This window comes from Thauera sp. 2A1 (assembly GCF_009469595.2).
Taxonomy (GTDB): domain Bacteria; phylum Pseudomonadota; class Gammaproteobacteria; order Burkholderiales; family Rhodocyclaceae; genus Thauera.
Genome location: NZ_SSXV01000009.1, coordinates 56338 through 161479, shown reverse-complemented (window position 1 = coordinate 161479; position 105142 = coordinate 56338). Strand labels below are relative to the sequence as shown.

The window sequence follows — 105142 nt, the reverse complement described above, 5'->3', positions numbered from 1 at the left end:
TGGGTCTGGTGTCGCTGCTCGATACGACGCGACGGCTCCAGTGTCTTTCATGAACCGCCGTATGCGGAACCGCACGTACGGTGGTGTGAGAGGGCGACGGGGGTGACCCCGTCCCCTACTCGATACGGTATCGAGTTCAGCTGCCGATGTGCGGCTCCAGGATGCGGCGATAGAACTCGTGGAAGTGCTGCATGCCGTCCTCGTAGGGCGACTGGTAGGGCCCTACCTCATTGCGCCCTTCCTTCATCAGCGCCAGCCGGCCACGGTCCATGCGCTCGCCGATGTCGTCGTCCTCGATCGCGGTCTCCATGTAGGCCGCCTGCTCGGCCTCGACGAACTCGCGCTCGAACTCGACGATCTCCTCGGGGTAATAGAACTCGACGACATTGGTGGTCTTGTTGACGTCGGTCGGAATCAGCGTGCTCACCACCAGCACGTGCGGATACCACTCCACCATGATGTTCGGGTAGTAGGTGAGCCAGATCGCGCCATGCGCGGGTTTCTTTTCGCCGTAGTAGTCCTGCACCGCCTTGTGCCAGCGCGCGTAGGTAGGCGAGCCCGGCTTGGCGAGCGAGGTGATGCCCACCTGCTGCACCGAGTACCAGTCGCCGAACTGCCAGCTCAGGTCGTCACAGGTGACGAACTTGCCCAGTCCGGGGTGGAAGGGTGCGACGTGGTAGTCCTCCAGATACACCTCGATGAAGGTCTTCCAGTTGTAGTTGCACTCGTGGATCTGCACACGGTCGAGCTTGTAGCCGGCGAAATCGAGCTCCGGCGCAACCTGCATGCCGGCAAGGTCGGCGTTGGCGGAGCGCGGCCCCTTGAACAGCAGGCCGTGCCAGTTCTCGAGCTGATCGCGTTTCAGCCCGAGGCAGGGCTTCTGGGCGAAGTGCGGCGCGCCGATAAGCTGCCCTTCGCGGTCGTAAGTCCAGCGATGCACCGGGCACACGACGTGCTCGGTCGTGCCGCTGCCCTGCAGCATGATGGCTTGGCGGTGGCGGCAGACGTTCGACATCTGGTGCACGCCGGCCTCGGTGCGGAACAGCAGCTTGGAATGATCCAGCCACTCGAGCGAGCGGTAGTTGCCGACCTCCGGTACCATCAGCTCGTGGCCGACGTACCCCGGACCGGCATCGAAGAGGAGCTTTTTCTCCAGTTCGAAAACCTGTTCGTCGAAGTACCAGGACACCGGCAGTTGCGAAACTGCCTGAGCCAGATGGATCTTGGAAGCGATGTCGGACATCCCCGAACCTCCTCTCTGCGACCAGAAAGCCGGAAAAATAAACGGGTTAGTGTAAGGCAGCCCGTGTTTGACCGCCAGACACCCCTTCGGTTATTTTCCCCCTTTTTTAGCCGCGTCGATATTCATCCATGCCAAAGCCGGCATCCTCACCGAAGTCATTCGAAGCCGCGGTCGCCGAACTCGAGACCATCGTCCAGGATATGGAAGCGGGCAGCTTGTCGCTCGAGGACGCCCTCGCCCGCTATCAGCGCGGCGTCGGCCTGCTGAAGTTCTGCCAGGACACGCTCGCCCAGGCGGACCAACGGATCAGACAGCTCGAAGGCAACCAACTGACCGATTTCCACCCTGAGGGCACGCCGCCCGACAGCGAGGGCGATAGAGCATGAGCAGCATCGACAACGCCCCCGGCGATTTCGCCGACTGGATGGGACGCATCCAGCAAGCCACCGAAACCGCCCTCGCCGCCCTGCTGCCCGACGCGTCGATCGCTCCACAACGCCTGCATTCGGCGATGCGCTACGCGGTCCTCGGCGGCGGCAAGCGGGTGCGAGCCTTGCTGGTCCATGCGGCGGGCGAGCTCGTGGGCGCATCACCACAGCGACTCGACCGCCTGGCCGGCGCGGTGGAATTCATCCATGCCTATTCCCTTGTGCACGACGACATGCCCTGCATGGATGACGACGTGTTGCGCCGCGGCAAGCCGACGGTGCATGTGGAATATGACGAGGCGACCGCCCTGCTTGCCGGCGATGCCTTGCAGACGCTCGCTTTCCAGGTGCTCGCCGAGGCACCGCTGGCCGACAGCCTCGCCGATCAACTCGCGATGGTCGGTCTGCTCGCCAACGCTTCAGGCTCACGCGGCATGGCTGGCGGGCAGGCAATCGACCTCGATTCGGTAGGCAAGCAGCTCAGCCGCGAGGAACTCGAGTTCATGCACGTGCACAAGACGGGCGCGCTGATCCGCGCGTCGGTGCTACTCGGCGCACGTGCCGGCACGCCGATGGCCGACGACGACCTGCGCCGACTCGACCATTACGCGAAGCTCGTCGGCCTGCTGTTCCAGGTGGTCGACGACATCCTCGACGCGGTCGCCGATACCGCCACGCTAGGCAAGACGGCCGGCAAGGATGCCGACAACGACAAGCCGACCTATGTCAGCCTGCTCGGCATCGAAGAGGCCCACCGCCTCGCACGCGACATGCTGGCCGATGCGCATGCCGCCCTCGCGCCGTTCGGGCCGCGCGCGAACCGCCTCGGCGCGCTGGCCGACTACATCGTGCACCGCACGTTCTGACCCGTTCCTTTCTGGCGCCCCCATGTCCCGCTACCCGCATCTGGACCGCATCAGCTCCCCCGCCGACCTTCGCGCACTCGATCGCCGCGAACTCCGCACCATTGCCGACGAACTGCGCGCCTTCCTGATCGAATCGGTGTCGAAGACGGGCGGCCACCTGTCGTCCAACCTCGGCACGGTCGAGCTCACGATCGCGCTGCACCACGTCTTCGATACGCCGCAGGACCGCATCGTGTGGGATGTAGGCCACCAGACCTATGGCCACAAGGTACTCACCGGCCGACGCGAGGCGATGGGGGGCCTGCGCCACTGGGGCGGCATCTCGGGCTTCCCGCGGCGCAGCGAAAGCGAGTACGACACCTTCGGCACCGCACACTCGTCGACCTCGATCTCGGCTGCCCTCGGCATGGCGGTGGCCGCGCGCGACCGCGGCGAGGACCGCCATGCGATCGCGGTGATCGGCGACGGCGCGATGTCGGCAGGCATGGCCTTCGAGGCGCTGAACAACGCCGGCGAGATCGACGGCATCAACCTGCTGGTGATCCTCAACGACAACGAGATGTCGATCTCGCCGCCGGTCGGGGCCCTGACCAAGATCCTCGCGCGCATGATGTCGGGCTCGACCTACAACACCGCGCGCCGCGTCGGCGAGAAGGTGCTGGGCATGGCGCCGCCGGTCGCGGAGCTCGCGCGCAAGGTCGAGGAATACGCCAAGGGCATGATCGCGCCCGGCACCCTGTTCGAGGAGTTCGGTTTCCATTACTACGGCCCGATCGACGGCCACGACCTGGACGCGCTGATCCCCACGCTGCAGAACCTGAGGAAGCTCGAGGGGCCGCAGTTCCTGCATGTGATCACGCGCAAGGGCCAGGGCTACAAGCTGGCCGAAGCCGATCCGGTGCTCTACCACGGCGTGTCGAAGTTCGACCACACCGCCGGCATCCAGAGCGGCAAGGGAGGCGGCAAGCTGACCTACACCCAGGTCTTCGGCGACTGGCTGTGCGACATGGCCGCCGCCGACCGGCGCATCATCGGCATCACGCCGGCCATGCGCGAGGGCTCCGGCATGGTGCGCTTCGCGCAGGAGTACCCCGACCGCTACTACGACGTGGGCATCGCCGAGCAGCATGCCGTGACTTTCGCCGCCGGTCTCGCCTGTGAAGGGCTGAAGCCGGTGGTGGCGATCTATTCCACCTTCCTGCAGCGCGGTTACGACCAGCTCATCCATGACGTGGCGTTGCAGAACCTGCCGGTGGTGTTCGCCATCGACCGCGGCGGCCTGGTCGGGGCCGACGGTGCGACGCATCACGGCGCCTTCGACCTCTCCTACCTCGCCTGCATCCCCAACATGGTGGTGATGGCGCCGGCGGACGAGAACGAGTGCCGCCAGATGCTCTACACCGCGGTACGCCACGAAGGCCCCAGCGCGGTGCGCTATCCGCGCGGCAGCGGTGGCGGCGTCACGCCGCAGAAGGAGATGACGGCGCTGCCCATCGGCAAGGGCGAGATCCGCCGCCATGGCCAACGCATCGCCCTGCTGGCCTTCGGCAGCCTGCTCGATGTGGCGATGGACGTGGCGGAGGCGATCGACGCCACGGTGGCCAACATGCGCTTCGTCAAGCCGCTCGACGAAGCGCTGGTCGCCGAGCTCGCCGCCAGCCACGACCTGCTGGTGACGCTGGAGGAAAACGCGGTGATCGGCGGCGTGGGCGCGGAGGTGTCGCGCTGCGTGGACGGGCTTCGCGCGCGACCGCGCGTGCTGCGCCTGGGCCTTCCCGACCGCTTCATCGATCACGGCGACCAGGCGCAGTTGCTCGCCTCGGTCGGCCTCGACAAGCCCGGCATCCTGGCTGCCATCGAGCGCGTCGACCAGCTCAATAGTTGAGTAATTTTGTCGGGAATGTTACGATCTCGGGCATGATTTTCGGAACGAAAGAGAGAACACGCCCATGAACGCCACCGTGGCCAGCGCGATGCCCGACGTGCAGAACAGCATGGACAGCCGGCAGATCGCGATCAACAAGGTCGGCATCAAGTCGATCCGCCACCCGGTGAAAGTCGTCGACAAGAGCGGTGGCGTGCAGCACACCGTCGCCAGCTTCAACATGTATGTCGGCCTGCCCCACAACTTCAAGGGCACCCACATGTCGCGCTTCATCGAGATCCTCAATGGCAACGAGCGCGAGATCTCGGTCGAGTCCTTCGAGCCCATGCTGCGCGAAATGGTCAAGCGCCTGGAGGCGGAGACCGGCCACGTCGAGATGACCTTCCCCTATTTCATCAACAAGGCCGCACCGGTTTCCGGTGTCAGGAGCCTGATGGACTACGAGGTCACCTTCATCGGCGAAATCCGCGAGGGCAGCGATTACGTCTTCACCATGAAGCTCGTGGTGCCGGTCACCAGCCTGTGCCCCTGCTCCAAGAAGATCTCCGATTACGGCGCGCACAACCAGCGCTCGCACGTCACCGTGACTGCCGTGCTCAACGACCACCTGTGGATCGAGGACGCAGTACAACTGATCGAAAGCCAGGCCTCGTGCGAGGTCTATGGTCTGCTCAAGCGCCCGGACGAGAAGTACGTGACCGAGCGCGCCTATGACAATCCGAAGTTCGTCGAGGACATGGTGCGCGACGTCGCCGGCCTGCTGAACGCGGAAAGCCGCATCGACGCCTACATCGTCGAGTCGGAGAATTTCGAATCCATCCACAACCACTCGGCCTACGCACTGATCGAGCGCGACAAGCGCAAGCCAGCCTGATCCGGGACGCCCGGACACCACCAGCGGCGGCACGCGCCCATGCGCCTGCCGCCGCCGTACTTTTCGAGGGCGCTTCATCGGAGTAAAATTAGCGTTTACTTAAGTACGGAGTCTCGCGATGTCCAAGTCCTTCGTCCAGATCACCACCGACGTCTCCCGCGCGCTGGGCACGCTGCGCAAGGAGATTCCCGACACGATGCAGGGCTTCAGCGCGATGGCGAAAGGCGCGCTGCACGATGGGGCGCTCTCGGAACTGCAGAAGGAACTGATCGCGCTGGCCATCGCCGTGACCCAGCGCTGCGACGCCTGTGTCGGCTTCCACGTCAAGGCCTTGATCCGGCTCGGAGCGACCCGCGAACAGGTGATGGAAACGCTGGGCGTATGCACCTACATGGGCGGCGGCCCCGCCCTGATGTACGCGGCCGAAGCTGTCCGCGCCTACGAGGAAATGCTGCCGAAAAGTGAATGACCCGTTCACTTTTCCAAAACTTCCCCTATAATGCCGACCTTCGAGCGGAGAGGTGGCAGAGTGGTCGAATGTACCTGACTCGAAATCAGGCGTAGGTGCAAGCCTACCGTGGGTTCGAATCCCACCCTCTCCGCCAGTCATTCAGCAAAAACGCGCCTTCTGGCGCGTTTTTGCTTTCCACCCCCCAGGCATTCCCCCCCCCCAGGCAGTCCCCCCCCCCAGGCAGTCCACCTCCCAAGCAGCCCCACTTATCAAGCGCGGCGCGGACTCTCGGCCGACTCGACGCGCTAGGACAGGTTTCGCAGCAGCCGCGTGTCCACGTCCAGCAATTCGGACGCGCCGATGCTGATGCGGGCGAAATCCGGATGCCGCGGATTCAACAGGTAGTTGCGCTCTCCGGGGAGCACGGCGCTCGGCACATCCAGCACTGCGGTGACACCGCTTTCGAGCCAGGCCCGGCCCATCTCCTGCAACACGTCCCGCACACCAATCGTGCGCCAGCCCTCGGGCAATTGCCCGACTTCGACGCGGGTCGCGGGCAGGTCGGCCGGAAGGTGCGCGGGGATCAGGACGTAGCGAGCGCGCAAGGGATCGTCCTGCACCATGAGCTCGAGCAAGGCCAGCGATTGCGACTCCGCCGTGTAGATCATCGCCCAGCCTTTCGGATTCCAGCGCCCGCCGTACAGCCGCGCGCCCTCGCCACTGAACGCGGAGGGCGCGAACCGCGCGGTGGTGATGCGCCAGACAGTGCGCATCAGGCGAAGATGCCGTGCTCGATGCGGCCAAGGGTGTCGAGCACGCTGTCGGCGCCGATCTCGGTATCCAGCAGTGACAAGGGGGTCACGCCCCCCAGCGCGGCGTTGGTGCTCTGCAGCCAGCTCAGCGCAGCGTCAGCATCCTCGAACACCGCCTCGGCGCGCTCGACGACGCGGGCAAAGCGCACGAACTTGGCTGACTCGTCGGGCGACAGCATGCCTTCCCGCTTGCGTCGAACCAGCGTGCGCTCCGGAATGCCGAGCGCACGCGCCAGGTCGCCCTGGGCGATGCGCGTCAGGCGAATTGCCGCATCCACCGACGCCGACGGCAGGCCCTGGCGCAGAAGAGGAATCCAGTCCATGAGCACACGCGGACTGGCGTGAAGCACACCCTCGCCGCCGAGCAGGCGGATCGCAGCCATTGCGGCGGGGTTCGTCGTGGCGGTGGTGGCGGACATGCTCGGCTCCTGAAAGGCCATATTGGCTCCAGGCTAGTCAAATTTGGCGGAACTGTCCATCTCTGCCGTGGACCTCGACGTCGAATCACCCGCAGCTACGGCTGATGGACGCCCCGCGAGCATGGACCAGACTCGCTTTCGGCACGGCGGCCCTGCCGGCGCTAGCTCCAGCCTTCCAGCCGCATCGTGGCGCGCACCAGACGCTGGTTCTCCTGCTCGATCTCCATGAAGCTCTCGCGCACGCTGTTCACGTGTTCGCGGGCGATGCGCTCGGCGGTCTCCGGCTGGCGATCGATGATCGCCTGATAAAGGCGGCCGTGCTGGCGGTCGATCATGCGCTTGTGCACCGGCCGGTGGTAGAGGTTATTGACCGCTGCGAAGACGCTGTTGAGCATGAGATCCGACAGCGACTGCAGGGTGTGCACGAGCACCGGATTGTGCGAAGCCTCGCTGATCGCGCGGTGAAAGGCATGATCCAGGCGGGCATGCTCTTCCGCCGTGGTCTTTTCCGGTGCTTCCTGGGTCGCAGCCATCTCTTCATACCGGCGCCTGATGATGATCAGGTCGGCCGCGGTGCCCCGCAGCGCAGCCAGGCGCGCAGCCTCGCTCTCGAGCACCGCCCGCACCTCCATCAGATCGTACAGGGTGCGCGGCTGCGAACTGAAAAGATGCAGCAGCGGCGCCGTCTCGCGCATCGACAGATTGGCGACGAAAGAACCCTTGCCGTGCTTCGTCACCACGATGCCGTGGCTGCGCAATACCCGCAGCCCTTCGCGCAGCGCCGAACGCGAGGTTCCCAGCTTCTCGCAGAGACGGCGTTCGGAGGGTAGCGCCTGTCCGGGCTTGAGCACGCCGTCGGTAATCAGGCGTTCGATGCGCTGGGCCACCACATCCGCGACCTGCATGGATTCCTGCGCCGGTTTTTCGAGCGCGACTTCAGCGTTCATGGTGGTCCGACCAGTGATGCACCAGACCACATCATAGTCTCTTATGCCCGCATTAGCATTGGGCTTGCGGCCCTTTCGCGGTGCGTCATTCCCACCCCCGGAAAACAAACTGGTCCGACCAGCTCGAGAACGCTTGGAATTGGCTGTCGCGCGCCCGTAGGATGCGCCTCCAGGTTCGCTCCGGCCTCGTTGCATCGACCGCGAGCGAACATCTGACTGACGCAGACATCGGAATTGGGGCCGCGATGAACATCCTCTACGACGAACGTGTTGACGGCGCGCTGACGCGGGTTGATCAGGCGGCACTGCTTGCCGAGCTGCGCACCGGCATTCCCGACCTGACGATCCTGTATCGCCGCGAAGACCTCAAGCCCTACGAGTGCGACGGCCTGGCGGCCTATCGCACCACGCCACTGCTGGTGGTGCTGCCGGAGCGTGTCGAGCAGGTTGCCGCCGTACTGAAGCTCTGCCACCAGCGCAAGGTGCCGGTAGTGGCGCGCGGCGCCGGCACCGGGCTGTCCGGCGGTGCGCTGCCACTCGAACAGGGGGTGCTGCTGGTGATGGCGCGCTTCAATCGCATTCTCGAAGTGAATCCGGCCGGCCGCTATGCGCGCGTGCAGCCTGGCGTGCGCAACCTGGCGATCTCGCAGGCTGCCGCCCCTTACGAGCTTTACTACGCACCCGATCCGTCCTCGCAGATCGCCTGTTCGATCGGCGGCAACGTGGCGGAAAACGCCGGCGGCGTGCATTGCCTGAAGTACGGGCTCACCGTGCACAACCTGTTGAAGGTGGAGATCCTTACCATCGAGGGCGAGCGCGTGACGCTGGGCGCAGACGCGCTGGACGCGCCCGGCTTCGACCTGCTGGCGCTGTTCACCGGTTCCGAAGGCATGCTCGGCGTCGTCACCGAAGTCACGGTGAAGCTGCTGCCGAAACCGCAGGTCGCCCGCGTGCTGATGGCGAGCTTCGATTCGGTGGACAAGGCAGGCCGCGCGGTGGGCGACATCATCGGCGCCGGCATCATCCCCGGCGGCCTCGAGATGATGGACAAGCTCGCCATCCAGGCGGCCGAAGACTTCATCCACGCCGGCTATCCGGTGGAGGCGGAGGCCATCCTGTTGTGCGAACTCGACGGCGTGGAATCCGACGTGCAGGAAGACATCGAGCGCGTGCGCGCCGTGCTCGACAAGGCCGGCGCCACCGCGGTGAGCCTGGCGCGCGACGAAGCCGAACGGGTGAAGTTCTGGGCCGGGCGCAAGAACGCGTTTCCCGCGGTGGGCCGCATGTCGCCGGACTACTACTGCATGGACGGCACCATACCGCGCCGCCACCTGCCCACCGTGCTGCAGGGCACGGCCGATCTGTCGCAGCAATACGGCCTGCGCGTGGCCAACGTCTTCCATGCCGGCGACGGCAACATGCACCCGCTGATCCTGTTCGATGCCAACGTGCCCGGCGAGCTCGAGCGCGCCGAGGAACTGGGCGGCAGGATCCTCGAACTGTGCGTCGCGGTGGGCGGCACGATCACCGGCGAGCACGGTGTCGGGCGCGAGAAGATCAACCAGATGTGCGTGCAGTTCAACAGCGACGAGCTGCGCTTCTTCCACGCGGTGAAGGCGGCATTCGACGCCGACGGCCTGCTCAACCCGGGCAAGAACATCCCGACCCTGCACCGCTGCGCCGAATTCGGCGCCATGCACGTGCACCAGGGCAAGCTGCCCTTCCCCGAACTGGAGCGATTCTGATGACGACCGAAGTGGCACAGGATGCCGCGCGCGACCAGGACCTGGGCGCCGAGTGGCTGGACCGCGTCAATGCCGCCCTCTCGGCGGGCAGGCCGCTGCACATCCAGGGTGGCGGCAGCAAGGGCTTCTACGGCCGACCGGTGGAGGGCGAGGCCTTCGACACCCGCGGACATCGCGGCATCGTCAGCTATGACCCGACCGAACTCGTCGTCACCGCGCGCGCCGGCACGCCGCTCGCCACGCTCGAAACCGAGCTTGCAGCAGCCGGGCAGATGCTCGCCTTCGAGCCGCCGCACGGCGTTCTCGGCGCCACCGTGGGGGGGACCGTGGCAGCGGCGCTGTCCGGCCCGCGCCGGCCCTGGGTCGGTTCGGTGCGCGACTTCGTGCTCGGCTGCCGCGTGATCACCGGCGAAGGCAAGCACCTGCGCTTCGGCGGCGAGGTGATGAAGAACGTCGCCGGTTACGACGTCTCGCGCCTGATGGCCGGCAGTCTGGGCTGCCTGGGGCTGATCACCGAGGTGTCGTTCAAGGTGCTGCCCTGTCCGCGCCACCGGCTCGACCTGCGCCTGGAAATCTCCGCCGAGGACGCGATCGCCCGTTTCGCCGAATGGGGCCAGCAGCCGCTGCCGATCAGCGCTGCCTGCCATGACGGCAGTGCGCTGATGCTGCGCCTGGAAGGTGGCGAAGGCTCTGTCGCCGATGCACACCGCCGCCTGGGCGGCGAGGTCGCCTCGGCCGCTTTCTGGAGCGAGCTGAATGAGCGACGCCTGCCCTTCTTCGCCGATCCGCGTCCGCTGTGGCGGCTGTCCATCGGCAACGACCGGCGGCTGCCTGCCCTGCCCGGCGACCAGCTCGTCGACTGGGGCGGCGCGCAGCGCTGGCTGAAATCCGATGCCCCTGCCGAGCAGATCCGCGACATCGCCAGCGCCGCCGGCGGCCACGCGACCTGTCTTACCGCGGGCATCACGGACAGCCCCTTCCAGCCGCTGCCGGACGTGCTGATGCGCTATCACCGCCAGCTCAAGGCCCGGCTCGACCCCAAGGGCATCTTCAACCCCGGACGCATGTACGCGGGCCTGTGACCCCACCCGACCCTGGAGCCGACCGACGATGCAAACGAATCTGAGCGAAGCCGCGCGCCAGCTCCCCGGCGCCGACGTGGCCGAAGAGGTGCTGCGCACCTGCGTGCACTGCGGCTTCTGCAACGCCACCTGCCCGACCTACCAGTTGCTCGGCGACGAACTCGACGGGCCGCGCGGGCGCATCTACCTGATGAAGCAGATGCTGGAAGGCGGCGAAGTCAGCGCCAGCACGCGCCTGCATCTGGACCGCTGTCTCACCTGTCGCAACTGCGAGACGACCTGCCCCTCCGGTGTGCAATACCACAAGCTGCTCGACGTCGGCCGCGCCGCGATCGAGCGCTGGGCACCGCGCCCCCTGGGCGAGCGCCTGCAGCGCGATGCGCTGCGTGCCGTCGTGCCGCGCCCGGCCGTCTTCAAGGCCGCCCTGCTCGCCGGCGAGGCGGTACGGCCGCTGCTGCCCGGTTCGATCGCGGCAAAGCTGCCGCGCTCACAGCGCGAAGCCGGCGCGCGCCCGGCACCCCGGCATGCGCGCCGCGTGCTGATGCTGGAAGGCTGCGTGCAGCCCGCGCTGTCGCCCAACACCAACGCCGCCACCGCGCGCGTGCTCGAGCGCCTCGGCATCAGCATCGTCCCGGCGGAACAGGCAGGCTGCTGCGGCGCGGTGGATTTCCACCTCAACGCGCAGGAGGCCGGACTCGATCGTGCGCGCCGCAACATCGATGCCTGGTGGCCGGCGATCGAGGCCGGCGCAGAAGCCATCGTGCAGACGGCCAGCGGCTGTGGCGCCTTCGTGAAGGAGTACGGCTTCCTGCTGCGCGACGACCCGGCCTATGCGGCCAAGGCGAAACGCGTCAGCGAGCTCGCGCTCGATCTCGTCGAGGTGCTGCGCACCGAACCGCTCGAGACGCTGGGCGCGAAGACCGGCGCCAAGCTTGCCTTCCACGGCCCGTGCACGCTGCAGCATGCGCAGAAGCTCGGCGGCGCCGTCGAGGCCGTGCTCGCGCGCCTGGGCTTCAACCTGACTGCGGTGCCTGACAGCCACCTGTGCTGCGGTTCGGCGGGTACCTATTCGCTGACCCAGCCCGAGCTGTCGCGCCGCTTGCGCGACAACAAGCTCGATGCGCTCGAGAGCGGAAAGCCCGACGTGATCGCCACTGCAAACATCGGCTGCCAGACGCACCTTGATGGCGCCGGACGCACATCCGTGCGCCACTGGATCGAACTGGTGGACGAAGCCATCGCCTGACGCCGCGCAGGCCGCCACAGGCCACCTGCCCGCTCAAGACATCTGCAAGGGAGGAAACCACACGCGCCACCGCGCACGAAAAATGGAACGACATTGCCATATCTGACCGCGCCCTGACGGACCGGATGTCCGCAGGCTTCGTCCTTTCCGCCAGCCGCGGTTTGACCTCAGCGCGACGGTCGCTGCGATGCGACACACAAAACGAAAAAATCGGAGACAACCACATCATGGTTTGGCAACAGGTATACAACCCGTTCAGCAACATGGCCCTTTCCACCCTCACCGCCGCGGTTCCCGTGGTCGTGATGCTGGTGGGCCTCGGCTTTCTTCACCTGAAGGCACACATTGCGGCGGCCGCCGGCCTGATCGCGGCACTGCTCATCGCGGTGTTCGGATTCGGCATGCCGGCCGAGATGGCAGGCAAGGCCGCCTTCCTCGGCGGTCTCACCGGCCTGCTGCCGATCGGCTGGATCGTGCTCAACATCATCTTCCTGCACCAGCTCACCGAGAAGAACGGCAGCTTCAAGGTGCTGCAGGATTCGATCGCCGGCATCACCGAGGACCGGCGCCTGCAGTTGCTGCTGATCGCCTTCGCCTTCGGCGCCTTCTTCGAGGGCGCAGCCGGCTTCGGCACGCCGGTGGCGGTGACCGCAGCCATCCTGATCGGGCTGGGCTTCTCGCCCCTGGCGGCCTCGGGCCTGAGCCTGATCGCCAACACCGCGCCGGTGGCCTACGGCGCACTGGGTACGCCCGTGATCACGCTGGCCAAGGTGCATGGCTACGACGTGTTCGAAGTGTCAGCGATGATCGGCCGCCAGTTGCCCTTCTTCTCCGTGCTGGTGCCGTTCTGGCTGATCTGGGCCTTTGCCGGCTGGCGCGGCATGAAGGAGATCTGGCCTGCCATCCTGGTCACCGGCGTCAGCTTCGCGATTCCGCAGTTCCTGGTGTCGAACTACATGGGACCCGAGCTGGTGGACGTCATCGCCGCGATCTGCTCGATGGCAGCGTTGGTGATGTTCCTGCGCGTGTGGAAGCCCGCGCAGATCTGGACCTCGGTGTCGTTGAAGGGCCACGAGAAGGACGGCGGCGAGGCAGCCGCACCGCATGTGCCCACCAGGCATGCGACGGGCGAGGTGGTGAAGGCATGGACGCCATGGGCGATCCTGACGACCTTCGTCTTCGTGTGGGGCCTGCCCGCCACCAAGACCTATCTCAACGGGCTCTTCGCGCCGAAGTTCGCAATCGACGGCCTGCACAAGCTGATCGAGAAGGTGCCGCCGGTGGTGCCAAAGCCGACCGCCGAATCCGCGGAGTACGTGTTCAACCTGCTGTCCGCGACCGGCACCGGGATCCTGTTGTCCGCAGTGATCGGCGGGCTGGTGATGGGCTACGGCGTGCGCTCGCTGCTGCGCACCTACGGCAAGACGATCTGGCTGGTGCGCTATTCGCTGCTGACCATCGTGCTGATGCTGGGCCTGGGCACACTGACCCGCTACTCCGGCCTCGACACCACGCTGGGCCTCGCCTTCGCGGCGACGGGCGTGTTCTACCCCTTCTTCGGCACGCTGATGGGGTGGCTGGGGGTCGCGCTCACCGGTTCGGACACCGCCTCGAACGTGCTGTTCGGCGGCATGCAGAAGGTGGCAGCCGAGCAACTCGGCCTGTCGCCCAACCTGATGGGTGCGGCCAACAGCTCCGGCGGCGTGATGGGCAAGATGATCGATGCGCAGTCCATCGTCGTCGCCTCGACCGCCACGCGCTGGTTCAACCACGAGGGCGACATCCTGCGCTACGTGTTCTTCCACTCCATCGCGCTGGCCTGCCTGATGGGCCTCTTCGTGTCGCTGCAGGCCTATGTGTATCCCTTCACGGCGATGGTGATCCACTGAGCGCGGGTGCGCTGGACACCCGGGACCCCGCCCGAGGACGGCCGGCAGACTGCCTGATGCAGTCTGCCGGCCGTTTCCTCTCGCCGCGGCGACCTGCCGCTGCAGCAGGCCATCCTCAGCGCACCAGGAAGGGCAGATTGGCGGTCGCCGCCTTGCCGTTGCGGTCGCGCAAGGTGATGTACAGGCGGTAGACGCCCGGGCGTTCCGGCGCGATGAAGCGCACGCTGGCAGCGTCTTCGTGCAGCACGCGCACCGCCATGCGCTCGAGCGGCGGCTCGTGATCGGAATCAGGCCGGCGGCCGACGCTTTCGGTCAGCACCTTCCACTCCGTCCGCAGCGGCGAGCCGTCGAACGACACTGCATCGACACCCGCGGAGATTTCCTGGCCCCGCGCGAATTCGTCGGCAGCGATGCCGATGCCGCGGATCACCGGCGCCGGCGCTGCTACCGGCTTGCCCCAGGCGGCGCTCAAGGCGTCGGTCATGCCCGTCAGGCTGCCGTCACCGAGCAGCAGCCCATGCCACGTCTCCGTCTGTTCCAGCTTCGCGCCCCACAGGAAGGGAAAGGCGCCCTTCACTTCCGGCTGGCGCGCCAGGAAAGCCAGCGCGTCGCGGAAATAGACCGCCTTCTCGGTGCTCGTCGGCTCAATCGGCGCCCCCCAAGGCTTGTGGCCGGCCTGCCACTGTCCGAGCGGGCCGAACTCGGCGATGACCACCGGCTTCGACACGCCCGCCGCACGCAGGCGGGGCAGGATCGCGAACACGCCGCCTGCATAGACGTTCACCCCGAGCAGGTCGACCTGCGGACAGCAGCCGGCAAGCAGGCGCAGATCCTCGTCACTGTGGTCGGACACCGTCATCATCGTCGGATGCGCCGCGTCGAGCGCCTTCACGATGCCGGCGAGCCGGTCGACCTCGCGCCAGGCGGGCAGCGGATCGGCTTGCGCCAGCTCGACTTCGTTGCCCACACCCCACGCCAGCAGCGCCGGATGCGCGCGGTAGCGAAGCACGAACTGGCGGATGCCCTGCTCCTGCCTTCCGACCGCTTCCGGATCGTCGAGCCGGAAGCCCAGCCGCGGATGCCCCACCCAGAGGCCCATCACCACCTTCAGCCCCAGCCGTTGCGCCTCGTCGAGCACCCAGGCATGCGATTCGCTGTAGACCCGCACCACCTTGGCGCCAGCCGCCGCGAGCTTCGCCAGCGCATCGCGATCACCCTCGAAGGCGGCGCCCTGCCACTGCGACGGTGCCGAGGCCGGAGCCGGCCCTCGCGCAGACCTCTCGGCGCCCGCCGCCAAGCCTGGGTTGATCAGCCCCGGCGCGAGCAGCCCCACGGCGAAGAGCGCCTTCGCGAGGGCACGCCGCCTGCGAGACGCAACCGCCCGCCCTGCACCCATCGCGCTCATGAGCCGAAGTGCGACGGCAACCAGCCGCGCTCCACCGCCTCGCGCAGGCACCAGGCCGGCGTGGTTTCGGTCCGATAGCTCCAGAAGAACCAGCCCGCCAGGTTCTCGAAGGTGGCAAGCTGGGCGGCGGCATAACCGCGAAAGGCCACCGCACGCTGGAAGGCGTCGAGGCCGTCGAGCGCGCTGTTGAACGGGCCTTCGGCCCACAACGAGACTTCCTGCAGGTCCATGCCCAGGCTCCATTCGCCACACACGCTGCGCAGGCCGAGTTCCGCCTCGATCGCGTCGCCCTCCTGGCGCCAGTCGTCGATCGTCTTGCGCATGTGGCCGTAGATGTCCATGTCGATGTCCTCGCGCCCGAAGCACTGGTAGCGATGCACGTCGAAGATCACATTGGCGAACTCGGGCCCTTTCAGCAAGCACTGGTATTCGCGGAAGGAGCGGAATCCGTCGTGGAACATCAAGGCCACGCGCTCGGCGGCGCAATGGCGCCGCACGCGCTCGTAGGCATCGATGTAGTAGGCCTTCAGGTAGTCGGTCGGCACATCCCAGCGCGGCTCGTTGAGCGCCTCGATCGCATGCAGCGCGGGATGGTCGCGATAGCGCTGCGCGATGCGCTCGAGGACGTCGAGCGAATGCTCGCGATATTCGGGCCGCGTGTGCCATTCGCACACATCCTTGATGCCGCCATTGTCGAATCCGTTCTGGCAGCCCGGCGCCGCATGCAGATCGAGCACCACGCGCAAGCCGAACTCGTACGCCCATTTCATGGCGCGGTCCAGCACGGCGATGCCGCCGCTCACGAAGGGATGGCGATTGTCGCCATAGCTGCGGTGGTAGGGGTAGTCGGTGCCGAAGATCCAGTGGCCGAACGGGATCCGCACTGCGTTGAGGCCACGCTCGGCAATCCAGCGGAAATCCTCGCGCGTGATGAAACCATCCCAGTGCGCGCGCAGGCGCGGCGCGGCGCCGCTGCCCATTTCCACGCACCAGGTGGTTTCGTCCGTCGCTGCCAGTCCGTCGAAGATGCTGGGCACCATCCATTTCTCGAGCACCAGCCATCCGCCCAGGTTCACGCCGCGAAGCCGCCCCTTGTTCTCGTTCATGGCCTTTCCCCTCTGCTTTCGTCGGTTGGGAGGTCGATCCCCGCCCGCAGGCGAAGCGCGCCACGGAGATTATGCGCTTGTGCCATGTGCGAAATGCCAGGCATCGTTCACGACGAACTACAATCGAAGCGGTCTGCAATCGAATAACGGGGGCGCGGCGTGGAACGACCTTGGTGGCACGAGGCGGTGGTCTACCAGATCTACCCGCGCAGCTTCATGGATTCCAATGGCGACGGCATTGGCGACCTCGATGGTGTCACCGCTCGCCTCGACTATCTGTCGTGGCTCGGCGTCGATGTGATCTGGCTGTGCCCCATTTTCCGCTCACCCAACGACGACAACGGCTACGACATCAGCGACTACCAGGGCATCATGGCCGAGTTCGGCACCATGGCCGACTTCGACCGCCTGCTCGCCGAGGCGCATCGCCGCGGCATGCGCGTCATCCTGGACCTGGTGCTCAACCACACCAGCGATGAACACCCCTGGTTCATCGAATCGCGCTCCTCGCGCGACAACCCGAAGCGGGACTGGTATGTCTGGCGCGACGGCCGCAACGGGCGCGAGCCGAACAACTGGGCGAGCATCTTCGAGGGCTCGGCCTGGAAGCTGGATCCGGCCACCGGTCAATACTTCCTGCACCTGTTCTCGGAGCGGCAGCCCGACCTGAACTGGGAAAACCCGTCGCTGCGCCAGGCGATGTACGACATGGTGCGCTGGTGGCTGGACAAGGGCATCGACGGCTTTCGCATCGACGCCATCAGCCACCTGAAGAAAGCGCCCGGCCTGCCCGACCTGCCCAATCCGCATCGCCTGCGCTACGTACCCTCGTACGACATGCACATGAACCAGCCCGGCGTGCTGGACTTCGTCGATGAGCTGTCGCGCGAGACCTTCCAGCGCTACGACATCATGACGGTGGGCGAGGCGAACGGCGTGTCGCCGGCGCAGGCGGTCGAATGGGTCGGCGGCGAACACCGGCGCCTGAGCATGATCCTGCAGTTCGAACACTGGACACTGTGGTCGCGCGATCCGCATGCCGGGCTCGATGTGGTCGCCCTCAAGCGCATCTTTGGCCGCTGGCAGCGCACGCTGCATGAGCGGGGCTGGAACGCGCTCTACCTCGAGAACCATGACCTACCGCGGGTGGTGTCGCGCTGGGGCGATCCACAACGTTTCCGTTACGAGAGCGCCACCGCGCTGGCGACGATGTATTTTCTGATGGAGGGCACGCCCTTCATCTACCAGGGCCAGGAACTCGGCATGGCCAACACCGTATTCCACAGCCTGGCCGAATTCGACGACGTGTTCGCACGCAACCGCATTGCGCAGATGCGGGCCGAAGGACGCGACGACAGCGACATCCTCGCCGAGCTTGCGCTGGCCGCGCGCGACAATTCACGCACCCCCATGCCCTGGGACGACAGCGCGAACGCCGGTTTCAGCTCGGCTGAGCCGTGGCTGCGCATCAATCCGGAATACCGCGCGGTGAACGTAGCCGCCCAGCGCAAGGCGGATCGCTCCGTGCTGCATTTCTACCGCAGGTTGATCGCGCTGCGCGCGGCCGAGCCGGCATTGATCCATGGCCGCTACGACCTGCTTCTCGAGCGCAATCGGCAGATCTACGCGTATACCCGCACACTGGGCGACCGGGGTTTCCTGATCATGTGCAATCTGACGTCCCGCGAGGCACGTTATCGCCACCGCCATCTGCCCTTGCGCCACGACGCGCTGGCACTCGCCAACCAAGAGGTGCCGGCCCACCCTGTGGTCATGCAGTGCGTACTGCGTCCCTTCGAGGCGCGGGTGTATCGCATCGATCCGACCTGAGCGTTGCAGCGGGGGGATATGGCGCTCAGTTGTCCATAGCGTTATTCACCAGCGGGGGCGTGGTGCCGCTGGCGAGGCCCTCGATCAGCGCGAAGAGGCGCTTGTAAAACTCGGCATCGGCGATCGTCTCCTCGCCGACCTTGACCAGCGCTTCCTTGTCCGACGTCCAGGGCAGCGAAATCCCGCCGATCCCGGCGACATTCACCGCAGTGCTGCTGGCCGCCGACTTCAGCTCGAAGCGTTTCTCCAGCGCGTTCGCGTACACCGCCGACCCCAGGCTGCTGGGCAGGCAGACGAGCGTGATGCCCAGCGTCACCCCACGATCCGACCTGGGCTGGAAAAACTTCTCGCCGTGGATGCGCGTCGGATTCGCGTCGTCGAGCTGGTAACCCTGGCTCAGCAGCGCACGCTTGGCCAGTTCGCAGGCACCCGCAGGGTCACGCGCGATCCAGGTCATGAAGGGCGACTCTGCCTGGAAGGTTTCGGTCATATAGACGGGCGGCGGACGCGACGACGCGCAGCCCGCCAGGCTAAGCCCGACCCACAGAGAGAGGAGCAGTCGGCTTGAAACTCGAGACATCGGAACGGCACACTGGCTGAATCTGAAGGACGAATGGTAGAACATCCCTCGCTGCGATTGCTCGCTTCTTTCCGCCCGCAGCACCCCTCCGATCGAAACAGGATGCAAGCCGATGCGCAAGTTCGCTGAACACTGGCTCTCCGTGCTGCAGAAAACCCTGCACATCTGGCTGGAGGCGCAGTCCTTCATGCACGCGGCTGCCCTCGCCTTCTTCACGCTGTTTTCGGTTGCGCCGGTCGTCATCGTTGCGGTGACGATCGTCGGCCTGGCCCTTGGCGAGGAAGCGGCGCGGGGTCAGATCGCCCAGCAACTGCAGGCCGCCATCGGCACTGAAGCAGCCCAGGCGGTGCAGACCGCGGTGGCGGCGAGCCGCATCGAACGCAGCGGCATCCTGCCCTCGTTGGCCGGCCTCGCCGCGATGCTGTTCGGCGCCACGACAGTCTTCGCGCAGATGCAGACCGCCCTCAACGCGATCTGGGGCGTGACACCACGGCCGACCCGAAGCAGCCTCTTCCTGTACGTGAAGACCCGCCTGCTGTCCCTCACCGTCGTCCTGGCGATCGGCTTCGTCCTGCTTGTGTCGCTTTTGCTGAGCGTCGTCGTGCGGGCGCTGGTCGTCTTCGCCCAGGCCTGGTTGCCGGTGCCGCCGGCGCTGCTGCTGGGCGTCGATGCGGTGGTGTCCGTGGGCGTGGTCAGTCTGCTGTTCGCGACGATCTTCCGCGTACTGCCCGACGTGATCCTCTCCTGGCGGGACGTGTGGTTGGGCGCGCTAGTGACCGCCCTGCTCTTCGGTTTGGGCCGCAGCCTCATCGCGCTCTACCTGTCGACCACCGCCACGGCGTCCACCTACGGCGCCGCCGCCTCGCTGGTGTTGCTGCTGATGTGGGTGAACTACTCGTCCCTGATCCTGCTGTTCGGCGCCGCCTTCACCCGCGCCAACGTGCAGGCGCGCGGGCAGTCGGTTCGCCCGCGGGTAACCGCCATCCGCATCCATCGGCAGCTCGTCGAAGACGAGCCCCGCGCGTGACAATCCAGACCTCATGCCGCGACATTTCGTGCGCGGCATCAACGCTTGCCAACTGATCCCCGATTGGACGCGCCGCACCCGCATCAGTCACAACCACTGGCCTTGCAATCCCGTTCTCGACGTGTAGAATTCGCGCCCTTGAAGCACGACGGCCAGGCCAGATTGCCAAAGCCCGCAGTTTCGGCAGGCTGCCTCCGGCGCCGTCGGCTCAAAAAGGGTATTGAAGAGGGTATTTTTTCCGCTATAATGCGGCCTCTTCGTTGCACCACAATGCGCCCGTAGCTCATCTGGATAGAGTACCTGGCTACGAACCAGGGGGTAGGAGGTTCGAATCCTTCCGGGCGCGCCAGTTTTCTTGATTCTTTGCGAAGAATCTCGAGTTTTGCTGCATCGGAGCGCCCGTAGCTCATCTGGATAGAGTACCTGGCTACGAACCAGGGGGTAGGAGGTTCGAATCCTTCCGGGCGCGCCACACAAAACGGCTTGAAGCCCAGTCCTTGCGACTGGGCTTTTTGCTTTTTCGGCGCCCGATCGGACAGCCGCGCGTCGCGCCACTGGCAGCCGTGGTACGGTTTGCGGCATCGCGCTCCCGGGGCTGCACCTTCCTGCAATGAAAGACGCCTACACCCTGCTCGGTCTCAAACCCGGTGTCTCCGCGAAAGACGTCAAGCGCGCATTCCGGCGACTGGCCATGCAATGGCACCCGGACCGCAATCCGGACCCTGCCGCACTCGAACACTTCAAGTCCTTGCGCGCCGCCTATGAGCGCCTTCTGGCACACGCAGAGATTGGGGCAACGGCTGAGGAAGCCGCACCGACAGCGTCAACCGCGTCGGAAAAGCCGGCGGCCTCCAGGGGCGCCGATCGTCATCAGGACCTGATCCTCAGCATCGAGGAAGCCTGGCTGGGCTGCGAGAAATCCGTGCGCGTACCGCAGCAATCCACCTGCCCGACCTGTGAGGGCAGTGGCACGGAGAAACTCGCCCACACGCAGCTCTGCAAGCATTGTCACGGCTCCGGCCGCATCCGCGTTGCCGGCGGCTTGCACCGTTGCGAAACCTGCGGCGGCCGTGGATACCTGACTCAGCGCACCTGCACGATCTGCGAGGGCAGCGGAAACGTCCAGACGTGGCGCACGCTTGCGGTGAAGATTCCGCCCGGTTTGATCAGCGGTGACGAATTGCGCGTCGCCGGCGCCGGCGCACCACCCTCCCTGCCCGACGGACGTAGCGGCGATCTCCGCTTGCGCGTCCGCCTTGCCGAACACGCCCTGTACCGTCTCGAAGGCCGCGATCTGAGACTGTCGCGCCCGGTCAGTGCGCTGCGCATGCTGGCAGGCGGCGACATCGAAGTGCCGCTGCCCGCCGGGCCGCTGACGCTGAAGGTCCGCGCCGGAACCGCGGAGCCGCGCGAACTGCGCATCGAAGGGGCCGGTTTTCCCGCCGGACGCGGGCAGGCAGCCGGCGCACTCATCGTGGAACTGCAGCCGGTCATGCCCGAGGCGTTCAACAGCCACCAGCAGCGCCTGCTGGCGGAACTGGACGCCGAGCTGTCAGGCAATGCGAGCCGTCATTACCCGACACTCGCGACCTGGGAGGCAGGCTGGCTTGCCTCCCGGCCGCCGGAGCGCGGCTAAGTGCAGGATTGCAGGCCGGGCGATCGCCGTGAGGCTCAGAGCGCCGGCTCCAGCACTTCGATGCCGCCCATGTAGGGCACCAGAGCCTTGGGAATCACCACCGAGCCGTCGGCCTGCTGGTAGTTCTCGAGCACCGCAACCAGCGTGCGGCCGACGGCGAGGCCGGAGCCGTTCAGCGTATGGACCAGCTCGTTCTTGCCGTTGACGTTCTTGAAGCGGGCCTGCATGCGGCGCGCCTGGAAGGCCTCGCAGTTGGAGCAGCTCGAGATCTCGCGATACGTGTTCTGCGCCGGCAGCCAGACCTCGAGGTCGTAGGTTTTTGCCGCCGAGAAGCCCATGTCGCCGGTGCACAACGCAACCACCCGGTACGGCAGCCCAAGCCTCTGCAGCACCGTCTCGGCGTGCCCCACCATCTCCTCGAGCGCCTCGTAGCTCTTTTCGGGATGGACGATCTGCACCATCTCGACCTTGTCGAACTGATGCTGGCGGATCATGCCGCGCGTGTCGCGCCCTGCGCTGCCGGCCTCGGAGCGGAAGCATGGGCTGTGCGCCGTCAGCTTGACCGGAAGCGCGTCGAGCGGAAGCACCTGGTCGCGCACGCTGTTGGTCAGTGAAATCTCCGATGTCGAGATCAGGTACTGCTCGCCAGCCTGCTCGTCCCCCCCACGCAGCACCCAGAACATGTCATCGCGGAACTTGGGAAGCTGCCCCGTGCCGACGAGGATGTCGCGGTTGACGATGTAGGGTGTGTAGCACTCCGTGTAGCCATGCTCGCCGGTCTGCAGGTCAAGCATGAACTGCGCGAGGGCACGATGCAGGCGTGCCACCTTGCCGCGCATGAAGGTGAAGCGGGACCCGGACAGCCGCGCACCGGTATCGAAATCCAGCCCAAGGCCGGCACCGATCTCGACGTGATCGCGCACCTCGAAGTCGAAGCTCCCAGGGCTGCCCCAACGCCGCACTTCCACATTGCCGCTTTCGTCCTCGCCCACCGGGACGCTTTCGTGCGGCAGGTTGGGCAGACCGAGCAGGAAGGCTTCCATCTTCTCCAGCAGGCCGGGCAGCGCCTGCTCGCAGGCCTTCAACTCGTCGCCCAGCCGTGCAACGTCGGCCAGCACGGCGGAAGCGTCCTCGCCCTTGCCCTTGAGCATGCCGATCTGCTTGGACAGCGCATTGCGCTTCGCCTGCAGTTCCTGAGTGCGGGTCTGAAGCGACTTGCGCCCGTCTTCCAGCGCGGCGAAGGTCGAGGTGTCGAGGGTCAGGCCCCGGCTTGCGAGCCGTGCGGCGACAGTTTCTATCTGACTGCGAAGGAGTTGGACATCGAGCATGAGAAGATCCTGAAAAGTATCCGATTCAGCAGTTTAGCCGCTGAAGTTCATCAAAAGGCTGTAGAAAAGGCGTCAAGCCTCTGTTGAAACATGACTATCGACGGTGTACGAGACACTGCGCAGTGCAACATCTTTGATTATCAAAATCAATGCCTTGCGCCGAAGGCATGGGCAAATTTGGCTTGCCATTTCCATTTCTGCGCATATTCTTAAAGGAGATTCGAAACAATGCCGCGCAAGACGGCTGAAATGACATCTGGAGGGGTACACATGCTGTCGATTCGTGATTGTCTCGATTATTGCGATCTCACCGAAGACGAAGTTGCGCTCGTTGCCGAACATGAAGGAATTCCCGACGCTGCCGCCGCGCAGGTTGTGTGCGGACTGGTGCAGACGCCAGAGGGTGTGCTGCTCGTTACCAACTACATGCTGGACCTGATTGAACGCGCTGACGAGGAAGGCGATCACGCGAAAGCGGAGCGCGCGCGGTCGCTGTGTGCCAGGTTCATGGCCGATCATCCACTTCGTCACTGATCGACATTCGCTCACCTGCTTCCCGCATCACAGCCGCGCCGGCCGCCCGATCCAGGGCGCGCAGGCGCGCCAGCTTTTCCGCAATGCGGATCTCGAGCCCGCGCGGCACAGGCTCATACCAGCCGGGTTCTTCCATTCCTTCAGGGAGGTAGCGTTCACCTGCCGCATAGGCATCCGGCTCGTCGTGCGCGTAACGGTACGCCTTTGCGTAACCGAGATCCTTCATGAGGCGAGTCGGCGCGTTGCGAAGATGCAGCGGGACGGGACGGGACGCATCCTGCTTCACGAAGGCCCGCGCGGCATTGTAGGCCCTGTACACCGCATTCGATTTCGCCGCGCAAGCGAGGAACACCGCCGCCTGGGCAAGCGCGAGTTCGCCCTCGGGCGAGCCCAGGCGCTCGTAGCTCGCGCATGCGTTCAACGTGATTTCGAGCGCCCGCGGATCGGCCAGACCGACATCCTCGACCGCCATGCGCACCAGCCGCCGCCCGAGATAATGCGGATCGACCCCGCCATCGAGCATTCGGCACAGCCAGTAGAGCGCGGCGTCAGGATGGGATCCCCGCACCGACTTGTGCAACGCGGAGATCTGATCGTAAAACGCTTCCCCACCCTTGTCGAAACGGCGCAGGTTGCGCGACAGGGCGTCGTCCACGAAAGACGGCGTCACCGGATTCACGCTGGCCGTCTCGGCCGCGGTCTGAACCTGTTCGATCAGGTTCATCAGGCGGCGTGCGTCGCCGTCGGCGAAACCGACGAGACGGTCGCGCGCGTCATCCTCGAAAACCAGTTCGGGGCAGGCCAGCGCGCATGCACGATTGAACAGTTCTCCCAGCGCCTGTGCGTCCAGGGGCTCGAGCACATAAACGGCGGCACGCGATAGCAGCGCCGAATTCACCTCGAAGGACGGGTTTTCGGTCGTGGCACCGATGAAGGTCACCAGCCCCTGTTCGACGTAGGGCAGGAAGGCATCCTGCTGCGCCTTGTTGAAGCGATGCACCTCATCGACGAACAAGATGGTGTGGCGCCCGCGCGCCTTCGCCGCCTGCGCCTGCTGAATGGATTCGCGGATCTCCTTGACGCCGGAAAACACCGCCGACAGCGCGACGAACTCGGCGTCGAAACCCTGCGCCATGAGCCGTGCGAGCGTCGTCTTGCCCACGCCGGGCGGCCCCCACAGGATCATCGAATGCGGCTTGCGCGCAGTGAACGCGAGCCGCAAGGGTTTGCCGGGCCCCAGCAGGTGCGCCTGTCCGGCCACCTCGTCGAGGCTGCGCGGGCGCATGCGCTCGGCAAGCGGGACCCGCGGCGGCTCGAGATCCTCGAACAGATCGCTCATTCGCGCAGGCTCACCGCACCGCAGGAACGGAATCCACCATGTCGCCGATCACGTCGGCGCCGGCAGGAGCGATAAAGCGAAAACGCGCTGCGTCCAGCGGTGGATTCGGGTGCAGCCGGGTGAAGTTGAGCTGCGTCGTCTGGCCGAAATTGTCCTTCATCTCCATGCGCTTGAGCTCCCCGCTCGCCAGGCCGATACGCAGGGATTCGAAAGCCCCCTCGGCACGCTTCGGCCGCGCCTCGACCCAGTCTAGCCCTCCGCTGCTGCCCACATCGCTCAGAACGAAGTTCTCGTCCAGCGAACCGCTGCCGAACAGGATCGCCGCCGGCGTGGCGCCGAGCGCATCGCCGATATGGCGGACCGTGACCTGGTTGAGGTCGCGGTCCCAGGTCCACATGCGCTGGCCGTCACCGACGAGCAATTGCGGATAGGGCTTCTCGTACTCCCAGCGAAACTTGCCCGGCCGGGAGAAGGCAAAGTGGCCGACGGACTGTTGCGGCTTGCGCCCCGACTTGGCAGCCACGACCTGCTCGAACTCTCCTTCCGCGCTGCGCGTTGCCGCAACGAACTGCCGCAACTGCACCACCGCATCAGCGGCCGACGCCATACCGCCAGCGATGAACAACGCCATTCCCAGCGCCAGACGTCGCGCGGCCATCCCTGTCGGGTTCCAGCAAATTGCTCTCATTCAGTCTCCTTCGCAGGCACGATCACTTCACGGTTTCCGTTGCTGCCCATCGGAGATACGAGCCCGGCACGCTCCATTTGTTCAATGAGCCGTGCCGCGCGGTTGTAACCAATCCGCAAATGCCTTTGTACGAGAGAGATCGACGGGCGCCGCGTCTTGACGACAACCTCGACCGCCTGGTCATAGAGCGGGTCGGCCTCGCCGTCGCCCCCTTCCCCGCCGCCTGCGCCGAGCGCAGCATCGAGATCGTCCTCGGCCGCCGCGAGAATGCCCTCCACATAATCGGGCGGACCGACGCGCTTCAGATGTTCAACGACCTTATGCACCTCGTCGTCGGCAACGAAAGCGCCGTGCACCCGGATGGGCAGACCGGTCCCTGGCGCCAGGTAGAGCATGTCGCCCATGCCGAGCAGGGCTTCCGCCCCCATCTGGTCAAGGATGGTGCGTGAATCGATCTTCGACGACACCTGGAAGGCGATCCGGGTCGGCACGTTGGCCTTGATCAGGCCGGTGATCACATCCACCGACGGACGCTGCGTGGCAAGGATCAGATGGATGCCGGCCGCACGCGCTTTCTGCGCAAGCCTCGCGATCAGCTCCTCGACCTTCTTGCCCACGACCATCATCATGTCGGCGAGTTCGTCGACGACGACGACGATATAGGGCAGCGGGTCGAGCGGTTCCGGACTCTCCGGCGTGATCGAGAAGGGATTGGTGAGTGGCGTCTCGGCCCTGCGCGCTTCCAGCACCGCCTTGTTGAAGCCGGCCAGGTTGCGCACGCCGACCGCCGCCATCAGCTTGTAGCGTTTGTCCATCTCGGCCACGCACCAGTTCAGCGCATTGGCCGCGTGCTTCATGTCGGTGACGACGGGCGCCAGCAGATGGGGAATGCCTTCATAGATCGACAGCTCGAGCATCTTCGGGTCGACCATGATGAGGCGCACGCGCTCCGGCTCGCTCTTGTAGAGGAGCGACAGGATCATCGCGTTGATGCCGACCGACTTGCCCGAACCCGTGGTGCCGGCGACCAGCAGGTGCGGCATCTTGGCCAGGTCGGCCACGACAGGCTGGCCACCGATGTCCTTGCCAAGGACGACGGTGAGCGGCGAGTTCATGTCGTGATAGGCCTTGGAGCCGATGATTTCCGACAGGCGGACGGTCTGTCGCTTGGGGTTGGGCAACTCCAGCGCCATGCACGACTTGCCGGGCACCGTCTCCACCACGCGCACCGACACCAGCGACAGTGCGCGCGCGAGATCCTTGCCCAGATTGACTACCTGGCTGCCTTTCACGCCCACGGCGGGCTCGATCTCGTAGCGCGTGATCACCGGGCCGGGATAGGCTGCGATCACCTTCACTTCGACGCCGAAGTCGGCAAGCTTGGTCTCGATCAGGCGCGAGGTGAACTCAAGCGATTCGGCCGACGGCGGCTCGACATCTGTCGAAGCCGGATCGAGCAGGGCGATGGGCGGAATTGCGCCCACCGACTCGTCGATGAAGAGCGGTTGCTGGCGTTCCTTTTCGACACGCTCGGACTTTTGCACTGACACCACCGGCGGCTCGATCCGCAGCGGCGCCGGCGCGGTCTTTTCCGTCTTGCGCCTGCGTGTCTCCACGACCTCCTCGCGTTTCTGGGCAACCTGCTTGCCGACCCGGCGATCCTGCCAGCGCAACCAGCCCTGCTGCGCCGCCACCACCGCCTGCTCGAGCGCGAGACCCACGCGTTCGACGAAAGTGAGCCAGGAGACACCGGTGAACAGGGACAGGCCGGACGCGAGCGCAGCCAGCAGCAGCAGCGTGCCACCCGTGAAGCCGAAATAGCGCTGGATCGAGTGGCCCAGCTCCATGCCGATGAGGCCGCCCGGCGCAAGCGGCACGGCGCCCCCATGGCTATGGAAGCGCAGCGATTCGAGCGCACTGCTGGCCAGCAGGACGACGAGGAAGCCGAGCATGACGAAGAAGAACGAACGCCGATCCAGCGTCAGGCGGTTCTTCAGCCGCCGGAATCCCCACATCAGGCCGTATGCCAGAAAGACGACCCACCACCATGCGGAAAGACCGAAAAGGTAAAGCAACAGATCCGCCAGCCAGGCGCCGAAACGCCCCCCCGGATTCGTGACGCGCGCCGTCGCCGAGGCGTGCGACCAGCCAGGATCGCTCCTGTTGTAGCCGAGCAGCACCAGCCCGACGTAAAGCGACATGACGCCCAGGATCAGCCAGCGCGCCTCCTGCAACAACAAGGAAATCTTTTCGGGAAGGGGCTGGGAGCGATGCGACGAGCGAGACTGCATGGAGGGGCGGCAAAAGGCCTGAAAGAAACTTCGAGGCCGGATTATAAGCGATCCCCCGCTCCCGCAGTCTCGAGGCGTCTGCCGACTGCCGTCGCCCGAGCGCAGCATGGCGCAATGTGCGCCGCAGCCGCAGCGCCCGGGTCAGACCTCGCTGAGGCGGTCCCGCAAGATGATGCCCTGTGGCGTTTCCTCGATCAGGCCCTGCTGTCCGAGATCCTTCATCACCCGGCTGACCATTTCCCGGGATGCACCGATCATCTTCGCGATGTCCTGCTTCGAGATTTTGCGCACCACGACCGTCTTGCCGTCGATGTCCTCCGACATCTCGATGAGCAGGCGCGCGACACGACCATAGACGTCCATCAGCGCCAGGCTCTCGATCTTGCGATCGGCGTCGCGCAGGCGCTCGACGAGATTGCACATGATGCGCCATGCAATGTCGAAGTTGTCGTGCATGATCTGGCGGAAGTCATGCTTGGGAATCATCACCAGATCCGAGGCGACCACCGCGATGACCGAGGCCGAACGGGGCTGCTCGTCAAAGATGCCCATCTCGCCGAACAGTTCGCCCTGCCCGAGAATCGAAAGAATGACTTCGCGGCCGTCCTCGTCACTCACGACGACCTTCAAGCTGCCGGTAAGAACGAAATAGACGTAGTCTGGCCGATCACCCGCGTTGACGACGGTCTGCCCGCGTGGAATCCGACGCATCATTGCGGCGCGTGCCACCGTGGCGAGCACCTCCTCCGACAACCCGTGGAAAAGGGGAAAAGTCTTGAGGGCAATGGGAGAAACGACCGTTGATTGACTCATGCTGTCTCCGGATGACACGGACCACTCTGAAATTCCGTGAAGCTTGTCACAAGTTTAAACGAATATTCGCCGGAGCGATGAACGCCACGTCGTCAATCGGCGCCGGGACGAAAACTCCCGCTCGATTGCCCCCGCCTATGACCTTGATGCGCCCGGCCCCTTTGCCCGCTCGCATATAATGCGGATCCTTCCCGATTTGCCGGAAATTCAAGTCATGACCACCAAGCATGCCCGCCTGATCATCCTGGGCTCTGGCCCCGCCGGTTATACCGCCGCAGTCTATGCAGCACGCGCGAACCTGAACCCCGTGCTCATTACCGGCCTCGCCCAGGGCGGTCAGTTGATGACGACGACCGAAGTGGACAACTGGCCAGCCGATGCCGACGGTGTGCTGGGCCCCGACCTGATGGCGCGGTTCCAGCGGCATGCCGAGCGCTTCAATACCGAGATGATCTTCGATCACATCCACACCGCGAAGCTGCAGGAAAAGCCCTTTCGTCTCATCGGCGACAGCGGCGAATACACCTGCGACGCGCTCATCATTGCGACCGGCGCCACCGCGAAGTATCTGGGGCTGCCCTCGGAGGAGGCCTTCTCCGGGCGCGGCGTGTCGGCCTGCGCTACCTGCGACGGGTTCTTCTACCGCAATCAGGAAGTGGCCGTGATCGGCGGCGGCAACACGGCGGTCGAGGAAGCCCTTTACCTTGCGAACATTGCGAGCAAGGTCACGCTCGTGCATCGTCGCAACAAATTCCGCGCCGAGAAGATCATGATCGACAAGATGATGGAGAAGGTCGAGGCCGGCAAGATCGTGCTCGAACTCGACGCCACGCTCGATGAGGTGCTTGGCGACAAGTCGGGCGTCACCGGGATGCGGATCCGCAACGTCAACAACGGCGAAACACGCGACCTTTCGCTGCAGGGCGTGTTCATCGCCATCGGTCACAAGCCCAATACCGACATCTTCGAAGGTCAGCTCGAGATGGAGGGCGGCTACATCGTCACGTACGGCGGGCGGAACGGGAATGCCACCCAGACCAGCATTCCCGGCATCTTCGCCGCCGGCGATGTGCAGGACCATGTCTATCGCCAGGCGGTGACGTCCGCTGGCACGGGCTGCATGGCGGCGCTCGACGCGGAGCGCTATCTGGACGCCCTTGGCGCCTGAGGACGCGCGCCAATGCCCCGCCGTTCTCGCACCGCCTCGGCCCGGCATGCCCGAGCCCGTGCCGGAGCGGCCGGCGGCGGCACGGCGCGCACGGCGAGCCCTTTCGAAGCCCTGGCGCGCCTTGGGAAAACAAGCGTGCCGACGTCCGCAGCGCCCCGAGCCCCTTCTCGGGGTGGGGGCAATGCCGCAAAGCTGCCGGAGGCGGATCGGGCAACCAAGGGGGACACCGTCGTCGAAGCAGAGGACGTCGCCCTGTTCCTCAAGGCGAATGCGAACACACGTCCGCTTGCCCATGGAGGACGGCTCGAGCTTGAACGCCCCCGCCCCGAGCCGATTCCCCGCTTCAGCACTCTGCCGCAAGCGGAAGATGAGCCGATGGTACGCCGCGCCGTCTCCGATGCGCTCCGCGCAGCCTACGAGGACGTGACGCCGCTCAAAGACACCGGGCGTGTCGTGCTGGATACGCCCGCACGCCATCGGGATCGATCCCTCCACGCGCAGGAAAAAACCGCATACGGTGCTGTAGCGGAAGGTCCAGCCGCGCTTCCATCCGACGTCGACGCCAACGACCCCAACGCACTTTTCCGCTACGCGATGAGCGGCGCGAAGCCGATCGATACGCGCAATCGCGTGGTACTCGAACGCCCCTCGCCCGCGCCCTCACCAATCAAGCGCGAGGCCGACGAGCGCGCTGCGCTGACCGAATCCCTGAACGCGCCACTCAGCTTCGAAGATCGGCTCGACATGGGCGATGAAGCGGCCTTCCTGCGTACCGGGCTTCCGCGTCGGGTCCTGAGCGATCTGAGGCGCGGCCGCTGGGTCCTGCAAGGACAAATCGACCTGCACGGTCTCACCCGCGACGAAGCTCGCGAAGCCCTCGGCCACTTTCTCACCACAAGCCGGCAGCAGGGTCACCGCTGCATCCGCGTGATTCATGGCAAGGGGCTGGGTTCCCCAGGACGCGTATCCATCCTCAAGCAGCTCTCGCGAGGCTGGCTGGCACAGCGCGAGGAAATACTGGCATTTTGCCAGGCCGGGCCACACGACGGCGGCGCCGGAGCGCTCCTGGTTCTGATGCGGGCGCAGAACGCAGCCCGCGACTGAAACAAACGACGCAGCGTTCAGATCGCGGCTTCGTTGACCTCTCCGGTGCGGATGCGCACCACCTGTTCAACGGGCATCACGAAGATCTTGCCATCACCGATTTTTCCGGTGTGCGCTGCCTTGACGATTGCCTCGACGGCCTGCTCGACCATGTCGTCACCGAGTACGACCTCTACCTTGATCTTGGGCAGGAAGTCCACGACGTACTCGGCGCCACGGTACAGCTCCGTGTGTCCCTTCTGGCGGCCAAAACCCTTCACCTCGGTCACCGTAAGACCTGTGATCCCCACTTCGGACAGTCCTTCACGCACCTCGTCCAGCTTGAACGGCTTGATGATCGCTTCAATCTTCTTCATTCGTGTCTCCTGATCCGACATTTTGCCCGCGCAGACCGCATCCCTTCGTACTCAGAACTCGTCCTGGTAACGGGATGTTATCGGATATCGCCAGTCCCTGCCGAAGCCGCGCTGGGTGACGCGGATGCCGACAGGGGCCTGGCGGCGCTTGTATTCGTTGCGCTTGAGCATCGCCACCGTGCGCCGCACGTCAAGTTCCGGGAAGCCGGCAGCGATGATCTGGCGCGGAGCCTCGTCCCGTTCCATGTAGGCCTCGATGATCGCGTCGAGCACCTCGTACGGAGGCAGGCTGTCCTGGTCCGTCTGGCCCGGTTTGAGCTCGGCCGAAGGCGGGCGGTCGATGATGTTCTGCGGTATCACCGGACTGACGCTGTTACGCCAGTTCGAAAGTCGGTACACGAACGTCTTGTACAGGTCCTTCAGCACCGCGAATCCGCCCGCCATGTCGCCATAGAGCGTGGCGTAACCTGTCGCCATCTCGCTCTTGTTCCCCGTGGTGAGGACGATCGCGCCGGTCTTGTTCGAAAGCGCCATCAGGATCATTCCCCGGATCCTGCTCTGCAGGTTCTCCTCCGTCGTGTCCTCGGGCAGCCCCGCGAACTGTGGCGCAAGCAGCTCGCCGAAGACCTTCATGGCCGGCTCGATCGGGATCTCGTCGTAGCGGACGCCGAGCCGCCGCACCATCTCGCGCGAATCGTCGAGGCTCATTTGCGCCGTGTAGGGAGAAGGCATCATCACCGCGCGCACGCGATCGGCTCCGAGGGCGTCGACCGCGACCGCGAGCGTCAACGCCGAGTCGATACCCCCCGACAGCCCGATGATCGCTCCAGGAAAGCGGTTCTTGGCGAGGTAGTCGCGCACGCCGCACTTGAGCGCCTCATAGGCGTCTTCCTCCAGCGGCCGTGCCAACTCCTGGACCTCCGAATTCCAGCGGCCATTCTCGAAACGCACGATGTCGAGCCGCTCTTCGAAAGATGCGCTCTGATACGCCAAGGCGCCATCTGCATCCACCGCAAACGAGCCACCGTCGAACACCAGCTCGTCCTGCCCGCCAACCATGTTGCAATAGAGGATGGGCAGGCCGGTCTCCCGCACCCGATCACGCAGCACCTGGTGCCTGCGCTGCTGCTTGTTCATGTGAAAGGGTGACGCGTTCAGCGACAGAAGCACCTCGGCGCCCGCCGCGCGAGCCAGGGCCGCCGGCGCGGCCTCCCACAGGTCAGCGCAGATCGTCACCCCGAGGCGGACACCCTTGTAGTCGAACACGCAAGGCACCAGACCGGCCTCGAAGTAGCGCTCCTCGTCGAACACCTCATAGTTCGGCAGCAGATGCTTGTGGTAAGTCGCCTCGAGCCGGCCATCCACGATGACGGACGCGGCATTGAAATAGCCCTCGTCCGCCTCCACCGGATGGCCCAGCACCACACACAGGCCTCGTGATGCCTCGACAATGCGCGCCGTCTCGCGTGCGCATGCCCGATAGAAATCGGGGCGCAGCAGCAGATCCTCGGGCGGATAACCGGCAAGGGCCAGTTCCGGAGTCAGGACCAGGTCGGCCCCCGCCGCCCTGGCTGCCTCCATGCAGGAAATCACCCGGTCGGCATTGGACTGCAAGTCACCGACGGTAAAATTCCCTTGTGCAACGGCAACGGAGATCGATTTGTGTTGAATGTTCATCATGAGGCGAAACTATACCGCTTCGACGCGCCCACGGCGCATCCGAAGCGCTGCCGCGCCGCTAACCCAAAATGCGCGCCCTTGCCATGAATACGCATGACGGCTTTGCCATCCTGGACCGTCTGCACGCGATAAGGCCTGCCGACTGGGATGAACTGGCGCGACATGAAGGCGTAACCGCGCCGGCAGTCAGCCATTCCTTCCTTAGCACCCTCGAAGAAACGGGTTGCGTCGGCAATGGAACCGGCTGGGCTCCCAGGCATGCGACCTTGTGGCAGGACGGCCGGCTGGTCGCCGCCATGCCTCTCTACGAGAAGGAGCATTCCTATGGCGAGTATGTCTTCGACTGGGCTTGGGCAGACGCCTACGCACGGCACGGACTGCACTACTATCCAAAGTGGCTCTCGGCCGTCCCGTTCACGCCACTACCGGGAAGACGTCTGCTGGGCCGCGATGCGCAGGCAAGGCGGAATCTGCTGCGCGCCGCGCTAGAGCACATACACGCAAGCGGGCGATCCTCCTTTCACGTTCTATTGCCAACCGAAGAAGAGGCCGCCTGGTTGCGCGACGCCGGCTTGTTGATGCGCCAAGGCGTGCAGTTCCACTGGAAGAACCAGCGTTACCTCGATTTCGACGAGTTCGCTGCCGGAATGAACCACGACAAGCGCAAAAAGATTAAACAAGAACGGCGTCGTGCCCAGCAGCATGGGCTCGATCTTCGATGGCTTGACGGTCGCTCGGCCACGACGTCCGATTGGTCCTTCTTCCATCGATGCTACGCCATGACCTATGCGCTCCATCGGTCGACGCCCTATCTGCGTCCCGGCTTCTTCGTCGAGCTCGCCCGACGCCAGCCAGATGCCGTACGCCTCCTGGTGGCGAGCCGCAAGGGACAACCGATCGCTTCGGCCTTCTTCCTGTGCGACGAGCAAGCCTTGTACGGGAGGTACTGGGGTGCAATCGAGCATCTGCCCTTTCTGCACTTCGAGCTGTGCTACTACCAGGCCATCGAATATTGCATCGCGACAGGGCTGGAGAGATTCGAAGGCGGAGCACAGGGCGAACACAAGCTCGCGCGCGGGCTCCTGCCAGTCGTCACTTATTCAGCACACTGGATTCGCGATCAACGTTTTCGCCATGCCGTCCAGGACTATCTCGCACGCGAGAGCGCCGGCATCGAGTTGTACCTGGACGAACTTCAGGACAGGACGCCCTTCCGTTCCACCTGACTTCCTGCCCGAACATCAGTCACCATCACATCCGGCGATCTTTCCCCTGAATGAGCGGCAGCGCACGGAAAAGCGCACTGATCGTCTTGCCGTCAGTGATCTCCCCCGCATGCACCGCCGAGATCGCCTCATCGACCGTAAGCAGATGCACCTCCAGGAATTCGCCGTCATCCAAGGCGTGCCCGACGTGCGTGAGATCGTGCGCCATGAAGATCTCGATACGCTCATCGGAGTAGCCGATGCACGGATGCATCACTCCGAGATGGGCCCAGGCTTTCGCTTCATACCCCGTTTCCTCGCGTAGTTCACGTCGCGCGCAGCGATCGATCGGCTCATCTCGGTCGATCTTGCCTGCCGGCAATTCAAGGAAGGCTCGTCCCAGCGGATATCGGAACTGACGCTCGAAGATCAACCTGCCATCGTCCAGGCAGGCCACGATCACAACAGCGCCAGGATGTCGTATGTATTCCCTGAAGGCGAGCGTCCCATCTGGCAAGCGCACGCGATCGCGCCAGACTTTGAGCAGCGCACCGTCGAAAACCGACTCACTGTCAACTTGCTCCTCGTGCAGGGAATCCTTCGCCGCCATGGCTAACCCTTCACCGCACGACGCATAGAAATCTCGTGGCGCCACAGATAGCGGAAAACAAAACCCGGGAAGGCAAACACGAGAAAGAGGCTGATCGTGGTCGCATAGAACTCCCAGCCTTGACGATACACGCCACCGTAGCCGCGATCCTCGAAAAGGAGGGACGCGATGCCCACGAGAAAATAGAGCAACACCAACTCCGCGAGGCGCCAGCCGAAACGCTTGCGCCGACCGGCAGGCACGCGCACAACGAAAAAAACTCTCTCGAAGATGAACGGCAGATTCGCGGCGAAAAATGCTGCCGCGAGCAGCAACCAAGCCCCTGATGAACCAGACATGAAATCAGCGTGCGCGACTGTGCTATTGGCGATCAGAGCGATGCGAGAAGTGCGTACGCGCAGAGTGACATCAGCATCTGCGGTGCGACACCGAGCGCCGCAATTGCCAAGCCGTTGGCGGAAAGCAGCACCCGCAGTTCCGCAGGCGCACGAATCTCGCTCGTATCCTCCGGCGCATCGAAATACATCACCTTCACCACTCGCAGATAATAGAAGGCACCAATCACAGACATGATCACCGCTACGACCGCCAGCCAGAAGTATCCGGCCGCCACGACGGCTTGCAGGACCGAGAGCTTGGCGAAGAACCCGATGAAGAACGGAATGCCCGCCATCGAGAACATCACGAACATCATCATCAGCGCAAACCACGGGCTGCGCTTGTTCAAACCCTTGAAGTCGTCGATGTTCTCAGCTTCGAAACCCGCACGCGAGAGCAGGATCACCATGCCGAATGAGGCCAGGCTCATGATCACGTACGCCACTGCATAGAACATCGCAGAGCTGTAGGCATTGAGGGCGAAGTGGCGATCGCCATCGACCACACCGGCAAGCAGGCCTAGCACGACGAAACCCATGTGCGAGATGCCCGAGTAGGCAAGCATGCGCTTGATGTTCTGCTGTGCGATCGCAGCAAGGTTGCCCAACACGATGGATGCGACCGCAATCAACATCAGCATGGTTTGCCACTGCGCCGCGAGGTCGAAGAGGCCCCAGACCAGCAGCCGAATCGCCATCGCGAACGCAGCAAGCTTGGGTGCCGTGGCAATCACCAGCGTCACCGCCGTAGGTGCCCCCTGATACACATCCGGCACCCACATGTGGAACGGAACGACGCCGAGCTTGAAGGCGATCCCCGCCACCAGGAAGACGAGCCCAAACAGCAACACCGTCTGGTTGGCGGCTTGGTTGTAGACCGCCTGCGCGATACCAGTAAATTCGAGCGAGCCGGTAGCACCATAAACCATTGACATGCCGTACAGCAGCAGGCCGGAAGCGAGAGCACCGAGCACGAAATACTTCATCGCCGCTTCCGTCGAGCGTCCGGAGTCCCGGTCGAAAGCCACCATCGTATAGAGCGCGAGCGACATCATCTCCAGGCCGATATACATCGGGAGCATGTGGTTGGCGGTCACCATCACCATCATGCCAAGCGTCATCAGCAATGCGAGAAGGTAGTACTCGGGCTTGTCGATGTTCCGGTCGGCCAGATACCCCCGGCCATACAAGAGCGCAACGGCCATCGAGAAATAGATGACGAGTTTCAGGAACTGGCCCATGAGATCGCTCACGAACAGGTTGCTGAACGTGTAGCTCACCTCCCCCTGCATCGTGAAGATCGTGACGAATGCCGCTGCGATCAACGTGAGTTGGGTAAGCGCATACCCAAGCCAGCGCACACCACGGGCGAACGTACTCGCCAGCATGATCACGAGCGCCATCACGGCGACGAAGATCTCGGCCGCTGCGGGGTAGAAGTCGGGGACGACAAAGTTCATCTTCTGACCAGTCCGTTAATTATCTCGGCTTAGCTCACGTGGTGCCGTGGCACTCAGAGCTTGCTCACTGCTACATGCCGCAGCAACTCATCCACCGATGCATGCATGACTTCAGTGAAGGGGAAGGGGTAGAGACCCATCGCCAGTACGCACAGCGCGAGGATGGCAAGGAATGCGAATTCACGCGCGTTGATGTCCTCCAGTTCGGCAACGTGGCTGTTCGCCACCTTGCCGAATACGACGCGCTTGTACATCCACAAGGTATATGCCGCACCGAGGATCAGCGTCACCGCAGCCGCGAAAGCAACCCAGAAATTGAACTTCACCGCGCCCAGGACCACCATGAATTCACCCACGAAGCCCGAAGTCGCCGGCAAGCCCGAGTTGGCCATCGCGAACAGCATGAAGAAGGCGGCAAACTTCGGCATCGTATGCACCACCCCGCCGTAATCGGCAATCTGGCGCGAGTGCACGCGGTCATAAAGAACGCCGATGCAAAGGAACATCGCTCCGGAAACAAAACCGTGCGAAATCATCTGCACGATAGCGCCCTCGATGCCAAGCTGGTTGAACATGAAGAAGCCCAGCGTGACAAAACCCATGTGCGAGATCGACGAGTATGCCACCAGCTTCTTCATGTCGGTCTGGACCAGTGCCACGAAGCCGATGTAGATGACCGCGATCAGCGACAAAGTGATGACCACCGGGGCAAGCTGGTGCGCCGCATCGGGAACGATGGGAATCGAGAACCGCAGGAAACCATAAGCACCAAGCTTCAGCGCGATCGCTGCCAGCACCACTGAACCGCCAGTCGGGGCTTCGACGTGTGCATCTGGCAGCCAAGTATGAACCGGCCACATCGGCACCTTGACACCGAAGGCAATCAGGAACGCCAGGAATATCAGGACCTGTGGCTCCATCGGCAACGGCAGTTGATGCCAGTCGAGGATACTGAAACTACCGCCCGATTGCATGAACAGGTACAGCAGCGCGATCAGCATCAGCAACGAACCGAGCAGCGTATAGAGGAAGAACTTGATCGCTGCGTACACCCGGTTCTGACCGCCCCAGATGCCGATGACGAGGTAGAGCGGAATGAGCGAGGCTTCGAAGAAGACGTAGAACAGCACTCCGTCGAGTGCAGAGAAGATCCCGTTCATCAGGCCGGACATGATCAGGAAGGCCGCCATGTACTGCGCCACCCTCTCCTGGATCACCTGCCACCCCGCCATCACCACCATGATCGTGATGAACGCGTTCAGGAGCAGGAAAAGCACAGAAATGCCGTCGACGCCGAGGTGGTAATTGATGTTGAAACGCGGAATCCACGACTGCAGTTCCACGAACTGCATGGCACTCGAACTCGTGTCGAAGCCCGTGTACAGCGGAATCGTCACGACAAATCCCGCGACCGCCACCGCAAAGGCAAGAATCCGAGCCAGCGGGGCGTTCCGATCGGAGCCGGTGGCAAGCACCAGCACACCCCCAAGGATCGGCACCCAGATCGCGAGACTGAGGAAAGGAATGTCCGTCATCGTTGCTATCCGTTGTATGCGCTCACTTGAGCGCGTTCCATCTTGTTATCTGATTCGACTCGTGCGCGAATAACAGCCCGCTCAACCCCGATTGAACCAGAAGGTGAGCAGCACGAACACGCCAATGATCATCACGAACGCATACTGGTAGAGATGTCCCGTCTGAACCAGGCGCGAGATCTGCGCCACCCAGCCGACAAGCTTGGCCGTGCCATTCACTGCGACGCCATCGATGACCCCCTGATCACCGATTTTCCACAATCCACGTCCCAGCAAGCGCGAGCCACCAGCGAAGAAGATCTCGTTGAAGCGATCGAAGTAATACTTGTTGTCGAGCAGAACATACAACGGCTTGAAAGTGCGTTGGATGGCAGCCGGAATACCCGGCTTCACCATGTAGAAGAACCACGCCAGCGCCACCCCCGAAATCGCCAACCAGAACGGTGCCGTCTGCAGCCCGTGCAGAGCCATCGCCACGGGCCCATGGAAATGTTCCGCGAGTTCCTTGAGGCCAGCATGGTTCTCACCGACGAAGATCACTCCCTTGAACCACTCGCCGAACAGCATCGGCTCTATCGTCATGAAACCGATCACCACTGACGGAATCGCGAGAAGAATGAGTGGCAACGTCACGACCAGCGGGGACTCGTGCGGCTTCTGGCCCGGCGCGAGGCCGTGATGATGGTCCTCACTCGGCTCCTCGTCATCGTGATCGCCATGATGATCGTGATGCGCCTTGCCGAAGCGCTCCTCCCCGTGGAAGACGAGGAAATACATGCGGAAGGAATAGAACGCAGTGATGAAGACCCCTAGCATTACGCAGAAGAGCGCATAACCGGAGCCGGGAATATGTGACCCATGCACGGCTTCGATGATCGAATCCTTCGAGTAGAAACCCGAGAAGAACGGAAAGCCGATAAGCGCGAGCGAGCCGAGCAGTGACGTAATCCACGTGATCGGCATGTATTTGCGCAGGCCGCCCATGTTGCGCATGTCCTGATCATGGTGCATGCCGATGATCACCGAACCTGCACCGAGGAAAAGCAGCGCCTTGAAGAACGCGTGGGTCATCAAGTGGAACACCGCCGCCGAGTAAGCCGAGACGCCGAGCGCGACGGTCATGTAGCCGAGCTGAGACAGTGTCGAATACGCTACGACACGCTTGACGTCGTTCTGCACGATGCCCAGGAAACCCATGAAGAGCGCGGTTGTCGCACCGATCACCAGCACGAACGACAGCGCGGTATCGGACAGCTCGAACAGCGGGGACATACGCGCCACCATGAAGATGCCGGCCGTCACCATCGTTGCGGCATGAATCAGTGCGGAGATCGGGGTCGGACCCTCCATCGAATCCGGCAGCCAGACATGCAACGGAACCTGCGCAGACTTGCCCATCGCGCCGATGAAGAGGCAGATGCAGATCGCGGTGATGAGGGGCCACCCGGTCACCGCCATCTCCTGCGAGGCGAGTTCACCTGCCTTGGCAAAGACTTCGGCGTAATTCAGCGAACCCGCATACGCAGCAACAAGGCCGATACCGAGCAGGAACCCAAAGTCGCCCACACGATTGACCAGGAACGCCTTGAGGTTCGCGTAAATCGCTGTAGGCCGCTCGTACCAGAAGCCGATCAGGAGATAGGACACCAGACCCACCGCTTCCCAGCCGAAGAACAACTGCAGGAAGTTGTTCGACATCACCAGCATCAGCATCGAGAAGGTGAACAGCGAGATGTAGCTGAAGAAGCGCTGATAGCCTGGATCTTCCGACATATAACCAATCGTGTAGATGTGCACCATCAGGGACACGAATGTCACGACGAGCATCATCATCACTGTCAGCGAGTCGATCAGGAAACCGACCTCGAACTTGATCCCTCCGGCCATCATCCAGGTGTAAATGGTCCCGTTGAAGGTGTTGCCGGCTTGCACGTCCCTGAAAACGAAGACCGACGCGACGAACGCCACGGCCACGCCAAGGATGGTCGCGACGTGCGCCCCTGCGCGACCAATCGCCTTGCCGAAGAGACCAGCGAGGATCGCACCCGCCAGTGGCGCCAGGGGCACGAGGAGATAGAGCTTCTGCATGTCCGTCATCGCGACGCTTCCTTAACCCTTGAGGCTGTCCAGGTCATCCACATGGATGGTCCGCATGTTGCGGAACATAACGATCAAGATCGCCAGGCCGATCGCCGACTCGGCCGCCGCCACCGTGAGAATGAAGAAAACAAACACCTGTCCGGCGATGTCGCCGAGATAGTGCGAGAACGCAATGAAGTTCAGATTGACCGCGAGCAGCATCAGCTCGATGGCCATCAACAGCACGATCAGGTTCTTCCGGTTAAGGAAGATCCCGACCACGCTTATCGCGAACAGGATCGCGCCCAGAATGAGGTAATGGGAAAGCGCAAGCATCTATGACTCCCTGGTCGCGCCGGCAAGTCCCCGACGCGGTTCTTGTTCGCGGATCGTTTTATTCTTTCTCGGCCGCCATCTTGACCAACTCGACGCGACCCTCCCGCCTGACGGCGACCTGCTCGGCCGGGTCGATGTACTTCACACCCCTGCGCTTCCGCAATGTCAAGGCAACGGCCGCCACCATCGCCACGAGCAGAACCAGCGAAGCCAGTTCAAAGGGATAGACGTAGTCCGTATAGAGGACGCGCCCGAGTTCACGCGTGTTGCTGAAACCTGCCTGCGCTGCAGGCGGCGCCGGCATGGCATCCAGTCCGAAATAGCGTCCGCCAAGCACCATCACCATCTCGATCAGCATCAACACGCCGACCAGCGCGCCCACCGGCAGGTAGCTCCAGAAACCCTCGCGTATCCGATCGAGATTGATGTCGAGCATCATCACGACGAAGAGGAAGAGCACCATCACCGCGCCAACGTAGACCATCACCAACGTGATGGCCAGGAATTCCGCCTGCAGAAGCAGCCAGATGCCGCCCGCGTTGAAGAACGTCAGCACGAGGAACAACGCGGCATGCACCGGGTTGCGCACAGTGATGACCCTCAATGCCGCAACCACCATGATTACGGCAAGAAAGTAGAAGACGAAGGTCTTGAATTCCATATTGGTGACTCGCAGCGCCGAAGCGCTCTCCGTTTAACGGTACTTCGCGTCCTGCTCGCGGTCTGCTGCAATCTGCGCTTCATAGCGGTCACCGACAGCAAGCAGCATCTGCTTCGTGTAGTACAGATCGCCACGTTCTTCGCCGTGGTATTCAAACACTCGAGTCTCCACGATTGCATCGACCGGGCAGGCTTCTTCACAGAAACCGCAGAAGATGCATTTCGTCAAATCGATGTCATAGCGGCTGGTACGCCGCGAACCGTCGTCTCGCTGCTCCGATTCGATCGTGATCGCCATGGCGGGACAGATCGCTTCACAAAGCTTGCAGGCGATGCAGCGTTCTTCCCCGTTGGGATATCGCCGAAGCGCGTGCAGGCCACGGAACCGGTTGCTCTGCGGCGTCTTTTCCTCGGGAAACTGGACGGTGATCTTGCGCTGGAAGAAATGCCTACCCGTCAGCGCCATCCCCTTCACGAGTTCCTTGAGGAACAGGCTACCGATCAAATCCTTGCCACCCATGCTCAAATCCTCACTTCCAGATCGAAAGCGGCGACATCATCCACACCGCAACCACGAACACCCAGATCAGGGTGACGGGAATGAACACCTTCCAGCCGAGGCGCATGATCTGGTCGTAGCGGAAGCGGGGGAAGGTGGCGCGCGCCCAGAGGAACACGAACAATATCAGCGCCGTCTTGAGCGCCAACCAGTGAAAGCCATCAGGCAAGAAACCGAACGGAGACAACCACCCTCCCAGGAACAGCACGGAGGTAAGGATGGAGACCAGGATCATGTTCGCGTATTCGGCGAGGAAGAACAGCGCGAAGGTCATGCCCGAATATTCGACCATGTGGCCCGCAACCACCTCGGCTTCGCCTTCCACCACGTCGAACGGGGCACGGTTCGTCTCTGCGATGCCAGAGATCAGATAGACGACAAACATCGGCAACAACGGCAACCAGTTCCACGACAAGAACGACAGCCCCATCTCATGGAAACGTCCCTGCCCTTGCGAATGCACGATGTCAGTCAGGTTGAGACTGGCCGAAATCAGCAGCACGCAAATCAGGGCGAAACCCATCGACACTTCGTACGACACCATCTGCGCAGCCGCCCGCATGGACCCAAGGAACGGATACTTCGAGTTCGATGCCCAGCCGGCGATGATCACGCCGTACACCTCCATCGAGGTGATCGCCAGTAGCAACAACAGACCGGCATTCACGTTTGCGAGCACCAGGCCTTCGCTGAACGGGACCACCGACCAAGCCGCCAACGCAGGGGCGATAGCGAGAATCGGGCCAAGGATGAACAAACCCTTGTTCGATCCGCTCGGAACGATGATTTCCTTCAGCAGCAGTTTCACGCCGTCGGCGATTGGCTGAAGCAGACCCATCGGACCCACGCGATTGGGGCCGATCCGAACCTGCATGTAACCGATCACCTTGCGCTCAGCGAGCGTGAGATAAGCCACCGCCCCCATCAGCGGGGCGACGATCGCAACGATCTTGATCAGCGTCCATACGGCTGGCCAGGACGGGCCGAAGAGGTCGGCCACCGGTTGCAGCATTGCTTGCATCAGACACGCTCCACGGAGAGTATGCCGCTCAGCGGCCCGAGTGCCGCCGTCGCGGCATGTGCCGCAGCGATTCGGACACAGCCCGGTGCCACGCCTTCGTCAGCCACCGCGACGATCTCGATCTGCCCCGCCCCTTTGACGCGAACCCGCTCGCCGGACGACACGCCCACGCCCGCCAGCGTCGCGCTCGCCATCCGCGCAACCGGCGCGCCAGCGTCGCGGGTCTTCTGCAACGCGGGCGCACGACGCACCAGAGGATCGGCGAAATAGATGGGCACGTCGGCGACCCGTTCGAAACCGCTCGAACCCGCCTTGATTCCAGGTGCTGCGGCTAGATCAAGAGCATTGTCCAGACGCTCACCACACCCGGAATCCAGTGCTTCCGCACGCACCGACTCGGAATCGGCCTGGTCGAATCCGTCGGCCTGCAGGAGGTTACCGAGCACACGCAGCACCTTCCACGCAGGGCGGGTCTCGCCCAGGGGACGAGCGACAGCGTTGAAACTCTGCACTCGGCCCTCAGCGCTCACGAACGTCCCGGATGTCTCGCTGAACGGCGCAATCGGCAACATTACGTCTGCCACCTCGCGCAGCGAAGGGGAATTGAACGCAGACATGGCGACGACCAACTGCGCGGACCCCAGAGCATTCATCGCGGCGACGGCGTTCGAGTGATCGAGATCCGGCTCAAGCCCGAGCAAGACGTAAGCCTTGCGCGGCTGCTCCACCATCGTGCGCGAATTCAGTCCGCGAGGTCCTGGAACGGCGCCTGCAAGATAGCCGCCCACGCTGTTGGCAGCTTCTCCGACGGTGCCGGCCACACCGCCGGTAAGGCGGGCAATCTCCTGAGCGAGCAGCTCAAGGTGCGAAGCCTGTTCATGCTGTGACGCGAGGTTGCCGAGCCAGACCGCAACCTTGGCCCCACTCGCGAGACTCCTCGCAATGGCAGCGGCCTCGTCCGACGCCGTGCTCGGTAGCAAGGGACGCACGCTGTCCGACGCTTCGAGCGCCTTCTCGTGAGTCAGCGCGAATACGATCTGGGCAAGCATCGGCACCATTTGGGACGGCGAGACAAGCGCACGGTTTGCAACCGGAATCAACCATTCCTCGGCGTTCGGTCCGACTGCGCTAACCTTCAGTCCCCGCTTGGCAGCCTGGCGAACGCGCTGGGCAAGCAGCGGCGCGTCCTTACGCAGGAAACTCCCCACGACCAACAGCCGCTCAAGTTCGCTGACCGCCGCAACGGGCATGCCCAACCAGGGCACCCCTTTGCGCGCGCCATCCGCACTGAAGTCGGTCTGACGCAGGCGGAAGTCCACATTGTCGGAACCCAGCGCACGAACCAGCTTCTGAAGAAGGTACAGTTCCTCGACCGTCGAATGCGGGGAGGCAAGCGCTCCGAGTTCCGAAGGTCCGAAATCACGCACGACGTCGCGCAAGCCGGTGGCGACGAACTCGAGCGCACGCTGCCAATCGACAGGCTTCCACTCGCCGCCCTGCTTCACCATCGGCTGCGTGAGCCGATCTTCACCGTTCAATGCCTCGTAAGAGAAGCGATCCTTGTCGGATAGCCAGCACTCATTGACGTCCTCGTTCTCCAGCGGGAGCACGCGCTTGACGACGTCATGTTTAGTCTGGACGATGAGGTTGGAGCCCAGCGAATCGTGCGGGCTGATGGATTTGCGCCGAGACAGCTCCCACGTGCGCGCGGCAAAGCGAAAGGGCTTTGACGTCAGCGCACCAACGGGGCACAGATCGATGATGTTCCCGGAAAGCTCCGAATCGACTGTCTTTTCGATGAACGGCATGATCTCCGCATGCTCGCCGCGAAAAGCCTGTCCGAGTTCCATCTCGCCAGCGATCTCTGCAGTGAAACGTACACAGCGCGTGCAGTTGATGCAACGCGTCATGTCGGTCGACACCAGCGAGCCGAGGTTCTTGTTGAAAACGACGCGCTTCTCCTCTTGATACCGCGATGCTGTTGCGCCGTAACCCACAGCGAGATCCTGCAACTGACATTCGCCCCCCTGATCGCAGATGGGGCAATCCAGAGGATGGTTGATCAGGAGGAACTCCATCACACCCTTCTGTGCCTTCACCGCCTGTTCGGAATGCGTCCACACCTTCATTCCGTTGGTCACCGGCGTGGCGCAGGCTGGAAGCGGCTTGGGCGCCTTCTCCACCTGCACCAGGCACATGCGACAGTTGGCCGCGATGGACAGCTTCTTGTGGTAGCAGAAGTGCGGAATGTACGCACCTGCAGCCGACGCAGCATCCATGACGGTGCTGCCGTCCCGGACCTGGACCTGCTTGCCGTCGATTTCGATCTCTAGCATGACGGGCTCACGTAGATTTGACTTCCCGCGTGCTGCACTTCTGGCGGCACGAGGCATTTCTTGTTTTCGATGTGGTATTCGAACTCTGACCCGAAGTGCTTGACGAAACTCTGCACCGGCATGGAAGCGGCATCACCCAGTGCGCATATGGTGCGTCCCATGATGTTCGCCGTCACCGAATTCAGCAGATCGAGGTCATCCGGCCGGCCCAGACCATGCTCGATCCGATGCACGACGCGGTAGAGCCATCCCGTGCCCTCACGACAGGGTGTGCACTGACCGCACGATTCCTCGAAGTAGAAATACGAGAGACGCTCGAGCGACTTCACCATGCAGGTCGTCTCGTCCATGACGATGACGGCGCCAGAGCCAAGCATCGATCCCGCCTTGGAGATCGAGTCATAGTCCATCGTGCAATCCATCATGACTTGGCCCGGCAAGACCGGAGCTGAAGATCCCCCCGGAATCACGGCCTTGATCTTGCGGCCGCCGCGCATTCCACCCGCCATCTCGAGCAGTTCCGCGAACGGCGTGCCCAGGGGGATTTCGTAGTTGCCGGGACGATTCACGTGGCCGGACACCGAAAAAAGCTTCATCCCGCCGTTGTTCGGCTTGCCGAGATTCAGGAACGCCTCGCCACCCATGTTCATGATGAACGGGACGGAGGCGAAAGTCTCGGTGTTGTTGATGGTGGTCGGCTTTCCGTAGAGGCCGTAACTGGCGGGGAAAGGCGGCTTGAATCGCGGCTGTCCTTTCTTGCCCTCGATGGACTCGAGTAGTGCCGTCTCCTCACCACAGATGTATGCGCCGTAGCCGTGATGGGCAAAAAGCTCGAAGGAAAAGTCGGAGCCAAGAATATTCTGTCCGATGAACCCCGCGGCGCGGGCTTCGTCCAGAGCCTCTTCGAATCGCTTATACACCTCGAAGACTTCGCCGTGGATGTAGTTGTATCCACGCGCCGCGCCCATCGCATAAGCTGCGATCGCCATGCCCTCGATGACAGAATGCGGGTTGTAGCGAAGGATGTCGCGGTCCTTGAAGGTGCCTGGCTCGCCCTCATCCGAGTTGCAGGCGAGATACTTGTCGCCCGGGAAGGCACGAGGCATGAAGCTCCACTTCAGACCGGTCGGAAACCCTGCGCCCCCCCTTCCGCGAAGTACCGACGCCTTGAGCTCGGCGATGATCGCGTCCTGCGAGATCTTCTCGCTGAGAATCTTGCGCAGCGCGGAGTAGCCCCCCCGCGCAACGTAGTCCTGGAGCCGCCAGGTGCGGTCGCCGTCGCAGCCGGCGAGGATCATTCCTTGCGTGCTCATTTCTTGTCCAGTTCGGCGAGCAGTTGGTCGATCTTCTCGGTGGTCATCCAGCTGCACATATGGTGATTGTTCACCAGCAGCACCGGAGCATCGCCGCAGGCTCCCATGCACTCACCCTCCTTCAGCGTGAACTTGCCATCCGGCGTGGTCTCGTTGAAATCGATCCCAAGCTTGTGCTTGACATAGTCTGCGGCGTGAACTCCGCCAGAAAGCGCACAGGGAAGATTGGTGCATACAGTGATCTTGTGCCGACCCACCGGCTCAAGATCGTACATGTTGTAGAAGCTAGCGACTTCATAGGCTGCTATCGCGGGCATGCCGAGATAACTGGCGACGAACTCGATCACGTCCTTGCGAAGCCAACCTTTTTCGACCTGCGCGATACGCAGGGCGGCCATGACGGCAGACTGCTTCTGGTCCGCCGGATATTTCGCAACTTCGCGATCGATCTGTTGCAGCGATTCCTGACTCAGCATTTCGTTTTCGTCTTCCGGGTTGCCGGCTGAAAATGGATTGTTTTCGGAATTCGCCTATCGGTCGATTTCGCCGAACACGACATCCATCGTGCCGATGATTGCAACAACGTCAGCGATCATGTGCCCCCTCGCGATTTCATCCATGGCCGCGAGGTGCGCGTAGCCAGGCGCACGGAGCTTGAGTCGATATGGCTTGTTCGCGCCATCGGACACCGCGTACACGCCGAACTCCCCTTTCGGATGCTCGACGGCCGCATAAACTTCACCCTTGGGCACATGCATACCCTCGGTGAACAGCTTGAAGTGATGGATCAACTCTTCCATGTTCGACTTCATCTGTTCGCGTGGCGGCGGAGCGATTTTGTGATTGTCCGTGATTACCGGCCCGGGATTCTTACGCAACCAGTCGATGCACTGCTTGATGATCCGGTTGGATTGACGCATCTCTTCCATGCGGCAGAGATATCGGTCGTAACAATCACCGTTCTTGCCGACCGGAATGTCGAAATCCACACGATCATAGACTTCATAGGGCTGCTTCTTGCGCAAGTCCCAGGCGACACCAGAGCCGCGAAGCATCGCCCCACTGAACCCCCACGCAAGTGCCTGCTCAGGCGAAACCACGCCGATACCCACCGTACGCTGCTTCCAGATCCGGTTATCGGTCAGCAGCGTCTCGTACTCATCGCAGTAGGTGGGGAAGCGGTTGGTGAAGTCTTCGAGAAAATCGAGCAACGAACCCGAACGTGACGCGTTAAGCTCGGAAACGGTCTTGGCATTGCGGAACTTGTTGACTTCGTATTGCGGCATGCGATCGGGAAGGTCGCGATACACCCCGCCGGGCCGATAATATGCAGCATGCAGGCGCGCACCGGACACGGCCTCATACGCGTCCATGAGATCTTCCCGCTCACGGAAGGTGTAGAGCACCATCGTCATCGCGCCGATATCCAGCGCGTGCGTACCGATGTTGAGCAGGTGGTTGAGAATCCGCGTGATCTCGTCAAACATCACTCGGATATATTGCGCGCGCAGCGGCACTTCGACGCCAAGCAGGCGTTCGATTGCCATGCAGTAGGCGTGCTCGTTGCACATCATCGACACGTAGTCGAGGCGGTCCATATAGGGAACCGATTGCACCCAGGTCCGCGTCTCGGCAAGTTTTTCGGTGCCACGATGGAGCAGCCCGATATGCGGATCTGCACGTTCGACGACTTCACCATCCAGCTCCAGAACCAGCCGGAGCACGCCGTGAGCTGATGGGTGCTGCGGACCGAAGTTGATGGTGTAGTTACGAATTTCAGCCATGGCCGACATCCCCGTAGTTGTCCTCACGCACGATGCGGGGCGTGTTCTCCCGCGGCTCGATCGTGACTGGCTGATAAACAACCCTTCCCTGCTCCGGGTCGTAACGCATTTCCACGTAGCCCGAAACTGGAAAATCCTTGCGGAACGGATGACCGACAAAACCGTAGTCGGTCAGGATACGGCGCAGATCGGGATGGCCGGAATACATGATGCCGTAGAGATCAAACGACTCGCGTTCGTACCAGTTTGCGCTGGGCCAGATCTCGACTACGGAGTCGACGACGGGAAAATCGTCATCGTCAGCAAACACCTTCAGACGGAGACGCCAGTTGTGTCGGACGGACAACAGGTGCCCCGTGGACGCGAAGCGACGACCGGTCCACGCGCCATTTCCGTAGGCCGAATAGTCGACTCCGGAAATATCCATCAATTCCTCGAAATGCAGATCAGCATGATCGCGCAATGCACGGGCGACCCCGAGATAATCGCTGGCGGAGACTTCGATGGTGACTTCGCCAAGATCTGTGGTCAGCGACTTCAGCTTCTCGCCGAGCACATCTTTCAAAGTCTGAATCAGGCGTTCAAGCTTTTGACTCATTTGAGGACACACCTGTCAGCGCGCAATCGTATTGGTGCGCTTGATCTTGTTCTGCAACTGAATGATGCCGTACAGCAGTGCTTCGGCGGTCGGCGGACAGCCCGGCACATAGACATCGACCGGAACGATACGGTCACACCCGCGCACCACGGAATAGGAATAATGATAGTAACCGCCGCCGTTTGCGCACGACCCCATCGAGATCACCCACCGCGGCTCCGACATCTGGTCATACACCTTGCGCAGCGCGGGAGCCATCTTGTTGCAAAGGGTTCCAGCGACAATCATGAGGTCAGACTGTCGAGGACTCGGCCGGAACACGACGCCAAATCGGTCCAGGTCATAGCGCGAACAGCCCGCGTGGATCATCTCGACCGCGCAACATGCGAGACCGAAAGTCATCGGCCACAGCGAACCGGTGCGCGTCCAGTTGATGACCGCATCCAGAGAGGTCGTGACGAACCCCTCGCGAAAGACGCCCTCAATGCTCATGCGTTACTCCCAGTCGAGCGCGCCGTTTTTCCACTCGACGATGTAGCCGATTACCAGAATGGTCAGAAAGACCAAGACGGAGCCGAAGACGAACATTGCATGCTGCCCGGCCGCAATGAATTCTTGAAATACCGTCGCCCACGGAAAGAGAAAGGCGATTTCAAGATCGAAGAGAATGAACAGGATTGCGATGAGGTAATAACGAACGTCGAACTTCATCCGCGCATCTTCGAATGCCTCGAAACCGCATTCATACGGAGAGTTCTTTTCGCTATCAGGCCGGTAGGGGGCAATGAGACGCCCGAGAAGAACCGGAACAACGCCGACACCGAGACCAACGAGAATGAACATCAAAACGGGAAAATAGTTTTCCAGCATGGCTCATTGACCCCCAATGATTAGCGACTTTACGTCACATTATTTTTTTGCGCTGCGCTGCGTGGAAACGCCCGCTTTCGCGGGCGCCATCCAAGATCTGGTGCCGACGGTGAGACTCGAACTCACACGGCTTTCGCCACTACCCCCTCAAGATAGCGTGTCTACCAATTTCACCACGTCGGCTTCAACATTCGATTAAGCGCGTGAATTATACGACGATTTGCGCGGTGCGCCAACAGTTCGGCAGCCCTTACTTGGGGATCGCCTGCGCCTTCGAGTCGTCCGAAGACGCTGCGGGCACAGGCGGAGCAACGTCCTGCGCGGGCTGCGCCGGAACCGCCTGCATGACGCTGGCAGGCGCCGCCGTCCTGTTGCTGGCGAGATAGCTCAAACCCAGGCTGGTGAGAAAAAACACGGTCGCGAGCACGGCAGTGGTGCGGCTCAGGAAGTTCGCAGACCCCGAGGAACCGAACAGGCTCCCGGATGCGCCGCTGCCGAACGCCGCACCCATGTCGGCTCCCTTGCCATGCTGAACCAGCACCAGACCGATCACACCAAGGCCGACGAGAATGTGCACCGAGAGAACAATGGAAAAAGCGAGATTTGTCATTGCCAACCTTCAGAAGAAAAGAGGTACGCTCATTCAGCGATGCGCGGCTGCACGACAGATGGCCATGAAGTCATCCGCGACGAGGGAGGCCCCACCGACGAGGGCACCATCGACGTGCTGAATGGCGAAGAGTTCTGCTGCGTTCTGCGGCTTCACGCTGCCGCCATAGAGGATGCGAAGAGTCCCGGCGTCGACACCCCTCGTTGCGAGCCAGGCTCGGATGGCCCCATGTACGCCGGCGACCTGTTCGGCGGACGCTGACCGGCCGGCGCCGATGGCCCATACGGGCTCGTACGCAAGAACGATTCGCGCCATTGCGGCAACGCCCAGGACTTCAAGGACCGCCGAAAGCTGAGCGCCAATCACGTCCATCACGCGCCCGGCATCACGCTCAGCGAGGGTCTCGCCCACGCAAACGATGGGCGTCACCCCCGCCGCAAGTGCCGCCGCAGCCTTGCGCGCCACCGTCGCATTGTCTTCATGAAACAGCGCGCGTCGCTCCGAGTGCCCCACGATCACGAAAGTGCAGTCGAAATCCCGCAGCATCGCAGCACTGACTTCGCCGGTGTATGCACCCGCTGGAAATTCGCTCACATCCTGGGCGCCCAAGGCGATGGATGGCGTGCGTTGTTGAGCCTGGGAGAGATAGGGGTACGGCACGCAGACCAGCATGTCGACCCCGGAAACAGGCGTGAATGCATCCAGGAGCAGGCGATTCGACGCCAGTCCCCCGTTCATCTTCCAGTTTCCGGCAACCAGTTTGTCCACGAAAGCGTCCGCACCCTGAGCGTTAAACCGCGGAATTATAGGGGTTCGTGGCCCCACCCGCAATTCGATCGACTGGCGCGCTCGAGCAGATCGGTCGCGATGCAGGTGGAGAGGGCGACTGCCTCCTTGGGAGCCGCCAACATTGAACCGCTACGCGGACGGATGGCTTGGCGCCCATGCAAGACTGGACACCCGCCGCGAGGCGGCCCACCCAGGTCGCTCAGCCAAAGCGCCCGGTGATGTAATCCTCGGTCGCCTTCTTCTTCGGTTTGAGGAAGAGTTCGTCGGTAAGGCCGAACTCCACCATCTCGCCGAGATACATGTAGGCGGTGTAGTCCGAGATGCGAGCGGCCTGTTGCATGTTGTGAGTCACGATGACGATCGTGAACTCCTTCTTGAGTTCGTCGACCAGTTCCTCGATACGGGACGTGGAGATCGGATCCAGCGCCGAAGTCGGCTCGTCGAGGAGAATCACTTCGGGCTTCACTGCAATGCCTCGCGCAATGCACAGGCGCTGCTGCTGCCCACCGGACAGGCTCATCCCGCTCTGATTGAGTTTGTCCTTCACTTCATCCCACAGCGCGGCCTTGCGCAGGGCCCATTCGACCCGTTCGTCCATCTGACTGACGGAAAGCTTCTCGTGCAGCCTGACCCCGAAGGCGATGTTCTCGTAAATCGACATCGGAAACGGTGTCGGCTTCTGGAACACCATGCCGATCTTGGCACGGAGCACGCTCACGTCCACACCAGCATCGAGCAGATTCCGCCCGTCGAACAACAACTGGCCCTCGGCACGCTGCTCGGGGTACAGGTCGTACATGCGATTGATGGTGCGCAGCAAGGTCGACTTGCCACAGCCCGAAGGGCCGATGAACGCAGTCACCTTGTGCCGAGCCATCTTGAAGTTGATGTTCTTCAGCGCATGGAACTTGCCGTAATAAAAATTGAAATCCTTGAATTCGATCTGCGCGTCAGTGATTTCCATATTCACTCCGGATTGCGACCACGAAGCGGACCGCAATCCCTACTCATCAGTTGATCTTTTCAGCCCGGAGGAAGACGCGGGCGACGACGTTCAGGGCGAGCACGCCGAGCGTGATCAGGAAAACACCTGCCCATGCAAGCTGCTGCCAGTTGCTGAACGGGCTCATTGCGAACTTGAAGATCGTCACCGGCAGGTTCGCCATCGGCTCGTTCATGTCGAGCGACCAGAACTGGTTCGACAACGCGGTGAACAGCAGGGGAGCAGTCTCACCGGCGATGCGCGCAACAGCGAGCAGCACGCCAGTGACCACCCCCGAGCGGGCCGCGCGGAGCGTCACCTTCGAAATGACCACGCTCTTGGGCGCACCAAGTGCGAACGCGGCCTCACGTAGCGTGTTCGGAATCAGTTGCAGCATGTTCTCGGTGGTGCGCACCACGACCGGCAGCACGATCAGCGCCAGAGCGATGACGCCCGCCCATGCCGAGAACTTGCCCGTCTGCGCCACCACAGCGGCATAGACAAAGAGACCGATGACGATGGAAGGAGCCGACAAGAGCAGGTCGTTGATGAACCGGGTCAGCTTCCCGAGGACAGTGAAGCGTCCATATTCCGCAAGATAGATTCCGGCAATGATACCGACCGGCGTACCGATCAAGGTTGCCAGGCCCACCAGGATCAGGCTCCCGACGATCGCATTCGACAGGCCACCGACCTCATCGCCCGGCGGCGGCGTCATTTGCGTCAGAAGACTGAGCGACAGCCCGGACAGACCCAGTTCGAAAACCGTCCACAGGATCCATGCAAGCCAGAACAGGCCGAACAACATTGCCGATAACGACAGCGTCAGCGCCACCTTGTTGGTCAGCTTGCGCCTTGTCAGAAGATTCATGACACCCCCTCAGCTCTTCGCGCCTTCGCTCTTGGCGAGACGAAGCAGCAGGAGTTTCGACACGACGAGAACAGCGAGCGTAATCGCGAACAGAATCAGGCCCAGTTCCATCAGCGACGCAGAGTGGAGACCGGGGTCCGCTTCGGCGAACTCGTTGGCCAGCGCGGAAGTGATGCTGTTGCCCGGTGCAAAGAGCGAGGCAGTGTTCAGGAAGTTCGTGTTGCCGATGACGAAGGTCACCGCCATCGTCTCGCCGAGCGCTCGCCCCAGACCCAGCATCACGCCACCGATTACCCCTGTCCGCGTGTAAGGAAGCACGACGTTCCACATCACTTCCCACGTGGTACATCCGACACCGTAGGCCGACTCCTTCAGCATGGGCGGTGTCACTTCAAATACATCACGCATGACCGAAGCGATGTAGGGAATGATCATGATTGCGAGGATGATCCCTGCTGCCAGCAGGCCGATGCCAAGCGGCGCGCCCTCGAAAAGTAGGCCGACGAGTGGCAACTTGCCCAGCGTCGCCTGCAAGGCGGGCTGGACATATTTTGCGAAGATCGGAGCGAAGACGAGCAAGCCCCACATCCCGTAAACAATGCTTGGAATGGCTGCAAGCAACTCGATCGCCGTGCCGAGAGGACGGCGCAACCACACGGGCGACAACTCGGTCAGGAACAAGGCGATCCCGAAGCTGATCGGAACAGCGATAAGCAGCGCAATGATCGAGGTGACGATGGTCCCGTATATGGGGATGAGCGCACCGAATTTCTCCATCGGCGGATTCCAGTCCGTCGAGAACAGGAAACCGATGCCGAAGGCCTGCAGGCTTGGCCACGACGCATAAGTCAACGCAACGATGATGCCGGCGAGCAAGACCAGCGTCAGCACGGCAAACGATCGTGCGGTCCCGGCGAAGAGAGCATCGCTCAACCGCTTGAACCGAGACACCGCGAATTGATTCTGTCCCATTGTCACACCCGACAGCACGGCCTCAACGTCGCCGTCCGCGGAAAGTTGGCGGCCGGAAACCGCAACGGTTCCCGGCTGCTGTTCTGGCTGAGCCACTGAAAGATCTTACTTGGCTGAACGGACAGCCTTACCCGACGCATCCTTGATCTGCGCCCAGGACGACTCGATCAGCTTCACCGTCGCATCAGGCAGCGGCACGTAGTCGAGCTCTTCCGCCATCTTGTCGCCATGCGCGTAGACCCAGTCGAAGAACTTGAGCACATTCGCGCCCTGCTCCGGCTTGTCCTGCACCTGATGCATCAGGATGAAGGTCGCGCTTGTGATCGGCCACGATGCCTTGCCCGGCTGGTTCGTGAGGATCTCGTAGAAAGCAGATTTGCTCCAGTCTGCACCGGACGATGCCGCCGCGAACGCATCATCGCTCGGGGCAACGAACTGACCGTCCTTGTTCTGGAGCAGCGCGTGAGCCAGCTTGTTCTGCTTGGCGTAGGCATATTCGACGTACCCGATGGCGCCGGGCAGGCGCTGGACAAAGGCGGAGACTCCCTCGTTGCCCTTGCCACCGAGCCCGACCGGCCACTGCACCGCCGAGCCTTCACCGATCTTCTCCTTCCAGTCGGCTGACACCTTCGAGAGGTAGTTGGTGAATACGAAAGTCGTGCCAGAACCGTCGGCACGACGCACGACCCCGATCGGCTGATCAGGAAGCGACAACCCAGGGTTCAGGTCCGCGATCGCCTTGTCGTTCCACTTCGCGATCTTGCCCTGATAGATCCCGGCAAGCACCGGCCCCGTGAGCTTGAGCTCACCGGCCTTGATGCCCGGCAGATTGACGACGGGCACAACGCCCCCGATCACCGTCGGAAACTGCTGCAGACCGGCCTTGCTGAGTTCCTCCGGTTTGAGAGGCATGTCTGATGCACCAAAATCGACCGTCTTCGCCGTGATCTGACGAATGCCGCCGCTCGAGCCGATCGACTGGTAATTCACCTTGCCGCCTGTGGCCTTCTGGTACGCATCGGCCCACTTTGCATAGATCGGTGCCGGGAAGGAAGCGCCAGCCCCGGTAATGTCGGCAGCCTGTGCCTGAAGGGAAAACAGGACGGAGCAAACGGATGCGAGGGCAAACTTCTTCGAGATCGAGAAACGCTGCATGACTACCTCTGCTTTGGAAACCGAGTTCGCACTGTAACAAAGCCATATTACAGCCACGTTTCATGTCATGAAGCGCAGTCCGCGCATACCATCGCGAAAACCTGCATGTGCCTGCCCCTGACTACCCGACGCCTTGCAGCCTCGCACCCGGGCCAAATTCCGACCAATCAGGCAACGGCCTCCTGCACGGCCTCTGCAATCTGGCGTGCCAGGCGCTCGACCAGATCCCCGTCGCGCCCTTCGACCATCACCCGCAACAGCGGCTCCGTGCCCGACGGCCGAAGCAGCACCCTGCCCTCATTCCCGAGTGCTGCATCGGCGTGCGCCTGAGCAGCAGCAATGCCCTGATCTGCACGCCAGTCGAACCCCGCCGGGAGCCGCACATTCACAAGTTTCTGCGGATAGAAGGTCAGGTCCGAACAAGCCTCGGCCAGGGTTCGCCCGTGCTGCTTGAGTGCCGCCAGGACCTGTAGCGCCGACACGATGCCATCGCCGGTCGAGTGCCTGTCAAGACAGATGATGTGGCCGGAATTTTCGCCGCCGAGCTTCCAGCCGCGCTCATGCAGCATCTCGAGCACGTAGCGATCGCCCACCTTGGCGCGGGCGAACGGTACCCCGAGGCGCCCGATCGCATGCTCGAAGCCCAGATTGCTCATCAATGTCCCGATGACGCCGTCCAGCCGCCCTTCCGCCTTGCGCGCCGCAGCAATCACATAAATGAGCTTGTCACCGTCGTATACCTCGCCGCTCCGGTCCACCATGATCAGGCGGTCACCGTCACCGTCGAGTGCAATACCGATGTCGGCACCGTTGGCCAGCACCGCCTGACGCAGGAACTCCGGTCGGGTCGCACCCACCCCGTCATTGATGTTGAGCCCGTTCGGCTCCACACCCACGGCGACGACGTCGGCGCCGAGTTCGTGGAAGACCCGAGGCGCAATGTGATACGCCGCCCCATGGGCACAGTCCAGCGCCAGGCGCAGCCCGCGCAGATCCATTTCGTTCGGGAACGTGCTCTTGCAGAATTCGATGTAACGCCCGGCCGCGTCGTCGATACGCCGGGCGCGCCCAAGCTGGGCCGAGTCTGCGCAGCCCATCGCCCTATCCAGGCGCTCCTCGATCTCGGCTTCCATCGCGTCAGGAAGTTTTGCTCCGCCTGCCGAGAAAAATTTTATCCCATTATCATAAAACGGGTTGTGCGACGCAGAGATCACGACTCCGGCCTGCAGCCGCAATGCCCGCGTCAGGTAGGCCACCGCGGGAGTAGGGATCGGACCGGCCAGCATCACATCCACGCCGGCCGCAGCAAAGCCGGCTTCGAGCGAAGCCTCCAGCAAATAGCCGGAGATGCGCGTGTCCTTGCCGATGAGCACCGCCGGGCGCTCGCCAGCCGGCAGCTTCTCGCGCGCGACGAGCGTCACGCCCGCCGCATAGCCAAGGCGCATCACGAAATCAGGGGTGATCGGGGCCTCACCGACACGCCCCCTCACCCCATCCGTACCAAAATACTTGCGACCCATTGCGTGTCCCGAGCTTGAAAAGCCGAATTATGACACCGCTTGCCAGACCCGAAGTGCGTCACGGGTCGCGCCCACGTCATGCACCCGAACGATGGCCGCGCCGCGCTGAACCGCAATGAGCGCCGCCACCACACTGGCGACTTGGCGCTGCTCGACCGGCCTGCCCGTCACGGTCCCCAGCATGGCCTTGCGCGACAAGCCCGCCAACACCGGCAGACCGTCGCGGCAAAAACGGGAGAGATCGCGCAACAACGTGAAGTTGTGCTCGACCGTCTTGCCAAAGCCAAAGCCCGGGTCGAGGACGATGCGGTCGTGCGCCACACCAGCCGCTTGCAGTGCCCGAACTCGGCCGTCCAGGTAAGCTGCAACGTCCTCGACAACATCGGCGTACTGCGGATTACGCTGCATGGTGCGCGGCTCGCCCTGCATGTGCATCACGCACAGCCCCACCGTACTGTCCACCACCGCTTCGATCGCACCCTCGGCGTTGAAGGCATTGATATCGTTGATCATGTCTGCCCCGGCGGCGATGGCGGCCCGCATCACCGCGGGCTTGAGCGTATCGATGGACAGTGGCACCTGCAGGCTGCGCAGACGCTCGACGCATCGCACCACCCGCTCCAGTTCCTGCGCCTCCGGCACGGGATCCGAACCCGGGCGTGAGGACTCCGCACCGATGTCCAGCATGTCGGCCCCCTCCTCGAGTGCCATTTCCGCCCGCTGCATCATCCGGTCGAGATCGCCATGCGTGCCATCGCCGGTGAAGGAGTCGTCAGTCAGGTTTACGATCGCCATCAGTTTCGGCTGTGCGAGATCCAGCACGAAACGTCCGCATTGAAGTGTGCTCATTTCTTGTTCCCGTAAAAGAAATGGGCCGGTGACCCGGCCCATGCAAAGTTTGTCGCCGCCGGGCGCAGAATCACGCCGCCGGCGCAGGCGCGGTCGGTGCGGCGCCCGGGGAGTCGTCCTTGGAGCGGCTCACCGGCGCCGACGCGGGCTTGGGCGCCCGCGGCGGGCGGCCTTCCATGATGTCGTTGATCTGATCGGCGTCGATCGTCTCCCACTCGAGCAGGGCGCGCGTCATCGCTTCGACCTTGTCCCGATTCTCCTCAAGCAGGCGGCGCGCGAGCGCGTATTGCTGATCGATGATGCGTCTGATCTCCGCATCCACCTTCTGCATCGTGGCCTCGGAGACGTTGCGGTGCGTCGTCACCTGGCGGCCAAGGAAGATCTCGCCTTCCTCCTCCCCATAGACCATTGGCCCAAGGTTGTCCGACATACCCCATTGGGTGACCATGCGCCGCGCCAGATCGGTGGCGCGCTGGAAATCGTTCGACGCCCCGGTCGTCATCTGCTGCATGAAGAGCTCTTCGGCGATTCGGCCACCAAAAAGCACCGTGATCGTCTGCAACAGGCGCTCGCGATCCTGACTGTACCGATCCTCGGTGGGCAACTGCATGGTGACGCCCAGCGCACGGCCACGCGGAATGATCGTGACCTTGTGCACCGGATCGGTCTTGTCGAGCAGGCGCGCCACCACGGCGTGACCCGACTCGTGGAAGGCGGTGTTACGACGCTCCTCCTCCGGCATCACTACCGAACGGCGCTCGGCGCCCATCATGATCTTGTCCTTGGCGCGCTCGAAGTCCTCCATGTCGACGAGACGCTTGTTGGCGCGCGCCGCAAAGAGCGCCGCCTCATTCACAAGGTTGGCCAGGTCGGCACCGGCAAACCCGGGCGTGCCGCGCGCCAGCACCTGAGGATCGACGTCGGGGGCGATCGGCACCTTGCGCATGTGAACCTTGAGGATCTGCTCGCGGCCGCGGATGTCGGGCAACGCAACAACCACCTGGCGGTCGAAGCGCCCCGGACGCAGCAGCGCCGGATCGAGAACGTCGGGGCGGTTCGTCGCCGCGATGACGATGACACCCGTCTGGCCTTCGAAGCCATCCATTTCCACCAGCAACTGGTTCAGCGTCTGTTCGCGCTCGTCGTTACCCCCACCGAGTCCCGCGCCACGCTGACGGCCCACCGCATCGATCTCGTCGATGAAGATGATGCAGGGCGCATGCTTTTTGGCCTGCTCGAACATGTCGCGCACACGCGCCGCACCCACGCCGACAAACATCTCGACAAAGTCGGAGCCCGAGATGGAAAAGAACGGAACCTTCGCCTCGCCGGCGATCGCCTTCGCAAGCAAGGTCTTGCCCGTACCAGGCGAGCCCACCATGAGCACACCCTTGGGGATGCGCCCGCCGAGCTTCTGGAACTTCGACGGATCACGCAGGAACTCGACGAGTTCGAAGACTTCCTCCTTGGCCTCGTCGCAACCCGCCACGTCGGCAAAGGTGACCGAGTTCGCGGATTCGTCCAGCATCCGCGCCTTGCTCTTGCCGAACGAGAACGCGCCGCCTTTGCCGCCACCCTGCATCTGACGCATGAAGAAGACCCACACGCCGATCAGAAGAAGCATCGGGAACCACGACACGAAAATGTTGGCGAGGAAGGATTGCTCTTCCTCCGGCTTGCTGGCATTCACCGAGACGCCGTAGCGCATCAGGTCCGACACCATCCAGATATCCTGCACGCCCGGCGTGTAGACCGTGATCGAACGGCCTTCCTGCGTCGTCGCCTTCAGCACGCGACCATCCACAGTCGCCTTGGCGATCCGCCCCGCCTTGGCTTCCTCCATGAACTGCGAGTACTCCATCGTGTTGGGCGGCGTCTGGCGGGCGTTGAACTGGTTGAACACGGTCATCAGCACGACGCCGATGACCATCCAGATCGCGAGATTCTTCACAAGATTGTTCAAAGCACTCTACCCCAGGAGCCCGATTGCGGGCGTACGCGTAATTGATTCATTCTAGAGGCGAACGTTCCCACGGGCAAACCGATGGCCACCATTGCCTGGATCAATGATGCCGATCATCAACGCTGCCGCACGCCCCTGCCGAGGAGATACACCTCTGCGCTGCGGTCGCGCGATGCCTTGGGCTTACGCACCTGCACGCTGTTGAAGACTGCTTCCATCGCCTTGCGGAACTCCATGAACCCTTCCCCCTGGAAGACCTTCACGATCAACTGGCCCGACGGCTTCAGGTGCTGAGCGGCAAAATCGAGCGCGAGTTCGCACAGGTGTATCGACCGTGCCTGATCGACGGTCGCGACGCCGGAGAGGTTCGGCGCCATGTCCGACAGCACCGCGTCGACGCGCGCACCGGCGAGCCGACGCTCCAGCTCGGCCAGCACCTCGTCCTCGGTGAAATCGCCCAGCAGGAAGTCCACGCCCGAAATCGGCTCCACCGGCAGGAGGTCGAGCGCAAATACGCGGCCGGATGGGCCGCAGCGCTTGACTGCCACCTGACACCATGAACCCGGCGCGGCACCGAGATCCACCACCACGGCACCGGGCCGCAACAGACGATCGCGATCGTCGATCTCGAGCAGCTTGTACGCCGCACGCGCCCGGTAGCCATCGGCCTGTGCGCGCTGGACATACGGGTCATTGACGTGCTCGTGCAGCCACGCCTTGCTGGTCTTGTTTCGTTTCATCACGCCAATCGGAGTAGAATCCTTGCCCCACCGAAGTCAAGAAGTCGAGAAAAATCAATGATCGAGCTTACGCCTGCCCAAAGACGCGAACTGCGCGCGAAGGCGCACCACCTGAATCCGGTCGTCACCATCGCGGGCAATGGCCTCACGCCCTCGGTCCTCGCCGAGATCGAGCGCTCCCTGCAGGCCCATGAACTGATCAAGGTCCGCGTCCAGGGCGCGGAACGCGATGATCGCGAATCCCTCATGCACGAGCTGTGCAGCGCGCTCGATGCGGCCGCAGTTCAGCACATCGGCAACATCCTCGTCGTCTGGCGGCAGCGCCGCGAAGAAGAAAAGCTGGCGACAGACAACGCGGCCAAGCGCACGGCGAAGACCGCTACCGCGAAATCTGCCGCTGCCTTTGCGGCTGCCGCGCGACGCGCAGCCCTTGCGAAGGCATCCGCCGAATCGCGGCGTTCGCCCGCGCGCACCCCTTCCGCCCATGCCCGGGGCAGCGGGCGGGGACGCTGAGCTACTCGCCGCCCGATCGTGCGCCATGCAGCGCAGGATCGGGCGCGGATCGAGCTTCCCTACCTCAGCGCCTTCCTGAGCGAGAACACCAAAACGGCGCCGAGCAGGCTCTGAATCAGGTAGAGCACGCTGGAAATGCCGTGCCAGGTCGCGAAGCGGTCGCGCATCACGGTGCTCATCACGTCGCGTGGCCAGGCGCTTGCCTTGAGTTCGGCCATCAAGGGCTGGATGCCGAACTGCCCGGCCGCGATCAGCGCAATGATGAAGAGCAGCAACCAGAAGAGCCCGCTGCGGAAAACAGCCCACCCTGACTTCATCGCGGCAAACAGCATCAGGTAGATCGCGCTGCCAAGACCGAACCAGCCGACGAAATCGAACAGTCGCCCCGCCACCTTGCCCGCCAGCATGCGATCCGACAGCATGTCGAACAGCACTGGCGCGACCAGGTATCCCACCGCCCACATGCCGCCGACCCAGAGGGTGACGACCACGAGCGCAAGGTGCTCGGCAAGGCGGTTCAACATCGCTCAGACGTAGCGGACGTCGATGATCTCGTACTCGCGGACACCACCGGGTGCCTGCACCTCGGCAATGTCGCCGGCGTACTTGCCGATCAGCGCACGCGCAATCGGCGAGCTGATCGAGATCTTGTTCGCCTTGATGTCCGCCTCGTCCTCGCCGACAACCTGATAGACGACGACCTGGCCCGAATCCATGTCCTCGAGTTCGACCGTCGAGCCGAACACGCAGCGACCGTCCGCATCGAGCAGCTTGGGATCGATGATCTGTGCATGGGCGAGCTTGCCCTCGACCTCCATGATCCGGCCTTCGATGAAGCCCTGCCGCTCCTTGGCGGCGTCGTACTCGGCATTCTCGGAAAGGTCGCCATGCGACCGCGCCTCGGCGATCGCGGCGATCACGTTCGGGCGGTCGACCGTCTTCAGACGATGCAGCTCTTCGCGCAGCCGCTCTGCGCCATTAACCGTAAGCGGAGTCTTGTTCATGCTGCCTGATTCAATTCAGCGTGCAGGGACTGCACGGAGTAAACCTCGATGCCGCCGGCCAGGCTTCGAATGCCCATGCAGGCAGCGCGCGCGCCTTCGATCGTCGTGAAGATGGTGACCTTGGCGGCCAGCGCGCTCGTGCGGATGGAGCGCGAATCGGCGATCGCCTGCCGCTTTTCCTCGACGGTATTGATCACCAACGCGATTTCCTCGTTCTTGATCATATCGACGATGTGCGGGCGCCCTTCGTTGACCTTGTTGACGACCGTCACCGGAACCCCGGCCGCTTCGATGACCGACGCCGTACCACGCGTCGCAACCAGCGAGAAGCCAAGGTCGTGAAGTTCCTTCGCGACCTCGACTGCTGCCGGTCGGTCGGACGCCTTGACGCTGATGAACACCGTGCCGCCGCCCGGCAGGCGCACCCCCGCCGCCACCTGGCTCTTCACGAAGGCTTCGGCGAAGCTGCGGCCCACGCCCATGACCTCGCCGGTCGACTTCATCTCGGGACCGAGGATGGTATCGACCCCCGGGAACTTGACGAAGGGGAACACCGCCTCCTTCACCGAGTAGTACGGCGGCACGATCTCGCCAGTCACCCCCTGACTCTCGAGGCTCTGGCCCGCCATGCAGCGCGCGGCGATCTTGGCCAGCGGCAGCGAACACGCCTTGGACACGAAAGGAACCGTGCGCGAGGCGCGGGGATTCACTTCGAGCACATAGACGACTGCATTCTCGCCCTCGCCCTGGATGGCGAACTGCACGTTCATCAGGCCGACGACGTTAAGCGCGCGCGCCATCGCCTCCGTCTGGCGGCGCAGTTCGTCCTGCAGCTTGGGCGTGAGCGTATAGGGCGGCAGCGAGCACGCCGAATCGCCGGAGTGCACGCCAGCCTGCTCGATGTGCTCCATGATGCCGCCGATCATCACCTGCTTGCCATCGGAAAGCGCATCGACGTCGATTTCGGTCGCGTCGTTCAGGAAGCGGTCCAGCAGCACCGGCGATTCGTTCGAGACCTTGACCGCTTCACGCATGTAGCGCTCGAGGTCCTTCTGCTCATGGACGATCTCCATCGCGCGTCCGCCAAGCACGTAGGAGGGACGCACGACCAGCGGATAGCCGATTTCTGCAGCGAGTCGAACGGCCTCCTCCGGCGTACGCGCAGTGCGGTTGGGCGGCTGCTTGAGACGCAGGTCGGTGAGCAACTTCTGGAAGCGCTCGCGGTCCTCGGCCGCATCGATCATGTCCGGGCTGGTGCCGATGATGGGCACGCCATTCTCTTCCAGGGCCTTGGCGCGCTTGAGCGGGGTCTGTCCACCGAACTGCACGATCACGCCGACCGGCTTCTCGATGTGCACGATCTCGAGGATGTCTTCCAGCGTGATCGGCTCGAAATACAGGCGGTCCGAGGTATCGTAGTCGGTAGACACGGTTTCCGGGTTGCAGTTGACCATGATGGTCTCGTACCCGTCCTCGCGCAGCGCGAGCGCCGCATGCACGCAGCAATAGTCGAACTCGATGCCCTGACCGATGCGGTTCGGCCCGCCACCAAGCACCATGATCTTCTTCTTGTCGCTCGGCTGCGCCTCGCACTCTTCCTCATAGGAGGAATACATGTAGGCGGTCGAGGTTGAGAATTCCGCGGCGCAGGTATCGACACGCTTGTACACCGGACGTACGCCGAGCGTGTGGCGATGCAGGCGCACCGCTGTCTCGTCGGCACCGAGCAGCTTGGCGATGCGGCGGTCCGAAAAGCCCTTGCGCTTGAGCTCGCGCATCTGGACAGCCTGGATCGCCTTCAGCGAGCGGCCGACGAGCGCCTTCTCGGTGAGGATGATGTCCTCGATCTGGGCGAGGAACCAGGGATCGATCTTCGTCAGGTTGTGCACCTGCTCCAGGCTCATGCCTTCGCGGAAAGCCTGCCCCACATACCAGATGCGCTGCGGCCCTGGGCTGGCGAGTTCGCGCTCCAGATCCTCGGAATCGGCCTCGATCTCATCCAGACCATAGACGCTCACTTCCAGGCCGCGCAGCGCCTTCTGGAACGACTCCTGGAAAGTCCGGCCCATCGCCATGACTTCGCCCACCGACTTCATCTGCGTGGTCAGGCGGTCATTGGCTTGCGGAAATTTCTCGAAGGCGAAGCGCGGGATCTTGGTGACGACGTAGTCGATCGAAGGCTCGAACGATGCCGGCGTCGCACCGCCGGTGATGTCGTTCTTGAGCTCATCCAAGGTGTAACCCACCGCCAGCTTGGCCGCCACCTTGGCAATCGGGAAGCCGGTCGCCTTGGAGGCCAGCGCGGACGAACGCGACACGCGCGGGTTCATCTCGATGACGATCATGCGTCCGTCATTGGGGTTGATGGCGAACTGGACGTTCGAGCCGCCGGTATCCACCCCGATCTCGCGCAGCACCGCGATCGAGGCGTTGCGCATGATCTGGTATTCCTTGTCCGTCAGCGTCTGGCTCGGGGCGACGGTGATGGAGTCGCCGGTATGCACACCCATCGGGTCGAGGTTCTCGATCGAGCACACGATGATGCAGTTGTCCGCCTTGTCGCGAACCACCTCCATCTCGTACTCCTTCCAGCCGAGCAGCGATTCCTCGATCAGCAACTCGTTGGTCGGGCTCGCCTCGAGACCGCGCTTGCAGATCTCGTGGAACTCTTCCATGTTGTAGGCGATGCCGCCGCCACTGCCACCGAGCGTGAAGCTCGGACGAATGATCGCCGGAAAGCCGATGCCGCCCTGCACCTGCAGCGCCTCCTCCATGCTGTGGGCGATGCCGGAGCGCGCCGATCCAAGGCCGATCTTGGTCATCGCCTCCTTGAACTTCAGGCGGTCCTCGGCCTTGTCGATCGCCTCCTCGGAGGCGCCGATCAGTTCCACCCCATACTTTTCGAGCACGCCGTTGTGCGCCAGGTCGAGTGCGCAGTTGAGCGCGGTCTGGCCGCCCATCGTCGGCAGTAGCGCGTCAGGGCGCTCCTTGGCGATGATGCGCTCGACGACCTGCCAGGTGATCGGCTCGATGTAGGTGACATCAGCCGTGCCCGGGTCGGTCATGATGGTCGCAGGATTCGAATTGACCAGGATGACCTTGTAGCCTTCCTCGCGCAGTGCTTTGCAGGCCTGGGCGCCGGAATAGTCGAATTCGCAGGCCTGGCCGATGATGATCGGGCCGGCGCCGATGATCAGGATGCTCTTTATGTCGGTACGTTTCGGCATCGTCTTGCCTCAGTGATTCCTTGAGCCGGCATCGTGCGCCGGCATCGAACAATGGCGGCAGGCGGTAGCCTGCCCGTACGCCGGATTACCTTGACGCTTCCATGAGACCGATGAAGCGGTCGAAGAGGTATGCGACATCATGCGGACCCGGGCTCGCCTCCGGGTGGCCCTGGAACGAGAATACCGGCGCGTCGGTGCGCGCCAGACCCTGATTCGAACCATCGAACAGGGATTGATGCGTCACTCGCAGGTTGGCGGGCAGCGTCGAGGGGTCGACGGCAAAGCCGTGGTTCTGGCTGGTGATCAGCACTTGGCCGCTGTCGAGATCCTTGACCGGGTGGTTGGCGCCGTGATGGCCAAATTTCATCTTCATCGTCTTCGCACCCGAGGCGAGCGCGAGCAACTGATGGCCGAGGCAGATGCCGAAGGTCGGTACGCGCGCAGCGATGAACTGACGGATCGCGTCGATCGCGTAATCGCAGGGCTCGGGGTCACCGGGGCCGTTGGACAGGAACACGCCGTCCGGTTTCATCGCCAGCACTTCGGCGGCCGGTGTCTGCGCGGGCACCACGGTCAGGCGGCAGCCGCGCTCGGCGAGCATGCGAAGGATGTTGAACTTGACACCGAAGTCGTAGGCAACGACGTGGAAGCGCGGTTGGCTCTGCTTGCCGTACCCGCGCCCGAGCGCCCATTCGGTCTCGCTCCAGTCATACGCCTGCGCCGTGCATACCACCTTGGCCAGATCCATGCCGGCCAGCCCCGGAAAACCGCGCGCCGCGGCAACGGCCGCCTCCGCATCGAGCGCACCGCCTTCGGCCGCGGTCACGATGCAGCCCGCCTGCGCGCCCTTTTCTCGCAGCACCCGGGTGAGCCTGCGGGTGTCGATCCCGGCAATGGCGACAACGTTTTCGGTGCGAAGAAAAGCGTCGAGTCGCTGATCCATACGGAAGTTGGAAGGCAGAAGCGGCAGATCGCGGATCACGAGGCCGGCGGCATGCACGCGGGTCGATTCGACGTCCTCGCGGTTGACACCAGTGTTACCGATATGCGGATAGGTCAGCGTGACGATCTGGCGCGAGTAACTCGGGTCAGTCAGGATTTCCTGATAACCCGACATCGAGGTATTGAACACCACTTCGCCGACCGTGCTGCCAACCGCGCCGATGCCCTTGCCGTAGAACACCGTCCCATCGGCGAGCGCAAGAAGGGCGGGCAGGGATGCAGTCACAAGAAACTCCTGAATTCAGCCTGAAATCAAGGGCTAAGCAAAATTGCTGCGCCCACAGCTTGCAAAAAAGCGGGACGAGCCCGTAGGCGCGATCCCGCTGTCTAGATGGCCCAATTCTACTTTTTTCGCCCCCCCAAGGCAATGTGGGGTCGCCGCTGAAATGAATCAGGGCAGCTCAGCCGCCAGCTTGCGTCAGCGCAAACCGAGAATATCCTGCATGTCGAAGAGCCCCGGCCCGCGGCCGGCGACGAAGCGCGCTGCCCGCAACGACCCCAGCGCGTAGGGCATGCGGCTCCCGGACTTGTGCGTGATTTCAATGCGCTCACCGATTCCGGCGAACAGCACGGTGTGGTCGCCAACGATGTCGCCACCACGGATCGTCGAGAAACCGATGGTTTCGGGCTTGCGCTCGCCCGTCACGCCCTCGCGGCCATAGATTGCACAAGTCTCCAGATCGCGCCCAAGCTCGCGGGCAACGACTTCGCCCATGCGCAGGGCGGTGCCGGAGGGCGCATCTACCTTGAATCGGTGATGCGCCTCGATCACCTCGACGTCGTAGCCTTCGTTGAGAATGCGTGCCGCGACTTCGAGCAGTTTGAACACTGCATTCACACCGACGGCCATGTTCGGCGCGAAGACCACCGGTATTTCCTTCGCGGCCTCGGCGATCGCCGCCTTTCCGGCAGCGTCGAAGCCCGTCGTACCGATCACCATCGCCTTGCCGAGTTCGCGCGCCAGGGCGAGATGCGCGAGTGTCCCCTCCGGCCGGGTGAAGTCAATCACGCAATCGGCCGCGGCGATCGCGGCGCGGGCATCGTCCACGATGGTCACACCACAGGGCAAGCCAAGCAGCTCGCCCGCGTCGCGTCCGATGCACGGGCTTCCGGGCCGGTCGAAGGCGGCCCCGATCGCGACGCCCTCTTCCTTTAGGGCGGCCTCGATCAGCATGCGCCCCATGCGGCCGGCTGCGCCGGCGATAGCCAAACGGATAACGCTCATCTTTCTTCAGTTCCTGATGGGCCGATGGACGGCCCCGCAGGGCGTGCCGTCATCGAGAAATGATCACTTCTGGGGTGCTGCCGGGATTTCGACGACGCGGCTGCGCTCGCCGCGTCCGCTGTCGGTCGCGGCCTGCGCATCGCCAGCCTTCACGTCGCCCTCGATGCGATCGAGCTTGTCGTCGACGAAGAACACCGACACGACCCGCTGCTGCGGCTCGCCCCGCCCCGGCTTGAATCGATAGACGTAGTCCCAGCGGTCGTTGCGGAACGCGTCGACGACGAGCGGCGTCCCGAGGACGAAGCGCACCTGCTCGCGAGTCATGCCTTTCTTGAGCTGGGCGATCATCTCCTGATCGACGTAGTTGCCTTGCCGGACATCGATCCTGTACGGATTGACCTTGCTCACGATGGAGTCGAAGGAGCAGCCCGCAAGCAGGCCTGCGGCGACAAGCGCCGATAACAGTGTGGAACGCATTTGGGAATCGGGTTAGAGGCGCCCGCCAGGGAGCGCCGGTTCTCATTGGTGGGCAAAAAATATAACATAGGACTGCCTGGCCTTCGGCCGGGCTTCACCATCCCTCGCGCACACCCCGACTGCGCGCTACCTCGGCATCCGTACAGGCAACCATGTCAGAGAATTCCAAGAGCCTGAAAAGCATAGGCCTGAAGGCAACCTACCCGCGGCTCAAGATCCTGGACCTGTTCCAGAGCGCCGAACAGCGCCATCTGACGGCCGAGGACGTCTATCGCCTGCTGATCGGCGAAGGCATGGACATCGGTCTGGCGACAGTCTACCGCGTGCTGACGCAGTTCGAGCAAGCGGGACTCCTCGAACGCCATTATTTCGAGTCGGGCAAGGCCGTTTTCGAGCTCAACCAGGGCAACCACCACGATCACCTCGTCTGCCTGCAGTGCGGCAAGGTCGAGGAGTTCTACGATGCCGAGATCGAGCAGCGCCAGAAGCGCATCGCCGAAGAGCGCGGCTTCGCGATCAAGGAACACGCGCTTTATCTGTATGCCGACTGCGTGCGCAAGGATTGCCCGAATCGCAGCGGCGAATCCTGATGCAGGGCGTGCGCCGGAGCCCAGAATCTCAGCCCAAGGCTGACTGAACTGTCGGCTGGCGGCTCGTCGTCCGCGCGTTCAGCGCGGGCCCAGCATCTCCGCCGCATGTTCGCGCGTCGTCGCGGTGATGTTGACACCGCCCAGCATGCGCGCGATTTCCTCGATCCGCTCGTCGCGGCCCAGTGCAGTCACCTCGCTGAGCGTCTGCCCTCCATGCTCCACCTTTGCAATCCGCCACTGCCAGTCGGCGCACGCAGCAACCTGTGGCAGGTGAGTGACGCAAAGCACCTGGCGTTCCTGCCCGAGCCGGGCAAGCAGCTTGCCGACGATCTCGGCGACGCGTCCGCCGATGCCGACGTCCACCTCATCGAAGATCAGCGTCGGCGTAGCCGAATCGCGACTCGTCATGACCTGGATGGCGAGACCGATACGCGACAGCTCGCCGCCGGATGCAACCTTCGCCAGGCTCCTCAGGGCCTGTCCCGGGTTCGCCGCCACGCGGAATTCCACGATTTCGGCGCCGTGAGCCGACGGCACGCAAGGCTCCAGCGCGACATCGAAGCGGCCGCCTGCCATGGCGAGCGTCTGCATCGCCTCGGTGATTTCCTTCGATAGAGACTCTGCAGCAGGGCGACGCAGCGCAGACAGGCTCGCCGCAGCCCGTTCGAGCCGCGCAAGTGCCTCGGCCTCGGCCTGCTCCAGGCGAGCCGGATCGGAACGCGCCTCCAGCGTCGCAAGCCTTTCGCGCCACCGCTCCAGGAGCTGTGGAAGTTCCTCAGGCGCCACCCGGTACTTGCGCGCCGTATCCATGACAGTCGAAATGCGTCGCTCGATCTCGGCCAGCCGCTGAGGATCGAGATCGACGCGGTCACGATAGCGCCGCAATGCATGCAGCGCCTCGTCCGCCTGGATCGCCGCGGCCGACAGCAATTCGCGCACGTCGGCGAGCGCGGGATCGATGTCGGCGAGTTCGGCAATGCGGCCATCGAGGTGACGCAGCACGGAACACACCGCGTAGTCACCGTCGCCCAGCGCAGCCAGCGTCTCGTCAGCACCCTCCATCAGCCCCGCCGCATGGGCGAGACGACTGTGCTCCGAGTTGATCTCGTCCCACTCCGCGCCGTCGAAGGCAAGTTGTGCAAGCTCCTTCAACTGCCACTCCAGCAGCTCGCGCTCGCGTGCGGAATTCTCCGAATCCGCCTGTGCCTCCCGCCGAAGCGTGACCAGTGCCTGCCATTCACGATGGCAGCGCAAGACATCGGCGGCGGCCTCACGCGCGCCCGCATGTGCGTCGAGCAGCTCGCGCTGTGCCTCGCCACGCAAGAGGGCGTGGTGGGCATGCTGGCCGTGGATGTCCGCCAGCCACTCGCCCGCCGCACGCAGTTGCGCGAGCGACACTGCAGTCCCGTTGATCCAGGCGCGGCTGCGCCCGCCCGCGTCGACCACGCGCCGCAGGATGATCGCGCCCTCCTCGGCTTCCAGCGCCTCGTCCGCGAGCCAAGCCGCCAGCCCGCCCTGCTCGGGCACATCGAACTCGGCCACGATGTCGGCGCGCTCCTGAGCGACGCGCACCACGCCAGCTTCCGCACGCCCGCCCAGCGCCAGGCCGAGTGCATCGAGAAGGATCGATTTGCCTGCCCCCGTTTCACCGGTCAGCGCGCCGAATCCTGCGGAGAACTCGAGCTCGAGGCGGTCGACGATGACGAAGTCGCGTATGGTGAGTCGTCGCAGCATGATGTCAGGAGAGGAAGGCAGAACTTCGGCAGGATTGGCGCCGGCTGGAGCACGACGCACCGCAGGGCATTCAGTTGCGACGCGGCGCCGCGCTCCAGTGCAGTTTTTCGCGCAGCATGGCGTAGTAGCTGTAACCGACCGGGTGCAACAGGCGCAGCGCAAGCGGCGAACGCGTGACGCGCACGCAGTCCCCGGCGCGCAGATCGAAGCGCGCCTGGCCATCGAAATGAACGCGCGCGTCATGAGGAAGCAACAACGAGATGTCGATGCGGCTGCTGTCAGGCAGTGTCACCGGCCGCGCCGTCAGCGCGTGCGGGCAGAGGGGTACGAGGGCGATGCCGCCGACGCTGGGATGCAGGATCGGACCGTTGGCCGACAGCGCGTAGGCCGTCGACCCCGTCGGCGTGGACACGATCATGCCGTCCGAGCGCTGGGTATAGACGTACTCGCCGTCGATGGCGAGGTCGAATTCGATCATGCGACCGAGCTCGCCCTTGTTGACGACCACGTCGTTCAGCGCCAGGGTCGAAAACACCCGCGTTCCGCCGCGCAGGACTTCGGCGTCGAGCATGAAGCGGGATTCCTCGATGAACCGGCCCTCGATGATCTCACCCAGCCGGGCCTTCGCATTCGCACTCGAGATGTCCGTCAGGAAACCGAGCCGGCCAAGATTGACGCCCACCAGGGGTACTGCATTTTCGGCGAGGCGACGGGCCGTGTTCAGCATCGTGCCGTCACCGCCGACCACCACCGCGAGGTGCGCCTCGGCGCCGATCTGCTCGTAGGTTGCGACAGGATAGTCTCCAACCCCACCGATGGAACTTGCCGTGCCCTGCTCCATCCATACGTTGCGCCCCTGCGAACGCAGGAAACGCGCGATTTCCAGGACCGATTCGGCAACGTCCGGACTCTGGTACTTGCCGATCAGCGCGATGTTGGTGAAGTGCGTATCCATAGGCGCGGATTAAACCATATCCGCATCACAATACCGGATTCGGAAGCCATCGGCATCCGACTGCGCCAGCCATGGCTTACCAGGCCCATCACTCTTTCGTAGAATCATGGCCATGACCATCGTGCTGCCATGAACACTCTCGACGCCCGCTCGCAGATCCTGCTGAAGACCTTGATCGAACGCTACATCGCGGAAGGTCAGCCGGTGGGTTCGCGCGCCCTCTCACGCTATTCCGGCCTGGAGCTGTCGCCGGCGACCGTGCGGAACGTCATGAGCGATCTGGAGGAGGCCGGCTTCATTGCCAGTCCCCATACGTCCGCAGGACGTATTCCAACCGCGCGTGGCTATCGCTTCTTCGTCGATGCGCTGCTCACCGTACAGCCCCTGCAGCACGCGCAGATGCGCGAGCTGAAAGGCCACCTGCAGCCGGACCAGCCGCAGCGGCTGCTCAATTCGGCTTCGCACGTGCTGTCCGAACTCACCCAGTTCGCGGGGGTGGTGGTCGCGCCCCGCAAGGACGCCGTCCGCATCCGCCAGCTCGAGTTCATCAGCCTGTCGGAGACGCGCATCCTGCTGATCATCGTCACCACGGCGGGCGACGTTCAGAACCGCATCCTGCTGACGCGCCGCCCCTATACGCCGGGCGAGCTGAGCAGCGCCGCCTCCTATCTGAACGAGCACGTCGCCGGGCTGTCCTTCGACGAGATCCGGAACCGGCTGCGCGTCGAGCTGCAGCAACTGCGCAGCGACATGACCGAACTGATGACAGCGACCGTCGATGCCGGCTCCGAGGCGGCCGAGGAGACGGCCACGAATTACGTGATCTCGGGTGAAACGAATCTGCTGGAAGTCGAGGACCTGTCGTCCAACATGTCCCGCCTGCGCGAGCTGTTCAAGCTCTTCGACCAGAAGACCGGCCTGATGCAGTTGCTGGACCTGTCCAATCGCGCGGAGGGCGTGCAGATCTTCATCGGCGGCGAATCAGGGCTCGCACCGCTGGACGGCTGCAGCGTCATCACCGCGCCGTACGAGGTCGATGGGCAGGTGGTCGGCTCCGTCGGCGTGATCGGCCCGACGCGCATGGCGTACGATCGCGTCATTCCCATCGTGGACATCACCGCCAGGCTGTTGTCCAGCGCATTGTCCGCGAACCATTGATCTGCGGCGAGCTCAAATGCGCCGCCTGCGTTGCAGCAAACCAATCCAAGGACCCTCATGGCCCGTTACTGGACCGAACCCGCCTACGAACACGGCACGCGCCCGCGCATCGGCGTGCTGCTGGTGAATCTGGGCACTCCCGAAGCGCCCACCGCAGGGGCCCTGCGCCCCTACCTCAAGCAGTTCCTGTCGGATCCTCGCGTGGTCGAGATTCCGCGGCCCATCTGGTGGCTGATCCTGAACGGCATCATCCTCAACGTTCGACCGGCAAAATCCGCAGCGAAGTATGCGAGCATCTGGATGGATGAAGGTTCGCCGCTCAAGGTGCACACCGAACGGCAGGCGAAGCTCCTCGCCGGCTATCTCACCAACGCGGGATACCCCGACCTGCAGGTGCGCTGGGCGATGCGTTACGGCAATCCTTCTGTCCCCGACACGCTCAACGCGATGCGGGCCGGCGGCTGCACTCGCATCCTCATTGTCCCGGCCTATCCGCAGTATTCATCGAGCACGACCGGCAGCGTGATGGACGAGGTCGCACACTGCCTGCGGCAGTGGCGAAACCTGCCCGAAATCCGCTATGTACGCAGTTTCCACGACGACCCGGGCTACATCGAGGCGATCGCCCGAAGCGTTCGCGACCACTGGGCGCGGAACGGCGAGCCCGACAAGCTGGTCATGAGCTTTCACGGCGTACCACGCCGCACCCTCGATCTCGGCGACCCCTACCACTGCGAGTGTCACAAGACCGGACGCCTGGTGGCCGAAGCCCTGAGCCTCCCTGCAGAGCGCGCGCTCATTACCTTCCAGTCCCGCTTCGGCAAGGCCGAGTGGCTGCAGCCCTACACCCAGCCCACCCTCGAGGCGCTGGCTCGCGGTGGCACGCGCCGGGTCGATGTGATCTGCCCAGGATTCGTCTCGGACTGCCTCGAAACGCTCGAGGAGATCGCAATGGAATGCCGCGACGCCTTCCTGTCTCAAGGCGGCCAGAGCTTCCATTACATTCCCTGCCTCAACGAGCGCCACGAGTGGATCGCGGCCCTTACCGCGCTGACACGTCGAAACCTCGGCAACTGGATTGAAGCGCCCGCGGCCGACCAAGCGCAGCTCGACACCAGCAGAGGCCGCGCACTCGCGATGGGCGCCTCACGCTGAACGACCGCTGAGCCGCGATGGCCGCAGGTCGGCACGGCAAAGCAACCGTCTTGTGCGCAGATCGCGTCCGCGGCCCTCTGCTTGGCGTCATTCGTCGAGGAGGCGCAGATCCAGCCCACCCGTGGCCGTGTGGTCGCCCACGGTTGCAGCGGGCATGTGCTGCGACAGGCTGCGCGCGAGTCCGGCGAGGCGCCGCACGACGACGGTCGACACCTGGGTACGGAACCGCTCGACGACCTCCTCGCTTGCCAGCGCGAGGGCAGCCGGGTTGATCTCCAGGTAAGTCAGCGGCGCGAGCGACACGACCGACAGCATGTTGCGGTGCTCGAGATTGTCGAGCCACGCCTGCTCGCCGAAAACCTCGCCCCTGCCCAGTTCCGCCACCTTGCGCCCGCCAACGGAAAGCTCGACCCGCCCGTCGAGGACGATCGCAAACCGCTGATCGGAATCACCTTCGCGAACCAGGCTGACTCTTGCATCCGCCTTCTTCCAGATGCAGATGCGCAGCACCTCCCAGAGCTCCACGTCCTCGAATTCGGTGAAGAAGGAGAGCTTTCTAAGCGCGGCAAAGCGCTCCGTGTCGGGCGGCACATAGCTGTCGTCGAGGATCCTGTAGCGCACCGCGGACAGGTCCTTTGCGAACTCGGCGCCGTTCTTGTAACGCGAATAGAGGTCCTTCTCCAGCGCACGGCGGATCACCGCGTCCATCTGCTCCGGCACATCCGGGTTGAGCTGAGACACGGATGGTGGGTCGGCGTTGATGATCTTGTAGATCAACTGCGCCGGATTGGCCCCACGAAATGGCAGGCGTCCGGTCAGCAGGTGGAACAGCACCACCCCGAGCGAATAAAGATCGGTTTTCTGGTTGAGCGGGTATCCCTTGACCTGCTCGGGGCTCATGTAGGCCGGCGAACCGACGCCCATGATGAAGGTGGAGTCGGTCTCCATCCGCTTGCTGACGTTCAGCGCCAGGCCGAAATCGGTGATCTTCACGTTGTCCTGATCATCGATCAGGATGTTGGCCGGCTTGATGTCGCGATGGACGATGCCCTGCCTGTAGGCGTGGTCCAGCGCCATGCAGCATTTGAAAACGATGCCGATCGTGCGGTGGATGGGCAGCAGATGCTCGAACGAGCAGTAGCGCTCGAGCGACTCGCCCGGGAAGTATTCCATCACCACGTAAGCCTGGTCGGGCTCGATCGATGCATCGTAGATGCGGATGATGTTCGGATGTTCGAGACGACTGGCGACCGCCTTTTCCGCCTTGAGCAGCTTGATGAGGCGCCGATTCCACTTCGCCTCGTCGCGTAACTTGTCGCCAAAGCGAACGTGCTTGAGCGCCACCGGCTGCGCATAATCCGGACTCTCGGCGAGGTACACGATGGCCGTCGCGCCACGCCCGATCTGGCGCAGGATCCGATAGCGGCCGATTTTCTCCGGCAATCCGTTCATGCCATGCAAAGGGCGGACGAAACGCGTCCGCATTCAGGATTCGATGGCTCAATTCTGGCACGAACCCTGACGCACGGCCATGCAGCAGGCTCGTGTTGTTCGCGGTCCTGTCACCATGCTTAAATTGTGGAAGCAGCAACTCCCACCCAGCGCCGATGCGGAGGACCACGCTTGAATTCAGTCGACCTCCTCATCCACGCACGCTGGGTCATTCCAGTGGAACCGGCGCGCACAGTGCTCGACTACCACTCAGTCGCCGTGAAGGACGGCCTCATCGCCGACGTCCTGCCCAGCGATCTCGCACGACGCTCGGTCCAGGCTGCGCGCGTCGTCGACCTGGGCGAACACGTGCTGATTCCGGGCCTGGTCAATCTCCACACCCACGCCGCGATGGCGCTGATGCGCGGCATCGGCGATGACCTCCCGCTGATGCGCTGGCTGCAGGAGGTGATCTGGCCGGCCGAGGCCAAGCATGTCTCCGACACCTTCGTTCGCGAAGGCACCCTGCTCGCGGCCGTCGAAATGCTGCGTGGCGGAATCACGACCTGCAGCGACATGTACTTCCACCCCGATGCCGCGGCACAGGCTTTCGATCTGGTCGGAATGCGCGCAATGGTGGGCATCGTGCTGATCGACTTTCCCACCGCCTACGCCACCGATGCTGACGATTACCTGCGCAAGGGGCTGGCAGCCCGGGACCGCTGGCGCCGGCAGCCGCGGATCGGATTCACCGTGGCACCCCATGCGCCGTACACGGTTTCCGACGAGAACCTGATCCGCGCACAAACCCTCGCCAGGGAGCTCGATCTTCCCCTGCACATCCACCTTCACGAGACCGACGGCGAAATCCGCGAGTCGATCGCTGCGCACGGCCTGCGCCCGCTCGCGCGGCTGGAGCGGCTGGGCATTGCAGCCGACAATCTTGTCGCAGTGCATGCCGTACATCTGAACAGCCACGACATCGACCTGCTGGCCTCACACGGCGCCAGCGTGGCGCATTGCCCAACCTCCAACATGAAGCTCGCCAGCGGCATCGCGCCAGTGCCCCGCCTGCTCGAAGCCGGCGTGCGGGTCGGTCTCGGCACGGACGGTGCGGCGAGCAACAATCGGCTCGACCTGTTCCAGGAAATGCGCCACGCTGCCCTGCTCGCAAAGGTCTCAAGCGGCGATGCCACCGCGGTTCCCGCGCACTCAGCGCTGCACATGGCGACACTGGCGGGCGCCGAAGCCCTGGGCCTTGGAGACGAAATCGGGTCGATCGTGCGTGGAAAACGCGCCGATCTCTGCGCGGTGAATCTGGCCGACATTTCGATGCGCCCATGCTTCGAGCCCCTGTCGCATCTGGTGCACGCCGCTGGCAGGGATCAGGTATCCCATGTGTGGATAGACGGCGAAAGCCGCGTGGATGCAGGCGTTGCGCTGTTGCAAATAAGCGACAAAGAATTGCTCAGAATTGCGACGGTGTGGCAAACTAGACTCGCTAATTGAACTGGATAAGTAAGTTCGACCTGACGTGAAGACGGCGATTCGTTGCTGTTTTCCTTCTCCAATGCAGTGGCAACTCCGGCGATTCGCCTTCAAAGAGGAAACCATGATCAAACAGACCAAGAAACAGATGCTCATGCTGGCCGCCATCGCTTCGATCGGCCTTACTGCTCCCGTCGCCTACGCTCAGCAGGCGAAGGATGTGGTCGTCGATGGCAAGGGCGAAATCCCCTACGTGATCGACGCCCGCAACGTCGTCGCCCGTAGCGGTACCGGCCTGTGCTGGCGCACTGGCTACTGGAGCCCGGCCGCTGCCTCGACCGCGATGGCTGGTCAGTTCCCGGCGGGCTGCGAGTGCGACGGCGACATCGTTCCGAAGGACAAGTGCGTTGCCCCGGTCGCGGCTGCCGCTGCGGCCGCTGCTGCGGCGCCGAAGCCCACCGCCGACAAGGTCAAGCTTTCTGCCGACGCCCTGTTCGACTTCGACAAGGCCGTCCTGAAGCCGGAAGGCAAGGCCAAGCTGGACGATCTGGCCGCCAAGTCGAAGCAGGTCAAGCTTGAAGTGATCCTGGCCGTCGGTCATACCGACCGCCTGGGCTCCGATGCCTACAACCAGAAGCTGTCCGAGCGCCGCGCTGCCGCGGTGAAGACCTATCTGGTGTCGAAGGGTGTCGAAGCGAACCGCGTCTACACCGAAGGCAAGGGCGAGAAGCAGCCCGTCACCGGCACCAAGTGCAACACCGTCAAGAACCGCAAGGCTCTGATCGAGTGCCTGCAGCCGGATCGCCGCGTGGAAGTTGAAGTCATCGGCTCGAAGTAATCTTCAGCCCGGTGCGCAGAAAGCCCTGCTTCGGCGGGGCTTTTTGTTTTTAGGGCGGCCGCAGAACCCATACACGCCGCAAGTGGTCACAACGCCATTCTTAGCAAGGCCCCGATGACGATGAACACGACCAATTCCGATCCGGCTGAAGTCCAGAAATTCAGCGAACTCGCCCATCGCTGGTGGGATCCCGAATCCGAGTTCAAGCCGCTCCACGAAATCAACCCGCTGCGCCTGGAATGGATCGACAGTCGGGCCGCGCTTGCGGGCAAGAACGTGCTCGACGTCGGCTGCGGCGGCGGCATCCTGTCCGAAAGCATGGCCGCTCGTGGTGCCCAGGTCACCGGCATCGATCTTTCCGACAAGGCCCTCGGCGTCGCCCGGCTGCATCTGTTCGAGAGCGGAGTGAGGGTCGATTACCGGCACACGAGCGCAGAAGCCTTCGCCGCGGAGAACCCGGCGCAGTTCGACGTCGTCACCTGCATGGAAATGCTCGAACACGTTCCCGACCCGGCCAGCACCATCGCCGCCTGCGCCAAGCTGGTAAAACCTGACGGCCACGTCTTCTTCTCGACCATCAACCGCAACCTGAAGGCCTACCTGTTGGCGGTCGTCGGCGCCGAATACGTGCTCAAGCTGCTGCCGCGCGGAACCCACGACTACGCGAAGTTCCTGAAGCCTTCCGAATTGTCGCGTCATTGCCGCAATGCCGGCCTGGACATGCAGGACACCGCCGGGCTGAGCTACAACCCCTTGACCAAGGTCTATGCACTGGGCCACGACACCTCGGTGAACTACATGATCCATACGCGTCGAGCGCGCTGATCGCCGCCGCGAACCACGCCGAGGCAAGATGAACACCGCTCATCCCGAGATCCGCGCCGACCAGTCTGCAGAACTGCTCAAGCAGCTTCATATCCTGACGCGCGACGGCAAGCTCAACCAGGACAGCCGCCGCAAGCTGAAGCAGGTTTATCACCTCTATCACTTCATCGAGCCGCTGCTGACCGAAGTCCTTGCGGAGCATCCCGACATTCAGTTGGTCGACCACGGTGCCGGCAAGTCCTACCTGGGTTTCATCCTCTACGATCTGTTCTTCAAATCGCAAGCGCCGGAGGGCCGCATCCACGGCATCGAGACGCGCGACGAGCTGGTGATGAGTTCGCGACGGCTTGCAGACAAGCTGAGTTTCCGCGGCATGCGCTTCCAGAACCTGACGGTAGCGGAATCCATCACTTCGGACCGCTTGCCCGAACGGATCGACATCGTCACCGCGCTGCATGCCTGCAACACGGCGACCGATGACGCGATCCGCTTTGCGCTCAAGAAACAAGCCCGCTTCATCGTCCTGGTGCCATGCTGCCAGGCCGAGGTGGCGGCGGTGCTGCGCAAGAACAAGCAACAATCGCTGAAGAGCAGCCTGACCGAGCTGTGGCGACATCCGATCCATACGCGTGAATTCGGCAGCCACGTGACCAACGTGCTGCGCTGCCTGCAGCTCGAGTCGCACGGCTATCAGGTCAACGTCACCGAGCTCGTCGGCTGGGAACACTCGATGAAGAACGAGCTGATCATCGCCAGCTACAAGGATCTGCCGCGACGCCGCCCGTCCGAGCGGCTGGTCAAACTGCTGCACAGCCTCGGGCTCGAGGAGCTCGCCGAACGCTTCTTTCCCGGCCAGGCAGTCAGCGGCGACGCGGCTCGCTGAACCCGGCACGACCGTCCCGCCGCGCATGCACGATGCGACAGGGACGGTCGCGCAGACGAATCAGCTCGCTTCCTTGCTCACCGCTGCGCTGCGCAGTGCGCGGAGCACCTTCTGCCCCGCACGACCATCCGCCTGCAGGCCGAGCTCGGTCTGAACGGCCTTGATCGCCTCGCGCGTACGCGCACCGATCATCCCGTCAGGCTCGCCGATGTCGTAGCCCCGGCCGATCAGCAGCGATTGCAGCTCCCGCCGTTCCGCACGCGACAGGCCGGGATCGTCGGTGGGCCATGCGGCAACGAAAGGTCCGCCACCGCGCAGCCGATCGGCAAGATGCGCGATCGCGAGGGCGTAACTCTCCGCCGCGTTGTAGGAATACAGCGCATCGAAGTTGCGCGTGACGAGGAAGGCCGGCCCGCCCTGCCCCGCCGGCAAAAGCAAGGCGGCAGGTATCTCGCCAGCAGGCAGCGCGCTGCCGTCGATTCGCCTTATGCCTCGCGCTGCCCAGTCCTGCATCGGCTGCTTGTTGCGCCGCCCAGCCACCGACGTGTCGAAACCCTTCGGTAGTGCCACCTCGAAGCCCCAGGGCAGATCGCTACGCCATCCGGCACGCTTGAGGAAATTGGCCGTGGAAGCCAGCGCATCGGGCACGCTGTCGACCAGGTCGCGACGCCCATCACCGTCGAAATCCACCGCCAGCCGCATGAAGGTCGAAGGCATGAACTGCGTATGGCCGAAGGCGCCTGCCCACGAGCCGGTGAGCCGCTCCGGGGCGACGTGCCCCTCCTGGATGATCTTCAGTGTGGTGAAGAACTCTCCCCGGAAGTAGTCCTGCCGCCGGCCATAGCACGACAGCGTGGACAACGAGGTGAGCAGCGGACGTGTGCCGAAATTTCGACCGAAGTTGCTCTCGACGCCCCACACCGCCACCACCGTCGCGGGATCGACGCGATAGGCGCCCTCGACCCGTCCCAGCACTTCCTGCCAGCGGGCCAGCATGTCGCGGCCGTCGGCGACGCGCTCGTCATCGACCAGCGCGGCGAGGTAATCCCAGATGGGCGTGACGAATTCGGGCTGAGCGTCCAGAAAGGCGATCACCGCCATGTCCGGCGTCAGCGCAGCCGTGTGTGCGTCGAAAGTCGCTGCCGACACCCCTTTCGCCATCGCTTCGGGCCGCAGGCGCGCGAGGCAGGAGGCGAAGCCCTCGCCCTCCGCGGCGAGCGCGTTCGCGCCGGCGGTCAGCAAGGGCAATGAAATCGCGATCGCAACGAGGGTGTGTGACAGACGGGAAGCATGACGAAGCATGAGCGGCAGCGGGCCGCGCCACAGCCACGCGCCGTGGGGGCGTGCGAAAGTCTTCATGCCGGGATTCTACGCCAGCCGGCACGACTCACGACCGCAGATCGTCACCGCCGCGTAACGCCACGCTGCCAGGATCGGCGCTCATGAAACGGGTACTGATGGTCTCGGATGTGTATTTCCCTCGCGTCAATGGCGTGTCGACGTCAATCGCGACCTTTCGCCATGCGCTTCGCGCCTGCGGTATCGACGTGCGCATCGTGGTACCGGACTACGGGACGGGCAGCGATGGCGTCGATGAAGCAGGAGCGGTCCGCGTGCCGGGCACCAAGGTCCCGCGTGACCCGGAAGACCGGCTGATGTCGTGGCGCAGGACACGGACGGCCGCCCTGCGCGAAGCTGCCCACTGCGATCTGGTGCATATCCAGACACCCTTCGTCGCGCACTATGCCGGCGTCCAGGCGGCCCGTCGGCTGGGACGACCGGTGCTGCTGACCTACCACACATTCTTTGAGGAGTACCTGCACCACTACGCGCCCTTCCTGCCCGCCGGCCTGCTGCGCGGGCTGGCGCGGCGGGTGTCGTGCTCGCAATGCAACGCGGTCGATGGCGTCGTCGTACCCTCGACCGCGATGCGCGATCGCCTCGCGTCGTATGGCGTGCGCTCTCCGCTGCATGTGCTGCCCACCGGCATTCCGGTCGAATCCTTCGGCTCGGGCGACGGCGCCGCCTTCCGCCGCGCGCACGGCATCACGACCCAAGTGGCGGTCGCGCTGTTCATCGGTCGCGTCGCGCACGAGAAAAACATCGGCTTCCTGATCGATGTCGCGGCCGTCGTGGCGACCTCCGTACCGGATTTCATCCTCGTGATCGCTGGCGAAGGGCCTGCCATGGCCGAGCTGCAAAGAAGCGTGGCGCAGCGGGGGCTTGCAGGCGTGATCCGCTTCGTTGGCTATCTTGAGCGGCAGCGGGAACTGCACGACTGCTACGCGGCTGCCGACGCTTTCGTGTTCGCCTCGCGCACCGAAACCCAGGGTCTGGTGCTTCTGGAAGCCATGGCCTCCGGGCTGCCGGTGGTCGCGCTCGCCGAAATGGGCACGCGTGACATCCTGTCGCCACAGTCTGGAGCGATCGTTGCAGCAGACGACGTGACTGCCTTCGCCGCCGAACTGCTTGGCCTGCTGAATGCACCGTTGCGCCGCCAGGCGCTTGCAGCGTCAGCCCGGCGCTACAGCCGGCAATGGGCGGATACCACCATGGCGGAGCGACTGGCCGAGCTTTACCACAGCCTGATTCGAGAACGAGCCGAGGAGCGCAGTAGGGGTCCTGCCATCGGCTTTCATCGGCGAAAGGTGCGCCACGGCGACGCAGACTGACGGCGCGGCCATCCCGGCTGCACAAATGAAACAGGCCAGTCAGCTTACGCTGCCGGCCTGTTTCCGTATTTGGTTGCGGGGACAGGATTCGAACCTGTGACCTTCGGGTTATGAGCCCGACGAGCTACCGAGCTGCTCCACCCCGCGTCGGAGAAAAGAGACTATACACATTCAAGCTCCTTGTATCAAGGCCGCAACTGCAAATTGGCACTTCGACCAGGCAGTCACCGATGCTTTGCGCGCCGGCAGGCAACGCCGTTTCAGGCAGGCAAGGCTATCGAAGCCGGCATCTGCTGGGTTATATTGCGTCGCAACAAACTCCGGCAACAGGACCCTTACATGCCACGTTCGACCCCCTCATTCGCGCGCCGTGTCGGCCTTGCATTCTCCGTGCTGTTCCAGCCCGAGCTCGCTGCCCGGCTCGAACAGCTTCGCAACCCGGAGGCGTCAGCACCCGCAGCCACCGCAGCGACCACTGGCGTGGCCGTTGCGCAGGCCGACGCAAGCGCGGCCGCGCCGGTGCTGCGTGAAAGCTCGCCCGAAGCCGCACTGCAGTTGCTCGGTCTGCTGCAGCGCGAGGCGCGCTTCGTCGACTTCGTCCAGGAAAACGTCGCGGCGTATTCCGACGCCGATGTCGGCGCCGCAGCGCGCGTGGTGCATGAAGGCTGCCGCAAGGTGTTGCGCGAGCATTTCAGCGTCGAGCCGGTGCGCCCCGAGGCAGAGGGCAGCCGCGTGACGCTCGCCGAAGGCTTCGACGCCGCCTCCATCCGCCTGACCGGCAACGTGGTCGGCCAGCCCCCCTTCACCGGCAGCCTCGGCCACCGCGGCTGGCGTGTCACCGACAGCCGCCTGCCGAAGCTGGCGCAAGGCCACGATGCCAGCGTGATCGCCCAGGCAGAGGTGGAACTGTGAGCGCCGCAGACAACAGCGCACGCTACGCGATCGGCATCGATCTGGGCACCACGCACTGCGCGCTGTCTTATGTCGACATCGGCAACAGCGATGGCGAAAAGGCCGAGCAGCGCATCCTCGCCATCCCCCAGCTCACCGCGCCGGGCGCCGTGGAGGCCCGCGAGCTGCTGCCCTCCTTCCTCTATCTGCCGCACGCCGACGAACTGGCCGACGGCGACCTGCATCTGCCGTGGACCACAGAGCAAGACCACGCGGTGGGCGAATTCGCCCGCACGCGCGGCGCGGCGACACCCATCCGCCTGGTCGCCAGTGCCAAGAGCTGGTTGTGCCATCCGGGCGTGGACCGTCGCGCCGCCATCCTGCCCGCCGATGCGCCCGCGGAGGTCGTCCGCATCTCGCCGCTGGAGGCCTCGACGCGCTACCTGTCCCACCTGCGCGACGCGTGGAACGCTGCGCACCCGGATTCGCCCTTCGAGCAGCAGGACGTCACCATCACGATTCCCGCCTCCTTCGACCCCGCCGCACGCGAACTCACCGCGGAGGCTGCGCAGGCCGCCGGCTATCCGCGCATCACGCTGCTCGAGGAGCCGCAGGCGGCGCTGTATAGCTGGATCCAGCGCAGCGCCGGCCAGTGGCGCAGGGAAGTGAAGCCGGGCGACCTGATCCTGGTGATCGACATCGGCGGCGGCACCACCGACCTGTCCCTGATCGCGGTGCTCGAGCGCGACGGCAATCTCGAGCTGCACCGCCTCGCGGTCGGCGATCACATCCTGCTCGGCGGCGACAACATGGATCTGGCGCTCGCCTATGGCGTGACGCGCAAGCTCGCAGCCCAGGGCACGCGACTCGATCCGTGGCAGACGCGGGCGCTCGCCCATGCCTGCCGTGCCGCAAAGGAGGCGCTGCTGGGCGATGCGTCCATCGACAGCGTGCCGGTGGTCGTGCCCAGCCGCGGCTCGAAGCTGATCGGCGGTTCGATCCGTACCGAAGTCAGCCGGGCGGAACTCAGCGCAAGCCTGCTCGACGGCTTCTTCCCGCAAGCGGCCGTCAGCGAACAGCCGCAGAGCCGCGCGCGCGGCGCGCTCACCCAGCTTGGCCTGCCTTATGCGCAGGACGCCGCCATCACACGCCATCTGGCAGCCTTCCTGACGCGCCAGCTCGGCGCCACGGCCGAACTGGAGGATTTCACGGAATCGGTCGAGGGCAGTTTCCTGCATCCCACCGCGGTGCTGTTCAACGGCGGCGTGCTCAAGTCCGACCTGATCGCCGAGCGGGTACTGGATGTGCTCAACGGCTGGCTGGCGGCCGACGGCGCCGCACCCGCGCGCCTGCTCGGCGGCGCCGATCTCGATCTCGCCGTCGCCCGCGGCGCCGCCTATTACGGCTACGCACGGCGCGGACGCGGGGTCCGCATCCGCGGCGGTACGGCACGCGCGTACTACGTGGGCGTGGAGTCGGCGATGCCGGCGATCCCGGGCATGGAGCCGCCGCTCGAGGCGCTTTGCGTCGCGCCCTTCGGCATGGAGGAAGGCACCGAAGCTGCCCTGCCGGCGCAGGAATTCGGCCTCGTCGTCGGCGAGCCGGTGCGCTTCCGCTTCTTCGGCTCCTCGGTCAGGCGCCACGACCAGGTCGGCACCCTGCTCGACTTCTGGACGCAGGACGAACTGCAGGAACTCGAGGAGATCGAGGCGACGCTGCCGGCGCAAGGCCGCAAGCCGGGCGACATCGTGCGTGTCCGCCTGCATGCGCGCGTGACTGAAGCCGGCACGCTGGAACTCGAAGCTCTGCCGGTGGGCGGGGATGAGCGCTGGAAGGTGCAGTTCGACGTGCGCGGCGACGCCGGTGCGCTCGACGCCGCGCTGGCGGAAACCGTCGAACAGGGCTGATCCGAAGGACATTGTGAGCCGCTACACGGTCGGCATCGACCTCGGCACCAGCAACACGGTCGTCGCCTTCGCCCACGCGGGCGACGACCGCATCGAGCTGCTGCCCATCGAACAGTTGGTCGGCCGCGGCCAGGTAGCGGCGCGCGCGCTGTTGCCTTCGGTGCGCTATCACCTTGCGTCGGACGAGATCGACGCCACCGGCTTCGCCCTGCCCTGGCAGGCCGATGCGGACTGCGAGCCGGTGGCCTCGGTCATCGGCGCTTTCGCTCGCGAGCTCGGCGCCCAGGTCCCGGGGCGTGTGGTAGCCAGCGCCAAGAGCTGGCTGTCGCACACTGGCGTGGATCGCGGCGCAGCCATCCTGCCGTGGGGCGCGAGCGACGAAATACCCAAGGTGTCGCCCGTCGTCGCCAGCGCAAGCTACCTTGCGCACGTACGCGCGGCCTGGAACGCCCGTCACCCCAACGCGCCGCTCGAGCGGCAGGATGTGGTGCTCACCGTTCCGGCCTCGTTCGACGAAGGCGCGCGCGCCCTCACCGTGGAAGCGGCGCGCATGGCGGGGCTCCCCACGCTTCGCCTGCTGGAGGAGCCGCAGGCCGCCTTCCATGATTGGCTGTTCCGCCACCGCGACAGCCTCGCAACCGAACTCGCCGCCGCTCGGCTGGTGTTGGTGTGCGACGTCGGCGGCGGCACCACCGACCTGACGCTGATTCAGGTCGAACCCGGAACCGATGGCGCGCCGCCGCGCCTGACCCGCATCGGCGTCGGTGACCACCTGATGCTGGGTGGCGACAACATGGATCTGGCGCTGGCGCATCTGTGCGAGAAGCGCATCGCCAGCGGCGGCGAACGGCTGAGCGCCGCGCGCTTCTCGCAACTGGTGCAGCGCTGTCGGGTGGCCAAGGAGCAACTGCTCGCGACGGACGCACCCGAGCGCGTCACCGTCACACTGCTCGGCGGCGGCACCAGGCTCGTCGGCGGCGCGCGCTCGGTCGAGCTCGGGCGCGACGAAGTTTCGCGCCTGCTGCTGGACGGTTTTCTTCCTCTGTCGCCGGCAGACGAACTGCCGCAGCGCCGTCGCGCCGGCATCGTCGAGTTCGGCCTGCCCTACCCGGCCGACCCGGCGATCAGCCACCACCTGGCCGCCTTCCTGCATCGCCATGTCTCGGCCGCGCGCGCGGCGCTGGGGGGTGCAGCGCCGCCTGAACCCGCGCTGCCGATCCCCGACACCCTGCTGCTCAATGGCGGGGTGTTCCGCGCCAGCGCGCTGGCCGGCCGGCTGGAAGCGCTTGTAACGCAATGGCGCGGCGCACCGCCGCGCGTGCTGCACAACGACGACCCCGACGTGTCCGTGGCGCGCGGCGCCGTGGCCTTCGCCCTGGTCCGTGCGGGCCGCACGAACCTCGGCCCGGGAATCGGCGGCGGCTCGGCGCGGAGCCACTTCCTCGTGCTCGAGGGCGAACAGGGTGCGGCGCGCGCCATCTGTGTGCTGCCGCGCGGCACCGAAACCGGCATCGACGTGACGCTGCCGGAGCGCAGCTTCACGCTCCGCCTTGGCCACCCCGTGCGTTTCCACCTGGTCTCATCGACTGGTGATGCGCCGCGGAAGGCTGGCGATCTGGTCGATCTGGACGACGAGGATTTCACCCGCCTGCCCGCGCTGGCCGCGCGCCTGCCGGCCAGCGCCGAAGGTCGCCGCGAAGCGGTCACCGTGCGCCTGGTCACGATGCTGACCGAAGTCGGCACGCTGGAGATGCAGTGCGTCGCCACGGACGACCCAGGCCGCCGCTGGCAACTCGCTTTCCAGTTGCGTGGGGAGGCTGACGCCGACGGCGGGTCGTCCGCTGCCCTCGCCCCGCATCCGCGCCTCGCCGAGGCCATTGCCCTCATCGACGGGATCTTCGGCAGCCAGTCCCAGGATGTCGACGCCAGGGACGTGCGCCAGTTGCGCGCCCGGCTGGAACGCCTGCTCGGCCGCCGCGAAGAATGGAACCTGGCGCTGCTGCGCGCGCTGTTCGACGCGCTGCTCGAACGTGCGCGCCGGCGCCGCCGCTCGCCCGAGCACGAACGGGTCTGGCTGAACCTGGCCGGTTACTGCCTGCGCCCCGGCCTCGGCGCGGCGCTCGACGACTGGCGCATCGGGCAGTTGTGGGCGCTGTTTGCGCAAGGCATCCAGTATGTGCACGAGACGCGCAACTGGTGCGAATGGTGGACCTTGTGGCGGCGCTGCGCCGGCGGCCTGGCGGAAGCCGCGCAACTGCAGGTGCTCGAGGTGCTGGCCGGGCATCTCGAGGGCGCGGACGACAGCCCGCGCAAGCGCGAACCGGTGCAGGGCAGCTACGACGACATGGTGCGCCTGGCCGCCTCGCTCGAGCGGGTGCCGGGGATGCACCGCATCGAGGTTGGCAAGTGGCTGCTCGAGCGCCTGCAGCGGCCGTCGGAGAAGGCCCACACCTGGTGGGCAGTGGGTCGGGTGGGTGCGCGCCAGTCGCTGTATGGCAGCACGCACAACGTCGTTCCGCCCGATGTTGCCGCCGACTGGCTGACACCGCTGCTCGCGCTGGACTGGAAATCGGTCGAACCCGTTGCCTTCGCCGCCGCGCAAATTGCCCGCATGACCGGCGATCGTGCGCGCGACTTGCCAGCAACGCTAAGGGAGGAAGTCGCCCAGCGTCTGACGGCCGTCCGTGCGCCGCAAAGCTGGATTACGATGACGCGCGAAGTCGCTCATCTCGACGCAGCCGACCAGGGCCGCAGCTTCGGCGAAGCACTGCCGTACGGGCTCACCTTGATCTGACGCACTGAGCGACAAGAAGCGCCGGGCTCGCCTCGGCCCCTCACCGCATGCCATCGTTCCTGCCAGGAGACGCACATGATCAAGCACGAAACCGCGCCCAACTCGCTGACCCTGCTCGAGGCCGCACGCCTGATGATGAACGACTCGCTGTCCGAGCACGACGCGGAAGTGCTGCTGGCCAACGCCATCCAGCGCGGCGAACTCCACGCCAACGTCAAGCGCTGGGCTACCGAACAGTGGGAAGGACGGCAGTTGCCCGGCAACATCAACCGCCTGGAAACCTACCTGCTACGCACGGACTTCGAAGCCTGGCGGGCACGCACGCATCCCGGCCATTGATGCTCAGCGCCCGGTCCCCGCTCGCCGTTGCGGGTCCGATGCCGCCCCTCCGGGCGCATTCAACGCCTCCAGCGTCAGTGTAAGAAAAACCGACAATACGCATTCGCCGTTCCGCCGCCTGCGCGGGCATGCGCTCGTCCTTCGGCTCGTGCACCGCTGTGCCTTGCGTCGCCACCGTCTCACTCCAGCTCGCAAAACGGCCTCCCTACGCCCCGCGGGGCAACCAAGGCCGCCCTGTTTCCGCTCTCCCTGCCGGCGTCATCACCCCTCCTTTGGCCCGCCCTGGCGCCTGAACGGCGTGGCGCCGTTCTTGCACAGAGCGCAGCACACACCCGGCGCCACCGTGCGCCTCTACACGTGCGTGAACAACGCCCCCGGCGTGCTCGTGGCCAGCACGACCACCGACGCCAACGGCCTTTATCAGACGATCGTCAGCCCGAACACGCCCGTCACATTCACCTAGTCGGTCAAGAACACCGGCGGCGTGCCGCTCTCCCCCATCGTCGTCACCGACGACAATGCCACGCCCGACTTCACCGAAGACGACTTCAAGCCGACCGCCGTACTCGATACAAATCGGAAGAACATCGGCGACCTGGATGACGACGGCCTGCTCGACACCACTGAGATCTGGAGATCCAGATCCACAACGACCTCGACCACCACCCCGCAGCCGTCCTCCACTTTGCGCCGCACATCCAGCACGGCGTCATGCGCGCCGGTTTCCGGACGAAAGCCCTAGCTGCGTCCGGAGCACATCCGAACAATCGTGGGCTGCAAGAATTGCGGCAGGCCTTGCTGGATCAGCCGATCCGTCACCGTCGGAATCGCAAGTTCGCGGACGGGGCGAGTGAGCGGGCAAGTGGAATGGACAGACGACGCCCGGGTGGACCAGCACCATCTTGATGCACGTCAATGAGAACCGTTTTCATCTACGTCACTCTGATCCCGATCCCAGGCTCGGGATGATTTCAGGAGAACGGTATGGTGAAGAGGCTCGAAGGCAAAGTGGCGGTCGTCACTGGCGCCAGTAGCGGGATAGGAAAATCGATCGTCGAGAAATATGCGGAAGAAGGCGCGCAGGTCGTGGCGTTCGCCCGCAATCTTGACGCATTGAAAGAACTGGAGGCGGCCTATCCCGGGCAGGTCAAGGCCGTGGCAGGCGATGTGACACAACCTCAAGCGCTGAAGCACCTGGTCGATGCCACCGTCCAGGCCCATGGGTGCGTCGATATCGTCGTTCCGAATGCCGGCATTGCGCGGGTCGTATCGTTCGAGGACAGCACCGCCGAGGCCTTCAATACCCAGTTTTCGGTCAATCTCTTCGGCGCGGCGGAAACCGCTCGTCTGTTCCTGCCCCACATCCGCAAGGGGGGATCGATCCAGTTCATCACCACTTTCCTCACCCAGGTAGGCTTCCCCGGCCTGGCGATTTACAGCGCGAGCAAGGCAGCCCTGAAGTCGCTCTCCCAAACCCTCGCAGCAGAACTCGCCCCCCGGGGCATCCGGGTGAATTCAATCGCACCCGGCCCGATAGGGACGCCGCTGTGGGGAACGGTCGGCCTGCCGCCTGAAATTCTGGGTGCTGTTGCAGACAAGATCACTTCCCGGCTGATGCCTGGCGCGTTCGGCCAGCCGGAGGATATCGCCGACCTCTCGGTGTTTCTGGCCTCGGACAGTGCCAGGAACATCTACGGCCAGGAGATCGTCGTGGATGGCGGCTATACGATCGGATGAGTTTCGTCGTGACATTCCAATTCCGACCCGCCGCTGGCGGGTTTTTTTCCGGCTGACACGAATGGCTGTGGCGACACCCTCCTTGGCGCCGCATGTATCACTGCTGCGGGTTGGATAGCCCGTGTTGCACTCACGATCATGCTCAGCGCTCCCCATCAGGTGGTGGCGCATGGCGGCATGGTGCCGTTCTGCGACGAGGCCGACCCGGCTCTCGCTGCCCGTGCCCCGTGGGCCCGGTGATCATCCCCCAAAAACAAAAAAGGGCTGCATCGCTGCAACCCCTTCTTGTTTATGGTGCCGGCAATAGGAATCGAACCCACGACCTTCTGATTACAAATCAGCTGCTCTACCAACTGAGCTATGCCGGCAGCGAGCGCGGATTATAGCGCAAGGCAATGCCATGAAGACGTACCTTGACCCGCAACTCGATTACTGTATATTTTCACAGTAAATCATCAAGGAGACGGAACCGTGGAGCCGAAGATCAACCGGGTACTGATGGGCATGGGGCTGCTGGCGGGCTTACTGATCGGCGTCGGCTACAACGGCGGGGCGACGGTGGTGGTGGTCACTGCCGCAACCACGGTATGGCTGCTTCGCACCCGGGGCGATCGCGGCGACAGGGCACACTGATCCATCGATTCACCCGTTACGGCCGAATTTGTTCACCAACAGCTTGAGCTTTTCCGCATGGCGGCGCTCGGCCTCCTCCGCTTCGCGCTTCTCGCGCTGCTTGCGGGCGACGGATGCGAACCGTTCCTTCAGCGTCGCAGCAGCGTGGGTGCGTTGCTCCTCGGTCACCTCACCAGCGACGTTGCCGTCGAGGTCGAACCGTTCGCTCGCGCGCTCCATGGACTTCAAATAACGCGTTGATGCGGTGTGCATGTGCAGCGCGTTACGCAGGCTCTTGCGATCGAACTCGGGGAAGCGCTCGGCAATGACCTTGTCGATGCGTAGCGCAAGCGGCTTGCAATCGCGGAAAGTGGGAGAGGACGCTTCCAGGCGCTGCAGGATGGCACGTGGCTCGATGCGTTTTTGTTGCGGGGCGGCCTCGGCCGTCTCGATGGGTGTGGTTTCGGTATTCATCACTGGCCAGGGCTTGACACCCGCTTGACATCCAGCGGGCGCACTTGTTACAGATCGACCCGTATTCTACCCTTCCCGGGCAATCTCGAAGGCGCAGCGCGTGATGGAAAGCGCTACCTTTGTGCGAGGAATCCGCGCATTTGATCAAGTTGCCGGCCCTATAATTCCAGAGTCATCCTTTGCCCTGACGACGCAGCAGACGAGCATGGCCACACTCAGCAATCCGTCGGAAATCGCGCGTGAGACACTGCGCCAGCTCGCCATGCGCCGAGTTGCGCCAACGCCCGACAATTACAAGCGCCTGTACCACGAAATCGCCGGCTCCCAGGCTGACGCGGATGCGTTTCCGGAACAGTTCGTTCGCAGGATCGCCCGCCGACTGCCGCGAGACACCGCCGAACGGCAGCGCATGGCGCGCAGCCTCGACCAGGCGCTTGCCGCAGGGGACGCTCGCGCCGGAAACGACGCGCTGGAGCGCTACCTCGGCAGCCTCCAGATGGCCGAGGCGCCGCCGTGGAACGAACTCATCTCCCAACTTTTGCGCCAATGGGAAGCTCGCCACACGGGCTGGACAACCGCGCGCAAGCGCGAAGCGCTCGAGCGTGTGCTGAGTGCGAGCGACGCCACCACGCTTTTCAGTCGGCTACAGGGTCTGCTCAAGAGCTGGAGCCTTGCACCATCGGACAGCGAGCTTCCGCTTACGGCCGAAACCGAGCCGTCCGGCCCGGCAGATGGCGCACCCAGCTCGGCGGCTTCGGCAGCCACGCGTACGGTGATCGGCGCGCGGCTGGCGGAGGCACCTGGCGCAGGAGAACTTGTCGAAGGGCTGCGTACGTTGTTGGCGCTCGCTTTCGAAGACGTGATTCCGGCCTTTCTCGGCAGCAATCCCGAGCTCTTCGATGAGGCCGCGCGGCTCGCGATGGCCGTGCGCGGCGCACAGGACGCCGCCGCGCTCGCCGCGCTCAAGCGCCCGCTGCGACGCTACGCGGAGCAGCTCGAGAACGCTGCGGCGGACGACGCCGAGATCCGCACCGGCCTGCTCGATCTGCTTCGCCTGCTGCTGCGCAACATAGACGATCTCGTCATCGACGACACCTGGCTGAGCGGCCAGATCGAAATGCTGCGCGAAATCGTTGAGGCACCGCCAAATCCACGCACCCTCGATGCTGCCGAGCAGCAGCTCAAGGGCCTGATCTTCAAGCAGAGCCAGCTCAAGCACAACCTGGTCGAGGCCCAGCGAAACCTGCGCGAGATGCTTGCCGGCTTCGTCGACCAGCTTGCACGCTTCGCAGAAAGCACCGGCACCTATCATGACCGCATCGGCAGCTTTGCCCAACGCATCGCCGAAACCAAGGACATCAACGCCATCGGGCCGCTGTTGGGCGAGGTCATGAACGAGACGCGCGCAATCCAGGAACAGGCAAAGCAGTCGCGCGACGAGCTCGTGGTCGTGCGCGAGCAGGCGCACGCCGCCGAAGCCCGAATCTCGCAGTTGCAGCGGGAACTGGACGAGGCAAGCCGCCTGATGCGGCACGACCAGCTCACCGGCGCGCTGAACCGGCGCGGCCTCGAGGAAATGTGCCAGAAGGAGCGCGCCCGGGCGGATCGCCGCCGCTCGGCGCTCTCCATCGCGCTGCTCGACATCGACAACTTCAAGCGCCTCAACGACACCTACGGCCACCACTCGGGCGACGAAGCGCTGGTGATGCTGGCGCGCACGGTGCGCCAGCACCTGCGCCCGCAGGACACGCTGGCGCGCCACGGCGGCGAGGAATTCGTGATCCTGTTCCCGGACACCGATGTCGACCAGGCCAATCAGGCGCTGGTGCGCCTGCAGCGCGAACTCACGCGCGAGTTCTTCATGGCCAACAACGACAAGGTGGTGATCACCTTCAGTGCCGGCGTCACCCCCTGGACTTCGGGCGAGGCGATGCAGGACGCCCTGTCGCGCGCCGATGCGGCGATGTACCAGGCGAAGCAGGCCGGCCGCAATCGGGTTTTCGCTGCGGCGGCGCCGGCCTAGCGCCGGCCGGCTGGTGGCGGGGCACAAGGCAGTTCGGGCCGTTGCCGATCAGCTCGGCGCGGCCCATCTGCTTCAGCGCCTCGCGCAACATCGGCCAGTTCTCCGGATCGTGCCAGCGCAGGAAGGCCTTGTGCAGCTTGCGGATGCGTCCCGCCCGCGCGGTCTCGACCACTTCCGACTCGGCCGACACCTTCTTCAGCGGGTTCTTGCGCGTGTGGTACATCGTGGTGGCCATCGCCATCGGCGTGGGCAGGAAAGTCTGCACCTGGTCGGTGCGGAAATTGTGCCGCTTCAGCCACAGCGCCAGGTTGAGCATGTCCTCGTCGGTCGTGCCCGGATGGGCGGCGATGAAATACGGCACCAGGTGCTGCTTCTTGCCTGCCTGCCTGGAGAACTTCTCGAACATCTCGGCAAACTTGTCGTAGGTGCCGATGCCCGGCTTCATCATCTTCGACAGCGGCCCCTCTTCGGTGTGTTCCGGCGCGATCTTCAGCAGGCCGCTGACATGATGGGTCACGAGCTCCTTCACGTACTCCGGCGAGCGCACCGCGAGGTCGTAGCGCAGGCCCGAGCCGATGGTGATGCGCTTGATGCCCGGCACCGCCCTCGCCTTGCGGTACAGCTCGATCAGCGAGGAATGGTCGGTGTCCAGGTTCTCGCAGATGCCCGGATACACGCACGACAGCCGCCGGCAGTTCTGCTCGATCGCCTTGCTCTTGCAGGCCATGCGATACATGTTCGCGGTGGGTCCGCCGAGGTCGGTGATGTGGCCCTTGAAATCCGGCGACTTGTCGCGGATCTCCTCGATCTCGTGAATGATCGAATCGTGCGAGCGACTCTGGATGATGCGCCCCTCGTGCTCGGTGATCGAGCAGAAGGTGCAGCCGCCGAAGCAGCCGCGCATGATGTTGATCGAGAACTTGATCATGTCCCAGGCCGGGATGCGCGCATCGCCATAGGCCGGATGCGGCGCGCGCGCGTAAGGCCGGTCGTAGACGAAATCCATCTCCGGCGTGGAGAGCGGCACCGGCGGCGGGTTCAGCCATACGTCGCGCGCGCCCGGCCCCTCGCCGTAGCGCTGCACCAGCGCACGCGCGTTGCCCGGGTTGGATTCGAGATGGAACACGCGCGAGGCGTGCGCATACATCACCGCATCGTCCTGCACCTGCTCGTAGCCTGGCAGGCGGATCACCTGATGTTCGCGCTTCGCGCGGCGCGCGGCGACGCGCTCGGCGGCAGGCACGATGCGCACCGGCTGGGCACGATCCGCCGTCTGCTGCGCCTGCGCCGGCTCCATCGCGTAGGGATCGGGGTGACGGTCGACGCGGCCGGGCTTGTCGAGCGCCAGCGAATCGATCTCCTCCCACTCCGCCGACGGTAGCCAGCCGGGCTTCACCATGAAGGCGGTGCCGCGCAGGTCGCGGATGTGCTCGATCGGCTCTCCCGCCGCAAGGCGACGGGTCAGCGCGATCAGCGCCCGCTCGGCGTTGCCGAACAGCAGGATGTCGGCCTTCGAATCGGGCAGCACCGAGCGCCGCACCTTGTCCGACCAGTAGTCGTAATGCGCGATGCGCCGCAGGCTGGCCTCGATGCTGCCGATCACGATGTGGGCGTCTGGATAGGCCTCGCGCGCACGCTGTGCATACACCGTCACTGCGCGGTCGGGCCGTTTCCCGGCTTCGGCGTGGGGCGTGTAGGCGTCCTCCGAGCGGATCTTGCGGTCGGAGGTGTAGCGATTCACCAGCGAATCCATGTTGCCGGCGGTGATGCCGAAATACAGCCGCGGCCGGCCGAGCACGCGGAAGGGTTCGGCCGACTGCCAGTCCGGCTGGCTGATGATGCCGACGCGAACACCATGTGCTTCGAGCAGGCGGCCGATCAACGCCATGCCGAAGCTGGGGTGGTCGATGTAGGCATCGCCGGTGACGAGGATCACGTCGCATTCGTCCCAGCCCAGCGCGTCCATTTCGGCGCGGGACATGGGCAGGAAGGGCGCGGCGCGACGGCCGGCAACGGTCGCGATGACGCCGTCGCCTGTTGCCGGTGCGGTGGAAGGACTGAGTTCATTCATGATGGTCGCCATTGTATCGGTCGAGCGTGGCTTGTCCGGCCCGGTTTGACAGCGCCCGCCGCTTTGCGCGACATTTCCCGCCCTGCCGCCGGATTCGACTCATGCCGCCGTTCGCCCTGCTTCCGCCCTGCATCTACCCGTTAAAGGGAGCTGACCGTTGAGCCGGCCGTTGGTTCTGCTGCATGGCTGGGGCCTCACGCCGACAGTGTGGCAGCCGCTCCTCGAAGCGCTGCCGCAGACGCTGCTGGATGTGAGCGCGCCAGCCCTGCCCGGTCACGCGCAGGCACCCGCTGCCGAGCCCGGGATCGCCGCCTGGACGGAGGCCTTGCTCGCGCAGATCCCGCACGAGGCTGTGGTCTGCGGCTGGTCGCTGGGCGCGATGGCCGCCCTCGATCTCGCAGCGCGCCACCCCGCACGCGTTGCGCGGCTGATCCTGATCGGCAGCACGCCGCGTTTCGTCTCGACGCCCAGCGATCACGGCGATGCCTGGCCGCATGGACTGGACGCGGCGGTCGCGCACGACTTCGCCACCCGCTTCACGTACGACCCCGCAGCCACGATGCAGCGCTTCATCGCCCTGCAGGCGCTCGGCGATGCTCGCCGGCGCACCGTCACGACGGCACTCACCGCAGCGCTGAGCGACACCGGCGCGGCGGGCGCCACCGCACTCGCGGCCGGATTGCAGGTGCTGACCGAAACCGACCTCAGGCCGTCGATTGTGCGCATCACGCAACCGACCCTGCTGCTGCATGGTGAAGGCGACGCGCTGATGCCCCTTGCCGCCGCGCAGTGGCTGGCCGCGCACCTTCCGCACGCCCGGCTGATGCCGTTGGCGGACTGCGGCCACGCGCCTTTCCTGTCTCGGGCCGCGGACTGCGCCGCCGCCATCGGACGCTTCGCCCTTGAGTAGGCGGCTGCACAAGCAGGCTGTGCGCAGCGCCTTCGACCGCGCCGCCGACAGCTACGATGGCGCCGCCGTGGTGCAGCGCGAGATCTGCCACCGGCTGGCCGAATTCGCCAGCAGCGTGCCGTGTATCGGCGCGCCTCGCCGCGCGCTCGACGCCGGCTGCGGCACCGGCTACGGACTCGATCTGCTCGCCTCGCTGTGCCCCGGCGCCGAGCTTTACGCACTCGATTTCGCCCCGGCAATGCTCACCCGCCTCGCCGCCCGCCGGCCCGGCACCGACACCAGCCTGCTCTGTGGTGACCTCGAAGCCCTGCCGCTGGCCGGTGGCGCGATGGATGTGGTCTGGTCCAGCCTGGCGCTGCAATGGTGCGACCCCGCTGTCGCCCTCGCCGAGATCGCCCGGGTGCTGCGCCCCGGCGGCGTCGCCTGGCTCGCCACCCTGGGCCCCGCCACCTTATGGGAACTGCGCGACGCCTTTACGGCAGTGGACGGTGCGCAGCACGTGATCCGCTTCCATGCCATCGAACATTGGCGCCACACGACAGCCGTCGCCGGCCTGCAGATTGTCGCTGCCGATTCGCAGCCGGTGCACGCCTTGGCACCCGATCTTCGCCAATTGCTGCGCGACATCAAGGCCATCGGCGCACACAGCGTCGGCAGCGAGCCACGCCCGGCGCTGACGCGTGCCGGCTGGCGCATGCTGGAAGGCCGCTACGACGCCCATCGCCGCGCCGACGGACAGCTTCCCGCCACCTACGATCTGATCCTGCTCGCGCTGCGCAAGGGCTGACGGCGCGGCCGCCACCGCCGTCCCTGCGTGCTAGACTCGCGCCGCTTCTGAGCTTTCCAATCCGATGCAGATCCAGCTCCTGATCCCCGGCCTCCTGTGGCCCACCGCCACCTTGCTCGGCCCGGCCACCGGCTTGCCGCTCGAAGGGCTCGCTGCGCTGCTCGGCCGCGGCCAGCGGCAGGTAAGGGATTTCGAGCCCTACGACCACCAGCTCGCACGCCTGTTCGGTCTCGACGCGAACGCCATGCCGATGGCCATGCTGCGCCGCCTCGGCGAACCGGATGCGCCAGCGCCCGCGCCCGGCGGCCACTGGCTGTGCGCCGACCCGGTCAATCTGTCCTTCGCCCGCGAGCACATGCTGCTGCAGGCCTTCCCCGAGGGCGAGCTCGACGTCGAGGAGGCCGGTGAGCTCGTCGCATCCCTGAACGAGATCTTTACCGACCTCGGCCGCTTCGAAGCCTGCACGCCCACCCGCTGGTACCTGCGCCTGGACAAGCCCGCACGCGTCACGCTGTACCCGCTGGATGACGTGATCGGCCGCCCCGTCAAGCACTTCCTGCCGGAGGGCGACGAGGCGCGGCTGTGGCAGCGCACGATGAACGAGGCGCAGATCGTGCTGCACAACCATGCGCGCAGCCGCACGCGCGAGGAAGCCGGCCTGCGCGCGGTCAACAGCATCTGGCTGTGGGGCGCCGGCGAGTTCGCCAGGCCGCCCGCCACCCCGGCCAGGCTGGTGCAGGCCGAGGACCCGCTCAGCGTCGGTCTCGCGCGCGCGGCCGGGGTTCCGGTCGCAGCGCCCGACCTCGCCGGCGCGCTGCGGCAGGACACCCTGGTCGTGCTCGATGCCTTGCGCAAGCCCGCCCAGCAGCTCGATCTCGAGGCCTGGCGCCGCGGCCTCGAGGCGATCGAGCGCGACTGGTTCGCCCCCCTCGCTGCAGCAGTCCGCGGCGGCGAACTGGCCAGCCTGCAACTGATCGCGCCGGGCGATCGCGGCACGCTGCAGCTCGAAGTGCGCAGCACCGACCGCTGGAAGTTCTGGCGCAAGCCCTACGCCTTCGAGGCGCTGCTGAAGTCCCTCGCGCCCGCGCCGCTGGCCCTGCCCGACACGCCACCGCCCTCCTCTGGTTCCCACCGATGACCCGCATCCAGCCTCGCGCCGTTTCACAGCGTGCGTACGCCCGCCTCGCCGACGCCGGCATCCATCCGCTGCTCGCCCGCCTTTACGCCGCGCGCGGCATCGCCCGCGCCGACGAGCTCGACACCGGCCTGAAGAACCTGCTGCCGCCCGAGGCGCTGCGCGGCACGCACGAGGCTGCGCAACTGCTGGCCGACGCCATCGAGGCCGGCGCGCGCATGGTCATCGTCGCCGACTACGACTGCGACGGCGCCACCGCCTGCGCGGTCGGCATGCGCGCGCTACGCGCCTTCGGCGCCGACGTGCATTACCTGGTGCCCGACCGCGTCACGCTGGGCTACGGCCTCACGCCCGCCATGGTGGAGATCGCCGCGCGCCTGGAGCCCGAAGTGCTGATCACCGTGGACAACGGCATCGCCAGCGTGGAAGGTATCGCCGCCGCGCGCGCCCACGGCATGGCCACCGTGATCACCGACCACCACCTGCCCGGCGACGTGCTGCCCGAGGCGGACGTGATCGTGAATCCCAACCAGCCCGGCTGCGACTTTCCCAGCAAGGCGCTCGCCGGCGTCGGCGTGATGTTCTACACCATGCTCGCGCTGCGCGCCGAACTCCGCGAACGCGGCGCCTTTGCCGGCGGCAGGGAACCCAACCTCGCCGACCTGCTCGACCTCGTCGCGCTCGGCACGGTGGCCGACGTCGTGAAGCTCGACCGCAACAACCGCATCCTCGTCGCGCAGGGGCTCACGCGCATGCGCGGCGGCCGGCTGCAACCCGGCATCCGCGCGCTGTTCGCGGTGGCCGGCCGCGATCCGGCACGCGCCAGCGCCACCGACCTCGGCTTCATGATCGGCCCGCGCCTGAACGCCGCCGGGCGCCTGTCGGACATGAGCCTGGGCATCGAATGCCTGATCACCGACGACGCCGGTCGCGCGATGAACATCGCCCAGGAACTCGACAAGCTCAACCGCGAACGGCGCGCGATCGAGGCCGGCATGCAGGAGGATGCGCTGGCGCGGCTGGCCGGCTTCGACGCCGGCAACGCCGCCACGGTGTCGCTGTTCGAGCCCGACTGGCACCAGGGCGTGATCGGCATCGTCGCCGGTCGCATCAAGGAGCGCCTGCACCGGCCGACGATCGCCTTCGCCCGCGCCAACGATGGCGAGCTGAAAGGCTCCGGGCGGTCGATTGCCGGCCTGCACCTGCGCGACGCGCTCGACCTCGTCACCAAGCGCGAGCCGGACCTCATCGTGCGTTTCGGCGGCCACGCGATGGCGGCCGGGCTGACGATCATGGAAAGCGAGCTCGCCCGCTTCAAGTCCGTGTTCGAGGACGTCGTCAACGAGCTGCTGGAACCGGCCGACCGCGAACGCCGCATCGACACCGACGGCAGCCTGGAATCGGGCTACTTCGCGCTCGACGCGGTGCGCATGCTCGACGGCGAGATCTGGGGTCAGGGCTTCCCCGCACCGACGTTCGACGACGTGTTCCGCGTCGAGCGCCAGCGCCTGCTGAAGGACAAGCACCTCAAGCTGGAGCTGTCGCGCAACGGCACCCGCTACGACGCCATCCAGTTCAACCACGCCGACGGCGCCGCGGCACAGATCCGCGCCGCCTACCGGCTGGGCGTCAATGAGTACAACGGCGTCGCCTCGGTGCAGTTGATGCTGGAGCATTTCGAAGCGGCCTGAGCCTGCCGCACCCCTCTGCTGTTTCCCGCGCGGAGCGCTGCCTCCGGCGGCCCCCTCCTGTTGATTCCGGTGCACTTTTGGTGCAGCGCCCCAAAATCGTGCATCGCATTTGTGCGACCGGCAGCAACTGCCGGCATGCACATCACCTCCGCATCCGTCCGGAATCGGCCTCAATCCCTTGCCCGGCGGCGAGTTTGTTGTGCACTGCAGCACACTGGCACGCCTGGTGCTTTACAAGCCTCGACGTCGCCGCAATTGCAGCTCGACGCCCGCCGCATCCGGCGCCGTCCTGCAACTGCCCGACAGCAGGGCCCCACCATCACCATGCAAGGAGACGTTGCCATGACCATCTTCAATGCCTATCAGGCCCGCTTCGAAGCGGCACGTGAAGAAGAAATGTCGCTGCAGGAGTATCTGGAACTCTGCCGTCGCGACCGCACCGCCTACGCCACGGCGGCCGAGCGCATGCTGATGGCGATCGGCGAGCCCGAGCTGGTCGACACCCGGCTCGATCCGCGCCTGTCGCGCATCTTCTCCAACAAGGTGCTCAAGCTCTACCCCGCCTTCCGCGATTTCTACGGCATGGAAGAGGCGATCGAGCAGATCGTCTCCTACTTCCGCCACGCGGCGCAGGGGCTGGAAGAGAAAAAGCAGATCCTCTACCTGCTGGGGCCGGTCGGCGGCGGCAAGTCCTCGCTCGCGGAGAAGCTCAAGAGCCTGATCGAGAAAGTGCCCTTCTACGCGATCAAGGACTCGCCGGTTAACGAATCACCGCTGGGACTGTTCGACGTCAATGAGGACGGGCGCATCCTGGAAGAGGACTACGGCATTCCGCGCCGCTACCTGAACCGCATCATGAGCCCGTGGGCGGTCAAGCGCCTGAACGAGTTCGGCGGCGACATCACCAAGTTCCGCGTGGTCAAGCTCATCCCGTCGGTGCTCAAGCAGACCGCGGTAGCCAAGACCGAGCCGGGCGACGAGAACAACCAGGACATCTCGTCGCTGGTGGGCAAGATCGACATCCGCAAGCTCGAGCAGTACTCGCAGGACGACCCGGATGCGTACAGCTACTCCGGCGGCCTGTGCCTGGCCAACCGCGGGCTGCTGGAATTCGTCGAGATGTTCAAGGCGCCGATCAAGGTGCTGCACCCGCTGCTGACCGCCACGCAGGAAGGCAACTACAAGGGCACCGAAGGCTTCGGCGCGATCCCGTTCGACGGCATCGTGCTCGCCCACTCCAACGAGTCGGAATGGGCGGCGTTCAAGAACAACAAGAACAACGAGGCCTTCCTCGACCGCATCTACACGGTCAAGGTGCCCTACTGCCTGCGTGTGTCCGACGAGATCCGCATCTACGAGAAGCTGCTCGCCCACAGCTCGCTGTCGGAAGCGCCCTGCGCCCCCGACACGCTGAAGATGATGGCGCAGTTCTTCATCCTGTCGCGGCTGAAGGAGCCCGAAAACTCCAGCATCTTCTCCAAGATGCGGGTGTATGACGGCGAGAACCTCAAGGACACCGACCCGAAGGCCAAGAGCTACCAGGAGTACCGCGACTACGCCGGCGTCGACGAGGGCATGACCGGGCTCTCGACCCGCTTCGCCTTCAAGGTGCTGTCCAAGGTGTTCAACTTCGACCACCGCGAAGTGGCCGCCAACCCGGTGCACCTGATGTACGTGCTCGAGCAGCAGATCGGCGCGGAGCAGTTCCCGCCCGAGACGGAGGAACGCTACATCGCCTGCATCAAGGAGTACCTGGCGCCGCGCTACGCGGAGTTCATCGGCAAGGAGATCCAGACCGCCTACCTCGAGAGCTATTCCGAGTACGGCCAGAACATCTTCGACCGCTACGTGACCTATGCCGACTTCTGGATCCAGGACCAGGAGTTCCGCGACCCGAACACCGGCGAGATCCTCGACCGCGCAGCGCTGAACGAGGAGTTGGAGAAGATCGAGAAGCCGGCGGGCATCAGCAACCCGAAGGACTTCCGCAACGAGGTGGTGAACTTCGTGCTGCGCGCCCGCGCCAAGCACGACGGCCGCAACCCGAGCTGGACCTCCTACGAGAAGCTGCGCGCGGTGATCGAGAAGAAGATGTTCTCCAACACCGAGGACCTGCTGCCGGTGATCAGCTTCAACGCCAAGGCCAGCGCCGACGAGCAGAAGAAGCACCAGGACTTCGTCGATCGCATGATCGAGAAGGGTTACACCGAGAAGCAGGTGCGCCTGCTGTGCGAGTGGTACCTGCGCGTGCGCAAATCGTCGTGAGCGCAGCGACCGGCTGAAGCGCGGCGCACCGGTCGTGCGCCGCGGCTCGGACACCCACGCGGCCGTCCGGACCCGACACCATCGAGGAGGCATCATGGCCCGCATCATCGACCGACGTTTCGACAGCAAGGGCAAGAGCACCGTCAATCGCCAGCGCTTCATGCGCCGCTTCAAGCACCAGATCCGCAAGGCGGTGTCGGAGGCGATCCACGGCCGCTCGATCCGCGACCTCGACAATGGCGAGCAGGTCAGCATCCCCGCGCGCGACCTGTCCGAACCCATCCTGCACCAGGGCCGCGGCGGCATCTGGGAACAGGTCTTCAGCGGCAACGACCAGTTCTCGTCCGGCGACCAGATCAAGCGGCCGTCCGGCGGCGGGGCTGGCGGCGGTGGTGGCAAGGGCGAAGCCGGCAACGAGGGCGAGCACGAGGACGACTTCGTGTTCCAGTTGTCGCGCGAGGAGTTCCTCGACCTGTTCTTCGAGGACCTGGAACTGCCGCGGCTGATCCGCACGCAACTGGCCTGCATCACCGACTACAAGACGCGCCGCGCCGGCTTCACCTCCGACGGCGTGCCGGCCAACATCAACGTCGTACGCTCGCTGCGCGGTGCGCTCGGCCGCCGCCTCGCCCTGGGTTCGCCCTACCACGCGCGGCTGCGCGAGCTGCAACAGGAGCTCGACGACGCCCTGGACGAACTTGGCGAAGACAGCGCGCCGGTGCTGGCGCTGCGCGACCAGATCGGCCGCGTGCGGGCGAAGATCGACAACATTCCCTTCATCGACAGCTTCGACCTGCGCTACAACAACCGGGTGAAGGTGCCGCAGCCGACCACGCAGGCGGTCATGTTCTGCCTGATGGACGTGTCCGGCTCCATGGACGAGGACCGCAAGGCCACCGCCAAGCGCTTCTTCATGCTGCTGCACCTGTTCCTGACGCGCACCTACGAGCGCATCGAGGTGGTCTTCATCCGCCACCACACCGTGGCCCAGGAAACCGACGAGGAGGAGTTCTTCCACTCGCGCGAATCGGGCGGCACCGTGGTGTCCAGCGCGCTGGTGCTGATGCGCGACATCATCCGCGAGCGCTATGCCAACGGCCAGTGGAACATCTACGGCGCCCAGGCTTCCGACGGCGACAACTGGCAGAACGACTGCGCCGTCAGCCGCGACCTGCTCACGCAGGACATCCTTCCCGCCTGCCAGTACTTCGCCTACATCGAGATCACCGACGGCGACCCGCAGAACCTGTGGCAGGAGTACGAGTCCGTACGCGCCACGCGCAACAACTTCGCCATGCAGCGCATCCAGTCGCCGGCCGACATCTATCCGGTGTTCCGTGAACTGTTCAAGAAGAGCCTGTCATGAAACGCGCAACCAACACCCGCCACAAGCCCGCGCCAGCCCCCCTTCCCGCCACCTCGGAATGGTCGTTCGACAGCATCGAGCAGTACCACACCGAGATCGCCCGCGTCGCGAAGGACTACGGCCTCGACACCTATCCGGTGCAGATCGAGATCATCACCGCCGAGCAGATGATGGACGCCTACGCCTCGGTCGGCATGCCGGTCAATTACCACCACTGGTCCTTCGGCAAGCAATTCATCTCGACGGAGAAGAGCTATCGCCGCGGCCAGATGGGGCTGGCCTACGAAATCGTGATCAACTCCGACCCCTGCATCGCCTACCTGATGGAGGAGAACACGCTGACCATGCAGGGCCTGGTGATCGCCCACGCGGCCTATGGCCACAACAGCTTCTTCAAGGGCAACTACCTGTTCCGCACCTGGACCAACGCCGACGCCATCATCGACTATCTCCTCTTCGCGCGGAACTACATCACCGAGTGCGAGGAGCGCTACGGCGAGGAAGAAGTGGAGTTGCTGCTCGACTCCTGCCATGCGCTGATGAACATGGGCGTCGACCGTTACCGCCGCCCCGGCAAGCTATCGGTGGCGCAGGAGAAGCTGCGCCAGCAGGAACGCGAGGAATACCTGCAGAGCCAGGTGAACGACCTGTGGCGCACCCTCCCGGCACAGGAACTGCGCGATGACGAGCGCAGCCGGCGCCCGCGCTTCCCCGCCGAGCCGGAGGAGAACCTGCTCTACTTCATCGAGAAGAACGCGCCGCTGCTCGAACCCTGGCAGCGCGAGGTGGTGCGCATCGTGCGCAAGGTCGCGCAGTACTTCTTCCCGCAGCGCCAGACCCAGGTCATGAACGAGGGCTGGGCCACCTACTGGCACTACACCCTGCTCAACACGCTGTACGACGAGGGCTTGCTGGCCGACAGCTTCATGCTCGAGTTCCTGCAGTCGCACACCAACGTGGTGGCGCAGCCGCCCTACAACAGCCGCTGGTACAGCGGCCTCAACCCCTATGCGCTGGGCTTCGCCATGTGGCGCGACATCCGCCGCATCTGCGAGGACCCCGACGAGGAAGACCGCCGCTGGTTCCCCGAGATCGCCGGCAGCGACTGGCGCGAGACTTTCGACTTCGCGATGCGCAACTTCAAGGACGAAAGCTTCATCGCCCAGTACCTGTCGCCCAGGGTGATGCGCGACTTCCGCCTGTTCGCGGTGCTCGACGACGACCGCGAGGACAAGCTCAAGGTCTCCGCGATCCATGATGAATCCGGCTTCCAGCGCGTGCGTGAAATCCTGTCCGAGCAATACAACCTGGGCAACCGCGAACCGAATGTCCAGGTGTGGAACGTCGACCTGCGCGGCGACCGCTCGCTGACCTTGCGCCACCAGCAGCACCAGCGCCGGCCGCTGGGCGACAGCACCGAGGAGGTCATGAAGCACGTCGCCCGGCTGTGGGGCTTCACCGTGCGGCTGGAGACGGTCGACGAGGCCGGCGAAGCGCGCCTGATCCACGAGGCCAAGGTCGAACGCCCCGGGCGATACGCCGGTGTGGAGGTGGCCTGAGGGGGAAGCTGGAGGTCGGGCGCCGACGGGGCACGCATGCGGCAGATGCCGCTCGGCGCGTCGCCTCCGAGGCGCAGGCTAGCCCAGCGCCGCAACCAGCTCGCTCAGGTCGGCCAGCTCCAGATGCGGCGTCGGCTCATGCGGCCACCGCGCGTCGCCGCGATTGACCCACGCCGCCTGCATGCCGGCGGCGCAAGCGGCGATCACGTCGAGCAAGGCATCGTCGCCGACGTGCAGCACCTCTTCCGGCTGCACGCCCACCGCCTGGGCGGCGACATGGAAGATGCGGGGGTCGGGCTTGGAGATGCCCACTTCGCGTGCAGCCACGCTGGCGACGAAGAAAGGCCCAAGCCCCAGCCGCGCGGGCTCGGCGTTGCCGTTCGACAGGCTCACCAGGGGATAGCGCGCGGCGAGGAATTCCAGCGCCGGGAGCGCGTCGGGATAGAAACTGACGTTGTGGCGCTCGGCGATGAACACGTCGAACGCCGCTCCGGCCAGTCCGGGGTCGTCGCCAGCCGAGCTCAGCGCGATGCGGATCGACTCGCGACGCAGGGCCGTCATGTCGTGCGCCAGCTCGGGGCGCTGCCGCCCGACGGCTTCGCGAACCTCGCGCAATGCCTGGGGGCTGGCGTAGCGGGAGGCCGTTGCCGGCGCATTGACGGCGAGCCAGTCGTGGAGCACCCGCTCCGCACGCTCGATGGTGGGCCAGATCGGCCACAGGGTGTCGTCCAGATCCAGCGAGATGGCCTTGATGCGTTCTATCTTCAGCATGGCTGCCATGGTAACCGACGGCGCGCGCCTGTTTGCTAAGGCGTCCGCGGCGCGAAGTGGTAATGCCGCGCGTTGAGGTAGCGGACGACCTCGGCGACATCCGCATCACTCCATCCCAGCCCGGCGACGCCCTGCCAGCGACGCACCTCGAACGCCAGGCTCTTCCAGTCGGTCGCCGCCTTCTTGTCGCGCCAATGCACCTGCACGTTATGGCAGGCGTCGCAGTGGGTGGCGTACAGCAGCTCCCCCCGCCCCGGATCGCGCACCACAGGCGCGCCGGCGGCCGATGCCAGGGAGGAGGTGAGCATCAGGGCAAGGGCAAGCGTTCGAGTCATTCTTCTCTCCCCAACAGTCCTTTTCTAACTATAGGCGCGCAATTGGACTCCATCGGCAATCCATCGCGCACTCCATCCTGCCAGCCTTCCCCGCCACCGCAACGGCGCCAGGAGCCGAATCGACACTGCGCCAGGCAAGGCTGCGCCGAAGCCGCAAGATTCATCTTGCAAGTCCCCGGCCGTTGTCTATGTTGAGACAGTCCATCGCAGCAGGCCGCCTGCCCGCCCATGATCGCGCGGCACTTCGCAGAGGTGAGTCATGAATGTACGCGACATACAGACCGCACTGAAGGCAGCCGGATTCGATCCCGGCCCGGTGGACGGCGTGCGCG

The 105142-nt window shown here is 64.3% G+C and carries 96 protein-coding genes and 6 tRNA genes (1 of these 102 cut by a window edge); 45 read left to right on the top strand and 57 right to left on the bottom strand.

Annotated elements, in window-relative coordinates:
• Nucleotides 1-136: 136 nt before the first annotated feature.
• Nucleotides 137-1243 carry an aromatic ring-hydroxylating dioxygenase subunit alpha gene (locus GH664_RS10855; protein ID WP_153168078.1) on the bottom strand — a complete coding sequence of 369 codons (1107 nt, stop codon included), beginning with the start codon at nt 1241-1243 and terminating at the stop codon, nt 137-139.
• Between the two features lie 128 nt (nt 1244-1371).
• On the opposite strand from GH664_RS10855, the gene GH664_RS10850 reads away from it, so the two are divergent.
• The 6 genes from GH664_RS10850 to GH664_RS10825 all read left to right on the top strand — a co-directional run bounded on the left by GH664_RS10850 (nt 1372) and on the right by GH664_RS10825 (nt 5901).
• Nucleotides 1372-1629 (top strand): exodeoxyribonuclease VII small subunit, encoded by a 258-nt coding sequence (locus GH664_RS10850; protein WP_153168077.1) that lies wholly within the window; start codon nt 1372-1374, stop codon nt 1627-1629.
• Nucleotides 1626-2537, top strand: coding sequence for a polyprenyl synthetase family protein (locus GH664_RS10845; RefSeq protein ID WP_153168076.1), 912 nt, complete (start codon nt 1626-1628; stop codon nt 2535-2537). Before GH664_RS10850 ends, GH664_RS10845 begins: the two co-directional genes overlap by 4 nt.
• Nucleotides 2538-2559: 22 nt before the next feature.
• Nucleotides 2560-4422, top strand: coding sequence for a 1-deoxy-D-xylulose-5-phosphate synthase (dxs, locus tag GH664_RS10840; RefSeq protein WP_153168075.1), 1863 nt, complete (start codon nt 2560-2562; stop codon nt 4420-4422).
• 64 nt (nt 4423-4486) lie between these two features.
• Nucleotides 4487-5296 (top strand): GTP cyclohydrolase FolE2, encoded by an 810-nt coding sequence (gene folE2, locus GH664_RS10835; RefSeq protein WP_153168074.1) that lies wholly within the window; start codon nt 4487-4489, stop codon nt 5294-5296.
• A 118-nt stretch (nt 5297-5414) separates the two neighbouring features.
• On the top strand, nt 5415-5765 hold the full coding sequence (locus GH664_RS10830; RefSeq protein ID WP_153168073.1) for a carboxymuconolactone decarboxylase family protein: 351 nt from the start codon (nt 5415-5417) through the stop codon (nt 5763-5765).
• A gap of 46 nt (nt 5766-5811) precedes the next feature.
• Nucleotides 5812-5901 (top strand) — tRNA-Ser (locus tag GH664_RS10825).
• Between the two features lie 151 nt (nt 5902-6052).
• Here GH664_RS10825 and GH664_RS10820 read toward each other — a convergent pair.
• The 3 genes from GH664_RS10820 to glcC all read right to left on the bottom strand — a co-directional run bounded on the left by GH664_RS10820 (nt 6053) and on the right by glcC (nt 7925).
• Nucleotides 6053-6520: an RES family NAD+ phosphorylase gene (locus GH664_RS10820; protein ID WP_153168072.1), complete on the bottom strand. Its 468-nt coding sequence runs from the start codon at nt 6518-6520 to the stop codon at nt 6053-6055.
• Nucleotides 6520-6978: an antitoxin Xre/MbcA/ParS toxin-binding domain-containing protein gene (locus tag GH664_RS10815; protein ID WP_153168071.1), complete on the bottom strand. Its 459-nt coding sequence runs from the start codon at nt 6976-6978 to the stop codon at nt 6520-6522. Before GH664_RS10815 ends, GH664_RS10820 begins: the two co-directional genes overlap by 1 nt.
• A 161-nt stretch (nt 6979-7139) precedes the next feature.
• Nucleotides 7140-7925: a transcriptional regulator GlcC gene (glcC, locus tag GH664_RS10810; RefSeq protein ID WP_153168070.1), complete on the bottom strand. Its 786-nt coding sequence runs from the start codon at nt 7923-7925 to the stop codon at nt 7140-7142.
• A 245-nt stretch (nt 7926-8170) separates the two neighbouring features.
• Between glcC and glcD the strand changes: the two genes are divergently transcribed.
• The 4 genes from glcD (at nt 8171) to GH664_RS10790 (ending at nt 13887) form a co-directional block, all read left to right on the top strand.
• The gene (gene glcD / locus GH664_RS10805) at nt 8171-9670 is read left to right on the top strand and encodes a glycolate oxidase subunit GlcD (RefSeq protein ID WP_153168069.1); all 1500 of its coding nucleotides are present in this window, start codon (nt 8171-8173) and stop codon (nt 9668-9670) included.
• Nucleotides 9670-10752 (top strand): glycolate oxidase subunit GlcE, encoded by a 1083-nt coding sequence (glcE, locus tag GH664_RS10800; protein ID WP_153168068.1) that lies wholly within the window; start codon nt 9670-9672, stop codon nt 10750-10752. Before glcD ends, glcE begins: the two co-directional genes overlap by 1 nt.
• A gap of 28 nt (nt 10753-10780) precedes the next feature.
• Nucleotides 10781-11998, top strand: a complete 1218-nt coding sequence (gene glcF, locus GH664_RS10795; RefSeq protein WP_153168067.1) for a glycolate oxidase subunit GlcF — start codon at nt 10781-10783, stop codon at nt 11996-11998.
• A gap of 227 nt (nt 11999-12225) precedes the next feature.
• Nucleotides 12226-13887, top strand: a complete 1662-nt coding sequence (locus GH664_RS10790; RefSeq protein WP_153168066.1) for an L-lactate permease — start codon at nt 12226-12228, stop codon at nt 13885-13887.
• 115 nt (nt 13888-14002) lie between these two features.
• Here the strand turns inward: GH664_RS10790 and GH664_RS10785 are convergent, their stop codons facing one another.
• Nucleotides 14003-15283 carry a glycoside hydrolase family 2 TIM barrel-domain containing protein gene (locus tag GH664_RS10785; protein ID WP_153168091.1) on the bottom strand — a complete coding sequence of 427 codons (1281 nt, stop codon included), beginning with the start codon at nt 15281-15283 and terminating at the stop codon, nt 14003-14005.
• Nucleotides 15284-15288: 5 nt separating this feature from the next.
• The gene (locus GH664_RS10780) at nt 15289-16398 is read right to left on the bottom strand and encodes a glycoside hydrolase family 5 protein (RefSeq protein WP_153168065.1); all 1110 of its coding nucleotides are present in this window, start codon (nt 16396-16398) and stop codon (nt 15289-15291) included.
• Nucleotides 16399-16557: 159 nt separating this feature from the next.
• On the opposite strand from GH664_RS10780, the gene GH664_RS10775 reads away from it, so the two are divergent.
• Complete coding sequence (locus GH664_RS10775; protein WP_153168064.1) at nt 16558-18228, top strand: alpha-glucosidase; 1671 nt, start codon at nt 16558-16560, stop codon at nt 18226-18228.
• Nucleotides 18229-18253: 25 nt separating this feature from the next.
• Here GH664_RS10775 and GH664_RS10770 read toward each other — a convergent pair whose 3' ends face one another.
• The gene (locus GH664_RS10770) at nt 18254-18718 is read right to left on the bottom strand and encodes a DUF2242 domain-containing protein (protein WP_228111467.1); all 465 of its coding nucleotides are present in this window, start codon (nt 18716-18718) and stop codon (nt 18254-18256) included.
• A gap of 202 nt (nt 18719-18920) precedes the next feature.
• On the opposite strand from GH664_RS10770, the gene GH664_RS10765 reads away from it, so the two are divergent.
• The 4 genes from GH664_RS10765 to GH664_RS10750 all read left to right on the top strand — a co-directional run bounded on the left by GH664_RS10765 (nt 18921) and on the right by GH664_RS10750 (nt 21471).
• Nucleotides 18921-19835: a YihY/virulence factor BrkB family protein gene (locus tag GH664_RS10765; protein ID WP_153168062.1), complete on the top strand. Its 915-nt coding sequence runs from the start codon at nt 18921-18923 to the stop codon at nt 19833-19835.
• A 272-nt stretch (nt 19836-20107) separates the two neighbouring features.
• A tRNA-Arg gene (locus GH664_RS10760) sits at nt 20108-20184 on the top strand.
• A gap of 46 nt (nt 20185-20230) precedes the next feature.
• Nucleotides 20231-20307 (top strand) — tRNA-Arg (locus tag GH664_RS10755).
• Between the two features lie 138 nt (nt 20308-20445).
• Nucleotides 20446-21471: a DnaJ C-terminal domain-containing protein gene (locus tag GH664_RS10750; protein WP_153168061.1), complete on the top strand. Its 1026-nt coding sequence runs from the start codon at nt 20446-20448 to the stop codon at nt 21469-21471.
• 35 nt (nt 21472-21506) lie between these two features.
• Here the strand turns inward: GH664_RS10750 and serS are convergent, their stop codons facing one another.
• Nucleotides 21507-22799, bottom strand: a complete 1293-nt coding sequence (gene serS / locus GH664_RS10745; RefSeq protein WP_153168060.1) for a serine--tRNA ligase — start codon at nt 22797-22799, stop codon at nt 21507-21509.
• A 270-nt stretch (nt 22800-23069) separates the two neighbouring features.
• Here serS and GH664_RS10740 point away from each other — a divergent pair, with 270 nt between their 5' ends.
• Complete coding sequence (locus tag GH664_RS10740) at nt 23070-23333, top strand: hypothetical protein (RefSeq protein ID WP_153168090.1); 264 nt, start codon at nt 23070-23072, stop codon at nt 23331-23333.
• Here the strand turns inward: GH664_RS10740 and GH664_RS10735 are convergent.
• The 4 genes from GH664_RS10735 to GH664_RS10720 all read right to left on the bottom strand — a co-directional run bounded on the left by GH664_RS10735 (nt 23305) and on the right by GH664_RS10720 (nt 28464).
• Nucleotides 23305-24672, bottom strand: a complete 1368-nt coding sequence (locus GH664_RS10735; RefSeq protein ID WP_153168059.1) for a replication-associated recombination protein A — start codon at nt 24670-24672, stop codon at nt 23305-23307. The two genes, GH664_RS10740 and GH664_RS10735, sit on opposite strands and share 29 nt — an antisense overlap.
• Nucleotides 24673-24682: 10 nt before the next feature.
• Nucleotides 24683-25303, bottom strand: coding sequence for an outer membrane lipoprotein chaperone LolA (gene lolA, locus GH664_RS10730; RefSeq protein ID WP_153168089.1), 621 nt, complete (start codon nt 25301-25303; stop codon nt 24683-24685).
• Between the two features lie 53 nt (nt 25304-25356).
• Nucleotides 25357-27651: a DNA translocase FtsK gene (locus GH664_RS10725; protein ID WP_153168058.1), complete on the bottom strand. Its 2295-nt coding sequence runs from the start codon at nt 27649-27651 to the stop codon at nt 25357-25359.
• 141 nt (nt 27652-27792) lie between these two features.
• A complete protein-coding gene (locus tag GH664_RS10720) occupies nt 27793-28464 on the bottom strand; it encodes a Crp/Fnr family transcriptional regulator (protein WP_153168057.1) in 672 nt (223 codons plus the stop codon).
• A 214-nt stretch (nt 28465-28678) separates the two neighbouring features.
• On the opposite strand from GH664_RS10720, the gene trxB reads away from it, so the two are divergent.
• The gene (gene trxB / locus GH664_RS10715; protein WP_153168056.1) at nt 28679-29632 is read left to right on the top strand and encodes a thioredoxin-disulfide reductase; all 954 of its coding nucleotides are present in this window, start codon (nt 28679-28681) and stop codon (nt 29630-29632) included.
• A 12-nt stretch (nt 29633-29644) separates the two neighbouring features.
• Nucleotides 29645-30736, top strand: coding sequence for a Smr/MutS family protein (locus tag GH664_RS10710; RefSeq protein WP_153168055.1), 1092 nt, complete (start codon nt 29645-29647; stop codon nt 30734-30736).
• 17 nt (nt 30737-30753) lie between these two features.
• On the opposite strand, the gene GH664_RS10705 is transcribed toward GH664_RS10710, so the two are convergent.
• A complete protein-coding gene (locus GH664_RS10705) occupies nt 30754-31092 on the bottom strand; it encodes a P-II family nitrogen regulator (RefSeq protein WP_153168054.1) in 339 nt (112 codons plus the stop codon).
• 51 nt (nt 31093-31143) lie between these two features.
• Nucleotides 31144-32769, bottom strand: coding sequence for an NAD+ synthase (locus GH664_RS10700; RefSeq protein ID WP_153168088.1), 1626 nt, complete (start codon nt 32767-32769; stop codon nt 31144-31146).
• 86 nt (nt 32770-32855) lie between these two features.
• On the opposite strand from GH664_RS10700, the gene GH664_RS10695 reads away from it, so the two are divergent.
• Entirely contained in the window at nt 32856-33998 is a 1143-nt protein-coding gene (locus tag GH664_RS10695; RefSeq protein ID WP_153168053.1) for a GNAT family N-acetyltransferase, read from the top strand.
• A 25-nt stretch (nt 33999-34023) separates the two neighbouring features.
• Here the strand turns inward: GH664_RS10695 and GH664_RS10690 are convergent, their stop codons facing one another.
• The 27 genes from GH664_RS10690 to GH664_RS10560 all read right to left on the bottom strand — a co-directional run bounded on the left by GH664_RS10690 (nt 34024) and on the right by GH664_RS10560 (nt 59966).
• Nucleotides 34024-34587 carry an NUDIX domain-containing protein gene (locus GH664_RS10690; RefSeq protein ID WP_153168052.1) on the bottom strand — a complete coding sequence of 188 codons (564 nt, stop codon included), beginning with the start codon at nt 34585-34587 and terminating at the stop codon, nt 34024-34026.
• Nucleotides 34588-34589: 2 nt separating this feature from the next.
• A complete protein-coding gene (locus tag GH664_RS10685; RefSeq protein ID WP_153168051.1) occupies nt 34590-34925 on the bottom strand; it encodes a DUF2818 family protein in 336 nt (111 codons plus the stop codon).
• Nucleotides 34926-34957: 32 nt separating this feature from the next.
• Nucleotides 34958-36424, bottom strand: coding sequence for an NADH-quinone oxidoreductase subunit NuoN (gene nuoN / locus GH664_RS10680; protein WP_153168050.1), 1467 nt, complete (start codon nt 36422-36424; stop codon nt 34958-34960).
• Nucleotides 36425-36477: 53 nt separating this feature from the next.
• Complete coding sequence (locus GH664_RS10675; RefSeq protein WP_153168049.1) at nt 36478-37959, bottom strand: NADH-quinone oxidoreductase subunit M; 1482 nt, start codon at nt 37957-37959, stop codon at nt 36478-36480.
• Nucleotides 37960-38040: 81 nt separating this feature from the next.
• A complete protein-coding gene (gene nuoL, locus GH664_RS10670; RefSeq protein WP_153168048.1) occupies nt 38041-40056 on the bottom strand; it encodes an NADH-quinone oxidoreductase subunit L in 2016 nt (671 codons plus the stop codon).
• Nucleotides 40057-40068: 12 nt separating this feature from the next.
• Nucleotides 40069-40374 carry an NADH-quinone oxidoreductase subunit NuoK gene (nuoK, locus tag GH664_RS10665; RefSeq protein ID WP_153168047.1) on the bottom strand — a complete coding sequence of 102 codons (306 nt, stop codon included), beginning with the start codon at nt 40372-40374 and terminating at the stop codon, nt 40069-40071.
• Between the two features lie 58 nt (nt 40375-40432).
• Complete coding sequence (locus tag GH664_RS10660; protein WP_153168046.1) at nt 40433-41035, bottom strand: NADH-quinone oxidoreductase subunit J; 603 nt, start codon at nt 41033-41035, stop codon at nt 40433-40435.
• Between the two features lie 33 nt (nt 41036-41068).
• Complete coding sequence (gene nuoI, locus GH664_RS10655; RefSeq protein ID WP_153168045.1) at nt 41069-41554, bottom strand: NADH-quinone oxidoreductase subunit NuoI; 486 nt, start codon at nt 41552-41554, stop codon at nt 41069-41071.
• 10 nt (nt 41555-41564) lie between these two features.
• Nucleotides 41565-42614, bottom strand: a complete 1050-nt coding sequence (nuoH, locus tag GH664_RS10650; RefSeq protein ID WP_153168044.1) for an NADH-quinone oxidoreductase subunit NuoH — start codon at nt 42612-42614, stop codon at nt 41565-41567.
• Complete coding sequence (gene nuoG, locus GH664_RS10645; RefSeq protein WP_153168043.1) at nt 42614-44950, bottom strand: NADH-quinone oxidoreductase subunit NuoG; 2337 nt, start codon at nt 44948-44950, stop codon at nt 42614-42616. Before nuoG ends, nuoH begins: the two co-directional genes overlap by 1 nt.
• Nucleotides 44944-46248 (bottom strand): NADH-quinone oxidoreductase subunit NuoF, encoded by a 1305-nt coding sequence (gene nuoF / locus GH664_RS10640; protein ID WP_153168087.1) that lies wholly within the window; start codon nt 46246-46248, stop codon nt 44944-44946. Before nuoF ends, nuoG begins: the two co-directional genes overlap by 7 nt.
• Before the next feature lie 11 nt (nt 46249-46259).
• The gene (gene nuoE, locus GH664_RS10635; RefSeq protein ID WP_153168042.1) at nt 46260-46739 is read right to left on the bottom strand and encodes an NADH-quinone oxidoreductase subunit NuoE; all 480 of its coding nucleotides are present in this window, start codon (nt 46737-46739) and stop codon (nt 46260-46262) included.
• A 54-nt stretch (nt 46740-46793) separates the two neighbouring features.
• Nucleotides 46794-48047, bottom strand: a complete 1254-nt coding sequence (locus tag GH664_RS10630; protein ID WP_153168041.1) for an NADH-quinone oxidoreductase subunit D — start codon at nt 48045-48047, stop codon at nt 46794-46796.
• Nucleotides 48040-48645, bottom strand: a complete 606-nt coding sequence (locus GH664_RS10625; RefSeq protein ID WP_153168040.1) for an NADH-quinone oxidoreductase subunit C — start codon at nt 48643-48645, stop codon at nt 48040-48042. The genes GH664_RS10630 and GH664_RS10625 overlap by 8 nt, the downstream gene beginning before the upstream one ends.
• A 15-nt stretch (nt 48646-48660) precedes the next feature.
• Entirely contained in the window at nt 48661-49137 is a 477-nt protein-coding gene (locus tag GH664_RS10620) for an NADH-quinone oxidoreductase subunit B family protein (RefSeq protein ID WP_153168039.1), read from the bottom strand.
• A gap of 3 nt (nt 49138-49140) precedes the next feature.
• The gene (gene ndhC / locus GH664_RS10615; protein ID WP_153168038.1) at nt 49141-49515 is read right to left on the bottom strand and encodes an NADH-quinone oxidoreductase subunit A; all 375 of its coding nucleotides are present in this window, start codon (nt 49513-49515) and stop codon (nt 49141-49143) included.
• A gap of 98 nt (nt 49516-49613) precedes the next feature.
• Nucleotides 49614-49698: transfer RNA gene (locus tag GH664_RS10610), tRNA-Leu, on the bottom strand.
• 67 nt (nt 49699-49765) lie between these two features.
• On the bottom strand, nt 49766-50125 hold the full coding sequence (gene secG, locus GH664_RS10605; RefSeq protein ID WP_153168037.1) for a preprotein translocase subunit SecG: 360 nt from the start codon (nt 50123-50125) through the stop codon (nt 49766-49768).
• Nucleotides 50126-50158: 33 nt separating this feature from the next.
• On the bottom strand, nt 50159-50893 hold the full coding sequence (tpiA, locus tag GH664_RS10600; protein WP_153168036.1) for a triose-phosphate isomerase: 735 nt from the start codon (nt 50891-50893) through the stop codon (nt 50159-50161).
• Between the two features lie 220 nt (nt 50894-51113).
• Nucleotides 51114-51878, bottom strand: coding sequence for a phosphate ABC transporter ATP-binding protein PstB (gene pstB / locus GH664_RS10595; protein ID WP_153168035.1), 765 nt, complete (start codon nt 51876-51878; stop codon nt 51114-51116).
• 46 nt (nt 51879-51924) lie between these two features.
• Nucleotides 51925-52767: a phosphate ABC transporter permease PstA gene (gene pstA, locus GH664_RS10590; protein WP_153168034.1), complete on the bottom strand. Its 843-nt coding sequence runs from the start codon at nt 52765-52767 to the stop codon at nt 51925-51927.
• A 9-nt stretch (nt 52768-52776) separates the two neighbouring features.
• A complete protein-coding gene (gene pstC, locus GH664_RS10585; protein ID WP_228111466.1) occupies nt 52777-53835 on the bottom strand; it encodes a phosphate ABC transporter permease PstC in 1059 nt (352 codons plus the stop codon).
• Between the two features lie 9 nt (nt 53836-53844).
• Nucleotides 53845-54894, bottom strand: coding sequence for a phosphate ABC transporter substrate-binding protein PstS (pstS, locus tag GH664_RS10580; protein WP_153168033.1), 1050 nt, complete (start codon nt 54892-54894; stop codon nt 53845-53847).
• A gap of 167 nt (nt 54895-55061) precedes the next feature.
• The gene (glmM, locus tag GH664_RS10575; protein ID WP_153168032.1) at nt 55062-56414 is read right to left on the bottom strand and encodes a phosphoglucosamine mutase; all 1353 of its coding nucleotides are present in this window, start codon (nt 56412-56414) and stop codon (nt 55062-55064) included.
• 27 nt (nt 56415-56441) lie between these two features.
• On the bottom strand, nt 56442-57263 hold the full coding sequence (gene folP, locus GH664_RS10570; RefSeq protein ID WP_153168031.1) for a dihydropteroate synthase: 822 nt from the start codon (nt 57261-57263) through the stop codon (nt 56442-56444).
• Nucleotides 57264-57333: 70 nt separating this feature from the next.
• Entirely contained in the window at nt 57334-59226 is a 1893-nt protein-coding gene (gene ftsH / locus GH664_RS10565) for an ATP-dependent zinc metalloprotease FtsH (protein ID WP_153168030.1), read from the bottom strand.
• Between the two features lie 116 nt (nt 59227-59342).
• On the bottom strand, nt 59343-59966 hold the full coding sequence (locus GH664_RS10560; RefSeq protein ID WP_153168029.1) for an RlmE family RNA methyltransferase: 624 nt from the start codon (nt 59964-59966) through the stop codon (nt 59343-59345).
• A gap of 57 nt (nt 59967-60023) precedes the next feature.
• Here GH664_RS10560 and yhbY point away from each other — a divergent pair, with 57 nt between their 5' ends.
• Nucleotides 60024-60479: a ribosome assembly RNA-binding protein YhbY gene (gene yhbY / locus GH664_RS10555; RefSeq protein WP_153168028.1), complete on the top strand. Its 456-nt coding sequence runs from the start codon at nt 60024-60026 to the stop codon at nt 60477-60479.
• A gap of 59 nt (nt 60480-60538) precedes the next feature.
• On the opposite strand, the gene GH664_RS10550 is transcribed toward yhbY, so the two are convergent.
• The 6 genes from GH664_RS10550 to GH664_RS10525 form a co-directional block, all read right to left on the bottom strand.
• Nucleotides 60539-61003, bottom strand: coding sequence for a DUF4149 domain-containing protein (locus GH664_RS10550; RefSeq protein ID WP_228111465.1), 465 nt, complete (start codon nt 61001-61003; stop codon nt 60539-60541).
• Nucleotides 61004-61006: 3 nt separating this feature from the next.
• Entirely contained in the window at nt 61007-61483 is a 477-nt protein-coding gene (gene greA / locus GH664_RS10545; protein ID WP_153168027.1) for a transcription elongation factor GreA, read from the bottom strand.
• Nucleotides 61480-64710 (bottom strand): carbamoyl-phosphate synthase large subunit, encoded by a 3231-nt coding sequence (gene carB, locus GH664_RS10540; protein ID WP_153168026.1) that lies wholly within the window; start codon nt 64708-64710, stop codon nt 61480-61482. Before carB ends, greA begins: the two co-directional genes overlap by 4 nt.
• A gap of 85 nt (nt 64711-64795) precedes the next feature.
• Nucleotides 64796-65938, bottom strand: coding sequence for a glutamine-hydrolyzing carbamoyl-phosphate synthase small subunit (gene carA, locus GH664_RS10535; RefSeq protein WP_153168025.1), 1143 nt, complete (start codon nt 65936-65938; stop codon nt 64796-64798).
• Between the two features lie 192 nt (nt 65939-66130).
• Nucleotides 66131-66937: a 4-hydroxy-tetrahydrodipicolinate reductase gene (dapB, locus tag GH664_RS10530; RefSeq protein WP_153168024.1), complete on the bottom strand. Its 807-nt coding sequence runs from the start codon at nt 66935-66937 to the stop codon at nt 66131-66133.
• A gap of 63 nt (nt 66938-67000) precedes the next feature.
• Nucleotides 67001-67414, bottom strand: a complete 414-nt coding sequence (locus GH664_RS10525; RefSeq protein WP_153168023.1) for an outer membrane protein assembly factor BamE — start codon at nt 67412-67414, stop codon at nt 67001-67003.
• 152 nt (nt 67415-67566) lie between these two features.
• Between GH664_RS10525 and fur the strand changes: the two genes are divergently transcribed.
• Nucleotides 67567-68004, top strand: coding sequence for a ferric iron uptake transcriptional regulator (gene fur / locus GH664_RS10520; RefSeq protein WP_153168022.1), 438 nt, complete (start codon nt 67567-67569; stop codon nt 68002-68004).
• 78 nt (nt 68005-68082) lie between these two features.
• Here the strand turns inward: fur and recN are convergent, their stop codons facing one another.
• Both recN and GH664_RS10510 read right to left on the bottom strand, forming a co-directional pair.
• The gene (gene recN, locus GH664_RS10515) at nt 68083-69738 is read right to left on the bottom strand and encodes a DNA repair protein RecN (protein ID WP_153168021.1); all 1656 of its coding nucleotides are present in this window, start codon (nt 69736-69738) and stop codon (nt 68083-68085) included.
• Nucleotides 69739-69808: 70 nt separating this feature from the next.
• Nucleotides 69809-70693, bottom strand: coding sequence for an NAD kinase (locus GH664_RS10510; protein WP_153168020.1), 885 nt, complete (start codon nt 70691-70693; stop codon nt 69809-69811).
• A 129-nt stretch (nt 70694-70822) separates the two neighbouring features.
• On the opposite strand from GH664_RS10510, the gene hrcA reads away from it, so the two are divergent.
• A complete protein-coding gene (gene hrcA, locus GH664_RS10505; protein ID WP_153168019.1) occupies nt 70823-71851 on the top strand; it encodes a heat-inducible transcriptional repressor HrcA in 1029 nt (342 codons plus the stop codon).
• A gap of 57 nt (nt 71852-71908) precedes the next feature.
• Nucleotides 71909-73006 (top strand): ferrochelatase, encoded by a 1098-nt coding sequence (gene hemH, locus GH664_RS10500; RefSeq protein ID WP_153168018.1) that lies wholly within the window; start codon nt 71909-71911, stop codon nt 73004-73006.
• A gap of 87 nt (nt 73007-73093) precedes the next feature.
• On the opposite strand, the gene GH664_RS10495 is transcribed toward hemH, so the two are convergent.
• Nucleotides 73094-74458, bottom strand: a complete 1365-nt coding sequence (locus GH664_RS10495; RefSeq protein ID WP_153168017.1) for a serine/threonine-protein kinase — start codon at nt 74456-74458, stop codon at nt 73094-73096.
• Nucleotides 74459-74629: 171 nt separating this feature from the next.
• Here GH664_RS10495 and GH664_RS10490 point away from each other — a divergent pair, with 171 nt between their 5' ends.
• From GH664_RS10490 to GH664_RS10475, 4 genes are all read left to right on the top strand, one after another.
• On the top strand, nt 74630-75946 hold the full coding sequence (locus GH664_RS10490) for a TRZ/ATZ family hydrolase (RefSeq protein WP_153168016.1): 1317 nt from the start codon (nt 74630-74632) through the stop codon (nt 75944-75946).
• Between the two features lie 103 nt (nt 75947-76049).
• Complete coding sequence (locus GH664_RS10485) at nt 76050-76763, top strand: OmpA family protein (protein WP_153168015.1); 714 nt, start codon at nt 76050-76052, stop codon at nt 76761-76763.
• A gap of 120 nt (nt 76764-76883) precedes the next feature.
• On the top strand, nt 76884-77588 hold the full coding sequence (gene ubiG / locus GH664_RS10480; protein WP_153168014.1) for a bifunctional 2-polyprenyl-6-hydroxyphenol methylase/3-demethylubiquinol 3-O-methyltransferase UbiG: 705 nt from the start codon (nt 76884-76886) through the stop codon (nt 77586-77588).
• 28 nt (nt 77589-77616) lie between these two features.
• Nucleotides 77617-78471 carry an SAM-dependent methyltransferase gene (locus tag GH664_RS10475; RefSeq protein ID WP_153168013.1) on the top strand — a complete coding sequence of 285 codons (855 nt, stop codon included), beginning with the start codon at nt 77617-77619 and terminating at the stop codon, nt 78469-78471.
• 60 nt (nt 78472-78531) lie between these two features.
• Here the strand turns inward: GH664_RS10475 and GH664_RS10470 are convergent, their stop codons facing one another.
• A complete protein-coding gene (locus GH664_RS10470; protein ID WP_153168084.1) occupies nt 78532-79773 on the bottom strand; it encodes a lytic murein transglycosylase in 1242 nt (413 codons plus the stop codon).
• A 140-nt stretch (nt 79774-79913) separates the two neighbouring features.
• On the opposite strand from GH664_RS10470, the gene GH664_RS10465 reads away from it, so the two are divergent.
• Complete coding sequence (locus GH664_RS10465) at nt 79914-81143, top strand: glycosyltransferase (protein ID WP_153168012.1); 1230 nt, start codon at nt 79914-79916, stop codon at nt 81141-81143.
• A gap of 70 nt (nt 81144-81213) precedes the next feature.
• On the opposite strand, the gene GH664_RS10460 is transcribed toward GH664_RS10465, so the two are convergent.
• A tRNA-Met gene (locus GH664_RS10460) sits at nt 81214-81290 on the bottom strand.
• 192 nt (nt 81291-81482) lie between these two features.
• Here GH664_RS10460 and GH664_RS10455 point away from each other — a divergent pair.
• From GH664_RS10455 to GH664_RS10425, 7 genes are all read left to right on the top strand, one after another.
• The gene (locus GH664_RS10455) at nt 81483-82055 is read left to right on the top strand and encodes a DUF2760 domain-containing protein (protein WP_153168011.1); all 573 of its coding nucleotides are present in this window, start codon (nt 81483-81485) and stop codon (nt 82053-82055) included.
• Complete coding sequence (locus tag GH664_RS10450; protein WP_153168010.1) at nt 82052-83941, top strand: Hsp70 family protein; 1890 nt, start codon at nt 82052-82054, stop codon at nt 83939-83941. Before GH664_RS10455 ends, GH664_RS10450 begins: the two co-directional genes overlap by 4 nt.
• Nucleotides 83942-83954: 13 nt before the next feature.
• A complete protein-coding gene (locus GH664_RS10445) occupies nt 83955-86735 on the top strand; it encodes an Hsp70 family protein (RefSeq protein ID WP_153168009.1) in 2781 nt (926 codons plus the stop codon).
• A gap of 75 nt (nt 86736-86810) precedes the next feature.
• Nucleotides 86811-87074 (top strand): hypothetical protein, encoded by a 264-nt coding sequence (locus GH664_RS10440; protein ID WP_153168008.1) that lies wholly within the window; start codon nt 86811-86813, stop codon nt 87072-87074.
• Between the two features lie 310 nt (nt 87075-87384).
• Nucleotides 87385-87537 (top strand): hypothetical protein, encoded by a 153-nt coding sequence (locus tag GH664_RS10435; RefSeq protein WP_153168007.1) that lies wholly within the window; start codon nt 87385-87387, stop codon nt 87535-87537.
• Between the two features lie 21 nt (nt 87538-87558).
• On the top strand, nt 87559-87816 hold the full coding sequence (locus GH664_RS10430; RefSeq protein WP_153168006.1) for a hypothetical protein: 258 nt from the start codon (nt 87559-87561) through the stop codon (nt 87814-87816).
• A 242-nt stretch (nt 87817-88058) separates the two neighbouring features.
• Nucleotides 88059-88811: an SDR family NAD(P)-dependent oxidoreductase gene (locus tag GH664_RS10425; RefSeq protein ID WP_153168005.1), complete on the top strand. Its 753-nt coding sequence runs from the start codon at nt 88059-88061 to the stop codon at nt 88809-88811.
• Between the two features lie 292 nt (nt 88812-89103).
• Here GH664_RS10425 and GH664_RS10420 read toward each other — a convergent pair.
• Nucleotides 89104-89179: transfer RNA gene (locus GH664_RS10420), tRNA-Thr, on the bottom strand.
• A gap of 103 nt (nt 89180-89282) precedes the next feature.
• On the opposite strand from GH664_RS10420, the gene GH664_RS10415 reads away from it, so the two are divergent.
• A complete protein-coding gene (locus GH664_RS10415; RefSeq protein ID WP_194270378.1) occupies nt 89283-89444 on the top strand; it encodes a hypothetical protein in 162 nt (53 codons plus the stop codon).
• A 9-nt stretch (nt 89445-89453) separates the two neighbouring features.
• Here the strand turns inward: GH664_RS10415 and GH664_RS10410 are convergent, their stop codons facing one another.
• Nucleotides 89454-89897, bottom strand: coding sequence for a ProQ/FINO family protein (locus GH664_RS10410; RefSeq protein WP_153168004.1), 444 nt, complete (start codon nt 89895-89897; stop codon nt 89454-89456).
• A gap of 205 nt (nt 89898-90102) precedes the next feature.
• Here GH664_RS10410 and GH664_RS10405 point away from each other — a divergent pair, with 205 nt between their 5' ends.
• A complete protein-coding gene (locus tag GH664_RS10405) occupies nt 90103-91920 on the top strand; it encodes a GGDEF domain-containing protein (RefSeq protein ID WP_153168003.1) in 1818 nt (605 codons plus the stop codon).
• Here the strand turns inward: GH664_RS10405 and GH664_RS10400 are convergent.
• Nucleotides 91802-93901, bottom strand: a complete 2100-nt coding sequence (locus GH664_RS10400; RefSeq protein ID WP_153168083.1) for a YgiQ family radical SAM protein — start codon at nt 93899-93901, stop codon at nt 91802-91804. The two genes, GH664_RS10405 and GH664_RS10400, sit on opposite strands and share 119 nt — an antisense overlap.
• A 247-nt stretch (nt 93902-94148) precedes the next feature.
• On the opposite strand from GH664_RS10400, the gene GH664_RS10395 reads away from it, so the two are divergent.
• From GH664_RS10395 to GH664_RS10365, 7 genes are all read left to right on the top strand, one after another.
• A complete protein-coding gene (locus GH664_RS10395) occupies nt 94149-94901 on the top strand; it encodes an alpha/beta fold hydrolase (RefSeq protein ID WP_153168002.1) in 753 nt (250 codons plus the stop codon).
• The gene (gene bioC / locus GH664_RS10390; protein ID WP_228111464.1) at nt 94894-95688 is read left to right on the top strand and encodes a malonyl-ACP O-methyltransferase BioC; all 795 of its coding nucleotides are present in this window, start codon (nt 94894-94896) and stop codon (nt 95686-95688) included. The genes GH664_RS10395 and bioC overlap by 8 nt, the downstream gene beginning before the upstream one ends.
• Nucleotides 95689-95752: 64 nt before the next feature.
• Entirely contained in the window at nt 95753-96826 is a 1074-nt protein-coding gene (locus GH664_RS10385) for a hypothetical protein (RefSeq protein WP_153168001.1), read from the top strand.
• Nucleotides 96823-98514 carry a single-stranded-DNA-specific exonuclease RecJ gene (recJ, locus tag GH664_RS10380; RefSeq protein ID WP_153168000.1) on the top strand — a complete coding sequence of 564 codons (1692 nt, stop codon included), beginning with the start codon at nt 96823-96825 and terminating at the stop codon, nt 98512-98514. The genes GH664_RS10385 and recJ overlap by 4 nt, the downstream gene beginning before the upstream one ends.
• Before the next feature lie 342 nt (nt 98515-98856).
• Nucleotides 98857-100779 (top strand): PrkA family serine protein kinase, encoded by a 1923-nt coding sequence (locus tag GH664_RS10375; RefSeq protein WP_153167999.1) that lies wholly within the window; start codon nt 98857-98859, stop codon nt 100777-100779.
• Between the two features lie 94 nt (nt 100780-100873).
• Nucleotides 100874-102145 (top strand): YeaH/YhbH family protein, encoded by a 1272-nt coding sequence (locus GH664_RS10370; protein WP_153167998.1) that lies wholly within the window; start codon nt 100874-100876, stop codon nt 102143-102145.
• Nucleotides 102142-103704: a SpoVR family protein gene (locus GH664_RS10365; RefSeq protein WP_153167997.1), complete on the top strand. Its 1563-nt coding sequence runs from the start codon at nt 102142-102144 to the stop codon at nt 103702-103704. The genes GH664_RS10370 and GH664_RS10365 overlap by 4 nt, the downstream gene beginning before the upstream one ends.
• Nucleotides 103705-103782: 78 nt before the next feature.
• Here the strand turns inward: GH664_RS10365 and GH664_RS10360 are convergent, their stop codons facing one another.
• Both GH664_RS10360 and GH664_RS10355 read right to left on the bottom strand, forming a co-directional pair.
• Nucleotides 103783-104475, bottom strand: a complete 693-nt coding sequence (locus GH664_RS10360) for an HAD family hydrolase (protein ID WP_153167996.1) — start codon at nt 104473-104475, stop codon at nt 103783-103785.
• Nucleotides 104476-104510: 35 nt separating this feature from the next.
• A complete protein-coding gene (locus GH664_RS10355; RefSeq protein WP_153167995.1) occupies nt 104511-104810 on the bottom strand; it encodes a cytochrome c in 300 nt (99 codons plus the stop codon).
• Between the two features lie 259 nt (nt 104811-105069).
• Between GH664_RS10355 and GH664_RS10345 the strand changes: the two genes are divergently transcribed.
• Nucleotides 105070-105142, top strand: partial view of a TIGR02594 family protein gene (locus GH664_RS10345; RefSeq protein ID WP_153167994.1) — the beginning only. It continues 635 nt past the right edge of the window; only the first 73 of its 708 coding nucleotides appear in the window; the start codon lies at nt 105070-105072; its stop codon lies off the right edge, out of view.

Bases quoted from the DNA above. Each gene is read 5' to 3' on its own strand.
- GH664_RS10470 (WP_153168084.1), bottom strand. From the start codon at position 79,773: ATGCTTCGTCATGCTTCCCGTCTGTCACACACCCTCGTTGCGATCGCG.
- GH664_RS10695 (WP_153168053.1), top strand. From the start codon at position 32,856: ATGAATACGCATGACGGCTTTGCCATCCTGGACCGTCTGCACGCGATA.
- nuoK (WP_153168047.1), bottom strand. From the start codon at position 40,374: ATGCTTGCGCTTTCCCATTACCTCATTCTGGGCGCGATCCTGTTCGCG.
- nuoL (WP_153168048.1), bottom strand. From the start codon at position 40,056: ATGACGGACATGCAGAAGCTCTATCTCCTCGTGCCCCTGGCGCCACTG.
- GH664_RS10685 (WP_153168051.1), bottom strand. From the start codon at position 34,925: ATGTCTGGTTCATCAGGGGCTTGGTTGCTGCTCGCGGCAGCATTTTTC.
- carB (WP_153168026.1), bottom strand. From the start codon at position 64,710: ATGCCGAAACGTACCGACATAAAGAGCATCCTGATCATCGGCGCCGGC.
- GH664_RS10510 (WP_153168020.1), bottom strand. From the start codon at position 70,693: ATGGATACGCACTTCACCAACATCGCGCTGATCGGCAAGTACCAGAGT.
- GH664_RS10375 (WP_153167999.1), top strand. From the start codon at position 98,857: ATGACCATCTTCAATGCCTATCAGGCCCGCTTCGAAGCGGCACGTGAA.
- GH664_RS10475 (WP_153168013.1), top strand. From the start codon at position 77,617: ATGAACACCGCTCATCCCGAGATCCGCGCCGACCAGTCTGCAGAACTG.
- recJ (WP_153168000.1), top strand. From the start codon at position 96,823: ATGACCCGCATCCAGCCTCGCGCCGTTTCACAGCGTGCGTACGCCCGC.
- glmM (WP_153168032.1), bottom strand. From the start codon at position 56,414: ATGGGTCGCAAGTATTTTGGTACGGATGGGGTGAGGGGGCGTGTCGGT.
- GH664_RS10850 (WP_153168077.1), top strand. From the start codon at position 1,372: ATGCCAAAGCCGGCATCCTCACCGAAGTCATTCGAAGCCGCGGTCGCC.
- serS (WP_153168060.1), bottom strand. From the start codon at position 22,799: ATGCTCGATGTCCAACTCCTTCGCAGTCAGATAGAAACTGTCGCCGCA.
- GH664_RS10765 (WP_153168062.1), top strand. From the start codon at position 18,921: ATGCGCAAGTTCGCTGAACACTGGCTCTCCGTGCTGCAGAAAACCCTG.
- pstA (WP_153168034.1), bottom strand. From the start codon at position 52,767: ATGAATCTTCTGACAAGGCGCAAGCTGACCAACAAGGTGGCGCTGACG.
- GH664_RS10855 (WP_153168078.1), bottom strand. From the start codon at position 1,243: ATGTCCGACATCGCTTCCAAGATCCATCTGGCTCAGGCAGTTTCGCAA.
- GH664_RS10410 (WP_153168004.1), bottom strand. From the start codon at position 89,897: ATGAATACCGAAACCACACCCATCGAGACGGCCGAGGCCGCCCCGCAA.
- pstB (WP_153168035.1), bottom strand. From the start codon at position 51,878: ATGGAAATCACTGACGCGCAGATCGAATTCAAGGATTTCAATTTTTAT.
- GH664_RS10740 (WP_153168090.1), top strand. From the start codon at position 23,070: ATGCTGTCGATTCGTGATTGTCTCGATTATTGCGATCTCACCGAAGAC.
- GH664_RS10770 (WP_228111467.1), bottom strand. From the start codon at position 18,718: ATGACCGAAACCTTCCAGGCAGAGTCGCCCTTCATGACCTGGATCGCG.
- fur (WP_153168022.1), top strand. From the start codon at position 67,567: ATGTCAGAGAATTCCAAGAGCCTGAAAAGCATAGGCCTGAAGGCAACC.
- hemH (WP_153168018.1), top strand. From the start codon at position 71,909: ATGGCCCGTTACTGGACCGAACCCGCCTACGAACACGGCACGCGCCCG.
- GH664_RS10700 (WP_153168088.1), bottom strand. From the start codon at position 32,769: ATGAACATTCAACACAAATCGATCTCCGTTGCCGTTGCACAAGGGAAT.
- GH664_RS10725 (WP_153168058.1), bottom strand. From the start codon at position 27,651: ATGCAGTCTCGCTCGTCGCATCGCTCCCAGCCCCTTCCCGAAAAGATT.
- dapB (WP_153168024.1), bottom strand. From the start codon at position 66,937: ATGAGCGTTATCCGTTTGGCTATCGCCGGCGCAGCCGGCCGCATGGGG.
- GH664_RS10785 (WP_153168091.1), bottom strand. From the start codon at position 15,283: ATGGGTGCAGGGCGGGCGGTTGCGTCTCGCAGGCGGCGTGCCCTCGCG.
- GH664_RS10440 (WP_153168008.1), top strand. From the start codon at position 86,811: ATGATCAAGCACGAAACCGCGCCCAACTCGCTGACCCTGCTCGAGGCC.
- GH664_RS10360 (WP_153167996.1), bottom strand. From the start codon at position 104,475: ATGCTGAAGATAGAACGCATCAAGGCCATCTCGCTGGATCTGGACGAC.
- ndhC (WP_153168038.1), bottom strand. From the start codon at position 49,515: ATGCTGGAAAACTATTTTCCCGTTTTGATGTTCATTCTCGTTGGTCTC.
- GH664_RS10620 (WP_153168039.1), bottom strand. From the start codon at position 49,137: ATGAGCATTGAGGGCGTCTTTCGCGAGGGGTTCGTCACGACCTCTCTG.
- GH664_RS10705 (WP_153168054.1), bottom strand. From the start codon at position 31,092: ATGAAGAAGATTGAAGCGATCATCAAGCCGTTCAAGCTGGACGAGGTG.
- nuoH (WP_153168044.1), bottom strand. From the start codon at position 42,614: ATGCAAGCAATGCTGCAACCGGTGGCCGACCTCTTCGGCCCGTCCTGG.
- GH664_RS10425 (WP_153168005.1), top strand. From the start codon at position 88,059: ATGGTGAAGAGGCTCGAAGGCAAAGTGGCGGTCGTCACTGGCGCCAGT.
- folE2 (WP_153168074.1), top strand. From the start codon at position 4,487: ATGAACGCCACCGTGGCCAGCGCGATGCCCGACGTGCAGAACAGCATG.
- GH664_RS10710 (WP_153168055.1), top strand. From the start codon at position 29,645: ATGCCCCGCCGTTCTCGCACCGCCTCGGCCCGGCATGCCCGAGCCCGT.
- GH664_RS10675 (WP_153168049.1), bottom strand. From the start codon at position 37,959: ATGACGGACATTCCTTTCCTCAGTCTCGCGATCTGGGTGCCGATCCTT.
- nuoG (WP_153168043.1), bottom strand. From the start codon at position 44,950: ATGCTAGAGATCGAAATCGACGGCAAGCAGGTCCAGGTCCGGGACGGC.
- hrcA (WP_153168019.1), top strand. From the start codon at position 70,823: ATGAACACTCTCGACGCCCGCTCGCAGATCCTGCTGAAGACCTTGATC.
- GH664_RS10750 (WP_153168061.1), top strand. From the start codon at position 20,446: ATGAAAGACGCCTACACCCTGCTCGGTCTCAAACCCGGTGTCTCCGCG.
- glcC (WP_153168070.1), bottom strand. From the start codon at position 7,925: ATGAACGCTGAAGTCGCGCTCGAAAAACCGGCGCAGGAATCCATGCAG.
- glcE (WP_153168068.1), top strand. From the start codon at position 9,670: ATGACGACCGAAGTGGCACAGGATGCCGCGCGCGACCAGGACCTGGGC.
- GH664_RS10780 (WP_153168065.1), bottom strand. From the start codon at position 16,398: ATGAACGAGAACAAGGGGCGGCTTCGCGGCGTGAACCTGGGCGGATGG.
- GH664_RS10815 (WP_153168071.1), bottom strand. From the start codon at position 6,978: ATGTCCGCCACCACCGCCACGACGAACCCCGCCGCAATGGCTGCGATC.
- nuoF (WP_153168087.1), bottom strand. From the start codon at position 46,248: ATGATCCTCGCCGGCTGCGACGGCGACCGCACCTGGCGGCTCCAGGAC.
- GH664_RS10550 (WP_228111465.1), bottom strand. From the start codon at position 61,003: ATGTTGAACCGCCTTGCCGAGCACCTTGCGCTCGTGGTCGTCACCCTC.
- pstS (WP_153168033.1), bottom strand. From the start codon at position 54,894: ATGCAGCGTTTCTCGATCTCGAAGAAGTTTGCCCTCGCATCCGTTTGC.
- GH664_RS10455 (WP_153168011.1), top strand. From the start codon at position 81,483: ATGCCACGTTCGACCCCCTCATTCGCGCGCCGTGTCGGCCTTGCATTC.
- GH664_RS10495 (WP_153168017.1), bottom strand. From the start codon at position 74,458: ATGAACGGATTGCCGGAGAAAATCGGCCGCTATCGGATCCTGCGCCAG.
- GH664_RS10660 (WP_153168046.1), bottom strand. From the start codon at position 41,035: ATGGAATTCAAGACCTTCGTCTTCTACTTTCTTGCCGTAATCATGGTG.
- glcF (WP_153168067.1), top strand. From the start codon at position 10,781: ATGCAAACGAATCTGAGCGAAGCCGCGCGCCAGCTCCCCGGCGCCGAC.
- folP (WP_153168031.1), bottom strand. From the start codon at position 57,263: ATGAGCACACTTCAATGCGGACGTTTCGTGCTGGATCTCGCACAGCCG.
- GH664_RS10625 (WP_153168040.1), bottom strand. From the start codon at position 48,645: ATGAGTCAAAAGCTTGAACGCCTGATTCAGACTTTGAAAGATGTGCTC.
- GH664_RS10630 (WP_153168041.1), bottom strand. From the start codon at position 48,047: ATGGCTGAAATTCGTAACTACACCATCAACTTCGGTCCGCAGCACCCA.
- greA (WP_153168027.1), bottom strand. From the start codon at position 61,483: ATGAACAAGACTCCGCTTACGGTTAATGGCGCAGAGCGGCTGCGCGAA.
- recN (WP_153168021.1), bottom strand. From the start codon at position 69,738: ATGCTGCGACGACTCACCATACGCGACTTCGTCATCGTCGACCGCCTC.
- secG (WP_153168037.1), bottom strand. From the start codon at position 50,125: ATGACAAATCTCGCTTTTTCCATTGTTCTCTCGGTGCACATTCTCGTC.
- GH664_RS10365 (WP_153167997.1), top strand. From the start codon at position 102,142: ATGAAACGCGCAACCAACACCCGCCACAAGCCCGCGCCAGCCCCCCTT.
- trxB (WP_153168056.1), top strand. From the start codon at position 28,679: ATGACCACCAAGCATGCCCGCCTGATCATCCTGGGCTCTGGCCCCGCC.
- lolA (WP_153168089.1), bottom strand. From the start codon at position 25,303: ATGGCGTTGTTCATCGCTGGCGGTATGGCGTCGGCCGCTGATGCGGTG.
- GH664_RS10845 (WP_153168076.1), top strand. From the start codon at position 1,626: ATGAGCAGCATCGACAACGCCCCCGGCGATTTCGCCGACTGGATGGGA.
- GH664_RS10525 (WP_153168023.1), bottom strand. From the start codon at position 67,414: ATGCGTTCCACACTGTTATCGGCGCTTGTCGCCGCAGGCCTGCTTGCG.
- nuoI (WP_153168045.1), bottom strand. From the start codon at position 41,554: ATGGGTGGCAAGGATTTGATCGGTAGCCTGTTCCTCAAGGAACTCGTG.
- GH664_RS10465 (WP_153168012.1), top strand. From the start codon at position 79,914: ATGAAACGGGTACTGATGGTCTCGGATGTGTATTTCCCTCGCGTCAAT.
- GH664_RS10820 (WP_153168072.1), bottom strand. From the start codon at position 6,520: ATGCGCACTGTCTGGCGCATCACCACCGCGCGGTTCGCGCCCTCCGCG.
- GH664_RS10370 (WP_153167998.1), top strand. From the start codon at position 100,874: ATGGCCCGCATCATCGACCGACGTTTCGACAGCAAGGGCAAGAGCACC.
- GH664_RS10830 (WP_153168073.1), top strand. From the start codon at position 5,415: ATGTCCAAGTCCTTCGTCCAGATCACCACCGACGTCTCCCGCGCGCTG.
- GH664_RS10355 (WP_153167995.1), bottom strand. From the start codon at position 104,810: ATGACTCGAACGCTTGCCCTTGCCCTGATGCTCACCTCCTCCCTGGCA.
- yhbY (WP_153168028.1), top strand. From the start codon at position 60,024: ATGATCGAGCTTACGCCTGCCCAAAGACGCGAACTGCGCGCGAAGGCG.
- GH664_RS10560 (WP_153168029.1), bottom strand. From the start codon at position 59,966: ATGAAACGAAACAAGACCAGCAAGGCGTGGCTGCACGAGCACGTCAAT.
- GH664_RS10720 (WP_153168057.1), bottom strand. From the start codon at position 28,464: ATGAGTCAATCAACGGTCGTTTCTCCCATTGCCCTCAAGACTTTTCCC.
- glcD (WP_153168069.1), top strand. From the start codon at position 8,171: ATGAACATCCTCTACGACGAACGTGTTGACGGCGCGCTGACGCGGGTT.
- nuoE (WP_153168042.1), bottom strand. From the start codon at position 46,739: ATGCTGAGTCAGGAATCGCTGCAACAGATCGATCGCGAAGTTGCGAAA.
- GH664_RS10400 (WP_153168083.1), bottom strand. From the start codon at position 93,901: ATGTCCCGCGCCGAAATGGACGCGCTGGGCTGGGACGAATGCGACGTG.
- GH664_RS10790 (WP_153168066.1), top strand. From the start codon at position 12,226: ATGGTTTGGCAACAGGTATACAACCCGTTCAGCAACATGGCCCTTTCC.
- ubiG (WP_153168014.1), top strand. From the start codon at position 76,884: ATGAACACGACCAATTCCGATCCGGCTGAAGTCCAGAAATTCAGCGAA.
- dxs (WP_153168075.1), top strand. From the start codon at position 2,560: ATGTCCCGCTACCCGCATCTGGACCGCATCAGCTCCCCCGCCGACCTT.
- GH664_RS10385 (WP_153168001.1), top strand. From the start codon at position 95,753: ATGCAGATCCAGCTCCTGATCCCCGGCCTCCTGTGGCCCACCGCCACC.
- GH664_RS10405 (WP_153168003.1), top strand. From the start codon at position 90,103: ATGGCCACACTCAGCAATCCGTCGGAAATCGCGCGTGAGACACTGCGC.
- nuoN (WP_153168050.1), bottom strand. From the start codon at position 36,424: ATGAACTTTGTCGTCCCCGACTTCTACCCCGCAGCGGCCGAGATCTTC.
- GH664_RS10690 (WP_153168052.1), bottom strand. From the start codon at position 34,587: ATGGCGGCGAAGGATTCCCTGCACGAGGAGCAAGTTGACAGTGAGTCG.
- GH664_RS10735 (WP_153168059.1), bottom strand. From the start codon at position 24,672: ATGAGCGATCTGTTCGAGGATCTCGAGCCGCCGCGGGTCCCGCTTGCC.
- GH664_RS10485 (WP_153168015.1), top strand. From the start codon at position 76,050: ATGATCAAACAGACCAAGAAACAGATGCTCATGCTGGCCGCCATCGCT.